This window comes from Jatrophihabitans endophyticus, assembly GCF_900129455.1.
Classification (GTDB): Bacteria; Actinomycetota; Actinomycetes; order Mycobacteriales; family Jatrophihabitantaceae; genus Jatrophihabitans; species Jatrophihabitans endophyticus.
Map to the genome: position 1 here is coordinate 278,539 of NZ_FQVU01000005.1, position 112,461 is coordinate 390,999.

At 71.0% G+C, this 112,461-nt stretch carries 117 protein-coding genes, 1 tRNA gene, 1 other RNA gene and 2 pseudogenes (2 of these 121 cut by a window edge); 79 read left to right on the forward strand and 42 right to left on the reverse strand.

Features of this window, described 5'->3' with window-relative positions; all coding sequences use genetic code 11:
• The 6 genes in view from BUE29_RS17990 to BUE29_RS18015 are tightly spaced (at most 24 nt apart) and all read left to right on the forward strand, a layout consistent with a single transcriptional unit that may run on beyond the window.
• Positions 1–120, forward strand: the end of a protein-coding gene (locus BUE29_RS17990; protein WP_073391805.1) for a type II secretion system F family protein. 741 nt of this gene lie to the left of the window's left edge; 120 of the gene's 861 nt are visible here — the last part of the coding sequence; its start codon lies off the left edge, out of view; the stop codon is at positions 118–120.
• Positions 117–1,064: a type II secretion system F family protein gene (locus BUE29_RS17995; RefSeq protein WP_073391806.1), complete on the forward strand. Its 948-nt coding sequence runs from the start codon at positions 117–119 to the stop codon at positions 1,062–1,064. The genes BUE29_RS17990 and BUE29_RS17995 overlap by 4 nt, the downstream gene beginning before the upstream one ends.
• 24 nt (positions 1,065–1,088) lie before the next feature.
• Complete coding sequence (locus tag BUE29_RS18000) at positions 1,089–1,295, forward strand: hypothetical protein (RefSeq protein ID WP_073391807.1); 207 nt, start codon at positions 1,089–1,091, stop codon at positions 1,293–1,295.
• Between the two features lie 6 nt (positions 1,296–1,301).
• Positions 1,302–1,709, forward strand: coding sequence for a TadE/TadG family type IV pilus assembly protein (locus BUE29_RS18005; protein ID WP_073391808.1), 408 nt, complete (start codon positions 1,302–1,304; stop codon positions 1,707–1,709).
• Positions 1,706–2,203 carry a hypothetical protein gene (locus tag BUE29_RS18010; protein WP_084181361.1) on the forward strand — a complete coding sequence of 166 codons (498 nt, stop codon included), beginning with the start codon at positions 1,706–1,708 and terminating at the stop codon, positions 2,201–2,203. Before BUE29_RS18005 ends, BUE29_RS18010 begins: the two co-directional genes overlap by 4 nt.
• Positions 2,196–2,630 (forward strand): pilus assembly protein TadG-related protein, encoded by a 435-nt coding sequence (locus BUE29_RS18015; protein WP_073391809.1) that lies wholly within the window; start codon positions 2,196–2,198, stop codon positions 2,628–2,630. The genes BUE29_RS18010 and BUE29_RS18015 overlap by 8 nt, the downstream gene beginning before the upstream one ends.
• A 138-nt stretch (positions 2,631–2,768) precedes the next feature.
• On the opposite strand, the gene BUE29_RS18020 is transcribed toward BUE29_RS18015, so the two are convergent.
• Entirely contained in the window at positions 2,769–3,446 is a 678-nt protein-coding gene (locus tag BUE29_RS18020; RefSeq protein ID WP_073391810.1) for a hypothetical protein, read from the reverse strand.
• Positions 3,447–3,639: 193 nt separating this feature from the next.
• Positions 3,640–3,981 (reverse strand): hypothetical protein, encoded by a 342-nt coding sequence (locus BUE29_RS18025; protein ID WP_143168237.1) that lies wholly within the window; start codon positions 3,979–3,981, stop codon positions 3,640–3,642.
• A 127-nt stretch (positions 3,982–4,108) separates the two neighbouring features.
• Between BUE29_RS18025 and BUE29_RS18030 the strand changes: the two genes are divergently transcribed.
• Positions 4,109–4,888: an MBL fold metallo-hydrolase gene (locus tag BUE29_RS18030; RefSeq protein WP_073391812.1), complete on the forward strand. Its 780-nt coding sequence runs from the start codon at positions 4,109–4,111 to the stop codon at positions 4,886–4,888.
• 19 nt (positions 4,889–4,907) lie between these two features.
• Here BUE29_RS18030 and BUE29_RS23525 read toward each other — a convergent pair.
• Positions 4,908–5,087, reverse strand: a pseudogene (locus tag BUE29_RS23525) (GNAT family N-acetyltransferase); the annotation flags it as partial.
• Positions 5,088–5,169: 82 nt separating this feature from the next.
• Positions 5,170–5,832, reverse strand: coding sequence for an HNH endonuclease family protein (locus BUE29_RS18035; protein WP_234971513.1), 663 nt, complete (start codon positions 5,830–5,832; stop codon positions 5,170–5,172).
• A 109-nt stretch (positions 5,833–5,941) separates the two neighbouring features.
• Between BUE29_RS18035 and BUE29_RS18040 the strand changes: the two genes are divergently transcribed.
• Complete coding sequence (locus BUE29_RS18040) at positions 5,942–6,490, forward strand: AAA family ATPase (RefSeq protein WP_073391814.1); 549 nt, start codon at positions 5,942–5,944, stop codon at positions 6,488–6,490.
• Here BUE29_RS18040 and BUE29_RS18045 read toward each other — a convergent pair.
• Together BUE29_RS18045 and BUE29_RS22605 are read right to left on the reverse strand one after the other, a co-directional pair.
• A complete protein-coding gene (locus BUE29_RS18045) occupies positions 6,474–7,280 on the reverse strand; it encodes an exodeoxyribonuclease III (RefSeq protein WP_073391815.1) in 807 nt (268 codons plus the stop codon). The two genes, BUE29_RS18040 and BUE29_RS18045, sit on opposite strands and share 17 nt — an antisense overlap.
• A 21-nt stretch (positions 7,281–7,301) precedes the next feature.
• Positions 7,302–7,454: a hypothetical protein gene (locus BUE29_RS22605; protein ID WP_159440898.1), complete on the reverse strand. Its 153-nt coding sequence runs from the start codon at positions 7,452–7,454 to the stop codon at positions 7,302–7,304.
• Between the two features lie 126 nt (positions 7,455–7,580).
• Between BUE29_RS22605 and BUE29_RS18050 the strand changes: the two genes are divergently transcribed.
• Together BUE29_RS18050 and prfB are read left to right on the forward strand one after the other, a co-directional pair.
• Entirely contained in the window at positions 7,581–7,946 is a 366-nt protein-coding gene (locus tag BUE29_RS18050; RefSeq protein WP_073391816.1) for an MmcQ/YjbR family DNA-binding protein, read from the forward strand.
• 6 nt (positions 7,947–7,952) lie between these two features.
• Entirely contained in the window at positions 7,953–9,056 is a 1,104-nt protein-coding gene (gene prfB, locus BUE29_RS18055; RefSeq protein WP_073391817.1) for a peptide chain release factor 2, read from the forward strand.
• 1 nt (position 9,057) lies between these two features.
• Here prfB and BUE29_RS18060 read toward each other — a convergent pair whose 3' ends face one another.
• The 3 genes from BUE29_RS18060 to BUE29_RS18070 are packed head-to-tail and all read right to left on the reverse strand — an operon-like array spanning position 9,058 to position 11,609.
• Positions 9,058–9,879, reverse strand: a complete 822-nt coding sequence (locus BUE29_RS18060) for an ABC transporter permease (protein WP_073391963.1) — start codon at positions 9,877–9,879, stop codon at positions 9,058–9,060.
• The gene (locus BUE29_RS18065; RefSeq protein WP_073391818.1) at positions 9,876–10,670 is read right to left on the reverse strand and encodes an ABC transporter permease; all 795 of its coding nucleotides are present in this window, start codon (positions 10,668–10,670) and stop codon (positions 9,876–9,878) included. The genes BUE29_RS18060 and BUE29_RS18065 overlap by 4 nt, the downstream gene beginning before the upstream one ends.
• Positions 10,671–11,609 carry an ABC transporter ATP-binding protein gene (locus tag BUE29_RS18070; protein ID WP_143168238.1) on the reverse strand — a complete coding sequence of 313 codons (939 nt, stop codon included), beginning with the start codon at positions 11,607–11,609 and terminating at the stop codon, positions 10,671–10,673.
• 123 nt (positions 11,610–11,732) lie between these two features.
• Between BUE29_RS18070 and ftsE the strand changes: the two genes are divergently transcribed.
• The 9 genes from ftsE (at position 11,733) to BUE29_RS18115 (ending at position 19,212) form a co-directional block, all read left to right on the forward strand.
• The gene (gene ftsE / locus BUE29_RS18075) at positions 11,733–12,422 is read left to right on the forward strand and encodes a cell division ATP-binding protein FtsE (RefSeq protein ID WP_073391820.1); all 690 of its coding nucleotides are present in this window, start codon (positions 11,733–11,735) and stop codon (positions 12,420–12,422) included.
• A 66-nt stretch (positions 12,423–12,488) separates the two neighbouring features.
• Positions 12,489–13,394, forward strand: a complete 906-nt coding sequence (ftsX, locus tag BUE29_RS18080; protein ID WP_073391821.1) for a permease-like cell division protein FtsX — start codon at positions 12,489–12,491, stop codon at positions 13,392–13,394.
• Between the two features lie 2 nt (positions 13,395–13,396).
• Positions 13,397–13,897, forward strand: coding sequence for an SsrA-binding protein SmpB (gene smpB, locus BUE29_RS18085; RefSeq protein ID WP_073391822.1), 501 nt, complete (start codon positions 13,397–13,399; stop codon positions 13,895–13,897).
• On the forward strand, positions 13,894–14,772 hold the full coding sequence (locus BUE29_RS18090) for an amidohydrolase family protein (RefSeq protein WP_073391823.1): 879 nt from the start codon (positions 13,894–13,896) through the stop codon (positions 14,770–14,772). Before smpB ends, BUE29_RS18090 begins: the two co-directional genes overlap by 4 nt.
• 42 nt (positions 14,773–14,814) lie before the next feature.
• Positions 14,815–15,190: a transfer-messenger RNA gene (gene ssrA, locus BUE29_RS18095) on the forward strand.
• Positions 15,191–15,513: 323 nt separating this feature from the next.
• A complete protein-coding gene (locus tag BUE29_RS18100) occupies positions 15,514–15,804 on the forward strand; it encodes a DUF6199 family natural product biosynthesis protein (protein WP_073391824.1) in 291 nt (96 codons plus the stop codon).
• A 121-nt stretch (positions 15,805–15,925) separates the two neighbouring features.
• Positions 15,926–17,845 carry a DUF2339 domain-containing protein gene (locus BUE29_RS18105; protein WP_073391825.1) on the forward strand — a complete coding sequence of 640 codons (1,920 nt, stop codon included), beginning with the start codon at positions 15,926–15,928 and terminating at the stop codon, positions 17,843–17,845.
• Between the two features lie 30 nt (positions 17,846–17,875).
• The gene (locus BUE29_RS18110; protein ID WP_073391826.1) at positions 17,876–18,580 is read left to right on the forward strand and encodes a helix-turn-helix transcriptional regulator; all 705 of its coding nucleotides are present in this window, start codon (positions 17,876–17,878) and stop codon (positions 18,578–18,580) included.
• Positions 18,581–18,630: 50 nt separating this feature from the next.
• Positions 18,631–19,212, forward strand: a complete 582-nt coding sequence (locus BUE29_RS18115) for a hypothetical protein (protein ID WP_143168239.1) — start codon at positions 18,631–18,633, stop codon at positions 19,210–19,212.
• A 4-nt stretch (positions 19,213–19,216) separates the two neighbouring features.
• On the opposite strand, the gene BUE29_RS18120 is transcribed toward BUE29_RS18115, so the two are convergent.
• The 4 genes from BUE29_RS18120 to mptB all read right to left on the reverse strand — a co-directional run bounded on the left by BUE29_RS18120 (position 19,217) and on the right by mptB (position 23,624).
• Complete coding sequence (locus BUE29_RS18120; RefSeq protein WP_073391828.1) at positions 19,217–20,053, reverse strand: SDR family oxidoreductase; 837 nt, start codon at positions 20,051–20,053, stop codon at positions 19,217–19,219.
• A gap of 40 nt (positions 20,054–20,093) precedes the next feature.
• Entirely contained in the window at positions 20,094–20,582 is a 489-nt protein-coding gene (locus tag BUE29_RS18125; RefSeq protein ID WP_073391829.1) for a YflT domain-containing protein, read from the reverse strand.
• A gap of 110 nt (positions 20,583–20,692) precedes the next feature.
• Entirely contained in the window at positions 20,693–22,078 is a 1,386-nt protein-coding gene (locus BUE29_RS18130) for an aldehyde dehydrogenase family protein (protein ID WP_073391964.1), read from the reverse strand.
• Between the two features lie 109 nt (positions 22,079–22,187).
• Entirely contained in the window at positions 22,188–23,624 is a 1,437-nt protein-coding gene (mptB, locus tag BUE29_RS18135; protein ID WP_073391830.1) for a polyprenol phosphomannose-dependent alpha 1,6 mannosyltransferase MptB, read from the reverse strand.
• Between the two features lie 123 nt (positions 23,625–23,747).
• On the opposite strand from mptB, the gene BUE29_RS18140 reads away from it, so the two are divergent.
• Entirely contained in the window at positions 23,748–24,245 is a 498-nt protein-coding gene (locus BUE29_RS18140) for an SRPBCC family protein (RefSeq protein WP_073391831.1), read from the forward strand.
• The gene (locus tag BUE29_RS18145; protein ID WP_073391832.1) at positions 24,242–25,411 is read left to right on the forward strand and encodes a CaiB/BaiF CoA transferase family protein; all 1,170 of its coding nucleotides are present in this window, start codon (positions 24,242–24,244) and stop codon (positions 25,409–25,411) included. Before BUE29_RS18140 ends, BUE29_RS18145 begins: the two co-directional genes overlap by 4 nt.
• Before the next feature lie 13 nt (positions 25,412–25,424).
• Here BUE29_RS18145 and BUE29_RS18150 read toward each other — a convergent pair whose 3' ends face one another.
• Complete coding sequence (locus BUE29_RS18150; protein WP_073391833.1) at positions 25,425–25,766, reverse strand: S-adenosylmethionine decarboxylase; 342 nt, start codon at positions 25,764–25,766, stop codon at positions 25,425–25,427.
• Positions 25,767–25,902: 136 nt separating this feature from the next.
• On the opposite strand from BUE29_RS18150, the gene BUE29_RS18155 reads away from it, so the two are divergent.
• Complete coding sequence (locus BUE29_RS18155) at positions 25,903–28,173, forward strand: putative bifunctional diguanylate cyclase/phosphodiesterase (RefSeq protein ID WP_143168240.1); 2,271 nt, start codon at positions 25,903–25,905, stop codon at positions 28,171–28,173.
• Here BUE29_RS18155 and BUE29_RS18160 read toward each other — a convergent pair.
• Together BUE29_RS18160 and BUE29_RS18165 are read right to left on the reverse strand one after the other, a co-directional pair.
• Positions 28,146–28,886 (reverse strand): hypothetical protein, encoded by a 741-nt coding sequence (locus tag BUE29_RS18160; RefSeq protein WP_073391835.1) that lies wholly within the window; start codon positions 28,884–28,886, stop codon positions 28,146–28,148. The genes BUE29_RS18155 and BUE29_RS18160 overlap by 28 nt on opposite strands.
• A 65-nt stretch (positions 28,887–28,951) precedes the next feature.
• A complete protein-coding gene (locus tag BUE29_RS18165) occupies positions 28,952–29,578 on the reverse strand; it encodes an alpha-ketoglutarate-dependent dioxygenase AlkB (protein ID WP_073391836.1) in 627 nt (208 codons plus the stop codon).
• 79 nt (positions 29,579–29,657) lie between these two features.
• On the opposite strand from BUE29_RS18165, the gene BUE29_RS18170 reads away from it, so the two are divergent.
• Both BUE29_RS18170 and BUE29_RS18175 read left to right on the forward strand, forming a co-directional pair.
• Positions 29,658–30,050: a hypothetical protein gene (locus BUE29_RS18170; RefSeq protein WP_073391837.1), complete on the forward strand. Its 393-nt coding sequence runs from the start codon at positions 29,658–29,660 to the stop codon at positions 30,048–30,050.
• Positions 30,047–30,445 carry a DUF3817 domain-containing protein gene (locus BUE29_RS18175; RefSeq protein WP_084181363.1) on the forward strand — a complete coding sequence of 133 codons (399 nt, stop codon included), beginning with the start codon at positions 30,047–30,049 and terminating at the stop codon, positions 30,443–30,445. Before BUE29_RS18170 ends, BUE29_RS18175 begins: the two co-directional genes overlap by 4 nt.
• On the opposite strand, the gene BUE29_RS18180 is transcribed toward BUE29_RS18175, so the two are convergent.
• A complete protein-coding gene (locus BUE29_RS18180; protein WP_073391838.1) occupies positions 30,421–30,954 on the reverse strand; it encodes a sigma-70 family RNA polymerase sigma factor in 534 nt (177 codons plus the stop codon). The genes BUE29_RS18175 and BUE29_RS18180 overlap by 25 nt on opposite strands.
• A 56-nt stretch (positions 30,955–31,010) precedes the next feature.
• On the opposite strand from BUE29_RS18180, the gene BUE29_RS22610 reads away from it, so the two are divergent.
• The 6 genes from BUE29_RS22610 to BUE29_RS22615 all read left to right on the forward strand — a co-directional run bounded on the left by BUE29_RS22610 (position 31,011) and on the right by BUE29_RS22615 (position 36,810).
• The gene (locus BUE29_RS22610; protein ID WP_073391839.1) at positions 31,011–31,688 is read left to right on the forward strand and encodes a zf-HC2 domain-containing protein; all 678 of its coding nucleotides are present in this window, start codon (positions 31,011–31,013) and stop codon (positions 31,686–31,688) included.
• A 203-nt stretch (positions 31,689–31,891) separates the two neighbouring features.
• Positions 31,892–33,568: a copper resistance CopC/CopD family protein gene (locus tag BUE29_RS18190; protein ID WP_073391840.1), complete on the forward strand. Its 1,677-nt coding sequence runs from the start codon at positions 31,892–31,894 to the stop codon at positions 33,566–33,568.
• 72 nt (positions 33,569–33,640) lie between these two features.
• Positions 33,641–34,327: a YcnI family protein gene (locus tag BUE29_RS18195; protein ID WP_234971514.1), complete on the forward strand. Its 687-nt coding sequence runs from the start codon at positions 33,641–33,643 to the stop codon at positions 34,325–34,327.
• Positions 34,324–34,827, forward strand: a complete 504-nt coding sequence (locus BUE29_RS18200; RefSeq protein ID WP_073391842.1) for a copper chaperone PCu(A)C — start codon at positions 34,324–34,326, stop codon at positions 34,825–34,827. The genes BUE29_RS18195 and BUE29_RS18200 overlap by 4 nt, the downstream gene beginning before the upstream one ends.
• Positions 34,824–35,453, forward strand: a complete 630-nt coding sequence (locus BUE29_RS18205; protein ID WP_073391843.1) for an SCO family protein — start codon at positions 34,824–34,826, stop codon at positions 35,451–35,453. The genes BUE29_RS18200 and BUE29_RS18205 overlap by 4 nt, the downstream gene beginning before the upstream one ends.
• A gap of 22 nt (positions 35,454–35,475) precedes the next feature.
• A complete protein-coding gene (locus BUE29_RS22615; protein ID WP_159440899.1) occupies positions 35,476–36,810 on the forward strand; it encodes a MauE/DoxX family redox-associated membrane protein in 1,335 nt (444 codons plus the stop codon).
• A gap of 65 nt (positions 36,811–36,875) precedes the next feature.
• Here BUE29_RS22615 and BUE29_RS18215 read toward each other — a convergent pair whose 3' ends face one another.
• Positions 36,876–37,151 (reverse strand): HU family DNA-binding protein, encoded by a 276-nt coding sequence (locus BUE29_RS18215; RefSeq protein WP_073391845.1) that lies wholly within the window; start codon positions 37,149–37,151, stop codon positions 36,876–36,878.
• Between the two features lie 184 nt (positions 37,152–37,335).
• Here BUE29_RS18215 and BUE29_RS18220 point away from each other — a divergent pair.
• Positions 37,336–37,411, forward strand: a tRNA-Ala gene (locus tag BUE29_RS18220).
• 670 nt (positions 37,412–38,081) lie between these two features.
• Here BUE29_RS18220 and BUE29_RS23680 read toward each other — a convergent pair.
• The 11 genes and pseudogenes from BUE29_RS23680 to BUE29_RS18295 all read right to left on the reverse strand — a co-directional run.
• A pseudogene (locus BUE29_RS23680) lies at positions 38,082–39,122 on the reverse strand (recombinase family protein); the annotation flags it as partial.
• The gene (locus BUE29_RS18240; RefSeq protein ID WP_084181367.1) at positions 39,119–39,763 is read right to left on the reverse strand and encodes an ImmA/IrrE family metallo-endopeptidase; all 645 of its coding nucleotides are present in this window, start codon (positions 39,761–39,763) and stop codon (positions 39,119–39,121) included. The gene BUE29_RS18240 and the pseudogene BUE29_RS23680, both read right to left, overlap by 4 nt.
• Before the next feature lie 38 nt (positions 39,764–39,801).
• Complete coding sequence (locus BUE29_RS18245; RefSeq protein ID WP_073391966.1) at positions 39,802–40,176, reverse strand: helix-turn-helix domain-containing protein; 375 nt, start codon at positions 40,174–40,176, stop codon at positions 39,802–39,804.
• A 184-nt stretch (positions 40,177–40,360) separates the two neighbouring features.
• Positions 40,361–40,696 (reverse strand): hypothetical protein, encoded by a 336-nt coding sequence (locus BUE29_RS18250; RefSeq protein WP_073391847.1) that lies wholly within the window; start codon positions 40,694–40,696, stop codon positions 40,361–40,363.
• 95 nt (positions 40,697–40,791) lie between these two features.
• Positions 40,792–41,763, reverse strand: a complete 972-nt coding sequence (locus BUE29_RS18255) for a DNA-methyltransferase (RefSeq protein ID WP_073391848.1) — start codon at positions 41,761–41,763, stop codon at positions 40,792–40,794.
• The gene (locus BUE29_RS18260) at positions 41,760–42,509 is read right to left on the reverse strand and encodes a replication-relaxation family protein (RefSeq protein WP_073391849.1); all 750 of its coding nucleotides are present in this window, start codon (positions 42,507–42,509) and stop codon (positions 41,760–41,762) included. The genes BUE29_RS18255 and BUE29_RS18260 overlap by 4 nt, the downstream gene beginning before the upstream one ends.
• Positions 42,510–42,694: 185 nt before the next feature.
• Entirely contained in the window at positions 42,695–44,833 is a 2,139-nt protein-coding gene (locus tag BUE29_RS18265) for a type IV secretory system conjugative DNA transfer family protein (RefSeq protein ID WP_073391850.1), read from the reverse strand.
• Between the two features lie 339 nt (positions 44,834–45,172).
• Positions 45,173–45,364 carry a hypothetical protein gene (locus BUE29_RS18275; protein ID WP_073391852.1) on the reverse strand — a complete coding sequence of 64 codons (192 nt, stop codon included), beginning with the start codon at positions 45,362–45,364 and terminating at the stop codon, positions 45,173–45,175.
• 217 nt (positions 45,365–45,581) lie between these two features.
• A complete protein-coding gene (locus tag BUE29_RS18285; protein ID WP_073391854.1) occupies positions 45,582–45,914 on the reverse strand; it encodes a hypothetical protein in 333 nt (110 codons plus the stop codon).
• Positions 45,915–46,007: 93 nt separating this feature from the next.
• A complete protein-coding gene (locus tag BUE29_RS18290; RefSeq protein WP_073391855.1) occupies positions 46,008–46,460 on the reverse strand; it encodes a hypothetical protein in 453 nt (150 codons plus the stop codon).
• A 5-nt stretch (positions 46,461–46,465) separates the two neighbouring features.
• Positions 46,466–46,681: a hypothetical protein gene (locus BUE29_RS18295; RefSeq protein ID WP_073391856.1), complete on the reverse strand. Its 216-nt coding sequence runs from the start codon at positions 46,679–46,681 to the stop codon at positions 46,466–46,468.
• Between the two features lie 134 nt (positions 46,682–46,815).
• Here BUE29_RS18295 and BUE29_RS18300 point away from each other — a divergent pair, with 134 nt between their 5' ends.
• The 5 genes from BUE29_RS18300 to BUE29_RS18315 all read left to right on the forward strand — a co-directional run bounded on the left by BUE29_RS18300 (position 46,816) and on the right by BUE29_RS18315 (position 51,119).
• Complete coding sequence (locus BUE29_RS18300) at positions 46,816–48,339, forward strand: DUF294 nucleotidyltransferase-like domain-containing protein (RefSeq protein ID WP_159440900.1); 1,524 nt, start codon at positions 46,816–46,818, stop codon at positions 48,337–48,339.
• Positions 48,340–48,380: 41 nt separating this feature from the next.
• Positions 48,381–48,647, forward strand: coding sequence for a hypothetical protein (locus BUE29_RS22205; protein WP_143168242.1), 267 nt, complete (start codon positions 48,381–48,383; stop codon positions 48,645–48,647).
• A gap of 61 nt (positions 48,648–48,708) precedes the next feature.
• Positions 48,709–49,272, forward strand: coding sequence for an SLATT domain-containing protein (locus BUE29_RS18305; protein WP_143168243.1), 564 nt, complete (start codon positions 48,709–48,711; stop codon positions 49,270–49,272).
• Positions 49,273–49,274: 2 nt separating this feature from the next.
• A complete protein-coding gene (locus BUE29_RS18310; RefSeq protein ID WP_073391858.1) occupies positions 49,275–50,144 on the forward strand; it encodes an SMODS domain-containing nucleotidyltransferase in 870 nt (289 codons plus the stop codon).
• Positions 50,145–50,315: 171 nt separating this feature from the next.
• Positions 50,316–51,119, forward strand: coding sequence for an abortive infection family protein (locus BUE29_RS18315; protein WP_200800297.1), 804 nt, complete (start codon positions 50,316–50,318; stop codon positions 51,117–51,119).
• A 6-nt stretch (positions 51,120–51,125) separates the two neighbouring features.
• Here BUE29_RS18315 and BUE29_RS18320 read toward each other — a convergent pair whose 3' ends face one another.
• Positions 51,126–51,878: a DUF5131 family protein gene (locus tag BUE29_RS18320; RefSeq protein WP_073391859.1), complete on the reverse strand. Its 753-nt coding sequence runs from the start codon at positions 51,876–51,878 to the stop codon at positions 51,126–51,128.
• A 119-nt stretch (positions 51,879–51,997) separates the two neighbouring features.
• On the opposite strand from BUE29_RS18320, the gene tcmP reads away from it, so the two are divergent.
• Positions 51,998–53,110: a three-Cys-motif partner protein TcmP gene (gene tcmP, locus BUE29_RS18325; protein ID WP_073391860.1), complete on the forward strand. Its 1,113-nt coding sequence runs from the start codon at positions 51,998–52,000 to the stop codon at positions 53,108–53,110.
• 5 nt (positions 53,111–53,115) lie between these two features.
• On the opposite strand, the gene BUE29_RS18330 is transcribed toward tcmP, so the two are convergent.
• Positions 53,116–53,787, reverse strand: coding sequence for a TetR/AcrR family transcriptional regulator (locus tag BUE29_RS18330; protein ID WP_073391861.1), 672 nt, complete (start codon positions 53,785–53,787; stop codon positions 53,116–53,118).
• Between the two features lie 131 nt (positions 53,788–53,918).
• Here BUE29_RS18330 and BUE29_RS18335 point away from each other — a divergent pair, with 131 nt between their 5' ends.
• The 6 genes from BUE29_RS18335 to BUE29_RS18365 all read left to right on the forward strand — a co-directional run bounded on the left by BUE29_RS18335 (position 53,919) and on the right by BUE29_RS18365 (position 58,696).
• Positions 53,919–55,319, forward strand: coding sequence for an MFS transporter (locus tag BUE29_RS18335; RefSeq protein WP_073391862.1), 1,401 nt, complete (start codon positions 53,919–53,921; stop codon positions 55,317–55,319).
• Positions 55,316–55,720 carry a DUF2255 family protein gene (locus BUE29_RS18340; protein ID WP_073391863.1) on the forward strand — a complete coding sequence of 135 codons (405 nt, stop codon included), beginning with the start codon at positions 55,316–55,318 and terminating at the stop codon, positions 55,718–55,720. The genes BUE29_RS18335 and BUE29_RS18340 overlap by 4 nt, the downstream gene beginning before the upstream one ends.
• On the forward strand, positions 55,717–56,766 hold the full coding sequence (locus BUE29_RS18345; RefSeq protein WP_073391864.1) for a zinc-dependent alcohol dehydrogenase family protein: 1,050 nt from the start codon (positions 55,717–55,719) through the stop codon (positions 56,764–56,766). Before BUE29_RS18340 ends, BUE29_RS18345 begins: the two co-directional genes overlap by 4 nt.
• The gene (locus tag BUE29_RS18350; protein WP_073391865.1) at positions 56,763–57,110 is read left to right on the forward strand and encodes a carboxymuconolactone decarboxylase family protein; all 348 of its coding nucleotides are present in this window, start codon (positions 56,763–56,765) and stop codon (positions 57,108–57,110) included. Before BUE29_RS18345 ends, BUE29_RS18350 begins: the two co-directional genes overlap by 4 nt.
• Positions 57,111–57,151: 41 nt before the next feature.
• A complete protein-coding gene (locus tag BUE29_RS18355) occupies positions 57,152–57,583 on the forward strand; it encodes a cupin domain-containing protein (protein WP_073391866.1) in 432 nt (143 codons plus the stop codon).
• A gap of 681 nt (positions 57,584–58,264) precedes the next feature.
• Positions 58,265–58,696, forward strand: coding sequence for a very short patch repair endonuclease (locus BUE29_RS18365; protein WP_073391867.1), 432 nt, complete (start codon positions 58,265–58,267; stop codon positions 58,694–58,696).
• On the opposite strand, the gene BUE29_RS18370 is transcribed toward BUE29_RS18365, so the two are convergent.
• Positions 58,686–59,864, reverse strand: a complete 1,179-nt coding sequence (locus BUE29_RS18370) for a hypothetical protein (protein ID WP_073391868.1) — start codon at positions 59,862–59,864, stop codon at positions 58,686–58,688. The two genes, BUE29_RS18365 and BUE29_RS18370, sit on opposite strands and share 11 nt — an antisense overlap.
• A 129-nt stretch (positions 59,865–59,993) precedes the next feature.
• Here BUE29_RS18370 and BUE29_RS18375 point away from each other — a divergent pair, with 129 nt between their 5' ends.
• From BUE29_RS18375 to BUE29_RS18430, 12 genes are all read left to right on the forward strand, one after another.
• On the forward strand, positions 59,994–61,154 hold the full coding sequence (locus tag BUE29_RS18375) for a DNA cytosine methyltransferase (protein ID WP_073391869.1): 1,161 nt from the start codon (positions 59,994–59,996) through the stop codon (positions 61,152–61,154).
• Between the two features lie 117 nt (positions 61,155–61,271).
• A complete protein-coding gene (locus BUE29_RS18380; RefSeq protein WP_073391870.1) occupies positions 61,272–61,943 on the forward strand; it encodes a GntR family transcriptional regulator in 672 nt (223 codons plus the stop codon).
• Positions 61,944–62,037: 94 nt separating this feature from the next.
• Complete coding sequence (locus tag BUE29_RS18385) at positions 62,038–63,264, forward strand: threonine synthase (protein ID WP_073391871.1); 1,227 nt, start codon at positions 62,038–62,040, stop codon at positions 63,262–63,264.
• Positions 63,261–64,781, forward strand: a complete 1,521-nt coding sequence (locus BUE29_RS18390) for an ABC transporter substrate-binding protein (protein ID WP_084181377.1) — start codon at positions 63,261–63,263, stop codon at positions 64,779–64,781. Before BUE29_RS18385 ends, BUE29_RS18390 begins: the two co-directional genes overlap by 4 nt.
• Complete coding sequence (locus BUE29_RS18395; protein WP_200800298.1) at positions 64,778–65,788, forward strand: ABC transporter permease; 1,011 nt, start codon at positions 64,778–64,780, stop codon at positions 65,786–65,788. Before BUE29_RS18390 ends, BUE29_RS18395 begins: the two co-directional genes overlap by 4 nt.
• Positions 65,785–66,666: an ABC transporter permease gene (locus BUE29_RS18400; protein ID WP_084181379.1), complete on the forward strand. Its 882-nt coding sequence runs from the start codon at positions 65,785–65,787 to the stop codon at positions 66,664–66,666. Before BUE29_RS18395 ends, BUE29_RS18400 begins: the two co-directional genes overlap by 4 nt.
• Positions 66,659–67,402, forward strand: a complete 744-nt coding sequence (locus tag BUE29_RS18405; RefSeq protein WP_073391873.1) for an SDR family NAD(P)-dependent oxidoreductase — start codon at positions 66,659–66,661, stop codon at positions 67,400–67,402. Before BUE29_RS18400 ends, BUE29_RS18405 begins: the two co-directional genes overlap by 8 nt.
• On the forward strand, positions 67,399–68,259 hold the full coding sequence (locus tag BUE29_RS18410) for a polysaccharide deacetylase family protein (RefSeq protein WP_159440901.1): 861 nt from the start codon (positions 67,399–67,401) through the stop codon (positions 68,257–68,259). The genes BUE29_RS18405 and BUE29_RS18410 overlap by 4 nt, the downstream gene beginning before the upstream one ends.
• A complete protein-coding gene (locus BUE29_RS18415) occupies positions 68,246–69,217 on the forward strand; it encodes an ABC transporter ATP-binding protein (protein WP_073391875.1) in 972 nt (323 codons plus the stop codon). Before BUE29_RS18410 ends, BUE29_RS18415 begins: the two co-directional genes overlap by 14 nt.
• Entirely contained in the window at positions 69,214–70,176 is a 963-nt protein-coding gene (locus BUE29_RS18420; protein WP_073391876.1) for an ABC transporter ATP-binding protein, read from the forward strand. The genes BUE29_RS18415 and BUE29_RS18420 overlap by 4 nt, the downstream gene beginning before the upstream one ends.
• Positions 70,173–71,348 carry a M20 family metallopeptidase gene (locus BUE29_RS18425; RefSeq protein ID WP_073391877.1) on the forward strand — a complete coding sequence of 392 codons (1,176 nt, stop codon included), beginning with the start codon at positions 70,173–70,175 and terminating at the stop codon, positions 71,346–71,348. The genes BUE29_RS18420 and BUE29_RS18425 overlap by 4 nt, the downstream gene beginning before the upstream one ends.
• Entirely contained in the window at positions 71,345–73,234 is a 1,890-nt protein-coding gene (locus BUE29_RS18430; RefSeq protein ID WP_073391878.1) for a S9 family peptidase, read from the forward strand. Before BUE29_RS18425 ends, BUE29_RS18430 begins: the two co-directional genes overlap by 4 nt.
• A gap of 1 nt (position 73,235) precedes the next feature.
• Here BUE29_RS18430 and BUE29_RS18435 read toward each other — a convergent pair whose 3' ends face one another.
• Both BUE29_RS18435 and BUE29_RS18440 read right to left on the reverse strand, forming a co-directional pair.
• Positions 73,236–74,153 carry a LysR family transcriptional regulator gene (locus BUE29_RS18435; RefSeq protein WP_073391879.1) on the reverse strand — a complete coding sequence of 306 codons (918 nt, stop codon included), beginning with the start codon at positions 74,151–74,153 and terminating at the stop codon, positions 73,236–73,238.
• Positions 74,153–75,190, reverse strand: coding sequence for a YeiH family protein (locus BUE29_RS18440; RefSeq protein ID WP_073391880.1), 1,038 nt, complete (start codon positions 75,188–75,190; stop codon positions 74,153–74,155). The genes BUE29_RS18435 and BUE29_RS18440 overlap by 1 nt, the downstream gene beginning before the upstream one ends.
• A gap of 229 nt (positions 75,191–75,419) precedes the next feature.
• Here BUE29_RS18440 and BUE29_RS18445 point away from each other — a divergent pair, with 229 nt between their 5' ends.
• Entirely contained in the window at positions 75,420–76,997 is a 1,578-nt protein-coding gene (locus tag BUE29_RS18445) for a Na+/H+ antiporter (protein ID WP_200800299.1), read from the forward strand.
• Between the two features lie 12 nt (positions 76,998–77,009).
• Here the strand turns inward: BUE29_RS18445 and BUE29_RS18450 are convergent, their stop codons facing one another.
• The 3 genes from BUE29_RS18450 to BUE29_RS18460 all read right to left on the reverse strand — a co-directional run bounded on the left by BUE29_RS18450 (position 77,010) and on the right by BUE29_RS18460 (position 80,779).
• Positions 77,010–78,563, reverse strand: coding sequence for an APC family permease (locus tag BUE29_RS18450; RefSeq protein WP_073391881.1), 1,554 nt, complete (start codon positions 78,561–78,563; stop codon positions 77,010–77,012).
• A gap of 256 nt (positions 78,564–78,819) precedes the next feature.
• Positions 78,820–79,998 (reverse strand): MFS transporter, encoded by a 1,179-nt coding sequence (locus BUE29_RS18455; protein ID WP_073391882.1) that lies wholly within the window; start codon positions 79,996–79,998, stop codon positions 78,820–78,822.
• A gap of 10 nt (positions 79,999–80,008) precedes the next feature.
• Positions 80,009–80,779, reverse strand: a complete 771-nt coding sequence (locus BUE29_RS18460) for an IclR family transcriptional regulator (protein ID WP_073391883.1) — start codon at positions 80,777–80,779, stop codon at positions 80,009–80,011.
• A gap of 134 nt (positions 80,780–80,913) precedes the next feature.
• On the opposite strand from BUE29_RS18460, the gene BUE29_RS18465 reads away from it, so the two are divergent.
• The 9 genes from BUE29_RS18465 (at position 80,914) to BUE29_RS18505 (ending at position 91,166) form a co-directional block, all read left to right on the forward strand.
• The gene (locus BUE29_RS18465; RefSeq protein ID WP_084181387.1) at positions 80,914–81,876 is read left to right on the forward strand and encodes a hypothetical protein; all 963 of its coding nucleotides are present in this window, start codon (positions 80,914–80,916) and stop codon (positions 81,874–81,876) included.
• A 153-nt stretch (positions 81,877–82,029) separates the two neighbouring features.
• Complete coding sequence (locus BUE29_RS18470) at positions 82,030–83,469, forward strand: gamma-aminobutyraldehyde dehydrogenase (RefSeq protein WP_073391974.1); 1,440 nt, start codon at positions 82,030–82,032, stop codon at positions 83,467–83,469.
• A complete protein-coding gene (locus BUE29_RS18475) occupies positions 83,469–83,798 on the forward strand; it encodes a hypothetical protein (protein ID WP_073391884.1) in 330 nt (109 codons plus the stop codon). Before BUE29_RS18470 ends, BUE29_RS18475 begins: the two co-directional genes overlap by 1 nt.
• Complete coding sequence (locus BUE29_RS18480; protein WP_073391885.1) at positions 83,798–85,537, forward strand: phytoene desaturase family protein; 1,740 nt, start codon at positions 83,798–83,800, stop codon at positions 85,535–85,537. The genes BUE29_RS18475 and BUE29_RS18480 overlap by 1 nt, the downstream gene beginning before the upstream one ends.
• A complete protein-coding gene (locus BUE29_RS18485; RefSeq protein WP_073391886.1) occupies positions 85,534–87,288 on the forward strand; it encodes a dihydroxy-acid dehydratase in 1,755 nt (584 codons plus the stop codon). The genes BUE29_RS18480 and BUE29_RS18485 overlap by 4 nt, the downstream gene beginning before the upstream one ends.
• A gap of 51 nt (positions 87,289–87,339) precedes the next feature.
• Positions 87,340–87,897: a TetR/AcrR family transcriptional regulator gene (locus BUE29_RS18490; protein ID WP_073391887.1), complete on the forward strand. Its 558-nt coding sequence runs from the start codon at positions 87,340–87,342 to the stop codon at positions 87,895–87,897.
• A gap of 85 nt (positions 87,898–87,982) precedes the next feature.
• A complete protein-coding gene (locus BUE29_RS18495) occupies positions 87,983–88,966 on the forward strand; it encodes an acetaldehyde dehydrogenase (acetylating) (RefSeq protein WP_073391888.1) in 984 nt (327 codons plus the stop codon).
• Entirely contained in the window at positions 88,963–89,991 is a 1,029-nt protein-coding gene (dmpG, locus tag BUE29_RS18500; protein WP_073391889.1) for a 4-hydroxy-2-oxovalerate aldolase, read from the forward strand. Before BUE29_RS18495 ends, dmpG begins: the two co-directional genes overlap by 4 nt.
• Positions 89,992–90,143: 152 nt before the next feature.
• Positions 90,144–91,166, forward strand: a complete 1,023-nt coding sequence (locus BUE29_RS18505) for a glycoside hydrolase domain-containing protein (protein WP_073391890.1) — start codon at positions 90,144–90,146, stop codon at positions 91,164–91,166.
• Here the strand turns inward: BUE29_RS18505 and BUE29_RS18510 are convergent.
• The gene (locus tag BUE29_RS18510) at positions 91,159–93,234 is read right to left on the reverse strand and encodes an NAD(+) synthase (protein ID WP_073391891.1); all 2,076 of its coding nucleotides are present in this window, start codon (positions 93,232–93,234) and stop codon (positions 91,159–91,161) included. The two genes, BUE29_RS18505 and BUE29_RS18510, sit on opposite strands and share 8 nt — an antisense overlap.
• A 220-nt stretch (positions 93,235–93,454) precedes the next feature.
• On the opposite strand from BUE29_RS18510, the gene BUE29_RS18515 reads away from it, so the two are divergent.
• The 3 genes from BUE29_RS18515 to BUE29_RS18525 all read left to right on the forward strand — a co-directional run bounded on the left by BUE29_RS18515 (position 93,455) and on the right by BUE29_RS18525 (position 96,342).
• Complete coding sequence (locus tag BUE29_RS18515) at positions 93,455–94,057, forward strand: CBS domain-containing protein (protein ID WP_073391892.1); 603 nt, start codon at positions 93,455–93,457, stop codon at positions 94,055–94,057.
• Positions 94,058–94,128: 71 nt separating this feature from the next.
• Positions 94,129–95,598, forward strand: coding sequence for a succinyl-CoA:acetate CoA-transferase ScpC (locus BUE29_RS18520; RefSeq protein WP_073391975.1), 1,470 nt, complete (start codon positions 94,129–94,131; stop codon positions 95,596–95,598).
• Between the two features lie 159 nt (positions 95,599–95,757).
• The gene (locus BUE29_RS18525) at positions 95,758–96,342 is read left to right on the forward strand and encodes a hypothetical protein (protein WP_073391893.1); all 585 of its coding nucleotides are present in this window, start codon (positions 95,758–95,760) and stop codon (positions 96,340–96,342) included.
• Between the two features lie 137 nt (positions 96,343–96,479).
• On the opposite strand, the gene BUE29_RS18530 is transcribed toward BUE29_RS18525, so the two are convergent.
• Positions 96,480–96,950, reverse strand: a complete 471-nt coding sequence (locus tag BUE29_RS18530) for a pyridoxamine 5'-phosphate oxidase family protein (protein WP_200800301.1) — start codon at positions 96,948–96,950, stop codon at positions 96,480–96,482.
• A gap of 173 nt (positions 96,951–97,123) precedes the next feature.
• Between BUE29_RS18530 and BUE29_RS18535 the strand changes: the two genes are divergently transcribed.
• The 5 genes from BUE29_RS18535 (at position 97,124) to BUE29_RS18555 (ending at position 103,119) form a co-directional block, all read left to right on the forward strand.
• Positions 97,124–98,149, forward strand: a complete 1,026-nt coding sequence (locus BUE29_RS18535) for a LacI family DNA-binding transcriptional regulator (protein WP_073391894.1) — start codon at positions 97,124–97,126, stop codon at positions 98,147–98,149.
• 138 nt (positions 98,150–98,287) lie between these two features.
• Positions 98,288–99,613, forward strand: a complete 1,326-nt coding sequence (locus tag BUE29_RS18540) for an ABC transporter substrate-binding protein (RefSeq protein ID WP_200800302.1) — start codon at positions 98,288–98,290, stop codon at positions 99,611–99,613.
• Between the two features lie 109 nt (positions 99,614–99,722).
• A complete protein-coding gene (locus BUE29_RS18545) occupies positions 99,723–100,790 on the forward strand; it encodes a carbohydrate ABC transporter permease (protein ID WP_084181391.1) in 1,068 nt (355 codons plus the stop codon).
• Complete coding sequence (locus tag BUE29_RS18550) at positions 100,787–101,770, forward strand: carbohydrate ABC transporter permease (protein WP_073391896.1); 984 nt, start codon at positions 100,787–100,789, stop codon at positions 101,768–101,770. The genes BUE29_RS18545 and BUE29_RS18550 overlap by 4 nt, the downstream gene beginning before the upstream one ends.
• Positions 101,767–103,119, forward strand: coding sequence for a GH1 family beta-glucosidase (locus tag BUE29_RS18555; RefSeq protein WP_200800303.1), 1,353 nt, complete (start codon positions 101,767–101,769; stop codon positions 103,117–103,119). Before BUE29_RS18550 ends, BUE29_RS18555 begins: the two co-directional genes overlap by 4 nt.
• Before the next feature lie 75 nt (positions 103,120–103,194).
• Here BUE29_RS18555 and BUE29_RS18560 read toward each other — a convergent pair whose 3' ends face one another.
• Positions 103,195–103,989, reverse strand: a complete 795-nt coding sequence (locus BUE29_RS18560; protein ID WP_073391897.1) for a DUF5666 domain-containing protein — start codon at positions 103,987–103,989, stop codon at positions 103,195–103,197.
• A gap of 127 nt (positions 103,990–104,116) precedes the next feature.
• On the opposite strand from BUE29_RS18560, the gene BUE29_RS18565 reads away from it, so the two are divergent.
• From BUE29_RS18565 to BUE29_RS18575, 3 genes are all read left to right on the forward strand, one after another.
• Positions 104,117–104,797, forward strand: coding sequence for a response regulator transcription factor (locus BUE29_RS18565; protein ID WP_073391898.1), 681 nt, complete (start codon positions 104,117–104,119; stop codon positions 104,795–104,797).
• Between the two features lie 2 nt (positions 104,798–104,799).
• The gene (locus BUE29_RS18570) at positions 104,800–106,242 is read left to right on the forward strand and encodes a HAMP domain-containing sensor histidine kinase (protein WP_073391899.1); all 1,443 of its coding nucleotides are present in this window, start codon (positions 104,800–104,802) and stop codon (positions 106,240–106,242) included.
• Positions 106,243–106,542: 300 nt separating this feature from the next.
• Entirely contained in the window at positions 106,543–106,728 is a 186-nt protein-coding gene (locus tag BUE29_RS18575) for a DUF6767 domain-containing protein (RefSeq protein WP_143168245.1), read from the forward strand.
• Here the strand turns inward: BUE29_RS18575 and BUE29_RS18580 are convergent.
• On the reverse strand, positions 106,694–108,775 hold the full coding sequence (locus BUE29_RS18580) for an acyltransferase family protein (protein WP_159440902.1): 2,082 nt from the start codon (positions 108,773–108,775) through the stop codon (positions 106,694–106,696). The two genes, BUE29_RS18575 and BUE29_RS18580, sit on opposite strands and share 35 nt — an antisense overlap.
• 89 nt (positions 108,776–108,864) lie before the next feature.
• Positions 108,865–109,617, reverse strand: coding sequence for an IclR family transcriptional regulator (locus BUE29_RS18585; protein WP_073391901.1), 753 nt, complete (start codon positions 109,615–109,617; stop codon positions 108,865–108,867).
• A gap of 97 nt (positions 109,618–109,714) precedes the next feature.
• Between BUE29_RS18585 and BUE29_RS18590 the strand changes: the two genes are divergently transcribed.
• The 3 genes in view from BUE29_RS18590 to BUE29_RS18600 are tightly spaced (each overlapping or abutting the next) and all read left to right on the forward strand, a layout consistent with a single transcriptional unit that may run on beyond the window.
• Positions 109,715–111,139, forward strand: a complete 1,425-nt coding sequence (locus BUE29_RS18590; protein ID WP_073391902.1) for an MFS transporter — start codon at positions 109,715–109,717, stop codon at positions 111,137–111,139.
• A complete protein-coding gene (locus BUE29_RS18595) occupies positions 111,136–112,386 on the forward strand; it encodes a mannitol dehydrogenase family protein (RefSeq protein WP_159440903.1) in 1,251 nt (416 codons plus the stop codon). Before BUE29_RS18590 ends, BUE29_RS18595 begins: the two co-directional genes overlap by 4 nt.
• Positions 112,383–112,461, forward strand: partial view of a zinc-dependent alcohol dehydrogenase gene (locus BUE29_RS18600; RefSeq protein ID WP_084181399.1) — the start only. The gene runs 899 nt beyond the window's last position; the window shows 79 of its 978 coding nt (coding positions 1–79); its start codon is at positions 112,383–112,385; the stop codon falls past the right edge of the window. Before BUE29_RS18595 ends, BUE29_RS18600 begins: the two co-directional genes overlap by 4 nt.

Here is a 112,461-nt window from a genome sequence, read left to right on the forward strand (position 1 = left end):
GCCTACGACAGCCCCGGTGGCACGCTACTGCTCGCGATCGGCGCCGCGGTGTGCGCCGTCGCCTACCGGGTCATGCTGCACATCGGCAAGTTGCCCGAGGAACGGCGGGTGCTGCGATGACCGCGTCGTGGTGGACCGGTGCCGTACTCGGCCTGCTCGCGGGTCTCGGGGTCGTCGTCGCGGTCCGCGCGTCGCCGCCCATGCGACCGGTCCGTCTCGCCGACCGCATCGCGCCGTACCTCGGCGACACGCCACCGCCGTCGCGGCTGCTGGCCCGGCCCGAGGCGACCGCTGCGCCCTTCGTCGTCGTGCGCCGGCTCTTCGGACCCGTGCTCGGCGAGGCGGTCGGCGTCCTCGATCGCGTCCTGGGTGGCCGGTCGGCGGTACGACGCCGGCTCGCCGGGTTGGGCTCGTCGATGACGGTCGAGGACTTCCGCATCGAACAGGTGCTCTGGGCCGCCGTGGGCGCGGTGGCGGCGGCGGGGTCGGTCGGCGGCGGCACGCTGCTGCGCGGCCGCCCCGAACCGTTGCTGATCCTGCTGGCCGCGATCGGCGGTTTGCTGGCGGGCGCGCTCGGCCGGGACTGGTGGCTGTCGCGGCAGCTGGAACGACGGGAGCAGGCGATGCTCTCGGAGTTCCCGGTGGTGGCCGATCTGCTCGCGCTGTCGGTGGTGGCCGGTGAGTCGCCGGTCGAGGCCCTCGAACGCGTCTGCCGGCTCACCGGTGGCGAGCTGGCCCGCGACCTGCGGCGCGCGCTCGACCGAGCACGTGCCGGCAAGCCCGTGGCGGCCGCGCTCGGCGGTCTCGCCGACGAGACGACGCTCGAGTCCTTCGCCCGTTTCCTGCAGGGCCTCGTCGTCGCCATCGAACGCGGGACGCCGCTCGCGGACGTGCTGCGGGCGCAGGCCGTCGACGTCCGCGAGGTCGGCAAGCGGGCGCTGCTGGAGGCCGGTGGCCGCAAGGAGATCTCGATGATGGCGCCGGTGGTCTTCCTGATCCTGCCGGTGACGGTGCTGTTCGCGCTGTTCCCCGGCCTGCTGACGTTGACGTCGCTGGCCCGCTGAGGCCGGACGAGAAGAGGAGGGCCCATGAGACTGGTGCACCGGGTGACCGCATGGTTGTTGCTCTCGCTGGCGCAACTGCGTGAGGACCGCGATCGCGGCGACGTCCCGGGGTGGGTGATGGTCACGGTGATGACGGCGATCCTGGTCGTTGCGATCCTGGGGATCTTCCAGCCGCAGATCAAGCGGGCGCTGTCCGGGATCATCGACTCGGTCAGCGGCGGCGACAAGTAGTCGCGGATGCGGACGGCCCGGTTCAGGGGTGACGACGCGGGTGCCGCCGTCGTCGAGTTCGTCATGATCGCGGTGCTGTTGCTGATGCTGCTGTTCGCCGTGTTGCAGGTCGCCGTCTACTTCTATGCCCGCAACGTGGCGTCGTCGTCCGTCGCGGACGCCGCGCGGTACGCGGCCGCCGAGGGCGTCGCCCCGCGAGCCGGTGTGGGGCGGGCGGAACGGCTGATCCATCAGGGCCTGGACGCCGCGGACGCGGACGCGATCGACTGCAGCGCCGCACTGTCGCGGGACGTGCCGTCGGGGTTGGCGACCGTCACCGTGCGCTGTCGGGGCCGGGTGCGGTTGCTCTTCACGCCGTTGGGGTTGCCGCTGTCGGTCGACGTCACGTCGCGGGCGCTGCGAGAGCACCGATGACGGTCGGCGCGGTGGCGGCGCTGACGGCGCGGTGGCGACGGCGTTCGATCGACGACGTCGGCAGCGCCATCGTGGAGTACGTCTTCGTGGCCGTGGTCGTCATGGTGCCGTTGGTCTACCTGATCGCCGCCGTGGCCACGGCGCAGCGCACGAACCTGGCCGTCACGACCGCGGCGCGCGACGCCGGCCGCGCCTATGCGACCAGCGCCACCGCGGCCGAGGCGCAACGACGCGTGCGGGCCGCGGTGCGGTTGGCGCTCACCGACCAGGGTGTCCCCCCGGACGGTGCGGACGTCCGCTTCGTCGGCGCGGACGCCGGCTGCGACAGCGCGCGCGTCGTCCCGTCGCTGCGACCGTCAGCGCAGTTCGCGGTCTGCGTGACCACGCGCGCGGAGCTGCCGGGAATCCCGTCCGTGCTGGCCGGTCGGGGCATCCGCTGCGTGGGCCGGTACGTCGTGCACGTCGACGACTTCCGCGAGACCGCCGATGGCTGACGGCAGCGACCGCGGTGACCGTGGGTCGACGATCCCCCTCGTCCTGGGCTTCTTCCTCCTCGCCCTGGCCGTGGTCGCCGGCTCGATCGCGCTCGGGCAGGCGTTCGTCCAGCAGCGCGACCTGCAGTCGGTCTGCGACGGTGCGGCGGTGGCCGCGGCCGCGAGCGGGGGCGACCTCGACCGCGACGCCGACCTCGGCGCCCGCGACTCGCTGCGCTTCACCGATGTCGACGCGGAGGTCGAGCGGTACCTCGCGCGCGACCCGTCGCGTCACGGCGTCCGGGCGCGGGCCGGGCTCTCGGCCGATCGCACCCGCGTCACGCTGCGCTGCGAGCAGACCCTGCCGCTGGCCTTCGGCCGGCTTTTCGGCCGGGCCGACGTCCGCCACACCGCGGTGTCGACGGCCCGGGCCGCGGTCGTCGGCTGATAGTGAGCTGGGGAAGGACTGAGACGAGGGCCGGCCCGGTTTCAAGATCATTGCAGGCTGGACGGCGTGGCCGGCGCGTCGCGCCCGAACGCTGGCGCGCCGGTCACCCCGCCCGGTAGGGCCCTTCGGATCGCACCGTCACGGAGCCGGGACGGCGAGTCGACGTGCCGCGTCGATGAACATCGCCTGCGCGGTACGGCCGCTCAGGTCGTCGGTCGCCATCGCAGCCGACACTTGGACCCATGCACGCGGGGTCGCGCTGCCGATCCTTGCCACCGGGGTGCCGCCGGCGAGCGAGACCTGCAGCGGGTCCCGGGCCGACCCATCGGTCCGCTCGCGACACCGGCTGGTGCCCAGGTCCTCGCAGAACTGGTCCGCGAGCGGGAGGCGTGACGCCGCTGCGTACGGCACGTGGACGGACAGCGTGGCGCCGAGCGGGGTCAGCCGGTTGCCGGTGCCGTAGGTGCACTCGACGCCGGCCCGCGTCGGGAAACCCTTGCCCACGCCGAAGACGTCAGCGTCGACGGCGGTGCGCAGCTCCGGCGACGAGAGGCCTCGGCAGAACTCCACCGGCGTGACCGGCGACGCGGTGTGGCCGAGGGAGTCGGCCGGGCAGATCGGCGGCGCACCCTCGTTCCGGGGGAGTGAGCTGCACGCGGCAGACCATGCCTGCACCTGCCGCGTGAGCACGACAGCCGAGGACGCCGCGGAGCTGCGAGAGGCCGAGCCGACGGTGGGGCGACCACCGCCGCCGTCGTCACGGCATGCGGCGACGAGCAGAGCCGTGACGAGCGACAGTACGAGGCGGCGGATCATCGAATGCCGGCGTCGGGTAGCGGCGATTCCCACCCGATTCGAGCAAGCATGCGGCAACTGTCACCCTCTTCCTGTCGGAGCGGCCGGCCCGGTGAGGTGCGTCGCGGCTGTCCGGTCTCCGGGCAGCAGACGGTAGAGCGAGGCAGCGTGGTTGCGGAAATCCGAACCGCAGCGGCGGGTTCCGAGCTGCAGCTCAGCGCGGCTTGCGGCGCCAGCCGGCGCCCACGACCGTCCGCACACCCGGTGGGCAGGCCGGCTCGCCGTCGCGCCAGACCCCCGCGAACCAGGCGGGCCAACCGCGCGGGGCCGGCCACTGTCGCGGGTCGGCCGGCAGTCGGAGCCGCGGGAGCTCCTCGGTGGCCGTCCACGACGGCCGGCTCAGCGACGCCGCCGGCACCCACGCGGCGAAGGGGACGTCGTCGTCCCCCGCGCCGGTGGTGACGCGCTGCTGCCACGTGACGCATCCCCACCACTCCTCGGCGGCACGACCCCACGCGTGCAGGGTGACGGCGAAGGGCGGCCGATTGATCCGCACGGCCATCACCACGCCATGATTGGAGCACATCAGTTCGATTAGCGGCCACCGCGGTGTCCGGGTCGCGCTATGCGCGCGTCGCGACCGGTGCGGTCGCCCCGGGACGGTGATGCGCGAGGATGGGGCGATGCGCACCGACATGGTGGCCGAGGTGGCCGACGGGGTCTTCCTTGCCCGCGGCACCGACGTGAACTGGGTCCTGCTGCGCGAGGGGAAGGACGTCACGCTCGTCGACACCGGCTGGGCAGGTGACCGCGCCAAGGTGTTGGCCTCCGTGGCTGCCGTCGGTGTGCGCCCGGAGGACGTCCGAGCTATTTTGCTCACTCATGCGCATATCGATCACATGGGTGCGGTCAACCACTTCCACACCTCGTACGGGACGCCGGTCTACCTCGACGAGGTGGAGGTCGCGCACGCGCGCCGTGAGTACCTCGAACAGGCGGGGCCCGGCGTCGTGATCCGCAACCTGGGCCGGCGTGGCGTGCTCGGCTGGGCGCTGCGCGTCGCGCGGGTCGGTGCCACCCGCGACATCACCGTGGCCCACGCGCGGCGGCTGCCCGCCGCCGGCGACGACGGCGCGCTCGACCTGCCCGGCCGTCCCGTGCCGGTGCCGATGCACGGTCACACGTCCGGCCACAGCGCCTTCCACCTGCCGGCCGCCGGCGTGGTGATCACCGGCGACGGGCTCGTCACCGGCCATCCGGCCACCGGTGTCGACGGTCCGCACGTGCTCGGCGGCATGTTCGACCACTCACCGACCGAGGCGCTCGCCGCCCTCGACGCGCTCGCCGGCCTCGGTGCCGACGTCGTCCTGCCCGGTCACGGCCCCGCGTACCGCGGCCCGGTCGCGACCGCGGTCACGATCGCCCGGCAGCGGGCTACCGGCGGCGCCACTCCTCCCGGGTGAGCGCGTACTCGACCTCGCCCTAGTCGGCGCCGGGGATCGGCCGCTCCCATCGCTCGCGGAACGTGCGGACGTAGCGCAGGCCGGCGCTCGCCATCGTCGCCCTGGACGCGGCATTCACCGCCATCGTCTGTGCGAAGACGCGCTCGATCCCGAGATCGTCGAACGCGTGCCGAACGAGTTCGCGCGAGCCCTCCCGGGCCGGCGATCTCGTCCGCGAGGTGGTCGTCGGCCAGTGGGACGAGCACGAGCCGCGCCGTCCGCAGCGTCGCCTGGGGCGCCCGTCAGACGGTAGCGACCGAGATCGTGGGGTTTCCGCAGTCGCCGGCGTAGTCGTTGAGCGCGTCGACCTCCGCCGCGTCGGCCGTGAGGTTCCAGCGCGTCTTCACCGCGACCCAGTACTCGACGTACTTGCACGCCGCGCTCGCCGCCGGGGGCATCCACTCCGCCGGGTCGCGGTCGCCCTTGCTCTGGTTGACGTTGTCGGTGACCGCCTCGAGCGTGCGGTCGTCGCCGAGATCGTTGGCATAGGCCTGGCGCCGCGAGGCCGACCAGCCGTAGCCGCCCGACGTCCACACCTCGCCGAGCGGCACCACGTGGTCGATGTCGACGTCGGACTTGTCGGTCCAGGTCTCGCCGTCGTACCAGGACCTCCACTGGCCGCCGGACAGCGTGCACCCCGACCCCTTGGTCGGCGCCTTCGTGGCCTCGGCGAGCAGAACCTCCTCGCGGGTGTCGCAGCCGTCGCCGTCCTCGTCGATCCAGGTCTTGAACAGGTCGCGGTCGTAACCGCTGTGCGCGGTGTTCGAGACGGTCAGCTCGTCGATCAGGGTGTCCAGCGGCTTCGACACGGTGGCGGCACTCGCCGGGCCGGCGGCGACGGCGAGGCCGACGAAGGCGGCGAGCGCGGCGAGCAGGGCGGTCAGGGTGCGGGGCAGGCGCGTCACGGGCGACCTCTTCGTCCAAGGATCCGGGCAAGTGCCACCAAACCACCACATTCACTGCGCCGAGTCCAGTGTTCCGAGGTGAACACGCGGGGATCTACGCTGCTCTCCCGTGCCCCGTCTCATCGTGTTGAACGGTCCGCCGGGCGCGGGCAAGTCGACGATCGCGCAGCGCCTGGTCGACGCGAACCCCCTGACGCTGAACCTCGAGATCGACGCACTGCGTCGCCTGCTCGGGGGCTGGAAGCGCGATCCGCACGCCGCCGGCCTGCGCGCCCGGTCGCTGGCCCTCGACGTCGCGCGCAACCACCTCGACGCCGGTCACGACGTGGTCGTCCCGCAGTACCTGGGCCGGGCCGATTACCTGCGCGAGCTGCAGGCCGTCGCCGTCGCGACCGGCGCGCAGTGGCACGAGTTCGTGCTGCTGGACACGAAGGACGTCATGCGCGACCGGTTCCTCGCGCGCACCGCCGCCGGCCGCGAGCAGGCCCACCTCGACGCGCAGGAGATCCTCGACCGGGTCGGTGGCGTCCGGCAGCTCGAAGCCATGTACGACCGGCTGCTCCTGGTCATCGGCTCGCGCGAGTCGGCGCAGATCGTCCCCGCCCGCGAGGGGCAGGTCGACGAGACGTACGCGGCGGTGCTCAGCCGGCTGGGCTGAGGTCGACGTCGACGACCACCGGGGCATGGTCGGACGGCCCGGTGCCCTTGCGGGCGTCGCGGTCGACGTAGGCGTCGCGCACCGAGTCGGCGAGGCCGGTCGAGGCGTAGACGAGGTCGATGCGCATGCCCATGTTCTTGTGGAAGGCGCCCGCCCGGTAGTCCCAGTAGGTATAGGGCGTGTCGTGCTTCATCGCGCGGGGGACGACATCGACGAGACCGAGCGCCCGCAGCTCCGCGAGCGCCTGCCGCTCCGGCGGTGTGACGTGCGTGCTGGTGGCGAACGCCGCCGGGTCCCAGACGTCCGCATCGGTCGGGGCGATGTTGAAGTCGCCCAGCACCGCGAACGGTGCGGCGGCGAGCTCGACCTGCACTGTGGCGCGCAGCGCCTGCAGCCAGCGCAGCTTGTAGTCGTAGTGCGGATGCCCGACCTCGCGGCCGTTCGGGACGTAGACGGACCAGACGCGCACACCCCCGCACGACGCGCCGACCGCCCGCGGCTCGTGGGCTTCGAGCAGCGCGTCCTCCGGCTGGAAGCCGGGTTCGTCGACCAGACCGCGGCGCACGTCGGCGATGCCGACGCGGGACAAGACGGCGACCCCGTTCCAGCGGCCGGTGCCGTGGACCGCCGCCTCGTAGCCGAGATCGGCGAGCTCGTCGGTGGGGAAGCCGTCCGCGGACGTCTTCAGTTCCTGCAGACAGAGGATGTCGGGTTCGGCAGTGCCGAGCCAGTCGAGCAGCCTGGGCAGCCGCGCGACGACGGAGTTGACGTTCCAGGTGGCGATGCGCACGGGACGCGACCCGCGGCGGGACTAGGCGATCTCGGCGGGGACCTCGGCGGGGGACTCGGCGCGCATCGGGGCGATCAGCGGGGTCATGAGCTGGCGGCGGCAGGCGGAGCGAGTGAGTTCCGCGCCGGCCACGGCGACGACGATCAGCGCGAGGGCGAGGAGGAGGGTCAGCACGACGAGTTCGATACCCGTGGGTAGAGCCTCACAAACCGGACGTGGGCAAGCCGTCGGTACGACGTCGTGTCGGCTTCGTCGCAGCGACGGCTTCCGTTCCCGCGACCCCCGCGGCATCGTGTCCCCATGGCTGCGGTCGACCGGTTGCGTGCGATCTGCCTGGGCCTGCCCGAGGTCCAGGAGCGAGCGAGCCACGGCTCGCCGTCGTTCTTCGTCCGCGGCACCACGCAGTTCGTGTCGGTGGACGACCACCATCACGGCGTCGACCACCTCGGCTTCTGGTGCCCGGCACCGGCCGGCGTCCAGCAGGAGCTGGTCGCCGAGGACCCGACCCGCTTCTTCCGGCCGCCGTACGTCGGCGGTCGCGGCTGGCTCGGCGTCCGCCTCGAGGCCGACGCACTGCCCGCCGTGGACTGGGAGGAGGTCGCCGAGATCGTGCGGGACGCCTACCGCTGCGTGGCGCCGAAGGCCCTGCGTGAGCGCGTAGGCTGATCGGTCGTGGACGTCCCGGCCGAGCTGAAGGAACTGTCCGCGACCCTCGCCAGCATCGAGGCGGTCGTGGACCTCGACGCGTTGCGTCGCGAGATCGCCGACCTCGAGACCCAGGCCGCCGAACCGACGCTGTGGGACGACGTCGAGAATGCCCAGCGGGTGACGTCGCGGCTGTCCTACGCGCAGGGCGAGGTGCGCCGCACCGAGGACCTCCGGCGCCGCCTCGACGACGCGCAGACCCTCTACGACCTCGGTGTGGAGATGGACGACGCCGATTCGCGGACCGAGGCCGAGTGTGAGCTCGTGTCGCTGCGGCGCGCGATCGACGAGCTCGAGGTCCGCACGCTGCTCTCCGGCGAGTACGACGCCCGCGAGGCGCTCGTGACGATCCGCGCCGAGGCCGGCGGCGTCGACGCCGCCGACTTCGCCGAGATGCTGCTGCGCATGTACGCCCGCTGGGCCGAGCGGCACAGCTATTCCATCGACGCGCTCGACACGAGCTACGCCGAGGAGGCCGGCATCAAGTCGGCCACGATCCAGGTCAAGGCCCCCTACGCCTACGGCACGCTCTCGGTCGAGCAGGGCACCCACCGGCTCGTGCGGATCAGCCCGTTCGACAACCAGGGTCGTCGGCAGACCAGCTTCGTCGGGGTCGAGGTGCTGCCCGTCGTCGAGCAGTCCGACCACGTCGAGATCGCCGACGACGACCTGCGCGTGGACGTCTATCGCAGCTCGGGCAAGGGTGGTCAGGGCGTCAACACCACCGACTCCGCGGTGCGCATCACGCACCTGCCCACCGGCATCGTCGTCACCTGCCAGAACGAGCGCTCGCAGATCCAGAACCGCGCGTCGGCGATGAACGTGCTGCAGGCGCGGCTCCTCGAACGGCGCCGTGAGGAGGAGCAGAGCGCGATGAACGCGCTCAAGGACGGCAGCAACAGCTGGGGTAACCAGATGCGCAGCTACGTCCTGCACCCGTACCAGATGGTGAAGGACCTCCGCACCGACTTCGAGGTCGGCAATCCGCAGGCCGTGCTCGACGGCGAGATCGACGGCTTCATCGAGGCCGGCATCCGGTGGCGCCGGGCGGCGGAGACCACCCCCGCCTGAGTCAGCGCAGCAGCAGGGCGTCCAACCGGCGTGCCGTCACGGCCAACCCCACGCCCGCCATCACGACGAAGTACGCGGCGTGGCCGAGCAGTGCCCAGCTCAGGTATCCCGCGTTCAGCGAGCGGAGCAGCTCGATGCCGTGGTGCAGTGGCAGGCACTCGACCACGAGCTGCAGCCACCTCGGGTACACCGACAGGCCGTAGAACGTGCCGCTGAACAGGAACAGCGGCAGCGTCGCGAGCTGGATCAGGTCGAGCTGGTTGACCGTGGTCATCCAGGTCGTGGCCGCCATGCCCACCGCGGCGAAGCCGAACGCGATCAGCAGCGCGGCCGGCAGCAGCAGCACCGCCCACCACGACGCGACGAGGCCGAAGGCAGCCATCACCACGAGGAAGCCGAAGGAGTAGAGCCCGCCGCGGATCAGCGCCCACGCGATCTCGCCGATCGCGACGTCGAGCGGGCCGAGCGAGGTCGCGAGCATCGAGTCGTAGAGCTTGGCGAACTTCATCTTGAAGAACACGTTCATCGTGGAGTCGTAGATGGCGCCGTTCATGGCCGACGAGGCGAGCAGGGCCGGGGCGATGTAGGCGGTGTAGCCGAGGACGTGGCCGCCGGGGCCGGTCACCGTGCCGACCAGGCCTTGGAGCCCGGTGCCGAGCGCGAGCAGGTAGAAGACGGGCTCGAAGAACCCGGTGAGGATCACCAGCCAGCTGCGGCTGTAGACCCGGAACGCCCGCTCCAGGACGACATGGGCCCGCCCGGCGTAGACGCTGCCCGGCAGCATCCGTAGCGGGGTGCCGAACCTGGGCGGCGCGGCGGTCATCCGCGCGCCACCCGGACCGTGAACCGCCACCGGGCGAGCAGCATCCCGGCGACCAGCCAGCCGAGCAGGTACCCGACGTGGACCGCGGCCGGCGCAGCGGCGAGGTGGCCGATCGCCGCGCCGCGGGCCAGCTCGACGCCGTGCCACAGCGGCGAGACGTAGGCCAGCCAGCGGCCCCAGTCGGGCAGCTGCGCGACCGGATAGAAGGTGCCGGAGAACAGGAACATCGGGGTGACGACGAAACGGAAGAGGACGTTGAACGCCTGACCCTCGGCGGTGGCGGTCGCGGCGAGGGCCATGACGGGGGCCGCGAACGCGACGGCGGTCAGCACGGCGGCGGGCACCGCCAGGACGACCCACCAGCGCTGCGTCCCGCCGAACGCCGCGATGATGGCCAGGTAGACGGTGCTGTTCACGAGCTGCCGCACGGTGATCCACAGCAGCGTGCCGTCGGCGATCTGCGACGGCGTGAGCGGGGTGGCGGCCAGCCCGTGGAAGTTGCGGACCCACTTGAAACCGGCCATGACCGGGAAGCTCGCGTCGGACGCCGCGATCTGCAGCGCCGACGCGACGAGCAGTGCCGGGCCGACGAAGACCAGGTAGGGGACGCCGAGGGAGCCCGTGCCGTGGCGGTTCACGAGCGTGCCCAGCCCGACGCCGAGGGCGAGGACGAAGGCCACCGGGGTGAAGACGCCGATGATCAGCGCGTTGCGCCAGTAACCGCGCAGCCGGCGCACGTTGAGCTCGACGACCATCCACACGGAGCCCGCGGCGGGGGCGGCGAGGGCCATCTAGTCCACCAACGTCCGGCCGGTGAGGCGCAGGAAGACGTCCTCGAGCGTGCTGCGCCGCACCAGCGACGACGCCGGGGCGAGCCCGAGCTCGTGGGCGTGCCGCAGGGCGGCCTCGCCGTCGTGGACGTAGAGCAGGACGCGGTCGGGGAGCTCCTCGACCCGTTCGTCGCGCCCCTCGACCGTCGGGGCCAGCCGGGCGGCCGCGGCCGCGTTCTCGCCGGGTGGGAAGCGCAGCTCGGCGACCTCGCGCGTCGAGTGCGCGGCGATGAGGGACGCGGGTGACCCCTCGGCCACGATGCGACCGCCGTCCATGACCACGAGCCGGTCGCACAGCTGCTCGGCCTCGTCCATGTAGTGCGTGGTCAGGACGAGCGTGACGCCCTCGTGCCGCAGCCGGTAGAGGCGGTCCCACAGGATGTGCCTCGCCTGTGGATCCAGCCCGGTGGTCGGCTCGTCGAGGAGCAGGATCTCCGGCTCGTTCACGAGCGAGCGGGCGATGGTGAGCCGCCGCTTCATGCCGCCCGACAGTGGCTCGACCTTCGCGCCGGCGCGATCGGCCAGCTGCGCGAACTCGAGCAGCTCGTCGATGCGTGGCCCGAGCGTGCGGCGCGGCAGGCCGAAGTAGCGGCCGTAGATGTAGAGGTTGTCGCGGACCGAGAGCTCGAGATCGAGGGTGTCCTGCTGCGGAACGACGCCCAGCCGGCCCCGGATGACCGGGCCGTCGGCGGCCGGATCGAGCCCGAGGATGCGCAACGTGCCCGACGTGACCGGTGCGACGCACGCCACCATGCGCATGGTGGAGCTCTTGCCGGCGCCGTTGGGGCCGAGGAAGCCGAACGCCTCGCCGCGGTGGACCTCGAAGTCGATGCCCGCAACGGCGGTGAAGTCGCCGAAGGTCTTGGTGAGGCCCGTCGCACTGATCAACGGCTCGGCCACGTTCCGCACGGTAGCAATGGGGACCGACGCTGATTTCCTGTGAGGCCTCGGCACGCCTGGCCGGTTCGCAGATAACGGATGGGTAAACTGCGTCGCCGTGATCAGGCACAGCAGGAGTGGCGAGTGATCTCGCTCGAACAGGTCAGCAAGGTGTACCCGGCCGGCGCCAGACCGGCCCTGGATTCGGTGTCCCTCGACATCGACAAGGGGGAGTTCGTCTTCCTCATCGGGGCCTCCGGCTCGGGCAAGTCGACCGTGCTGCGGCTGCTGCTGCGCGAGGAGCTCGCCACCCACGGCCGCGTCACCGTCGACGGCCGCAACGTCGGCCGGCTCGCCAACCGCAAGGTCCCCGAGCTGCGCCGCCGCATCGGCTGCGTCTTCCAGGATTTCCGGCTGCTGCCGAAGAAGAACGTCTACGACAACGTGGCCTTCGCGCTCGAGGTCATCGCCAAGTCACCGAAGTCGATCAAGCGGACGGTGCCCGAGGTGCTCGACCTCGTCGGGCTCACCGGCAAGGCGCAGCGGATGCCGACGGAGCTCTCCGGCGGCGAGCAGCAGCGCGTGGCGATCGCCCGCGCGTTCGTCAACCGCCCCCTGGTGTTGCTGGCCGACGAGCCCACCGGCAACCTCGACCCCGACACGAGCCAGGGCATCATGAGCCTGCTCGAGCGCATCAACCGCACCGGGACGACGGTCGTGATGGCCACCCACGACAACAACATCGTCGACGCGATGCGTCGCCGGGTGATCGAGCTCGACAACGGCCGGATCATCCGCGACCAGAACCGCGGCGTGTACGGCGTCGGCCGCTGACGCGGTCGTGCCGTTCCCCGCGCGCGTCCACCGACCGCGCCGCCAGCACCTATCAGTGAGGAAGTAATGCGCGCCAACTTCGTGTTGACCGGCGTCTGGGACGGGATCCGTCGCAACCTGTCGATGACCATCGCGCTCATCCTGAACACGGTCATCCTGTTGACGTTCGTCGCGACGGCCATCCTGGCCAACCGCGAGATCGACCGCTTCAGCGAGGCCTACGAGGGCAAGCTCAACATCTCGGTCTACGTCTGCGGCAAGTTCAGTCCGGCACCGTGCACCGGCGTCACGACGCGCGCCGAGACCGACGCGCTGCAGCGCAAGCTCGAGTCCTACCCGAGCGTGACCTCGGTGAAGTACGTGTCCGAGGCCACGCAGTTCGAGCGGGCGCGGGCGACGGCGCCCGAGCGTGGCCGGCAGTTCCTGCAGCAGGGCACGTTCCCCGCCTCGTTCACCGTCAAGCTGAAGGACGTCGAGAAGGAGTACAGCGCGTTCGCCAGAACCTTCGCGCAGCAACCCAACGTGTCGGACGTGTCGAATCCGATCGGCGCGATCAGGACGCTGCTCGACATCATCGACAGCCTGCGGACGGCCTCGATCGTCGTCGCGGCGGTCGTCCTGGTGGCCTCGATCCTGCTGATCGCGAACACGATCCAGGTCGCGGCGGCGCAACGCAAGAACGAGACCAGCATCATGCGTCTGGTCGGTGCCTCCAGATGGATGACCGAGCTGCCGTTCATCCTCGAGACGGTGTTCGCCACCTTCATCGGCGGTCTGGCGTCGCTCGGCATGGTGGCGCTGGGCAAGTACTTCCTGCTCAACCGCGTCTTCGCCGGGCAGGTGGAGAGCGGGGTCATCCCCGACCTCGACGCCAACGACCTGCTCGTCGCCACCGGCTTCAGCGTCATCGGCGGGGTCGTGCTCGCCGCACTGACGGCGTTCGCGACGTTGCGCCTGTACGTCAAGCTGTAGGGATGCCCGCGAGTACCCACGCCTCCAGCAACCGGCAAGAGGGGCGCAAGCTGATCGCCCAGAACCGCAAGGCCCGCCACGACTACGCCGTCGAGGACGTCTTCGAGGCCGGGGTCGTGCTGACGGGCACCGAGGTGAAGTCGTTGCGTCTGGGGCGCGCCTCGCTGGTCGACGGCTTCGCCACCATCGACGACGGCGAGATCTTCCTGCGCAACGTCCACATCCCCGAGTACGAGCAGGGGAGCTGGACGAACCACGAACCGCGCCGCGTCCGCAAGCTGCTGCTGCACCGCGCCGAGATCGAGCGCCTCGTCGGCAAGACCCGCGAGAGCGGGCTCACCCTCGTCCCGCTGTCGCTGTACTTCCTGCAGGGCAAGGTGAAGGTGGAGCTCGCGCTCGCGCGTGGCAAGCGCAGTTACGACAAGCGCCAGGACCTCGCGAAGCGTGACGCCGACCGCGAGGTCGCGCGGGCCCTCGGCCGCCGGGTCAAAGGCATCGAATGATCGACGCGGACGTCCCCGCCTGGTGGCGACGGTTGGGGCTCCCGGGCCTGGTGGACGTCCACACGCACTTCCTGCCCGCGCCGGTGATGGCCGCGGTGTGGCGCTACTTCGCCGACGCCGAGCAGCACTACGGCACGGCATGGCCGATCCACTACCAGCTCCCCGAGCCCGAACGGGTGCGCATCCTCGGCGAGCTCGGCGTCCGGGCCTTCACCGCCCTCGTCTACCCGCACAAGCCGGGGATGGCCGCGTGGCTGTCGGAGTGGGCGCGTGGGTTCGCCGCCACGACGCCGGGCTGCGTCGCCTCGGGCACGTTCTTCCCCGAGCCGACGGCCGGTGCGTACGTGCGCTCGGCCCTCGAGGCGGGCACCCGGGTGTTCAAGGCGCACGTGCAGGTCGGCGGCTACGACCCGCGCGACGCGTTGCTCGACCCGGTGTGGGGGCAGCTCGCCGAGGCGGGCGTGCCCGTCGTCGTGCACTGCGGCAGCGGGCCGGTGCCGGGCCGGCACACCGGACCGGGGCCGATGGCGGCGGTGCTCGGGCGGCACCCGCGGCTGACCGCGGTCATCGCGCACGCCGGTCTGCCCGAGGTCGACGAGCACATCGCGCTGCTGCGCCGCCATCCCAACGTGCACCTCGACACCACCATGGTCGGGACGCCGTTCATGGACGCGATCGGCGGTGCGTTGACGCCGTCGACCGTCGCGGCGCTGGGCGACCTCGGCGACCGCGTCGTGCTGGGCACCGACTTCCCGAACATCCCGTACCCCTACGCCGAGCAGCTCGCGGCGCTCGACGCGTGGGGGCACGGCGACGAGTGGCTGCGGGCGGTCTGCTGGGACAACGGCGCCCGCCTGCTCGGCGTCGCCGGCTAGCCCCTGGACGCCGTCGCTACGATGGTGAGGTTGTCCCACCAAGGGGGTGAATGGTCTCGACTCCGGTCGTCGAGACAGGGGAAGCGGGCCGAGGACCGCATTGCTGACCTCGATAAAAAAGCGATGCACAACAAAATAAGCGCCGATTCTCATCGCGCTGACTTCGCTCTCGCTGCCTAAGCAGTAGAGCAAGTCTGTCGGCCCGGGCTCGTCACCGTCCCGGTCGCCGGCATCAGCTAGGTGACTCACCGTCCCCGCCGGCCGCGGGAGGGGACGGGACAACTCACAGCGGCTGGGCCTGTCACTGACGTCTGGTGTGCGTGATCGTCGGGGCCGAGCAGAGGCAGAGCACACTGCGCCCGGAGAAGTCCTGTTGAAGCGGCGGAGGACGCGGGTTCGATTCCCGCCACCTCCACGAGACGAGCCCCCCGTATCCATTGGGATGCGGGGGGCTCACCGCTTTCCGGGGTGGGCTCGCCGGCTCGGCGAGGACTGTGCGGACCGAGCGCGCGCCGATCCAGAGCGAACGACCAGACGCCGGTGCGCAGGTTGTCGGGAGGCGACGAACAGTGCCCCGCGGTCTCGGTGGGAACGAACCCGTCGACGATGCATGGTGTCGGAGTCTCGACATGGCGGAACGGCCGGACGAGGACTGGCTCGGATAGCGGACCGCTCCCTCCGGTTTGCGGACGCGGCGGACATGGGTAGGCAGCGCCCGACGATTCGGGGAGGGATTGCCACGTGCTGCTGTCAGCTGCGCACGACATCATCACCGCCGTTCCGGCGAACACCGGCTCGCACCACGGGACCAAGTCGCCGGTCGCGCTCATCGTCGTGGGGATCGTGTTCGTCCTCATCGGCGGGTTCCAGGCGACGCGGCCGGCGCTGATGTTCAAGGCGAACGCCTGGCAGTTCAAGAACAAGGAGGCGTGGGAGCCGTCCCGGGCCGGGTTGATCGGCGCCCGCATTGCCGGCGCGATCGCCGTGGTCGTCGGCGTGGTCGTGCTCGTCATCGGGCTGACCAAGCTCTGATCAGCCGTCCTGCCCCTCGGCGTGGTCGCTCACGCGGTCGGGATCGCGACCACGGCGGCGGGCAACCGGGCTAGGTACCGGTACGGATGCCCGCCGCGCGGGCCTCACGTGGGATGGCGTCATGACGCATCCCGGGCACGATCCGCTCCCTCGCCTCGCCGACGCGCTGACGGAGGTGAGCGGGCGGCTCCGGGAGATCGGCGACGAGATCCGCGTCCTCCGGGCCGCGCCGGCACCGACTCCGCCGCCGGTCGCGGCACCGTTCCCGCAGCCGTTCCCGCAGCCGGCCGCGCCACCGTTCGTCCCACCGCCGTTCGTGCCGCCCTTCGCCGGGTCGCCGGCCGGGCGCCCGCCCGCTCCGCCGCAGCCGGCCTGGGTCCCGCCGCCGCCGCAACCCGGGTGGCAGGTCGCGGCGGTGCCTCCACCACCCCGACCGCCGCGGGAACGCCGCGTCCCGACACCGGCCGGCCCCACCCTGTGGGAGCGGCTCGGTCGCGAGGGAGCGGGCAGCCGACTGCTGGCCTGGGTCGGTGGCGGCGTCACCCTCGCCGGGGTGGTGCTGCTGCTCGTCCTCGCCGTGCAGCGTGGCTACATCGGCCCGCTCCCGCGCGTGCTCGTCGGCGCCGCCCTGGCCGGCGCGCTCGTCGGCATCGGGCTCGTCCTGCACCGCCGCGAGGCGAGCCGGGTCGGCGCGAACGCCGTCGCCGCGACCGGCGTCGCCGGCCTCTACCTCGACATCGTCGCGGCCACCGCGGTCTATCCCTTCCTGTCGGCGTGGGGCGGCCTGGTCGTCGGCCTCGGCGTCGCGGCGCTCGGCACCGCGATCGCCTACCGGTGGAACAGCCAGCTGTTCGCGTGCTTCGTCGTGCTCGGCTGCGCGCTGAGCGCACCCGTCGTCACCGGAGGGGTGGACGGCCTGCTCGTCGGCTTCCTCCTCGCACTGCAGGTCGCGTCCGGTCCGGTGCACGTCACCCGCAGGTGGAGCTGGCTCGCCCTGTCGGCGAGCGTTCCGCCGCTGCTCGCCGCCCTCACGCTGGTCGCCGCTACCCGGGGCGGGAGCGGGGACGTCGTCGCCGTCGTCACGCTCGGCGCGGTGACCGGCGTCGTGCAGCTCGCCACCGGCCTCGTCGCGGCGCTGCGCGGGACGAGCGAGACCGCCGCGATCGGGCTGCTGGCCGGCGCGCCGCTGCCGACGCTGTTCGGTGCGGCCCTGCTCACCCCCCGCGCCGGGGCGCTCGTGGTCGGCGGCTTCGGTGCGCTGCTCGCGCTGGTGTGGGTGCTGCACCGGGTCCGCGTGCTCCGGGTGACCGACGCCGTGGCCCTCACGGCGGGTGCGGGCGCGGCGGTCGCCGCGTTCGAGGCGGTGTGCCTGGGATTCGCCGGCGACGCGCGCACGCTCGCGCTGCTCGCCGCGGCCACGCTCCTCGCGGTGCTGGGCGACCGCCTGCGCTACGCCGGTGCCGTCGTCGCGGCGACCGCGTTCGGCGGGGTCGGCCTCATCGCCGCCCTCGACACGGTGGTGCCGCTGGCGTTCCTCGCCTGGCCCCCGCGCGGTCACGTCGACGTCTGGCAGATCGCGACCGCGATCACGACCGGCGTCCTGGTCGTGATCGCCGCCGCAACCCTCGGCCGCGCCGCCGGCCGCGTCGTACACGACCAGGACGCCACCGGGCCGCGGCTGCGCTGGACGGCCGCGGGCGTGGTCATGCTCTACGGCGGGTCGACGTCGCTCCTGGGGGTGGGGCTCGCGGTCCGTCCCGACGAGCAGGGCTTCCTGGTCGGGCACGTGCTCGTCACCGTGTCGTGGTCGGTCGCCGCGCTGGTGCTGCTGGTGCGCCGCTTCGACTCGACGCCGTTCCGCGTCGCCGGGCTGGCGCTGGTCGCGGCGGCCGTCGGCAAGCTGGTGCTGTTCGACCTCGCGTCGCTGACCGGCCTGCCGCGCGTGCTCGCGTTCCTCGGAGCGGGGCTGGTGCTGCTCGGCACCGGCACCCGGTACGCCACGCTGGCCGCGAACGGCGAGCGCGGGACGCGTCCGGCGTAGGTCACCGTCCGGGCGGCTAGCGTCACGCGGGTGAACCGCACGGAGCGCCTCTACGCACTGGTCGAGGAGCTTCGTGCGGTTGCCCCGCGCCGACGCAGCGCGACCTGGCTCGCGCGGCGCTTCGAGGTCAGCGTCCGGACCGTCGAGCGCGACCTCGACGCGCTGCGCGAATCGGGCGTCCCGATCTACAGCGACACCGGTCGGACGGGTGGGTATGCGCTCGATCGCGAACGCACCCTGCCGCCACTGACCTTGTCGGCGGACGAGGCCCTCGCGATCAGCGTCGCCCTGCGGACGGCGCAGGCCACCCCGTTCGCGCGAACCGCGCGGCTGGCCGCGCAGAAGGTGCTGGCGGTCCTGCCCGCCGACGTCCGGCGCGGCGAGCAGCTGCTCGCGCAGCGGGTGCACCGGCTCGCCGATTCCCGCCCGGCCGGGGAGTCGCCCCGGCCGGCCGACCCGGTGATCGAACGGGCGCTCGCGACCAACGGTGTGGTCCACCTCGTCTACGCCGACGCCGGCGGGGTCACGAGCGAGCGCGACGTCGAGCCGCTGGGGCTGCTCTGGGCCGACACCGGGTGGTACCTGCTCGGCTGGTGCCGACTGCGCGCCGGGATCCGCGGCTTCCGCCTCGATCGCATCGAGGCCGCGTCGTCGACCGGCGAGCACGTGCCTGCTCGCGATGCCGAGCTGCGCGCGGAGCTCGACCGGCTCGACGCCGAACCGCTCGACGGGTGATCCGAAACACCGACAGGACGGTGTCGCGAGCGCCCGGCACCGTGGGCGGCATGGACAACGACGAACGCATGACCACCTGGTGTCGGATGTGGAGCGAGGACCCCACGCTGGCCCACCGACTGATGACCGAGGACTGCGCGCAGTGGGCCTCGCAGACACCCGTTCTCGACACCGTGATCGGCCCCGACCAGGCCGTCGCCGCGATGACGGCCCTGCGTGCCGAGCAGGTCAACCTCTTCACGCCCCGCGTGCTCGCCGACGGCGGTGACACCTTCGCCTACCTGTGGGACGTCCGCCATCCCGACGGCGTCGTCCGGACGGGGCTGGACGTGAACGTGCTGCGCGACGGTGCCATCGCGGAGAACTGGACGTTCGTCGCGGAGCACGACGACCGGCCCGACCCGGCCGACACTCAGCCGACCGACGCCGGCCTGCTGGCCGACCTCGCGACCGCGTCGGTGCGCGAGCGCGGCGGCGAGCTCCACCGTGCTCCGATCGTCGATGCCGCGCGCGGCCGGGTCGCGGTGCTGTGGACGGCCCAGGGCAGCGGGTGGGCCGATCTGCTCGTCGTACGCGACGGGCGCGTGAGCCGGACGTGGTCGTTCGGCGGCGAGCGGGCCTTCCGCTACTGATCGCTCAGGCGGGCGGGTCGACGTAGAGGTCGTAGACGACGTCGTCCCCGCCGCCGTACTTCGCGAGATCGGTGATGCCGGCGCGGGCCAGCACGTCGACGTCGATCCAGGTGTTGCCGGTCATCTCGGCGGCCGGCGCGGTGACGATCGCCATCGCCGCGTCGGCCATGATCTCCGGCGAGCGGGACTTCGACATCGAGTCGTCGCCGCCGAGCAGGTTCTGCACCGCCGCGGTGGCGATCATCGTCTGCGGCCACAACGTGTTGGAGGCGACCTTGGCCTCGGCGTACTCGGCCGCCCAGCCCAGGGCCAGCAGGGTCATGCCGTACTTCGCGAGCGTGTAAGGCGGGTAGGCGCCCAGCCACTTCGGGTCGAGGTTGATGGGCGGCGACAACGTCAGCACGTGGCCGTTCTCGGCCTTGCGCAGGTGCGGCAGCGACGCCCGGCTGAGCAGGAACGTGCCGCGCAGCTGGATCTGCTGCATCAGGTCGAAGCGCTTGACCGAGAGCTCCTCGGTGCCCTGCAACGCGAGCGCCGAGGCGTTGTTGACGCAGATGTCGATGCCGCCGAACCGCTCGACCGCCTGGTCGACCGCGCCCTGCACCGAGGCCTCGTCGCGCACGTCGCCGACGACGGCGAGCGCGGTGCCGCCGGCGTCCTCGATCTCGGCCGCCGCGGTGTGGATGGTGCCGGGCAGTCGGGGATCGGGCGTGTCGGTCTTGGCCAGCAGGACGACGTTGGCGCCGAGCCGGCCGGCGGCGACCCCGATGGCGAGCCCGATGCCCCGGCTGCCGCCGGACATGATCATCGTCTTGCCTGCGAGTGCGCCGTCGGCTGTCATGTGCCTACCTCGTGTCGGGGACCGGTAGACGCAACCTAGCTCAGACGGTGACGGCGTCCGCGCGGCGCAGGGCCTCGCGGGCCTGCTCGGCGAACCCGTCGCGGGCGACGATGTCGTAATGACCGGCCACGAACGTCCGCGCCGTCGCGATGCCCCGGCCGGGCCGCTGCTTCGACCGCGCGGCGGTGCCGAGGGCGGCGCCCACCCCCGCGCCGACGATCATCGCGACGAGCATGGTGACGGCCACGGCCGAGCTCCCCGCGAACAGCGACAGCAGCAGTCCGGCGAACAGGCCCGTCCAGACGCCCTGGGACGCGCCGGCCAGCGCCGCCCGGCCGCGGGTGACCTTGCCGGCGACGCGGTCGACGACCAACACGTCCGAGCCGACGATGTCGAGGTGCTCGACAGGGAAGTCCTGCGCGGCCAGCCGGTCGACGGCGGCGCGCGCGGCGTCGTAGGAGTCGTAGCCCGCCACCGTGTTCCACGCGAGGAACGCGGGGTCGTACCGGGGTGCCATCGGGCCGGTCATCGTGATCGTCTCCTTCGGGCGGACGGTGTCGGCGATTCGCCGACACCGTCCACCGTCCCGGACCTCCCTGGACCCGACCCGTACGCCGGCCAGGCGCCGGCTGTGCGTCGTCAGAAGAGACGTCGCATCACGACTTCCTTGAGCTTGGAGTAGGGCGGGTACGCGAGCGCGGGGTCGGGTCGCGTCGGCTTGCGCAACACGGCCTTGCGGTGGCTGAAGGCCTGGAAACCCCACTGGCCGTGGTACGCGCCGGTGCCGCTGTTGCCGACGCCGCCGAAGGGGAGTCCCGGCACGAGCAGGTGGTAGATCAGGTGGTTGACGACGGTGCCGCCGTTGCTGATCTCGGCCAGCACGCGCTGCTCGTCGGCGCGGTCCTCGCTGAACAGGTAGACGGCGAGCGGTTTGGGCCCCTGCTGCACGTGGGCGATCGCGTCGTCCATCGAGTCGACGGTGACGACGGGCAGCACGGGGCCGAAGATCTCGTCGCGCAGCACGTCGGCGCCTGCGTCCGGGTCGACGACGACGGTCAGCTCGGCGTGGTGCGCGTCGACCTCGACGGTGCCGCCGTGGGTGACCGTCCCGCCCGCCTGGTCGACGAGCGCGGCGAGCCGGGCGGCCTGGCGCGCGTCGAGCACGGGCAGCGCCGGGTCGTCGCGCATGGCGTCGACCGCACGGCCGAGCTCGGTGACGAACCGGTCGCGCACGCTGCGCTCAACGAGCGCGTAGTCCGGCGCGACGCAGGTCTGGCCCGAGTTCAGCAGCTTGGCCCACGCGATGCGCTTCGCGGCCACGCGCAGGTTGGCGTCGGCGGTGACGATGACGGGGCTCTTGCCGCCGAGCTCCAGCGTCACCGGTGTCAGATGCTTCGCCGCGGCGGCCATGACCTTCTTGCCGACCCCGGGACTGCCGGTGAACAGGCAGTGGTCGAAGCCCTGGTCCAGCAGCTCCTCGGTCTCGGCCACCGCGCCCTCGACGACCGTGACGGCGTCGCGGTCGAGGTACTGCGGGACGAGACGGGCGAGCGCGGCGGCACACGCCGGGGTCTGCTCCGAGGGCTTGAGCACCACGCAGTTGCCGGCCGCGACGGCGGCGACGAGCGGGGCGAGCACGAGGTGGATCGGGTAGTTCCACGGCCCGATGACGAGGACGGTGCCCAGCGGCTCGTACTGGTACCAGGCACGCGCCGGCTGCACCGACAGCGGGACGCCGACCCGGGTCGGCCGCGCCCACCGGCGCAGGTGCTTGCTCGCGTACTTCGCCTCGGCCGCGACCGGGGCGAGGTCGGCCAGCCACGCGTCGACCGGCGGCCGGCCGAGATCCTTGCGCAGCGCCTCGGCGAACTCGGCCTCGCGCTCGGTGAGCATCCGCTGGACCGCGGCGAGCTGCTCGAGACGCCACTCCAGGGGCCGGGTGCGACCGCTGCGGAACGTCGCCCGCAGCTGGGCGACGGTGTCGGGAATGCCCCGCGGCGGCGAGACGCGCGATTGGGTCGTCATGCGCGACACGCTACGCCCGCAGGCCGCCACTGACAGCCCCGACGACGTCACCGTCCGCCCTCCGGCGCGGGGACGGACGCCGGTCGATTTTGCGCGGATCGCGCCGAATTCAGCCGCGGACGGGTCGGCGGTTGGCCACCCGTGATGCGGCCCGCACGCGCACCTCACGGTCGACCAGCACCAGGCCGATCACGGACGCGGCGACCACCGCACCGACGAGCGGCCCCGACACCGCGGCCCCACCGGGGATCGACAGGCCGGCCTCGACGACGCAGAGCGCGACCAGCGCCGCCAGCGGCCGTCCACGCACCGTGGGTAGGAGACAGACCAACCCCCACAGCGCGTACCACGGGTAGGTGACCGGCGCGAGGAACGCGACGGCCAGCAGCGCCCACCCCAGCGACTCGGCCGGCGGCCGGTCCCCGAAGCCGGCGGCCAGCACCACCAGCACGGCGAGGGCGGCGACGGCGCCGAGCAGGACGACGGCCGCCCGGCCGCCCGGGACGACGCCGTCGGCGAGCGCGGCGAGCTGACCCGTCACCGACGAGGACGGCTTCCCGCCGCCGGGTGTGCCCAGGTTGCGCAGCCACCCGAAGCCGTCGGGGACCGCCAGGCTCGTCGCCACGACCGTGGCGACGGCCACCGCGACGTCCCGTGCCGCACGGCCGAGGCGGCGGTGCGGTTCGTCGAGCGCGCGCAGGTGCCAGGCGAGCACGACGGGCACGGCGAGGAACGCCGGCGCCTTCACGAGCCCGGCCAGGCAGGCGAGCACGATCGCCGCCCACCACACGCGCCGGCGGCCGGCGAGGACGGCGAGGGCGAGCAACGCGCACATCGGCGCCTCGACGTGGGCCGCGGACAGCGCGTGCACGAGCACCAGCGGGTTGAGCCCGACGAGCACGAGCACCTGGGTCCGCCGCCGTGGCGCGGCGAGGGACACGCACGCCCAGACCAGCACGCCGACCGAGAGCGCCGCGACGGCGCGGAACACGACGAGCCCGATCGTGGGGTCGCCGCCGCTGATCGCACCGGCCAGCCGCGCCAGCGCCGTGGTCACCGGACCGTACGGGCTGGGGGAGTCCCGCCACCGGGCGTCCACCGCTGCGAGGGCGCGGGCGGCGTCGGCGCCGGGCACGCCGGCCAGCGCGGCCGGCCCCGCGCCGTAGACGTCCAGACCGTGACGCAGCATCACGCCCTGCGCGGCGTAGGCGTAGACGTCCCGGCTCACCGCGGGCGGCCCGAGGACGAGCGGCAGGGCCGACAGGACCACGAGCCGCCGCGCCTGCCGTTCGGTGAGTGCGCCACGTCGCGCTGCGCGGAGCGCGAGCAGCCAGCACGCCGACAGGGCGGTGATGCCCGCCCACAGCAGGACGGCCCACGGCGACGAGACGCCGGCGGGAACGCCGCCGGGGGCGAGCAACCCCCACCAGCGCGTGGGCGGCACCGAGGACGCGGTGTAGGCGTGCCCGGCGGCGACGGCGGTCGTGACCGCCGCGGCGACCCCCACACCGCCGAGCAGCGGCGCGGCGCGGCGGGACGTCGTCATGGGACCCGCATCCTACGTCCGCGGCGGTGCCACGGCGGCATCGCGCAACCCGTCGTGGGCGGCCCGACGGCAGCCGCCGGCCGCGACCCTCGGTAGCGTTCGCACCCTGATCGAGGGGGAGCCATGCCACGTCCGATGACGGTGTCCGAGTCCGTCGACATCGCCGCCGACCCGGCCACCGTGTACGCGCAGGTCAGCGACCCGACCCAGACCGGCCGGTGGAGCCCCGAGAATGTCGGCGCGTCGGTCGACGGCGGGGCGTCGGGGTCGCTGCCGGTCGGGGCGGTCTTCGTCGGCCGCAACCGGCGCTTCCGGGCCCGCTGGGTGACCCGCTGCCGGGTGACGGCGGCCGACCCCGGCCGTCGCTTCCAGTTCGCCGTCGAGGCGATCGGGCTGCGGACGCCGCGGCTGCGGGCGCCGATCGCCACCTGGACCTACGACCTCGTCGCGCACGACGGCGGCACCCGGGTCATCGAGACGTGGGACGACGGTCGGCGGCGCTGGCCGGACGCGCTGGCCGCGGTGTTCGACCGCGTCGTCACCCGCTCGTCGTTCCCCGAGTTCAACCGTCGCAACATCCGCACGACCCTGGACAACCTGAAGGCCGAGCTCGAGCGGTGACGTCGGCCCCGCTGGACGGTGTCCTCGTCGCCGACTTCAGCCGCGTGCTGGCGGGCCCGCTCGCGACGATGACCCTCGCCGACCTCGGCGCCACGGTGGTGAAGGTCGAGCGTCCCGACGCCGGCGACGAGACCCGCAGCTGGGGTCCGCCGTGGGCGGCGACGGGGTCGGCGTCGTACTACGAGTCGGTCAACCGGTCGAAGTACGGCGTCGCCCTCGACCTCGCCGACCCCGACGACCGCCGGCGGGCCGTCGAGCTCGCCCGCCGGGCCGACGTCGTCGTGGAGAACCACCGGCCCGGCTCGCTCGCCCGCTTCGGGCTCGACTACGACGCGGTCGCCGCGACCAACCCGCGCGTCGTCTACTGCTCGATCAGCGGGTTCGGGGACGCCGCGGGGGCTGCGCGGCCCGGGTACGACTTCCTGGTCCAGGCCGTCGGCGGCCTCATGAGCATCACCGGCCCGGCTGCCGGCGAGCCGACGAAGGTCGGCGTGGCCCTCGTCGACGTCCTCGCCGGCAAGGACGTCGTGGTCGGCGTCCTCGCCGCGCTCGCCGCGCGGGAGCGCGACGGGCACGGCCAGCACCTGCGGGTCGAGCTGCTGACGAGCCTGCTCGGCGGGCTCGCCAACCAGGCGGCCGGCTACCTCACCACCGGCCGCTCGCCCGGCCGCCTCGGCAACGCGCACCCGTCCATCGCGCCCTACGAGACGCTGCGCTGCGCCGATGCCCCGATCGCGGTGGCGTGCGGCAACGACGCGCAGTTCGCCCGACTGTGCGTGGCGGTGGGGCGCCCCGAGCTGGTCGCCGACGAGCGATTCCGCAGCAACGGCGAGCGGGTCGGCCATCGCGCCGCGCTGATCGCCGAGCTCGAGGCCGCGCTGTCGGTCGACACCGCGGCCCGCTGGGAGGCTCGGCTCACCGCGGCGCAGGTACCGGCCGGGCTGGTCGGGTCCGTCGGCGACGCGATCGAGCGGGCGGATCTGCTCGGGCTCGATCCGCTGCTCGACGTCGGTGCCGGCCACGCGCCGGCGGTGCGGCACCCGGTGCGGTACTCGCGCAGCGCGACCGCGCCGGTGACGCCCCCGCCACGGCTGGGCGAGCACGACGGCACCGTGCGCGGCTGGCTCGACGGGAGCGGGACCGGCCCGCTGCCGCGGCGAGGCTGACGCGCCGACGGGCTCAGAACTCCTTGAACTCGACGATCGACGCCTCGAACGTCTTGGCCGTGAAGTCGACGGCGTCCTGCGCCACGAAGGGCTTGCAGGTGTAGATGTCGACGGAGAAGAAGAGCTTCGGCACATCCCACGCGTAGAAGTGGGCGCCGGAGGTCTCCCAGTGGATCCAGCCCGCCCAACCGAACTTGGGCGAGCTGTGCGTCACCGGCACCATGAGGGGCTGCATCTGCAGCACGCCGGTGAGCTCCTGCAGGTACGAGGTGATCTGCGAGGCGACGACGGGCTGCCGGGGCACACCCTCGATCACCAGGCGTTGACGATGGATCTCGGGGGCGAGGTCGCGCACGGGGGGCCTCCAGGGGGTGCCGGCGGCGGGTAATTACCCAGCAGCGAGGCCATCCTCACCTCCGGGAAGCGCAAGATCAAAATCGTTCTCGGGAGGTTTCTCTCAGGAAACCGGCCCGGCTGCCGATGTCATGTCCGTGACGTGGAGACCACGGAGCGGTGCGCGGGCGTCCGCCCGTGGTCTCGCCCTGCTGCCGTGGCTGCTGCTCGCGGGCTGCCCGGTCGTGCTCGGCCTGGTCCTGCTCGTCGCGCCCGGCCTGGGCGACACGTGGATCTCCGTGTCTCTCGCGCTGTTCTTCGTCGTCCTCTCGACGCGTCTCGTCGTCACCGCCGTGGCGCAGCCCGACCGCCGGCCGACGCTGTTGATGCTGCTGCTCGGCCTCGTGCTGTTCGCCACCGGCTCGACCGTGCTCAACGCCGGCGGCCGGCCGGACCAGATCAGCTTCCCCGCCCCCGGCGAGGCGTTCTTCCTCGCGTCGTACGTCGCGATGGTCCTCTACGTCCTGCTCGACGCCAATCGCCATGCCGGCGTCACCCGGGCCCGGTGGCTCGAGGCGGGCGTCATCTGCGGCGGCTGCGCCTGTCTCGCCGGCAGCCTCATCGTGGGGGCCCTGAAGCAGCAGCTGCAGCAGGACGGCATGTCGCTGGTGCTCGCCGTCCTCTACCCGCTGATCGACGTCGGCCTCGCGCTCGTGGTGGGCACGCAGATCGCGGTGCGGCAGCGTGCGGTGCGCGACGGGCTCGTCCTCGTGATCGCGTTCCTGATGCTCGCCGTGGCCGACGTGGGCTTCCTCTTCCGGCTCTCGAGCGGCACCTACGGCTTCGGCAACGCCAGCATCGTGCTCTGGGGCGTCGCGCTCGCGCTGGTGATCGACAACGCGTCGCGGCGACGTCCCCTGGTCGAGGACGCCCACCGCTCGGACGCTCTCTCGGTGCCGGTGTCGCTCGCCGGCATGGCCGCTGCGTTCGTCCTGGCCTTCCAGCCCACCGGCAGCCTGCGCATGTACTTCGTGGTCCCGGCGCTGGCCACGCTCGGGGCCGCCGGCGCACGGCTGGTGATCGCGGTGCGCGGTGCGACCCGGGCGGGTGAGGCGTTCCGGCTCTCGCGCAGCGACGACCTGACCGAGCTGCCGAACCGGCGGGCGATGCTGTCCAAGGTGGAGAAGTCGCTGCGCCAGATCGACCGGCTCGGGCTGATGATGGTCGACCTCGACGGCTTCAAGGACATCAACGACACGCTCGGCCACGCCGCGGGCGACGCCGTGCTGCGCGAGATCGCCGGCCGGATCCGCAACGCCGTGGACTCCTCGGCGCTGGTGGCCCGGCTCGGCGGCGACGAGTTCGCCGTCGTCGTCCCCACCGAGAGCGAGATCGAGCTGATGGAGTGCGCCCAGCGGATCAACGCCGCCGTGCGCCTGCCCCTCGTGATCGACGGCATCAGCCTGTCGGTCGGCGCGTCGATCGGCATCACGACGCGGCACGCCACCGACACCTCCAGCGGCGAGCTGCTGCGCCGCGCCGACGTGGCGATGTACGAGGCCAAGCGCCGGCGGCTGCAGGCCTCCGTCTACGACCCCGAGGTCGACGAGTTCTCCCGCGAACGGCTCAGCCTGGCCGACGAGCTGCGCCGCGGCATCGGTGCCGGTCAACTGGTGCTCTGGTACCAGCCGCAGTTCGACGCGGTGACGTCGCAGCCGTGCGGTCTCGAGGCCCTGGTGCGCTGGCAGCACCCCACCCGGGGGCTGCTGCTGCCCGGGCTGTTCCTCCCGGTCGCGCGCCGCGCCGGGCTCATGCCGGCCCTGTCGACCGAGATCGCGCGCATCGCCGTCGCGGACCTCACCGCGTGGCGGGCCCGCGGCGCGTCACCCCGGCTCGCCATCAACTGCGCGCCGCCGGAGCTGATGAGCGGCATCTTCGTGCCGCGGTTGCAGGCGCTGCTGCAGGCGCGCGGCATCCCCACCGACCAGATCGTCATCGAGATCACCGAGGACTCGTTCCTCGCCGAGCCCGAGCGGGCGCGGGCGCACATGCTGGAGATCAGTCGAGCCGGCTTCCAGATCTCGGTCGACGACTACGGCACCGGGTTCTCGTCGCTGGCCTACCTGCGCGACCTGCCCATCCAGGAACTCAAGATGGACCGCTCCTTCGTCGCCTCGGCGGCCGAGGACGCGCGCAGCCGCATGATCGTCGCCTCGACCCTGCAGATGGCGGCCGCGCTCGGGCTCCGCGCGGTGGCCGAGGGCGTCGAGGACGCCGTGACGGCGCGGCTGCTGACCAAGCTGGGGGCCGACGTCCTGCAGGGATTCCACCTGTCGCGGCCCCTGCCGCCGGACGTCGTCATGGCGTTCGTCGCCGAGCACGGGGATGAGCCCCTGCGCGCTCAGTCCCGCGGTGTCGCCACCACCTGACCGGCGGGGACGGCCGGCCGGCGCGCCGGGATGGCCGGCGTCGCGCCGATGCGGAACGCCTCCTGGGCCGGCAGCGCGATGTCGGTCAGCCCGATGCCGAGATTGACGAGGCGGTGCGCGTCCGGGGCGTCGCGACGCTGCCGGTCGGCCATGGCCGGCAGGTCGCCCCACAGCGGCAGGCTGGACGCCGATCCCAGGTAGGGCCCGGGACGGCAGCCCGGCAGCGGCTGCGTGTCGATGCTCAACGCGTTGAGCAGCCGGCGCACCCGGGCGTCGAGGATCATCACGATCCACCGGATGTCGGACAGTCGCGCCGCCTGGAACATCGCGTGGTAGAGCGCGGCCGGCACCAGCGACGAGCCCGGCACCCGCGGCCGCATGGCCACCGTCGCGACGTCCCAGGTGGCGGCGAGGTCCAGGCCGGCCGAGCGGGCGGCGCGCTCGCCGTCGACGAACCACGGCGGCCGGGCGGTGTCGACGAGCGTCTTCAGCCCGATCGGGCCGGGCCGGATGATGCGCATCGCCGCGATCGCGTCGCCGCCGGGCTCGGTGACGGCGAGGAACACCGAGTTCGCGTCGTACGGGCCGTACTCCTCGACCCACTCCTCGCGCGAGTTGCCGTAGACGGTGTCGAAGACCAGCTCCTCGCAGTCGCGCGCGGCCTCGAGCACGTCGCCGGCCGGCGCGACGTGCAGCGTGAATCGTGTGTCCATCCGGCCCCCACCGTCGAACGGGTCCTGGCCGGACTGTAGACGACCCGCGGGTCTCGCTCCGCGGCTCAGCGCACGCCGCGCGTGCGGAACTGCACGCTGATGCGCGGGCCGACCGGCTTGCCGGTCTTGGGGACGCAGTGCTCCCAGGTGCGCTGACAGGAGCCGCCCATGACGACGAGGTCGCCGTGGCCGAACTCGAAGCGACGGGACGGGCCGCCCCCGGCCGGCCGGACCGCGAAGGCCCGCGGTGCCCCGAGCACCACGATCGCGACCATGGTGTCGTGGGTGCCGCCGCGGCCGATGCGGTCGCCGTGCCAGGCGACGCTGTCGCGGCCGTCACGGTAGAGGCACAGGCCGGCGGTGGCGAAGCGTTCGCCGAGCTCCGGCTCGTAGTGCGCGTCGAGCGCGGCCTTCGCGCGGACCAGGGCGGGGTCGGGCAGCGGCGTCCGTTCGTCGACGAAGTGCAGCAACCGCGGCACGTCGACGACCCGGTCGTACATCGGCCGGCGCTCGGCGTGCCATGCGACGCCGTCGCGCAGCCGGTCGAACAGGGTGTCGGCGCCGGTGACCCATCGCGGCCGGAGGTCGAGCCACGCGCCGTCGCCGAGCTCCAGGCGACGCACCGTGCGGCCGAGCGGGCCGAACGCGACCTCGACGCCGGTGTCGAGCAGCGAGGCCTGGAAGGCGGTCATGCGACGACGATACAAACGAATGTTCGAAACCGCCATCGGTGTGGCGCGCGGGGCCGGCGCGCTGTCGTACCGTTGAGCGGTGCGCCGTTACGCCTTCGCGGTCCGGCCCGGGTGGCTGTTCCTGCACCTGGTGACGATCGCGCTCGCCGTGACCATGATCCTGCTCGGCCGGTGGCAGCTCACCGTCTCCGAGCACCAGCACTTCAACATCCGCAACTTCGGCTACGCGTTGCAGTGGTGGGCGTTCACCGCGTTCACGCTGATCATGTGGTTCAAGGTCGTGCGCGACCGCGTGCGGCAGGGCGAGGCCGTCGCCGACGTGCCCGGCGCCACCGCGCCGCCGACCGTCGCGGAGTCGGTCGCGTACCGGCGCTACGTTGCCCCGGAGCCGCCGCCGGTCGAGGACGACACCCTCGCCGCGTACAACGACTACCTGGCCCGGCTGGACGGCCAGGACGGGAGACCTTCGTGAGCAGTGACTTCGCCTCGACGGTGCTGAGCATCCGCCAGCCGCGGCTCGCGCCGGGGCGGGTGCGCGAGGCGTCGGGCTCGCTGCTGCGCTACCGGGTGATGGCGTTCGTGACCGGCGTCGTCCTGCTGGCCGGGACGATCGAGCTGATCGTGAAGTACGCCTTCGACGTCGACCCGCCGATCTACTCGTGGCTGTGGATCGGGCACGGCTGGCTGTTCCTCGTATACGTGATCGTCACCGCGCTGCTCGGCTTCCGGCTGCGCTGGCCGCTCGCGCGCTACGCCGTGGTGATGCTCGCCGGCACGATCCCCACGATGTCCTTCGTCGCCGAGCACTTCGTCACGCGGCAGACCCGACGGGCCGAGCAGGGTCAGCCGGTCGACGTCCGCGACTGACGGCCGCCGCCGAGCCCGGCGACGAGGTCCTCGCGGGCGCGCGCCACGCGGGAGCGGATGGTGCCGACCGGGCACGCGCAGACGTCCGCGGCCTCGGCGTAGGACAGTCCCAGCACCTGGGTGAGCACGAACGCCTCGCGCCGCTGCGGCTCCAGGGCCTCGACCAGCGCGCGCATCGCGACCGACTCGGCCGGGTCGCCGCCGCGTGTCTCGAGAGGCGGCGGCAGGCGCCGTTCCCGCTGGGCCGTGCGGACGTGGTCGGCGCACACCCGGCGCGCGATCGACAGCAGCCAGGTGCGGGCCGACGAGCGGCCGAGGAAGCGGTGCAGCGAGGCGAACGCGCGGGCGTAGGTGTCCTGCGTCAGGTCGTCGGCGTGCTGCCGGTCGCCGAGGTGGGCGCAGAGCCGCCACACGTCGGCCTGGGTGGCACGGACGAGCTCGGCGGCGGCGGCCGCGTCACCGCGGCGGGCGCGCAGCGCCACCGTGGTGATCTCGTCGAACTCGTCCACTGTGTGACCTGGGTCTCGCTGGGAACTTCCGGGCGGTCCCGGCCGACTGTTCGGTCGTGAGGTGCGATCGCTACCGCGAGGCGGTGTCGGCGCGGCTGGACGGCGAGCCGCTCGGCCTGTCGCCGTCCGCGCTCGAGACGCACCTCGCGGCGTGCCCCGATTGTGCCCGATGGGCCGAGGACGCTGCCCGGGCGACCCGGCTGGCCCGGCTCGACGTCACACCGGTGCCCGACCTTGCCGCCGCCATCACCACGGCGGTGGCGCAGCCGGCGCGTCGCGTGCTGCGGGCCCGGCACCTGCTGCGGGCGGCGCTGCTCGTGGTGGGGGTCGTGCAGCTGGCCGTCGGGATTCCCGCGCTGGTCGGCGACGACCTCGGCATGGCAATGTCCGCGCACGGCGCGCACGAGGGCGCGGCGTGGAACCTCGCCGTCGGCGTCGCGTTCGTGGCGGTGGCGTCGGTGCCGCGCCGTGCGGCCGGGCTGATCCCGCTGCTCGCGACGTTCACCGTCGTGCTGGCGGTGCTGTCGGTGCACGACTTCGCGGCCGGGACGGTGACCGCCGGCCGGCTCGCCACGCACGCCGCCGTCCTGGTCGGGCTGGTGCTGCTGCTCGCGCTCGACCGCGCGGAGCGGGCGCTGCCGCCGGGGCGCTCGTGGTCGGCGCGCTCGCGCGGCCGGGGTGAGGGTGACGCGGGCGACGGTGACGGCCCGACCGACCTGCGGACCGTCGCGTGACCGCCCATGGTGCGGTGGTTCCGTCCCATCGCGGTGGCCGGGGTCGGTTGGCCCCGGTGGAGCGCGGTGGGCGGGGCCGGTTGGCCCCATCCCAGCGCGCCTCTGGAGATCAACTGACCGCGCCCGCATGGGGCCAACCCACCCCTGCAACCGCGCCCGCATGGGGCCAACCCGCCCCTGCCCGCCGTCGACCCCGCCGCGCGGTGGCCCTGCTCGTCGCGCTCGCCGGCTTCCTCGGCCTCGGGCTGGTGCTCGCGGCGCCGGCGGCCGCGCACGCCACCGTGGCCTCGGCCGACCCCGCCGACGGCAGCCGGCTGCAGCGCGCACCGAGCAGCGTCACCATCACCTTCGACGAGGGCGTGACGCTCGGCCGCGTCGGCTACCTGCACGTCACCGACCAGACCGGCGCGCGCGTCGACACCGGCGCGGCCAGCCAGCCCGGCGGCGACCAGACCCGCATCCGCGACATGCTGCGCAGTGGCCTCGGGGACGGCACCTACACCGCGAGCTTCCGCGTCGTCTCGGCCGACTCGCACCCCGTCGCCGGCACGATCCGCTTCGTCGTCGGCGACGGCGCGCTCGTGCGCGGCAGCGTCGGCGCGTCCGGTGGCAACGGCGTCACCGAGTCGGTCATGGACGTCGCGCGTTGGATCTCCTACGCCGGGCTCGCGCTGCTCGGCGGCGTCTGGCTGCTGCTGACGGTCTGGCCCGAGGGACGCGACGACCGGCGTGCCCGCCGGTTCGCGTGGACGGGATGGGCGGTCACCGGCGTCGGCGCGCTGGCCGAGGCGTTGCTGCAGGGGCCGTACACGGCCGGTGCCGGGCCGCAGCGGTTGTTCGACCCGTCGCTCGTCGACGCGACGCTGCACACCGACTACGGCCAGCTGCACAGCGCGCGGTTGCTGCTGCTCGGCCTGCTGGGACTGATCTTCGCCGTCTCGCTGCGCGTCGACGCCCGGCCCGCGCCCTGGGAGGGCATCGCCGGGCTGCTCGGCATCGGCATCGCCGCCACCTTCTCGGCCGCTGGCCACCCCGGCACGACGAGCCCGACGACACTGTCGATCGTCCTCGACATGCTGCACCTGCTCGCGATGGCGACGTGGGTGGGCGCGCTGGTGATGCTGCTCGGCGCCGTGCTGCCGCGCCGCGAGCCGGCCGAGCTGCGCCGCGTCGTCCCCGTCGTGTCGACCGTCGCGTTCACGAGCGTCGTCGTCCTCGCCGTCACCGGCAGCTACAACGCCTGGCGGGGCGTCGGCACGATCCATGCGGTCTTCACCACCACGTACGGGCTGCTGGTGGTGGGCAAGGTCGTGCTGTTCGTCGGCCTGCTCGCGGTCGCCGCCGTGTCGCGCCGGGTGGTGCGGACGAAGCTCGCGCGGCCACGGCTCGCCTACGCGAACACCGACACCGCCGAGACCGAGGTCGAGGACTCGCCGTCGGACGTCGACACCGAGCGGCTGCGGCGTGGCGTGTTCGTCGAGGTCGTCGTCGCGCTCGTGGTCCTCGGCCTCACGGCGGTCCTCGTCGCCCGGCCGCGCGGCAAGGAGGACCTCGCGCAGCAGTACCGCGAACCGGTCTCGGCCTCCACCACGCTCGGCGGTGGCCGCACCGTCACCGTCACCGCCGACCCCGGCACCCACGGCAACGTCGACCTCACCGTCGACGTCTCCGGCGGCGCACGGCTCACCGGTGTCACCGCGAACGCGACGCAGACGGCCAAGCGCATCGGCCCGGTGCCGGTCCGGCTCACCCGAGCGAGCGCGCTCACCTACGACGGGACGGCGCCGCTCACCGTCGCCGGCCCGTGGCGCATCGACCTCGTCGTCTCGACGTCGGAGTTCGACGCCGTCACCACCGCCGTCACGCTGACCCTGCACTGACCTGTGAACCGCACTGAGAGGAACCTACGAATGCCCCGCCTGCGCACAGTCGCGTTTGCCACCGTGATCGGCGTGTCCGCCTCGCTCGTGCTCGCCGCCCCGGCGAGCGCGCACGTGAGCGTGTCGTCCACCAACGCGGTCCAGGGCGGGTATGCCGTCGTCACGTTCCGCATGCCGAACGAGGAGGCGAAGGCCACCACGACGAAGCTGCAGGTGCAGCTGCCCACCGCCACGCCGTTCGCCTCGGCGAGCGTGCAGCCGGTGCCGGGCTGGACCGCGGTCGCCACCAAGACGAAGCTGGCGAAGCCCATCACCACCGACGACGGCCCGGTCACCGAGGCCGTCACGCAGATCACGTGGACGGCGGCGACGGCGGCCGCGGTGAAGCCGGGGGAGTTCCAGCTGTTCAACGTCCTGGTGGGCCCGCTGCCGGAGCAGAGCACCGTGACGTTCAAGGCGCTGCAGACCTACAGCAACGGTGACGTCGTGCGCTGGGTCGAGACGGCGGCGCCCGGGTCGAGCGCGGAGCCCGAGCACCCCGCGCCCGTCCTCACGCTGGCGCCGGCGGGCCAGTCCTCGTCCCAGCCCACGTCGCAGCCCACGTCGGGTGCGAGTGCCACGGTCGCGAGCGCCGCCGCCGCGTCGGACGACGGCGGCAGCAGCAACACCGGCCCGATCGTGCTGTCGATCGTCGCCTTGGTGCTGGCGGCCGGCGCGATCGGCCTCGGCGTGGTCAACCGGGCCCGGCGGCACGGATGAGGCTGCCCTGGCCGGCGCTGGCCGGCGGAACGCTCGTCCTCGCGGTGGGCGCGGCCGGACTCGTCCGCGGCGCGGTGCCGCAGTCCGCCGCCGCGGACAGCGGCCCGGCCGACGTCGACCCGATCACGGTGACCGGCGCCTACGTCCGGCCGCCGGTGCCGCCGACGAAGCTCGCCGCCGCGTACTTCGCGGTCCGCAACAACACCGGGACGCCGGACGAGCTGACCGACGTCACCACCGGGGCCGGCGCGGACGCGACGCTGCACACGCTCGACAGCAGCGGCGCGATGAGCGCCACCGGGACGGCGGTGATCCCCGCGCACGGCCGGCTCGTGCTCAGCCCCGGCAAGGGCCACCTCATGATCGGCAAGTTGTTCGGGACGCTGCGCGGCGGCGACGAGGTCAACATCAGCCTGCAGTTCCAGAGCGCCGGCTCGGTCGACGTCGTCGCCCGTGTGATCCCCTACGACCAACCCGCCCCGACTGGAGCTCCGAAGTGATCCGTCGCGTCGCCCTCGTCCTCGCCGCGTTCGCGCTGCTCGCCGCCGGCTGCAGCTCCGGCGGCGGCGACCCGTCGCCGTCGGCGTCGGAGCTCATCAACGACGGGGGCAGCGGGCCGTACCAGGGGTTCGGGCTGACGCCGCCGCAGCCGCGGCCGAGCTTCAGCCTCACCGACACCGCCGGCAGGGCGTTCTCCTTCGGGACGGTGACGGCGAAGCACCCGACGATGCTGTTCTTCGGCTACACCAACTGCCCGGACGTCTGCCCCACCACGATGGCCGCCGTGGCGTCCGCCCTGCGCGAGCAGCAGCAGGTCGCGAAGGACACGTACGTCGTCTTCGTGACCACCGACGTCAAGCGCGACACCGGGCCGGTGCTGGCCCGCTGGCTGGCAAACTTCTCGCGCGGTACCGCGGCGCACTTCGTCGGGCTGACCGGGACCCAGGCGCAGGTCGACGCCGCGCAGGCGGCCGCGCACGTCACCGTGGCCGAGGACAACGGGCAGACGCACTCGTCGAAACTGCTGCTGTTCGGGCCCGACGACTACGCCCGGGTGGCGTTCGCGCAGAGCGGGCGGTTGCAGGCGCAGATCGCCCACGATCTTCCCGTCGTCGCGAAGGGGTGAGTCGGTGGCACAATCCGTGTCCGTGAGATGGCTGTCAGCTCGCCCCTGGCTGGGCACCGTGATCCGTCTGTTCCTCGGCGTCGTCTGGATCTGGGCGTCGTGGTCGAAGCTGCATTCGCCGCGGACGTTCGTGCAGGCCGTCCGCGCCTACGACGCGACGCCCGAGTGGCTCGCCAAGGCGATCGGCTACGGCCTGCCCGTGCTCGAGTTCTGCCTCGGCCTCGCGCTGATCCTGGGACTCGTGGTGCGGGTGGCGGCCGTCGTCTCCGCGGTGCTGTTCTTCGTCTTCCTCGTGGGCCTGGTGCAGGCGGCGGCGCGCGGCATCTCGCTCGACTGCGGCTGCTTCGGCGGTGGCGGGACGACCGACGGTGGCACGTCCTACACGCTCGACATCCTGCGTGACGTCGGGCTGCTGCTGCTCGCGGCGTTCCTCGTGCTGTGGCCGCTGACGCGTCTCTCCATCGACGAGTTCATCGCCCGCCACGACTACGTCGAGCCGCCGTCGGCGAAGCGGCTGCGCTCGGAGCAGGGGCGACGCAAGTACAACGCGCTGCTCGAAGCTCGTCGCAAGGAGGCGCAGTCGCGCAACCGCTGGGTGGCCGCCTCGACCGCGGGCGTCGTCGTGCTGGTGGCGCTCATCGGCATCGGCGTCCAGTCGGGTCGGGCCAAGGTCGAGGGGTCGCTGACCGCGACGAACGCGTCCGTCGCGAACGGCGTCGTCTACGGCAAGAAGGCCGCGGCCACGGTCGACGTGTACGAGGACTTCCAGTGCCCGAACTGCCGCGACTACGAGGAGCGCGTCGGTAAGACGATGCAGACCTACGTGCAGCAGAACAAGGCGCAGGTGCGGTACCACATGATCTCGCTGTCGAGCCTGGACAGCGAGGAGAACGGCCACTACTCGTCACGGGGCGCGAACGCCGGCTACTGCGCGTCCGACATCTCGGTGGACTTCTTCCACACGTTCCACACCTACATGTTCCAGACCAAGATCCAGCCGGCCGAGGGCGCCGGCGGCATCGCCGACAGCATGATCATCGCGGACGCGACGAAGGCCGGGTTGCCGGCCAAGTCGAAGACCGACTTCACCTCGTGCGTCACCGACAACAAGCACAAGGCGCTCGTGCAGGCCGTCACCGACCGGTCCAGCCAGGACGGCGTCAGCGGCACGCCCACGATCAAGGTCAACGGCAAGACGATCGGCAACAGCCTGAGCGACTTCACCGCCGCCGTCGCCAAGGCGGCCAAGAACGGCCCGGCGCCGAGCCCGTCTCCGACTAAGACACCGACGCCGACGAAGGCGTCGACGCCGGCCGCCACGCCGGCCAGCTCGGCGAAGTCGTCGGCCAAGCCGTAGCCAGCGCACGCACGACGAAGGCCCGTCCCCACGTGGGGGACGGGCCTTCGTCGCGTACTGCGGGACTACTTGTTGGCGGCGTCCTTGAGGGCGCTGCCGGCGGTGAGCTTGACCGTCTTGGCGGCGGGGATCTGGATCGTCTCGCCGGTGGACGGGTTGCGGCCCTCGCGGGCGGCGCGCTCGCCGACCGAGAGCGCGAAGAAGCCAGGCACGCTGACCTTCTCACCCTTGGTCGCGGCGCCCTCGAGCGTGGACTGGAGCGAGCGCAGAACGGCGTCGACCGTCTTCTGCTCGAGGTCGGCGCCGTCGGCGACAGCGGCCACCAGTTCCTTGCGGTTCACGAAGGTCTCCCTTGATCGTCGGTTCGTGTGCCGCCCCCAGTATGGCTACCTCGCCGAAAATCCCCGTAATTGGGGGCCTGCAGCGTCCCGGCGTGTCGTTCATGCCGGTGCCCGGGTGACGCCCGCGTGCAGCGGCCGTGTAGTGTTCTGCTCTGGCTCCGCTCCACCAGCGCGGGGTTCGCAAGGGGCTGTGGCGCAGCTGGTAGCGCACCACACTGGCAGTGTGGGGGTCAGGGGTTCGAGTCCCCTCAGCTCCACCAGATGATGCTTACTCGAACTCTGGACCGGAACAACGTCCGATAAGACCAGAATTCGACTGAAAGATGACGCCTTACCGTTCGCGGTGGGGCGTTTTTTCGTCCGATGGGACTGTCGCTGGCCGAGGGTCAAGGACTTGTAGCGGTGGTAGACGACGCTCGCCTCCCGGATCTCGTCAAAGGGTGCTTGCGCCTCGTCGTGGGTGACGATCAACGGATCGTCGTTGACGAAGAAGCGCTTGAAGAAGGTCGCGTTGAGCTGCGCCCGCAGCTCGTCACTTCCCTGTTCGTATAGGGGAAGCGGGTTCCGTAGGAGCTCGATGGCCTCGCCGAGACGGGCGGCTCCGGCAGCTAACTCAGCGGATGTGTCGGCCAGTTGTGCATGCAGGCGGACGCGCTCCATCTGGATGCCGTTACTGCGCTCCAAGATCTTGCTGCGGGTCAGGAGCCCATCAGCGGCGAGGTCGATCAGGCGCTGCTCACGGGCCTCAAGCTTGTGCAGCTGTTTGGTGACCTGATCGTGCAACTGCTGCGTCAGCTCTTGGCGACTGGAGAGGGTCTCGCTGATCAAGTCGGTCATCGTCTCGACGAAGTCGTCGTTCAGGCCGAGATCGCGGTAGTGCCGCTCGATCTGTTCTTCGACTTGCCAGCTCGGCAGATGCGGCAGGTCGCAGAAGCCTTCCTGCCGACCCCGGCACAAGAAGTAGCCGTAGACGCGGCCGGGGCCCTTCGTGACCTCGGTGTAGATCAGGCGGCTGCGACGGTGGTTTGCTTCGCAGCGTCCGCAGAAGATCATGCCCTTGAGGTAGTGCTCCAGGATTCGGTCGCGGTTGCCCTGGGCGGAGCGCTGCCGCCGGACGTCCTGGACACGGTCGAACAGCTGCTGCGTGATGATCGGATCGTGTCGCCCCTCAATGAGTTTGTCATCAACCGTCACCCAGCCGGCGTAGTACGGGTCGGCGAGCATCCGGTGCAGCTTGTTGCTCGACACCGGCATGGCCTGCGGGTTGCGGCCCGACGGTCTGGTCGTCAGTCCGAGATCCGCCATCGTGGCTTCAAGCGCATCGACCGAGTACTCGCCGCTGGCGTATAGCTCGAACGCCTTTGCAACCAACGGCGCGCGCTCCGGGTCCAGCCCGATGGTGTTGAACAGCCGACCTTCGTGGCTGGCGCGGATGTTCAAGTAGCCCAGCTTGGCGCGCGACACCGTGCCGCCGTTGAGCATCTTGTGGCGCAGCTTTTGCCGGATGTCCTCACCGTTCTGCCGGACCATCAGCTCGTTGAAGGCGTCGGACACAGTCTCCATGGCATCGGCAACCGGACCGGTGCCGAAGTCCTCCTTGCAAGAGATGATGCGGACGCCGATCAGGCCGAGTGCGCCTTTGGTGATGGCTGCGTCGATGGAGTTCCGGAAGGCACGCGAGCGCATGTAGACGATGACGTAGTCGACCTCGCCGCGGTGGGCTTCGAGGTAGCTCAGAAGCTGCTTGAAGACCGGCCGCTTCTCGATGGACTGCGCCGAGTTGCCGGGCTCGACGAACTCGGCGGCGACGACGGCGTTCAGGTTCTGCGCCTTCGCGAGGCAGGTCTCCCGCTGGGTCGCGATCGAGTTGCCCCCAGGATCGACGTCGACCCCGGTGTGCATCTGACGCGGTGTCGACACACGTAGGTAGAGCACCGCACGTGGTGTCGTTCGAGTGGGCTGCTCGGTCATGCGACGAGAACCTCCGAGGTTTCATACGGTCGGGTGGAGCGCTGGCGGTGGTAGTGGCCCGGACGCGGGCGGTGCGGCGCGGCTGGGCGCTCGCAGCGCTCCCCGCTGTCGGTCAGCCCGATCTGCGCGAGTCGGACGGTGATGGCACGCGGCGAGACGTCGAACAACCGGGCCAGGACAGCCGGCTGCTGGATGAGCCCCGCCCAAGCGCGCTTGAGCGCACCGCGAGACATCAGGGCACAGCCGGCGAAAAAGTCGGCGGCCTGCTCGGCCTGCTCGTCAGTTGCGTACAGCTGCTTGGCGCGGCCGTGATCGACGATGTGCTTGAACTCGTGGAACAGCGTGAAGCGCTGGCGGGTGCGCGGCTCCCAGCGGTTGATCGCGATGATCCACGTCGTGCCGTTCCAGTAACTCATGCCGGAGGTTGGGATATCGCGGTATTGCACCTCGATACGCGGCAGCTCGCTGACTGCCTCACTCGGCACAGCGTCACCTTCGATAGCGAGCACTTGGTGCAGCCGCGTAGCCTGCAGTTCGGCGATGCGGAGCGCCTCGAAGAAGCGAACCCGGCGCTCCGGGAACAGTGCGCGGAGTGACCCCAGCACGCTGCGACTCTCGTCGAGATTGATATGTGTTTGCATATGGCCCCTCCTTTCGGGTTGGTACTTATATATAAGGGTTAGTGCTCGTCTTGGTGTGGTCGTGGGCCGCTGCCGTGACGCCGGGTCAGCTGTTCGATGAAGGACTCAACCTCGGCGACCGCCTCGTCCGGTAGTTGGCGGTACTTGGCCCGCATGTAGGGCCTGAGTGACGGTAGCTGGCCGACAGGCAGAGCGTGGGCGGCGGCGTAGAGGTCAGCTGCCGGGATGCCGAGCACCTCGCCGATGGCCTTCAAGTTCTCAAGCCGGGGTGTCGGGTTAGCGGCTCGCTCGAGCCGGATGATGACGCCGGTGTCGAGACCTGCCCGACGGGCGACTTCACGCGCGGAAAGGTTGAGCGATTCACGCCGCGATTTCAGCATGTCGGCCAATTGCTGCATGTCCTCATCAGTCATATGCATTCTCCCCTTTATGTCTTCCATTATCGCCCTTCTGTTGTTTCAAAACAACACTGGCGGCCAATTCCACAACGTTTAGGAAAGGCGATCCTTGGTGGTGTATCTGGCAGGGCGAACGGTTGAGGCGCAATATGCGCGCTTCGAAACCGTCCGGCCCTGCCAGGTTTGGAGCGCAAGGCTCCTAGTCCGCCGATGCACCTCCCCGACGCGTGCGCGTCTTGGGTGACTGGTCGAGCTCCACCGGGGCCTCGCCGCTGCCGAACAGTGTGGCGATGGCCTCACGGCGGGCGGCGGCGTCGCGCTCGATCTCGGCGAGCACGTCGTCGGCCTTGCCTGCCAGCTCCGGTGCGGTCTTGACGGCCGCAATGTGCGACTCGATGGCCGCCCGGATCTCATCGGTGATGGTGCTGCTGCGCAGTTGAGCCACCAGGCTCAGCTGGGCGTGCAGCTCGGGCTCCAGCCGGATGGCCAGCGTCTTGACGCCGCCGTTCCTGCCGGTGCTTTCCATCTGGGACATACGGCACCTCCTCGGTGCGGTTGCGACTGACCTGATCCACGGTGTGGTTCACGGGAATCAGCCGCAGAACAGCGACGAGGTGCCGGGGTGATTGATCATGCGATGCGACTCCGTGCCTCTTGGGCGAACGTGGGACTCAACTCGACGCCGAGCCAGTCGCGGTGCAGCGCGCGGGCGGCCAGGGCGGTCGTGCCGGCGCCCATGAAGGGGTCGAGCACGATGCCCGGCTCGCGCCCATACGTGCAGTCGCAGGTCGGGCCGAGCGCACTCCGGACAGCTGTGCCACCGAGGGCCCGTAGGACGCGGCGGACATGCGGACGACGGCAACCGGTGCAGCGTGCTTCGGGACAACCGGCGCGGAGCGCGTAGTCGGCGAGCCCGAGCGGGAACGTCGCCCGGTGACCGCCGCGGTAGTTCGAGCTCGCGAGTCGTAAGACGTCGCCCGGGTTCGCACCGAGCGGATGCCCGACAAGGCCATTGGCCTTCAGCTTCAGGAGGCCGCTGGTACCCATGCTGTTCGGGCCACGGTGGTCGTCGCTCGATGCCAAGACGGCGCGGCGCGTCGCGCTCGGTCGGCTGCGGTGCGGACGACGGACGGCGTCGAGGTCGAAGTAGTACGAGGGATTGCGAGCGAGCACGTAGATGTACTCCCATGTGCAGGCCAAGCGGTCGCGTACCGATGTCGGCATCGGGTTGGGCTTCTGCCAGATGATCTTGTTTCGCAGCAGCCAGCCGTCGGCGGTCAGCGCCAGGACGAGTCGCTCCGGTCCGAGCAGCAGGCTCTTGCGCTCGGCGCCCTGCTCCGTGTGTATCGAGTAGCTGTCGCCGACGTTCAGCCAGAGCGTGCCGGTCGGAACGAGGACGCGGGCAGCTTCTTGGGCGACCGCGCGGAGTGGTTCGACCCAGCTATCGACGTGGCGTTCCTGGCCGAGCTGACCCGCAATCTTGTAGTCCCTGAGCCCCAGGTAGGGCGGGCTGGTCAGCACCATGTCGACGCTGGTGCTCGGGAGCGTGCGCATGGTGGCGAGTGCGTCGCCGACGATGATTCGGTTGCGCGGCAGACTCATCCGGCACCCCCTGCGATGAGCGCAGTAATGGCGTCCTGAACGGCGAAGCGGAACAGCCGGAGATCGAGATCGCTGGTGGCGATGGCGTTTTCAATGGCCTGCTTGCGCTTCTCGTCCGGCACGAGCCAGACGACGAGCGGGTTGACGCCGTAGCGCTGCACCGCGTCGCCGGTGCGGACGTAGCGGGCGTACTGGAGCGACTTGCGCACGATGGTCGGCAGGCTCTCGGTCGCGCGGTCGATCTCGAGGTACCAGTAGTCCTCATAGTCGTCTATCGCCGTGACCGCGAAGGCGTCGGGCTTGAGCACCTGGCGGACGGCGCCGGGCCCGAGGAACGACTGCCAGCTGTCCGGCTCGGTGGTGAGCTTGAGCAGCTCGAAGCTGCCCGCGCGGCTGGCGAGCGTCAGACGAACGGCCGCGTCGGCGACAGCCAGCCGGTGGTCGAGCGTGCGCAGGCTCGGTTCCTTCCGCCGAAGTCGCGCCGCCGTGTCACCAAGCAGCAGCCGGTGGCCGACTGGCCCGACCCGCCAGACGTAGGACGCCGAGCCGGCACGGACACCACCGACGCGCCGATCGAGATGTTCAACGACCCCGAGCTGGGCCAGTCGAGTCAACGCGCGGTAGGTACGACGAGCAGCGGCCAGCTCACTGGCGTTCGTGCTGAAGTGCAGGAGTTGCAATTGGTTTGTAGTCAGGAAACCAAAGCGGTCAAGATCGCCGAGGAGGGCGCGGTCGGTGTCGGTCATCGACCGGTCGACGGCGTCCAGACGGCCGGCCGGCGTTCGCCTTCCATGGCGCTCAGGGACCGGCGGCATGACACCCGACCGGGCAATACTTCCGGGCGCCTTGCGGGCCGGGAGGGCCCTGAACTCGGTTGGTTCGAGGGTTGGTTCGCCTGCGCGATCCGACGGGCGATCTGACGGGTACGCGGTCATGGTGAACGCCTCCGCCGTCCGGTCGGGCCGAGGTCGTCCGGGGCGCTCGTCTGGTCGTACAGCTCGCTGAAGCCGGCCTCGACCTCGTCGAGCGGACGGCCGTAGGCAGCGCGGCTGCGCGACCGAACGGCAGCCACATCTGCGGTCGCCGAGCCGAGCGGGCGGCTGCGGCCCGATGCGTACGGCGTGGTCGTCCCGCGGGCGAACAGGTTGGCGTAGACCTCGTATGGACCGAGGGCTTCGAGGTCGGCAGCAGCAAGTTCGGGGTGCCCCTTGGCGAGCTGGACGGCGTCCTCGTGTGGCAGGCGGAAGACGATGCGGCTCAGGGCGTTCGCGAGCACCGCCGATTTCAGCTCGCGCGGCAGCTGGCTCAGGAATTGGTGCGACAGCACGAACCCGGCGCCGTAGCCGCGGGCTTGGGCCAGGCCGTCGGCCAGGTCAGTTGGCAGGTGCAAGTAGTCCTGCACCTCGTCGATCACGATGGCGACGGGATGCCGATCAGCCGCCGGGACGTTGGCCCGCGCCTGGATCGACTGCCAGAGGTCGGCGACGACCAGCGAGCCCAAGAGTTGCGCCGCGTCCGGCCCGATGACGCCGCGCTTGAGCGGCACCAGCAGCACCTTGCGCTCGGTGAAAATTTGCGACGTCGTGAAGCGCGGTGCGCGCTGCCCGAGCACGCCGCGGAGCCCAGGACGTAGCAGCGGCCGCAGCTTGTTCATGGCGGGCGCGACGGCGGCCATTCTTTCGGCGTCCGACCAGTGCTCGAAGGTGGCCCAGAACGGCTCGAGGACGAGCGGGTCGCGCAGCCCGGCCGTCACGCTGCGGCGGAAGCCGGGGTTGGTGAACAGCAGCGGCAGCATGACGAGCGAGGCATCGCCGCGGCGCGCGAGCGTCAGCAGTCCGGCGTAGAGGATGTCCTGGGTGCGGGCGCCGACCGCCTTGCCGTAGAGCTGCTTGAAGACCGACACCATGGCGTCGGCGACGAGCTCGGGGGAGCGGCCGCCCTGCGTCGCGAGCGGGTTCAGGCCGACGGGCGCCGGGTCGTTCGGGTCGAGCACGACGACGCGCTCCTGATGCTCAGGCTTGATCCGCGCCAGGACGTCGTCGACCAGGTCGCCCTTCGGCTCGATAACGACGGCGCCGTGCCCGGCGTTCACCACCTGGGCGGTCCAGTTAGCGAGCAGCGTGCTCTTGCCCGCGCCGGTCGGCGCGATGACGTGGACGTGGCGGACGGCCGAGGACATCGGCAGCACCAGGCCGGTCGGCTTGTCGGTGGCGGTCGCGTCGGCGATGACCAGCTCGGTGCCGGTCGTGCCCGGTGCGGGCGAGAGTGGCTTCGGGTGCGGCGACGGCAGGCCGGGCAGCTCCTCGTCACCGAGCGGCCAGCCGGTCAGGCCAACCAGTTCCGGAACGCCCAGGCGCAGTGGCCAACGCAGTGGTGAAACAGCGGCGTTGAAGTCGTGAGCGTGCATGCGGCGGAAGCGCAGCTGCACGCCGGGCGCCTCGGCGACACGGACGGCGGCGGACAACCCGAGCAGCAAGCTCTTACGACGTTCGGCGTCGGTTGCGGTGACGCCCAGGCGGACGGCGCAGGCAAAGCCGAAGTCGGACACCTTGCTCCGGAGGGCCCGCCGTTTATCACCGTCGATGCGGCCGCCGTTGCCGATCCAGGCCACCGTGTACCAAGGCGCGACGACGGAAGACGGCGACTGATCCGGTACGGCCAGCGGGATACGGCGCGGACCGAGGAGTAGTTGGACGACGAGCTGTTCGCCCTTCACGAGCCTGACGCCGGTCGCCAGCAGTGCTCTGACGACGCGCTCCGGATGATCGGTGACGAGCGGTCGGTGACGGGTGTTGGCCTTGAGCTGGCCGCTCGTCACGACGGCGGTGCGGAGCTCGTCCGGCACCGGCACGAGCGTGGCGTTCGGGATGGTGGCGAGCGCGGCGCGAATGTCAGCGGCCGACGGCCAGCCGATCAGGTAGCGAGCACCATCGCGGGTCAACCGCAGTTCCAGGACGATGCGGGGCGAGCGGGCATCTGCGGCCCACTGCCGAAGGGCACCGGCGACGCGGTCAACCTCGAGCGGACGCTGCCAGCGCAGTTCACGCCAGGTAGTGCGGGACTCAGGCACCGCGCTGCTCCGTGCTCTTGCCCTTCTGCTCGGCCTCGGCGGCAGCTTCGGCTGCGGCTTGTTCGATAGCGAGCTGGAGGACGGCTCGGCCGAGCCGGCGCAGATCCGGAGGATCACGCCGCACGGCACGAACGGAAATGTTTCGCTGCCTACCCTTACCGTAATTCGTAATGCGCTTATTTCGTGCCATGTGGTCTAACCCTCCTTTCGCTTAGTGATGCAAAGCAGCTGTTGTTTTGAAACAACAATGCCAGTGCATTTAGTTATAGTGTTGTTTTGAAACAACAGCAATACAGTTTGTGTATTTGACAGCACCGAATTGACGCTGGCTCGTCGCTGTTACCAGCCCCGATTGCGGGACCGCAAAATCGCGACGGCGACGCCAACGACGCCGGCCACCGCGACAATCACGATGAGCGCGGTGAGGATGGAGAGCAGCAGCTGGACGGCCATGAACAGGACGAGGGCGATGACGAGCACGCTGAACGCGCTCGTCACCGCCCTGTCCAGCCAGCTGTTCTTCGACTGCATTACCGAAGCCCGGATCGCCTCGACTGCTCACGCGCCACGTCTCGCATTGCCTGCAATGCCTGACGAGTGAGCTGATCAATCTGAGTGTCTGCCAATGAACGAGCAGAACGGAGGCACTGCACGCGGCGATACGCACGACGACTCGCCATGACGTGTCGCGTGACGACGGCGGCCAGAACCAGCACCACCGCCGCCAGGGCGATCAAGACGATAAACACTAGATCCGCCGGGCGCGGTACCGCAGATCGGCCAGGACGTCGGCGACACCGAGCGCATGATCGTCGGCCAGCATCGCCAACCGCCCCGAAGCACTGGGCATCATCTGCTCGAGCGCTTGCTGGGCCTGGGCCACCGTGATGACGGCCCGCATGCCGCTGCCGGTCGCCATCGTGACGTTGTCCAGCTTATTCATGGTCACATCGGTCTCGACGTCCATACGGCTCTGCCGCACCGCGCCGCTTCCCTGCATGCGGGAGACGCTGCGCCCGGCGCGACGCCGATCTGCCGGGTACAGCTCCCCGCCGCCGTACTGCACCATTTCGTGGCTCATGGTCCTTCCTTCCGTCGCACCTGCGGCGCTCGAACCGATCGAGCGGTCGACCGCAGTCGCCGACAGACCCAGTTCAGCGCCGAAAAAGCGCGGTTACGAGCCGAAAAACCGGTCACTATCCGCGACGCTGCGAAGCTCGGCATCGCAGCGGAGAAGGAAGCGCGCGAAGTCGATCAGCTCCTGCCGCTGCAGGTGGTGGAACGCGTCGGGGGTGATACCACGGCCTTTTCGCGCCAAGTTGAGTAGCCCGGCGGCTCCTAGGGCACCAGGTCCGCGACCGTCTCGGTCGAAAAACAAGCTCCGGACGAACGAAGCCTGGGCAGCAGACTCCTCGCCGTACATGAGGAGTCGCAGATCGAGGAGTTCGGCGATCGCTGCGGCGCGACTACGGCTGATGCCGAGTTCGCCGCGTACAAGTAGTTGATCAAGGATCGGGGTCACCACAGGCGACTGGTGGTAGCCGACACGGTCAACCAGGGCAATACCCCGCTGCCGAACACGCGCCAGCTCGGTGGCCAGACGGAGTGCTTCGCCCTGCCCCACCACTCCACTCACCGAAGGTCGAGCCACTCGCGTATAGCCAACAACTGCAGCGCCCGCTTACGCGCGTTGATGCGCAGATACATGGACCGTGCCGGGTTCGTGGCTTCCACCGCGTCGGCGAGGCGGAGCAGCTGCTCGATCGAGTCGGCCTCGGCCGTCAAGTAGCGCTGGAGCTCCGGCCCGTCCGAACCGTCAAAAGCTTCAGGATTCACGGTGCCCTCCACTCGGCCTCGTACCACATCGGAACTCCGAGTCTGCGCAGGCAGTGACACGATGTCTGGGGTAAACGGCAGCCCTGCGGCATGCCTACGACGTCGAGCGGCAAAATCGCGGCAATATGCAGGTCCAGGGGGCACACATGACCGGCGAAGTGCATGACCTGACGGCCGCTGACCTGCTGCCGGAGCTGAACACACTCCGGAAATCGGGACTGGCGAACCCAGACCTGGTCGCCGTGGCCAACCTGACACGACTGTCCGTCGAAGCGGGCTTCGGCGCCGAGGGTGAACCGACGGTTCTCGGTCTGCAGAACTACCTCCGAGCCGCCGTCGGCTTGATCGACAACGACTCCCTGAGTAGCTCGGCGGCGCACTTGTTCGGGCTCAGTGGCGTAGTAGCCCCGAACACCCCACTCAAGCAGCGGACTGCGGCGGCCATGAACCAGCGAGGCATCAAGTACCGGGCGTACACCGGTAAGCCGCAGTCCGAAGACCTCGAGATGGTCGCCAGCTCCCTGATCTCGCTACATCGGGTCACGCGGCAGCGGATGCGAGAGCAACAGCGCCGGCTGTCCGGGCTACCACCAACGCCAGACCTGTACCTCGACGATGCCCCCGAGGCTGTTGTGAGTGTGCTCGGCGATCGTCCGCCGTTGGAGTGGTTGGGCGCGCGTCAAGAGAAGTGCGCTGAACTCTGGTCAGCGCTGTTGAGGGCGCGCGACAACGCGCTGACAGGTATCGGTGAACCACCTGACAAGCTCTGCATTTTCGCCAGCGGGTCCTATGGTCGCGAGGAAGCGATGGAGTTCAGCGACCTCGACCTGTTCCTCGTTCACGATGCACCGGGCGGAGACTCGAAACGCCATGGGCGCCTCGACAAGTTTGAGCTCGGCCGGGCGCTGACCGTCATCGACCACGCTCGGATGGCGCTCGGTATCCAGCGCTTCTCGCAAGGTGGCTACTACCAAGAGCCGCAGTCCTTCCGCCAGATGCTCGTGCCTGGCGAACGGCAGCAGGAGGAGCGCTCGACATTGACGACGGCGCGGTCGCTGCTGCTGGCAAATAGCCGATGCTTCGTCAACCCAGAGCTGTACGCCGAAATGCGTGAGCTCGCGATGAACGACTACTGGCGGGATCCAACTGGCAATAAGGCCCGACGGCTCGTTCCGTCATTTCTCATCAACGATCTCCGCAGGTTGTGGTTGACCATGCTAGTCGACTTTGAGCACTTCTTTCCGAAGGAGAGTTCAGGTGGCCGACCTGTCTCCGGGATTGACCGGCGGATCGCGGGCTTGAAGTTGGGCTTGCCGCAGCAGCTCGGGTGCTATACGCCGATCTTGGGACTTCTTGAGCAATGCACGACCGTTGGAATCGACCGAGCGAGCGCGGAAGAAGTCCTGAATATGACCACACGCCAGCGACTCGACATGCTCGCTGAGTCGTCCGACCATACGATTGCAAGCGCGGCGAGCGCACTACGCACCTTGTACGCGCAATATCTCGCTTTTAGTTGGTGCGACAAAGAGGAAATGGCTGATCGAGTTGACCGGCAAGACTGGTACGCGATCAAAGGCCACTTCAACCGCGCACACAACCTCATCTTGCTAATGCTATGGACATATAACGCCAGAATACCTGAAGTCGCTCGATTTGCTCTTGTCTAGAGCTAACGTGATGCTCATACTGAATATACGAAAGGACGGTGATGAAAATTGACGGCTCGGGAAATCTAGCGCGGGAACTTCGACAGCTCGCTGGCGACGTACATATTAGGCGCGACCTCGAAGAAAGCGAGTTCGACAGGACTCGTTTAGCTAATCTCGGCGAACTTCTTCTCATCGCGGCAGACATGGCGGCGGACCTTGACGGGATTTCGACCAGCAGCGATTACCCGTCGGAGGTTGTAGACGAGTGGTTCGATGACATCGTGTACCGAGAGTTTCCAGACGGCACAGAGGGCCAGTCGGGATGAGGCACAAGTCTGCGTTTCGGTACGGCCGCGCCGAAGCTGGGTTGCGCTATAATTAGAACATATGATCGATATTCAGGATCGGGAGACCGCAGTGTCCAACTTGATTCCGACCGGACTATCGGCTGACATGCAGCCGATCGCTGCAGAGGTGGACCGGATCCATGAAAGTGCTCTCTGGAGTGCCCAAGGACAGTTCGAGCAGATGAAACTCTGGCGCGCTATGAATATGGTGCTCGGTGTGCCGGCGTCGGTCTTAGCCGCGATCGCAGGTGGCACCGGACTGGCTGCGGATGGCAAGACCTCACTGCCTGGAGTGGTTGCCTTGGTTGCAGCGGGTTTCGGTGCGGCGCTCACGGCTTTGAACCCTTCGCGCCGAGTCTCGTCCGCTCAGGCAGCGGCCAACGCGTATCTCGGCATTCAGACAACTGCACGCCAGCTTCTGACCATTCGACTACTGACGGCTACGCAGGAAGAAGCACTTGATGAGCTAGCGACGCTCACGGCTCGCCGAGATGATGTGACAGCTACGGCCGACCCGCCCAGTACCTACGCGTACTGGAGGTCAAGACGGAACATCGAGAAGACCGGTGGCCAGAGCTACGAGACGGACAAGGTGGAGGGGTAGAGATGGCGCGGACTGCTGCGGAAGGCTTCGAGACGTTTCTTGGACGGCTGACGCCATCAGAAAGTGAACGAGAGAAGGCCTCATCGCATCGCGCTTCGATCTACGCCAAGCTCGACGACCGATTCGGGCTATACCGCATGTTCGAGAGTGGCTCGTTCAAGCACGGTACCGGCGTGAGCGGAAAGAGCGATGTCGATTTTTTCGTGTCACTGAAAACTTCTCGACCCTCACTTGCATCGAGCACGCTCACGTCCGTCAAGAACGCGCTCCAGGATCGGTTCCCAAGCACGTATATTCACACGTCACGTCCGGGAGTTGTCTTGGAGTTTGGTGGCGGCTATGAACGTGTCGAGGTGATCCCGGCCTATGCTCAGGAGAAACTGAGTGACGGATCGATGCGCTTCAAGATTCCTGGCGTGACCTCAGAATGGCTTGACTCGACCCCCGAAGCGCACTTTGGGTACGTCAATGACTCCAACTCACTGCCTCGCAGGGGTGCTGCCAAGTCGCTCGCCCGACTTGCGAAAGCTTGGAAGTACTACCGCAACGTGCCGATCTCATCGTTCTACCTAGAGATGCGCGCCGCCTCGTACATGCGTGCGCAGACATACCTGGACTGGCCCCTCGATCTTTACTATTTTCTCAACTCGCTGCAGAGCCACGAACTTGCAGCAATGAACGATCCAACGGGAAACACGGGTCGGATTGAGCCGTGTTCGTCCACGACGAACAAGATCGATGCGAAGTCAAAGCTCGATACGGCCGTCAACCGAGCGTTGCGTGCGAAGGACTATTACAAGGACGGCCGAATTCGTGACGCGTTCGACGCGTGGGACTTGCTCTTCAATGGCAATTTTCCTGCGTATTACTGACAGGGTGCGATCTCCTCGGGACTCTGCGGCTAGCCCATTAGTTCAGGGTGCACCTTGGAGCGGATGTCCTGGATGATAATCGAAGAAAGCGCACCTATTTCGACTGGTCGCAGCTCTGCTGGGCGCCGAGACTTGATAAGTCGCAGGACACGGGACGCCGTACGCGACCAGATGAGCGGCACGGTGCTCCGCGAGATCGACGAGATGTGGCAGGACGAGTTGTTCGCGCCACCGCTCCCAGACGACACATACCCGGAGCCGGTTGGGGGTCAACGGGTAACGCATTTCCAGGCGTACCTCAATCAGGTGGATTGGACCGACAGCGGTCACGTCAGTCGTGCCCTGCGCGTGTTCGAGGTCGCGCTGCACTACTTGTTCGTCCCAAGATCAGACTGGACTCCGCCGGCGGAGCTGATGACCCGCTTGCGACGTCTATTCGCACGAGACGGCTACACCCTCAACGACGATGGCCGCATCACCGGCGGACCGCCGCAGGTGATTGAGCAGGACTTGCTCGCGAACCTGCAGGACGCCGCTGTCATCCAAGAGCACCTCGCTCGCATTACCTCCGCACTAGAGCGCGACGACCCGGCGCAGGTGATCGGCTCCGCGAAGGAGCTGATCGAAAGCACCGCGAAGCTTGTGCTGCGCGAGCGAGACGTCGAGTACACCGACGCCGAGGATGTGCCCGCGCTCGTCTCGAAGGCTCACACGGCCCTGGGTTTGCACCCTGCTGCACACAGTGCTGGGCCTGACGGCTCAGATGCCGTCAAGAAGGTGCTGGGCGCTTCGCTCACCGTAACTACCGGTGTAGCGGAGCTACGTAACCGCGGCTTTGGTACCGGGCACGGGCCCGGGGAGGTACGCACCGGGCTGAGCTCCAGGCACTCGCGACTCGCTGTGAACGCCGCGCGGCTTTGGTGCGAGTTCATGCTGGATACTCTGTCGGACCCGGCAGCGCCGTGGCGGCGCTAGGTTCCCTCAGTTGGTCACCGAGGCGTGCCGCGGTGGCATGGCGTCCCATGTGCGCCCGTCCAGTTCGCGGCCACGTGCCTTCGGTCGGATGCCGCCCCACTGCTTGAAAAAAAAGGCCGTGTCGGACGCTGCGCACTGGTCACGCAGCGAGCGGACCCAATCTGGATTGATCGGCCGGTGGCCCCGTCCGGACTCGCCACCCACGATCAACCAGTCGATGCCGCTGAGATCAAGCTGGAGCGGTCCAAGCAGCGGCTCAGCGGAGATAAACCGGATGGCCGCTGGCACCAGAATCAATTCGTCGAGCCGCCACGCCTGCTCTTGCGCCTCGATGGAAGTCCCGATCCACACGTTGCTTGGCCAGGGGAGCTCTTCAGCCATGCGGCGGAGACGCTTGGGGCGCTTGGTGAGCAACTGGTAGGTGTGCTGTGGCGTGTTCACCATGACGTCGAAGACCCGGTGAATGAACTGGTCTGGCACCCGCGCGTGCCAGAGGTCCGACATGCTGTTGACGAAGACAGTCCGCGGTGTGGACCAGCGAGTGGGAAGCGCAAGCGCGTCCTCGTGCAACGCCACGCCGAAACCGGGCCCACTGGTACGAGGGTCTCCATCGACCTGATACTTCGGGTTACCCATCGCCTTCAACCGCTTGGCGAGGGTCAGGGCGTAGCAGTTGTCGCACCCGGCCGTGATGCGATCACAACCGGTGGTCGGGTTCCAGGTGGCCTCAGTCCACTCGATCGAGCTCTTGTCTGCCACAGATGCAGCGTACGACGGCAGTCCGACAAAGTGGCGGACATGCGCAGCCGCTTCGTTGTGCCGTGCTCGCTCGCCACCTACGCTCGGCCCCCTGATCGATCTGGGAGGGCTTACTTCGGATGCCGCCACGTAAACGCAAACCTGTCGAGCTGTGGGACCGCCCGCCGCACACCGGCGCCAAGCACGACTTGCTTCGCTCCTATCTCGGCGCCTGGTTCCCGATCATGGCGAAGTACAACGGACGGGTCCTGTACTACGACGCCTTCGGTGGCCCCGGCAAATACAGGGGTGGAGAACCCGGCTCACCACTCATCGCGCTACAGACCTTGGTCGAGCACAGCCACTTCGCTTCCATGTCCGGCACCCAGTTCGTCTTTTTGATCAACGAGCAAGACTCTGGATGCGCCGAACACCTCGAGGCTGAGATCGAAGCGTTCAAGGCCGCCCACCAGCCTTGGCCGTCGAACGTGGTCATACAGGTGAACAACGAAACCTTCGTCGACCTGACGACGAGCATGATCGACGACTTTGATGAGCGCGCCGTGAAGATGGCACCGACCTTCGCCTTCGTCGATCCGGTGGGTGTCAAAGAGACGCCCATGGCAGTGCTGGCGCGGCTCTCCAACTACCCCAAAGCGGAAATGCTCGTCTACTTCGCGCATGAGTTCGTGGTCCGCTTCTGCAGCAGCGGCGAGGTCGACGAACGGTTGGACGACCTCTTCGGCACGGATGAATACAAGGCTGGCGGCGACCTCACCGGGCGGCGTCGCAGCCAGTTCATACACGATCTCTACAAGCGGCAGCTGCACGATGTTTGCGAGTTCCCGTACATACAGAGCTTCGAGATGTGGGACGGCCGTGGAAAGCGGCTGTACGACCTCTACTACTGCACGCATGACACCACCGGTCTGGACCGCATGAAGGCGGCGATGTGGAAGGTGGCGCCGTCGGGCGACTTCAGCTTCCGCGATCGGTTCGCGGACCAAGACGTGATCTTCGCGGAGACTCCGGACACGGGCCCGCTCCGGCAAGAGCTGCTTGATCACTTCCGGGGTCGAACCGTGACGATCCAGGAAGTCATCGATCACGTCGTCGCCGAAACCCCCTACACCAGCTCACACGTCAAGCGTCTGACGCTCGCACCGATGCAGCACGACGGACTGATTTCGAGTCCAAACCAGAAGCGCGCCCGACAGTTTCCTGACGGCACGCTCATCCAATTCCCTGACTAATCCGTTCAGCCTAGAAGTTCTCCGGGTGGAGACGATCTCGCACGCGTCATAGCCTGATGTGTCTGCCTGGGCGTCAGCGGCTTGACCGGCAGATCAGAAGCGGCGCCCCCAGCGCGGATGCCATCGAGCATCATGACTAGATAGCGCCGATAGAGCTCTGGTGCGACGTCGCGTGTCTGCTCCATGATCGCGGAGAGCCCGAGCTGTAGAAAGATGAGATCGCTCTGGTCGAAGTCCGAACGGACGACCCGCTGCTCCTTCGCCTTTACTACCAGCTCGGTCAGTAACGGAGCGATCCGGTCCCGGACTTCGGCGACACGGGTGTCTCCGAGTGAGCGGTCGTTCATGATTTCGTCGAGGCCCCTGTCGCCGTAGCGCAGATGCAGAGCCTGGCTGAGGTAGAGAACCAGGCCATCCCACGCGTTCGGTTCAGCCAGGGCGCGCCGAGCTTCGTCCTCGACGAGCTGCAGTCGCTGGTCGAAGAGCGCGTCGATGATCTCTTCTTTGTTTTTGAAACGGCGGTAGGCGGTACCGACGCCGACGCCTGCGTGGTGCGCGATGTCGTTGAGCGTCACGCCCAGACCGCGCTCAGCGAAGAGGTCGCTTGCAGCAACTAGCAGACGCTCGCGGTTCTCCGCTGCGTCCTTCCGTAGTCCTCGATCAAGCCGAGCTGCCATGCCTCCATCGTAGCACGTAAACGGATTGACCGTATCCGCATACGTGCTACAGTAGATGTAAGCGGATACAAGTTATCCGGTCACGGGGACGCCTATGCGGCAGCCCCGGTACCAACTGAAAGGAGGGCAGGATGACAGCACAACTCACGCATCAAGCGGCCCGCTCCGAGGCGTCGACAGGCGCCGCGCGGCCTTCGCTGACGTTGGCGGCCGCGCTACTCGGGTTCTTCATCGTCACGCTCGACGCCGTCGTTGTGAATGTCGCCCTGCCTACGGTCCAGCAGGACTTCGGCGGCGGGATCGGCGGCCTGCAGTGGGTGGTTGACGGCTACACGTTGATGTTCGCGGCGTTCCTGCTGACCTCTGGCGTGCTGTCCGATCGCGTCGGCTCGCGCCGCGCCTTCGCCGGTGGCGTCGTGGTCTTCACGCTCGCGTCACTGGCCTGCGGGCTCGCGCCGGGTATCGGCGCATTGGTCGCCGCGCGCTTCGTCCAGGGCACTGCTGCGGCGGTCATGATGCCCTCGTCGATGGCACTGCTCGGTCAGGCCTACGCCGATCCGCGTGAACGAGCTCGCGCGGTCGCGCTGTGGGCAATGGGCGGCGCGCTGGCGTCGTCGTCCGGACCCATTCTGGGCGGTCTGTTGACCGAGCTGAGTTGGCGTCTGATCTTCTTGATCAACGTCCCCGTCGGCGTTCTGACGCTGCTTCTTGTGCGCAAGATCGCGCCATCGACGCGACGTGCTGCTTCGATCGACTGGGTCGGGCAGACGACCGCCGTTGTCGCGATGGGTGGGCTCACCTACGGCGCTGTCGAAGCCGGCTCCCAAGGATTTGCACACGCGTCGGTGCTGAGCGCCTTCGGCCTGGCAGTGGTAGGGATTCTCGGCTTCGCCCTGAGTCAGACCCGCGGCAGGCACCCCATGATCCCGCGGACGCTGCTCGCGAACCGCACCCTGCGCGGCGCGGCAGTCATTGGCTTCGCCTTCATGGTCGCGTATTACGGGTTGCCCTTCGTCTTCACGCTCTACTTCCAGCAACAACGCGGACTGTCGGCACTCCAGACCGGCGCCTTGTTCCTGCCGATGATGCTGATCGGTGCTGCCTTGACGCCGCTATCGGCTCGGCTCGTCGAGCGCGTCGGTCATCGGGCTCCTATCGCGGGTGGACTCATCCTCATGGCTGTCGGTGCAGTAGCCCTTGCGCTCATGCCCGCAACCGCCCCGCTCGCAGCAGTGTCCGGGCTGCTCATCCTGGTCGGTCTCGGCGGTCCGCTGGTGATGCCACCAGCCACGGGTGTGCTGCTCAACAGCGTCCACGGCCACCACACCGGCACCGCCAGCGGCGTCTTCAATACCAGTCGGCAGATCGGCGGCGCGCTCGCGATCGCGGTCTTCGGTGCGCTGCTCGCCGACCGGTCGACGTTCATGCACGGCGCCCGGATGAGCCTGGTCATCGCCGCGGTCGTCACGGTCATCGCTGCGGGCGTATCCCTACGCCTTCGCAGCTCCGAACAAATGGAGGCATCAGCATGAGCACGTGGACCGCCACGCAGCTCGACGGCATCGACCAGGCCGAGGAGCTCGAGGTGATTACGCTGCGGCACGACGGGTCGCCGCGTCGCCCCGTCCCGATCTGGGTGGTTCGAGTCGGTGACGATGTCATCGTCCGGTCGTACCGCGGCGAGGGCGGCGGCTGGTATCGGCACGCCCGCGACGACGGAGCCGGTCGAGTCCGCGTGGCCGGCATGGACCTGGCCGTGACCGTCGCACCAGTAACTGATCAGGAAGCCTCCGAGGCCATCGACGCCGCTTACCGCGCCAAGTACGCGCGCTACGGCGACAGCTATCTCAAGCCGATGGTCGCCGAGGCCGCCCGAGCGGCAACGCTGCGGCTCACGCCGCACGTCACAACTAACTACAAGGAGGACAAATGAAAGCAGCAATTTTCAAGGGCAAGGGTTCGGTCGTCATCGAGGACCGGCCGAAGCCGACCATCAGTGAGCCGACTGACGCCATCGTGCGTGTGGTGCTGGCCTGCGTGTGCGGTTCGGATCTGTGGTTCTACCGCGGCATCTCCGAGGTCGACCACGGCGGCGTCGGGCACGAGTTCATCGGTGTCGTCGACGAGGTCGGCAGTGACGTCACCAACGTCAAGCCAGGCGACTTCGTCATCTCACCGTTCTCGTGGAGCGACGGCACCTGCCGCAACTGCGAGCACGGCTTCCAGACCGCCTGCGTACACGGCGGCTTCTTCGGCCAGGGCGGCGACGGAGACGGCGGACAGGCCGAATACGTCCGCGTCCCGCAGGCCGACGGCACCCTTGTGACGGTGCCCGGCTCGGACTTCTCCGACGAGACCATGGCCTCCCTACTGGCGCTGACCGACGTCATGGCGACCGGCTACCACGCCGCCGTCAGCGCCGGCGTCACCGAGGGCATGACCGTCGCGGTCGTCGGCGACGGCGCGGTGGGCCTGTCCGGTGTGCTGGCATCCAAACTGCTCGGTGCGGAACGGATCATCGTGCTCGGCAGCAAGACCGAGTCCCGGCACGCGCTCGCCCGCGAATGGGGCGCCACCGACATCATCAGCGTGCGTGGCGACGAGGCCGAGCAGCAGCTCAAAGACCTGACCGACGGCTTTGGCGCGGACGCCGTGTTGGAGTGCGTCGGTACGAAGGAGTCGGTCGAGACCGCCTTCGCCGTGGCCGCCGCCGGTGCCATCGTCGGCCGCGTCGGTGTCCCGCACGGCGTCGAAGTCGACGCCGAGGGCACGTTCTACAGCAACATCGGCCTGCGCGGCGGCCCCGCGCCGGCACGGCACTACCAGCCCGAGCTGCTCAAGCAGGTGCTTGACGGCTCCATCAACCCCGGCAAGGTTTTCGACGCCACGTTCACCTTGGACGACATCGCCGAGGCCTACGCCGCCATGGACGAACGCCGCGCCATCAAGGCGCTCGTGAAAGTGAGTGAACTGGCATGAGTGACAACCAGAACCAGAGCACCGGCTGGACCGGCGGGCAGAACGCCTTCGGCGACTTCGCACCCGGCATGGTGCACTACACCGACAAGGTCCTCTTCGACGAGGTCTGGGAACGTCCCGACCTGTCCAAGCGCGACCGCAGCCTCGTCACCATCGCCGCATTGACCGCGCTCGGCAAGATGGACCAGCTGCAGTTCCACCTCGGCTTCGCCCGACAGAACGGCGTCACCGACGACGAGCTGAAGGAGGCCCTGCTGCAGCTCGCCTTCTACGCCGGCTGGCCCAACGGCATGGGCGCCACCACCGTGCTCAAGAACATCATCGAAAACGACTCAGAGGCCTGAGCCTCCGCTGTCGATAGCAACCAACCTAGAAAGGATCAACCATGAACGAATTTCAGCAAATGTTCCCGCTCGGCGAGACCAACGACGCCTTCGCGGAGTACTTCACCGGACAGAGCTACAACGCCCCCGTCGCCGACGGCGGGGTTCCGGTCAACAACATCACCTTCGAGCCGAGTTGCCGCAACAACTGGCACATCCACCACGGCTCCAACGGCGGCGGCGACCAAGTTCTGATCTGTACCGCAGGTAGCGGCTGGTATCAGGCAGAGGGTGAGGACCCGCAGAGCATGGAGCCCGGCACCGCCATCCGCGTCCCAGCTGGCACGAAGCACTGGCATGGAGCCAAGGCCGACTCCTGGTTCTCCCACCTCGCCTTCATCACGACCGGAGACGACGTCAGCAACGAATGGCTCGAGCCCGTGACGGATGAGGCTTACGCCAAGCTGCCGTCAACAAAGGACGTAGACCGATAAGCGCCGGGCGTCCCTACGCACGTCCGTGACTATCGCGCCGCTCCACCCCTGCCCGCTTGAGCACATCTCGGATGACGGTGTGATCACGGCCGAAGTGTCTGCCGACGGCTGCAAGCGATAAGCCGGACCGGTAGAGCTGGATGGCTTCGGTGCATTCGTCTGGTGTCATGGGTTGTCTACGTCTGGTGATGCCATGGTCCTCAAGTAGGCGGAGGACCGTGGCCTTGCCGATGCGGTACTCGGTAGCGAGTCTCGTCGTAGGAATGCCGGAGGCGTAGTCGTCAAGCAGCGATTTGATTGCTTCGTCCCCTAGCCTGCGGCCGACGCTGTGGACGCGATGTGACACACGAGGAGCCCGTGATCCCTGGGCCAGACGGGTGAAGTCGGGCAACCTTGGCAAGTTCGAGTAGCGATGCATCAGCTCCACCCGGAATCGAAAGGGCTAGAGCCCTCCGCAAGTCACTTTCGCTTCATGGCTCTCTTGGCACCGCATCTACCGACGGCCGATTCAGCCCGACTCCCTAGCGATCGGGCAGGTCCTTTTGTGCCGCCAGCGGACGGCGCTCCGATCAGGCACGCGCTCACGTCGTTATCACCTCGCGAGCGTGATGGGACCCCCGGAGCAGCGGCAACGATGGTCGCCCTCCCCGCGACGTTGCGGCATGTGCGTAGTCTCGCACCGTGTATGAGGCTTGGGCTTCGAGCCCAGCGGCGCGCAAGACAATGCAGGGCAACCGGGGGCGTGATACCCGTGCCGAGCTCGCGGTACGTCGACTCGTCCACGCGCAAGGTCTCCGTTATCGGGTCAACGCGCGGCCCGAGGCGGATCTGCGCCGCACGGCTGACCTGCTGTTCACTCGTCTGAAGGTCGCCGTGTTCGTCGACGGCTGCTACTGGCATGGGTGTCCCGCGCACTTCACGTTGCCGGTGACCAACGTCGACTACTGGAGCAGCAAGATCGCGCGAAACCGCGCCCGCGACAAGGAGACGACGGACGTGCTTCAGGGGAGGGGGTGGCGCGTGTTGCGATTCTGGGAGCACGAGACGCCGGAATCCGTTGCGCAGCGGATCGGTGAGGCGGTGCGAGCGAGACGCGTGGCTGTCAGGCCCTGAGGGCTGGCAGGCTGTCGCCCCAGGCTTCGGTGATGGTCTGGACAGGGGCGAGCCGATCGGGGAAATGCTTGTGTCGGGCCATGTCGGCGGTGCGGCCGAAGCGAAACTCCCATCGGCCGGTAGGCGAGAAGAGGCAGGCCGCAACGACGTCGAATCCGTTGACCGCGTAGAAGCGGGACGCAGCATCGCCCTTCGAAGCGCGGGTCTTCTGCACCTCGACCTTGAACGATCCGTTTATGGAGGTCTTTGGGCTGGCGTTCTTGCACTCGACCCGTAGGAGCGTGCCATCATCCAGCGTCACGTCGAAGTCGTGCATCGCATCCACGTCCAGCCGTTCAACCGAAGCGATGCCGGGTGCGCCGGTCAGCTGTCGCTCCAGATGAAACTCGGCCACCCCGCCGCGCACGGCGACCGAGAGCCGGTTACGACCTCCGATGATGTCGAGGATTTGCTCGCTGCTGAGCGCGAACTGCTCCTCGAGCACATGCCTGCGTTCGGGCTCGTCTCGTGGCGAATGGTCGGCCATCGCGGTCGCGGCGGCGAAGCGCAACGGCGGGTCTAGCCGCAGCGACGTGGCGCGTCGCTCCAAGCGGGCGTAGTCGATGAGCCGGTCGGGGGTGAAGGCGACGACGGTCTCCAGGTTCGTGGGCGAGCGCGCATCAGAACGCCTCGTGCCGCCGCGGTTGACCTTCTCCCAAACATGCCAACCAGAGTCCTCGGCGTGCTTGATCTCGGCGTCCTTGGCGTAGAAGGAGATGCCCATCGGCAGTGGGTCCCAGAGATTCGCGTCCAAGCCCAGCAGCACGCCGTCGGCGAGGTCGAGGCCGATGATCATCGTCACGTCGACCCCGGCGACATCACGGCCCACCGGATGCTCGCGCTCCCAGCTGTCCTCGGAGCCGTAGCGCAGCTGCCCCCGGACCTCATCGTTCGGGCGGTTGCGAATCGTGTTGCGGGTGACACGGAACGGATAGACGAGCATCCCCATGCGCTCGTCCGAGTCCAGCTGAACTCCGAGATAGACGGGCGCCCGACCGGGGTCGCTGACATAGAGGACACGGCCGCCGGATGCCTCGACGGAGTGAACGAGGAATTCGTGTAGATCAGCCCGGCCCTGGACTCGGTAGACCTCGCCGAAGACACGGCCCGCGAGCGACTCGTCCTTCAACGGCCCTCCTGGCGTCGTCGACCTCGTGGCATGTCGTAGGCCTGAGTCAGACTCGCCCCGACCATACTGGTCTGACTGGTCTGCTCCGGTGATGACGGGTCGCGCGGGCATCAAAGATTGAGGTGGCAGATGGGTGAGCAGCTCCCCGTGGTGAGCCTGTTCTCTGGGGCAGGGGGGCTCGACCTCGCCGTCGAACGGGCAGACGCCGAACCCTTGGCGTCCGATGACCCCGGCGACGGACTACTGCGTGTCTCGGTCGCAACCGACTACAACGAGCCGGCGCTGCAGACTCTCAAGACCAATTTTCGAGGGACGGCCACGCTTGCGGGAGACATCCGGGTGGTGCCAACCGAGACGATCCTCGCCACAGCCGGCCTGCGACCGACGGAGCCCGTCCTCCTGGTCGGCGGGCCGCCCTGTACTCCGTTCAGCAAGTCCGGGTTCTGGTTGGAGCAGAAACGTGCGAGCCGCGATCCCAACGCCTCGCTGCTCGACGAGTACGTGCGCGTCGTCCGTGAAGCGCAGCCGGAGGCGTTCATCCTCGAGAACGTCCAAGGCCTTACCTACAAGACTCACAAGGCTCAGTTCGAGCGACTCCTCAGAGCCCTGGGCGAGTTGGGCTATAACCCGCAGTGGAGGGTTCTGCTGGCAGCGGACTACGGGGTCCCACAGCTACGGCGTCGTGTATTCGTCGTTGGCCGGCGCGACGGCGTGAGGTTCGAGTTCCCCGAACCGACTCACTCCGGCTGGAGCGAGCACACCCGCGTTGTTGACGTCAACAAGACCCCACACGTCACTGCTGCGCAGGCCTTCGAGGGGCTGCCTACCCTCGCTCAGGCATCCGACGACGAGATTGTCGACGGCAGCTATGCCGTGCTCGCGGCGGAGGTCCCGCCTGGCCAAAACTATCTTTGGCACACCGAGAGGTACGGCGGCCGCGACCACTTCGAATGGCGCAGCCGCTACTGGACGTTCCTCCTACGCCTCGACCCGAACCGGCCATCGACCACGCTGCAGGCTCAGCCGGGCCCGTGGGTCGGCCCGTTCCATTGGGAGAACGTCCGCGCCGCCTCCGGCGAGGAACGCGCCCGCCGACTGCGCGCCAACGAGATGCTTCGCCTTATGTCGTTCCCCGACGACTTCAAGATCACCGGTTCCCGTGTCGATGTGCAACGTCAGCTCGGCAACGCCGTCCCGATGGAGCTCGGCAAGGCCGTCGTGCGGGCTCTGATGGCGCAGCTCGGTTACATGCATTGCGAACGAACTCCTCGCGCGGCCGCTTCAGGCTGAGCGATTCTCCTTATCTGTTGACGTCGTGGCGCAGGCTTGTGCGGCGCGGCCGACATCAGTAACGGCTGCCGCGCTGCGCCGCCCCATGCCGGCAACCGTGCGTGCCATGATGCGGCCGTGGTGATCGAGCGGGAGACGTATGCGCAGGCGGCGTACCGGGCGATTCAGCGCATGGTCGTGGAGGGGGAGCTCGCGCCGGGGTCGAAGGTGGTGGTGCGGCCGCTGTGCGAGCTGCTCGATCTGTCGCCGACGCCGATCAAGACGGCGCTGGCGGCGCTGGAGCGCGACGGATTCCTCGTGGCGACGCCGCACCGGGGGTACCGGGTGCCGCAGCCGACGTGGGCCGACATGCGCGAGATCTACGAGCTGCGGGAAGTGCTGGACGGGATCGCCGCGCGGAACGCGGCCGGGCTGGAGCGGCCCGAAGAGTTCGTGGCGGCCACGCTCAAACCGCTGTACGAACGGCAGCAGGCCGCCGCCGAGGGCGCGGACCTCGTCGCCTACAGCGACATCGACCTCGAGTTCCACCAGGCCATCGGGCACGCGTCGGAGAACTCCCGGCTGGTGCGGGTGATGGAGAACCTGGGCGGGCAGTTCCGGTTCGCGTCCGGGTCGTCGGCGCGGGTGCCGGGACGGGTGCACACCGCGATGCGGGAGCACGCCGTGATCATGCGCGCCGTCGCCGCCGGGGACGCGGAGCGCGCCGAACGCGAGGCGCGGGCGCACGTGCGCAAGTCGGCCGCGGCCTTCGACAAGTCGGTGCGCGCGAACGGCGTCCGCAGCCGCTGATGTCTGATCGGCGTGTTGAGCCGGTTGACGTCGTCCGCGTTTTGGATTCAAAATCTGAACGGTCGACTTTGTCCATCTCTCCAGTGGAGTTTCCGTGGCGTTCTCGCACCTCAGCCATCTCGAGTGCTCGTGGACGGGGGAGCGGTACGACGCCGACGCCGTCCAGGGCGTGAGCGCCGCGGGCAAACCGCTGCTGGCGCGCTACGACCTGGCGGCGGCCGCCGCGGCGGTGACCCCGGCCGAGATCGCGTCACGACCGCACACGCTGTGGCGCTACCACGAGCTGCTGCCGGTGCGCGAGGCCGCGAACGTGATCACGCTCGGCGAGGGCATGACCCCGCTGGTGCCGATGCCGACCTACGGCGCCGCGATCGGCGTGCCCAACCTGCTCATGAAGGACGAGGGGCTGGTGCCGACGGGCAGCTTCAAGGCCCGCGGTGCGGCCGTCGGCGTGTCCCGCGCGGCCGAGCTCGGCATCAAGGGCGTGGCCATGCCCACCAACGGCAACGCCGGCGCCGCGTGGGCCGTCTACGCCGCCCGGGCCGGCCTCACGAGCCTCATCGCGATGCCGCTCGACGCGCCGTCCATCACCCGGGCCGAGTGCGTCGCCGCCGGCGCCGAGCTCTACCTGGTCGACGGCCTCATCGGCGACGCCGGCAAGCTCGTCAACCAGGCGGTCGCCAGCCGCACCGGCTACCAGGAGGTGTCGACGCTCAAGGAGCCGTACCGCATCGAGGGCAAGAAGACGATGGGCTACGAGATCGCCGAACAGCTCGGCTGGACGGTGCCCGACGTCATCCTCTACCCCGCCGGCGGCGGCGTCGGCCTGATCGGGATCCACAAGGCACTGCTCGAGATGCAGGCCATGGGCTGGATCGGTGAGAAGCTGCCCCGGCTGGTGGCGGTGCAGGCCGAGGGCTGCGCGCCGCTCGTGCGCGCCTTCGAGCAGGGCGCCCGCGAGAGCGAGCCGTTCCCCGACGCGCGCACCGTCGCCTTCGGCATCACCGTCCCCAAGGCGCTCGGCGACTTCCTGGTGCTCGACGCCGTGCGCGAGACCGGGGGCACCGCCATCGCGGTCAGCGACGACGACCTGCTGGCCGAGGTGCAGGCGGTCGCGCGCACCGAGGGAGCGTTCGTGTGCCCCGAGGGCGCTGCCTGCTTCACCGCCGCCCGGCAGCTGCGCGAGTCGGGCTGGCTCGGCGAGGGGGAACAGGTCCTCGTGCTCAACACCGGCGCCGGCATCAAGTACCCCGAGACGGTGCCGGTCGACGTGCCGACGCTGGCGAAGGACGGCGCCATCCCGGCAGGTGGCGAGCGGTGACCCTGCGCCGGCGAGCCGCCGCCACGACGCTCGCCGCCCTGACCGCGGCGGGCCTGCTCACCGCGTGCCAGACGGAGCCCCTCGGCGGCGCCGGCTCGGTGTTCACCGTCGACCTGTCGAGCTACCCGGCCAGCCTCGACCCCGGCCTGCAGTACAACACCGACTCGTACGCGGTGTACCGCAACATCTTCGACCAGCTGCTGCGGCGGGACCGGACGAGCGGCAAGGTCGTCGGGTCGGTCGCCACGTCGTGGCGGCGGACGTCGCAGACCCGGTGGGTCTTCACGCTGCGCGACGGCATCCGCTTCAGCGACGGCAGCCGGCTCACCGCCGCCGACGCGGCCTACAGCATCAACCGCATCCTCGACCCGAAGCTGGCGAGCGGGCAGCTGGCCAACTTCTCCGCCATCCGCCGGGCGACCGGCTTGGGCACCCGCCTCGTGATCGACACCAAGTACCCGTCGCCGACCCTGCTGACGTTCCTCACGACGCTGTCGATCGTGCCGCAGGCCTACGTCCGCCGGGTCGGCAACGACGCGTTCAACGCCAGGCCGATGGGCTCGGGCCCGTACCGGTTCGTGTCGGCCATCAACGGCTCGCAGATCGCACTCGACCGCAACACCCGCTACTGGGGCCCGCGGCCGCAGCTGGCGAAGGTCACCTTCCGGGCGGTGCCCGACATCGCCAGCCGCGTGGCCGACCTGCAGTCCGGGCTCGCGCAGGTGGCGACGTCGATGACGCCCGACAGCGCGGTGCAGATCCGCGACTCCAGCAATCTGAAGATCCTCTCCGCGCCGACCGAGCGGGTGTCCTACCTGGCGTTCAACACGATCAAGGGCGGCCCGACGAACGACCCGCAGGTCCGCCGGGCGATCAGCCTCGCGATCGACTACCGCGGCCTGATCGACAAGCTGCAGCAGGGGTACGCCCGGCAGGTCAACAGCGTGCTGACCCCGCTCGCGGTCGGGTACGACAAGGCCCTGGCCGACTACCGGTACGACCCGGACGCGGCGCGAGCGTTGATCGCCAAAGCCGGCGCCAAGGGCAAGACCGTGGTGATGGCCACCTCGCCCACCTACGACCCGAACATCGTGCAGGCGATCCAGGCCGACATCCAGGCGGCGGGGCTGCAGGTGTCGATCCGCAACAGCGACCAGGCCACGTACCTGAAGAAGGTGCAGAGTCCCTCGCACGACTGGGGTTCCATCCGCTTCGGGCAGTGGTCGTGCTCCTGCCTCGACGCCGACGGCACGATCTTCCCGCTGTTCCGGTCGGGGACGGTGTGGAGCTCCTACCGCAGCGACCAGTTCGACACCCTCGTCGATCGCGGTCGCGCCGAGCTCGGCACCGCGCAGCGTCGCGCCGACTACGCCCGGGCGCTGCAGCTGATGAATCGCGACGTGCCCGGCATCGGGCTGTTCCAGGTCGGCTCCATCTACGGCGTCACGAAGAGCCTGCAGTGGCGCCCCGACGCCCAGGAGAGCTTCTTCCTGGCCGACATGCGGCTCGCGTCGTGACGACCGCGACCGCGCCGGCCACCGCGGCGCCCGGCCGGGCCCGCACGCGGGTGGGCGGCGGCGCTGTGCCGTTCCTGCGCTACCTCGGGCTCCGCCTCGTCCAGGCCGTGGTCGCGCTGTGGGGCGTCGTCACCGCGGTGTTCTTCTGCCTGCGGCTGTCGGGCGACCCGGCGCAGCTGCTCGCGCCGCAGGGGGCGACCCGCGAGCAGATCGACCAGCTGCGCGACACGCTGGGCCTCAACGCCTCGACGTGGTCGCAGTACACGTCCTACCTCGGCGACCTCGTGCACGGCGATCTCGGCTACTCCTTCGTGCAACGACGCCCCGCGATCGACGTGATCACGCAGCGGCTGCCCTACACGATCAACCTCGCGCTCGCCGCGCTCGTCCTGTCGATCGTGCTCGGGGTCGGCGCGGGCATGGTCATGGCGCTCTACCGCGGCCGCTGGCCCGAGCGCGTGCTGACGCCCCTCGTGCTCGCCGGGCAGGCCATGCCCGCGTTCTGGACGGGCATCCTGCTCATCCTCGTCTTCTCCGTGACGTTCGACGTCTTCCCCTCGACCGGCGACACGTCGGCCAGCTCCATCGTGCTGCCGGCGGTGACGCTCGCGTCGCTGTCCGCGGCGACCGTCGCCCGGGTGACCCGTGCCGCCGTGCTGGAGCAGCTCAACCGCGACTACGTGCGCACGGCACGGTCCAAGGGCGTGGGCACGTGGCGGCTGGTGTGGCGCCACCTGCTGCGCAACATCGCGGTACCGGTGCTGACCGTGCTCGCGCTGGAGACCGCGAACCTGCTCGGCGGCTCGGTCGTCACCGAGCTGATCTACGCGTGGCCCGGCCTCGGCCAGCTCACGGTCCAGTCGGTGAACGCGCGCGACTTCCCGGTCGTGCAGGCGCTGGTCGTGCTCGCGGCCGTCGTCTACATCCTGATCAACCTGGTGACGGACCTCGTGTACGGGGTCATCGACCCGCGCATCGCGGTCACCGCGAAGGGAGCCGAGGCATGAGACGCGGGACGATCCCCCTGGCCGTGCTCGGCGGGTACGTGCTCGTCGCGGCCCTCGCGCCGCTGCTCGCCCCGCACGACCCGGACCTGGTGGCGTTGGGCGCGCGGCTGACCCATCCGTTCCACGACGGGTCGTACCCGCTGGGAACCGACGCGCTCGGCCGAGACGTGCTGAGCCGCATCCTGTACGGCTCGCGGGTCTCGCTCGTCGTCGCAGTGCTGACGGTGCTGGCGTCCGGCCTCGTCGGGGTGACCCTCGGCGTCGCCGCGGCCTGGCGTCGCGGCTGGGTCGGCGTGGTCGTCATGCGGCTGGCCGACATCGCGCTGTCGGTGCCGTTCTTCCTCCTCGCGATCCTCGTCGTCGCGGTGCTCGGGCCGAGCCTGGTCAACGTCGTCGTGTGCCTCGCGCTCGTGCGCTGGCCGCGGTACACCCGCATCGCGTACGCCGGCGTGCTCGAGGCCAGGGAGCGCGGCTTCGTCCGCGGCGCGGTTGCCCTCGGCGCGCCGGGTCGCTGGATCCTCACCCGGCACGTGCTGCCCGAGATCGTCCCGCTCGTCGTGGTGGTCGCGACGCTCGAGCTCGGCCTGATGGTCATCTACGAGGCGTCGCTGTCGTTCATCGGTCTCGGCGTCCAGCCGCCGACGGCCTCGTGGGGCTCGATGCTGTCCGACGGGCGGCAGTACGTGTCGTCCGCATGGTGGCTCGCCACGTTCCCCGGCATCGCGCTCTTCGGTCTCGTGCTCGCCGTCAACCTGCTTGGCGACGCCGTCCGCGACCGGCTCGATCCGCAGCACCGCGTGCCACGGCGTGCCCGGCGGCGGCGCCGGGCACGCACCGACATCACCGCCGTGACGGCGGCGGGAGGACCCCGTGCCTGAGCGCTTCGCCGGAACCCGCGTCGCCGTGACCGGCGCGTGCGGGGTCATCGGCACCTGGATCGCCAAGGCCTTCGCCCGCGAGGGCGCGCGCCTCACACTCACCGACGTGCGCGCGGAACCGCTCGCCGCTCTGGCCGACCGCCTGGGAGCACGGGCTGTCGTCGCCGACGTCACCGAGCCCGACGGCCTCGCAGCCGCCGGTGACGCCGTGCGCGGTTGCGAGGTGCTGGTCAACAACGCCGCGCTCTACCCGCGCACCCCGCTCGCCGAGACGACCCCGGACGTCGTCCGCCGGCTCTTCGACGTGAACGTGGTCGCCCCGTTCGAGCTCACCCGGCAGGCCGCCGCGGCGATGATCGACGCGGGCGTGGCCGGGCGGATCGTCAACATCAGCTCGGGTGCGGCCGTGCGTCCCGGGCCGACCGGATCGGTGTACGCCGCGACGAAGGCGGCGATCGAGTCGCTGACGCGCAGCACCGCCCTCGAGCTCGCGCCGGCCGGCATCCGCGTCAATGCCGTGCAGCCCGGTTTCGCGCCCGGCAGCGAGGTCAGCGACCTCAGCGAGGACCACGTCGCGACGATGCGGGCCCGCATCCCGCTCGGGCGCACCTCCGGGCCGGAGGACGCGCCCGAGGCCGTGCTGTGGCTCGCGTCCGACGCCGCGGGATTCGTCACCGGCACCACGGTCGCGGTCGACGGCGGCCGGACGGCCGGGGAATGGAAGGCGCCGTCGTGACCGCGTACGCGTGGCCGGCGGACGCTCGGGCGGCGCTGTGCGTGACCTTCGACCTCGACGCCGAGAGCCCCTACATCTGGCGCACCCGTGCCGACCCGCCGGCCGACGTCGCCGAGCTCGAACAGCGCCGGTACGGCCCGCGCCGCGGCGTGGAGCACCTGCTCGCCGTGCTCGACCGCACCGCGACGCCGGCGACGTTCTTCGTCCCCGGCTGGGTGGCCACGCAGCACCGGAACGCCGTGCGCGACGTGGTCGCCGCAGGACACGAGCTCGCCCTGCACGGCTGGTGCCACGAACCACCGGACCAGCTGACCCCCGACGAACTGCGCGCGACGCTGCGGCGCGCGAGGGACGTGATCGGCGACCTCGCCGGCCGCGCACCGCGTGGCTACCGCTCGCCGTCGTGGCGGATGACCCCCACGGCGCTCGACGTGCTCGCCGAGCTGGGCCTGGCCTACGACAGCTCGCTCATGGGCGACGACCGGCCCTACGACGTCGGCGGGCTCGTGGAGATCCCGGTCGACTGGACCACGGACGACGCCGTGCACTACCGCTACACCGGCCACGGCGAGCGCGCGCCCGTCGCGCCGCAGCTCGTCGTGGACTCGTGGCGCGACGAGCTCGCGGGCGCTCGCGACCACGGTGCGCTGGTGATGCTGACGATGCACCCGTGGATCTCCGGACGACCGGCCCGCGCGCACCGACTCGAACAGCTGCTGCACGAGGCGCACGGGCTCGACGACCTGTGGATCGGCACGGCCGGCGCGCTCGCCGACCACCACACCGACCTGCCGCACTCGGCCCAGCGCACCCGCGTCGCTCGCGACGAGATCGGACGCCCCGATGACGACCGCTGAGGCTCCCCTGCTGGAGATCGACCGGCTGCGCGTGTCGTTCGGTCCCGACCGCCACGCCGTCACCGGGCTGACCCTGTCGGCACGCCGCGGCGAGGTCGTCGCCGTCGTGGGCGAGTCCGGCTGCGGCAAGACGGTCAGCGCGCTGGCGCTCGCGGGGCTGCTGCCCGGCGGTGCCGAGGCCGGCGGCTCGGCGCGACTCGACGGTGAGGAGCTGATCGGGGCGTCGGCCCGCGCGATGCGCCGGCTGCGCGGTGCCCGCATCGGCATCGTGTTCCAGGACGCCTCGACCGCGCTGAACCCGCTGATGTCCGTCGGCGCGCAGATCGAGGAGGTGCTGCTGCTGCACGGCTCACTGCGCCGGGCCGCTCGCCGCCGCCGTGCGATCGAACTGCTCGACGCCGTCGGCGTCCCCGACCCGGCCGCGCGGGTCCGGAGTCTGCCGCACGAGCTGTCCGGCGGCCTGCGGCAGCGGGTCATGATCGCGGTCGCGCTCGCGGCGTCCCCCGACCTCGTCATCGCCGACGAGCCGACGACGGCGCTCGACGTCACCGTGCAGGCGCAGGTGCTCGCCCTGCTGCGCGAGCGCACCCGCGATGCGGTGCTGCTGTTCATCACCCACGACATGGGCGTCGTGGCCGAGATCGCCGACTCGGTCGTCGTCATGTACGCCGGCGAGGTCGTCGAGACCGGGCCGGTGCGCAGCATCCTCGACACGCCGCGGCACCCGTACACGACCGCCCTGCTCGCGTCCGTCCCCGACCCCGACGCGCCCACCGCGGGCGAGCTGCCCACGATCCCCGGTCGCGTGCCGCAGCTGGGTGACCGCGACGCGGGCTGCCCGTTCCGCGACCGCTGCCCCCGGGCGGACGCACGGTGCACCGAGATGCCCCCACTGGCCGGGAGCGGGGGCGCGCACCGCGTCGCCTGCTGGCACCCCGTCGAAGGAGAAGCGTCATGACCGCAGCGCTGGTGTCCGCGCACGGGCTCACCAAGCACTACCGCGTCGCCGGCCGTCGCCGGCTCACCGCGGTGAACGACGTCGACCTCGAGGTCGCGGCCGGCACCGTCCGCGCGGTCGTCGGCGAGTCGGGGTGCGGCAAGTCGACCACCGGCCGGCTGCTGCTCGGTCTCGAGACGCCGTCCGCGGGTGAGGTGCGCTTCGACGGGCGCGGGCTGGCCGAACGCTCGCCGGCCGAGCTGCGGGCACTGCGCCGTGAGCTGCAGGTCGTCTTCCAGGACCCGTACGACGTGCTGAACCCGCGCATGCGCGTCGACACCATCCTGCGCGAACCCGCCCGGGTGCACGGGCAGGAGGGCTCGGCACGCTCCGTGCCCGACCTGCTCGACCTGGTCAACCTCTCGTCCGACTTCGCCGAGCGCTACCCCCACGAGCTGTCCGGCGGGCAGCGGCAGCGGATCGCCATCGCACGCGCCATCGCGCTCAACCCGCGCTTCGTCGTCTGCGACGAGCCGGTCTCGGCCCTCGACGTCTCCGTGCAGGCGCAGGTCGTCAATCTGCTGCGACGGCTGCAGGACGACCTCGGCCTGGCCTACCTGTTCATCAGCCACGACCTCGCCCTCGTGCGGTACCTGGCGCAGGACACCACGGTCATGTACCTCGGCCGGGTCGTCGAGGAGGGGCCGACCGAGCAGCTGTTCGCCGATCCGCGGCACCCGTACACGCAGCTGCTGCTGGCCGCCGTGCCGCGCGTGCGCGGTGAGCGCAGCGCGACGTCGCGTGAGGTGCGCCGGCTCGGCGAGCTGCCGAGCCCGCTGGACGCGCCGCCCGGCTGTGTCTTCGCCACCCGCTGCCCCCTCGCCGACGACCGCTGCCGGGCCACCCGACCGGAGCTGCGCGACGTCAACGGCCACCGGGTCGCGTGCCACTACGCCGAGACCGCGGACGTGGCGGCGTGACCGCCCCCGACCTCGCCGCGCTGGTGACCGAGGTGCGCGGTCACCTCGACACCGACGCGTTGACCGCGGTCGCCCGGCAGATCCACGGCGACCCCGAGCTCGGGTTCGCCGAGCACCGGGCGGCGGCGCTGCTCACCGGACGGCTCGCCGCCGGTGGCTTCGACGTCGAGTCGGGTGTCGCCGGGCTGCCGACCGCCTTCCGGGCGCGACGCCGGTTCGGCGCCGCCGGCCCGACGGTGGCGCTGTTCTGCGAGTACGACGCGCTGCCCGGCCTCGGTCACGCGTGCGGGCACAACATCATCGCCACGGCGGGGCTCGGCGGCGGCCTCGCCGCGGCGAGCGCGGGGGCGCCGGTGGGTGAGCTGGTGGTCCTCGGCAGCCCCGCGGAGGAGGGCGGTGGCGGCAAGGTGCGGTTCGTCGAGGCGGGCGTGCTCGACGACGTCGACGCGGCGATCATGGTGCATCCCGCCGGGTACGACGCGATCGGCCGGACCAACCTCGGTCGGCTCTCGCTGCGGGCGACCTTCACCGGCCGGGCGTCCCACGCGTCGGCCGCGCCGGAGGAGGGCCGCAACGCGCTCGACGCCGCCACCCTGCTGCTGACCGCGCTCGGGTTGCTGCGCCAGCAGCTGCGCGCGGACTCGCGGGTGCACGCGAACGTCGTGGACGGCGGCCAGGCCATCAACGTCATCCCGGAGCGCGCGGTCGTGAGCGTCTTCGTCCGCTCGCCCGACGTCGCGTACCTGCGCGACCGTCTGCATCGCGCGGTGCAGGACGCCGTGGCGGGGTGTGCCCTCGCGACCGGCACGACCGGCGTGCTGGAGGAGGTCGCGCCCGCCTACGAGCCGGTGCGGCACAACCCGGTGCTCGCCGAGCTCACCGCGGCGGCCTACGCCGCGGTCGGCCGGCCGGCCGACGCCACCTTGCTGCACGGCAACGCCGGCTCGACCGACATGGGCAACGTCAGCCAGCGCGTGCCGGCCCTGCACCCGTACGTGCAGGTCGTGCCCGGCGCCACCATCCACACCCGCGAGTTCGCCGACGTCGCCGGCGGGGATGCGGGGGACCGCGCGGCCCTCGACGGGGCGGCCGTGCTCGGCGCGGTGGCGCTCGCGCTGTTGCGCCGCCCGGAGCTCGTCGCCGCCGCGCGCGCCGCGCACGACCAGGGATGAGCCCGTTCGCGGCGAACGAGCTGCTGACGCTGCCCCTCACCGGCGTCCCCGCCCTGCACCCGGACGGGGCGACGGTCGCGGTGCCCGTCCACGTCCCCGCGCCGGACGGCCGCGGCATGACGGTTCGCCTCGAGGTGCGGCGGGCGGACCGCGGTCCGCGCGTGACGGCCGAGGCGGATCAGCCCGCCTTCTCTCCCGACGGGCGCACGCTCGCGTGCCGCACCGCCGTCGGCAGACGGATTCGCGTCTCGGCGTTCCCGGACGGCCCGGTGCGACTGCTCGACCCGGCACCGGTGGCGTCCTTCGCCTGGCTCGACGACACGCGGCTGGTCGCGCTCGTGGAGACGCCGGCCGCGGCGGACGAGACGGGCACGTACGTCGACTGGCTGCGTTACCGCAAGGACGGTCGCAGCGGTGCGCTCGAACCCGCGCGCGAGCTGTGGCTCGTCCCGCTGAGCGGGCCGGCGCGCCCGCTCGCCACGGCGCCGGGGTCGATCTCGGCGTGGGCGGCGCGCGGCGACCGCCTCGTGTACTGCGTGGAGCCGCTGCGCAGCGACGACCCGGCCCCCGGCTGCGACCTGCACGTCGTCGACCTGGCGACGGGGACCGACGACGTGTGGTGGCGCTCGCCGGTGCCGCTGACCGCGGTGGCGCTGACCGGGCTCGGCGCGCACGTCGTCGCCGTCGGCAACCTGCCCTCCGGGCAGAGCGTCGACCCGCCCGAACCCTGGCGGGTGACGCCTGACGGCGGGCACCGGCTGTTCGCGGACGCCGACGGCGTCGCCTGCGAGCGGGCGATCGTCAGCGACGGACGCGCGCCCGGGCCGGCGGTCCTGCTGCAACCGGTCCCCGGCACCGACGAGCTGCTCGCACTCGACACCGACGGTGACGACGTGGTGCTGTGGCTCGTCGACGCCGCTGCCGACCGGACCGCCACGCGGCGGCGGCTCACCCCGCCGGGTCGGTCGGTGACGGGCTTCGGCGCGGCGCAGGGTCGGCACGTCGCGGTCTGCCTGGAGAGCGCGACGCAGCCGGGCGAGCTGCAGCTCCTGCCCCTCGACGGTGGCGACGTCACCGCGTTGCCCGGCGGCGCGAGCTCGTGGGCCGCCGGCTGGTCGTTCGCCGACGCGGAGGCGCTTCCCGCGACGTCCGCGGACGGGTTGGCGGTGCCGTCCCTGCTGTGGCGTGCGGGTCCGGGTGCCCGACCGCTCGTCGTCCGGCTGCACGGTGGCCCGCATCTCGCCCACGGCCGGGTGTTCGACGTCGAGACGCAGGTGCTCGTGGCCGCCGGCTACTCGGTGCTCATGCCGTCCATGCGCGGCAGCGCCGGCCGCGGCCGCGACGTGCGGGCGCTGAGCGTCGGCGCGTGGGGGCGCGGCGACGTCGCGGATGTGCACGCCGCCGTCGACGCCGCGATCGCCTGCGGCGCCGCCGATCCCGCCCGGTTGTACTTGACCGGCGGCAGTTACGGCGGCTTCCTCGTCAACTCGGTGCTGACCGGCACCGACCGGTTCCGCGCGGCGGTGTCGGAGCGGTCGGTGAGCAACCTGGTCTCGAAGTTCGGGACGTCCGACAACGGGTTCACCACCAACCGGTTCGAGCTCGGCACCGACATCCTGGACGACGCGGCGGCGGTGTGGGAGCGGTCGCCGCTGGCGTCCGTCGACCGCATCCGCACGCCGTTGCTCCTCGTGCACGGCGAGGACGACCACCGCTGCCCGATCGAGCAGTCGGAGCAGTTGTTCGTGGCCCTGCGGCGGCTGGGTCGCGATTGCGCGTTCCTGCGCATACCGGGGGAGTCGCATTCCCTGCCGAGCGCCGGGCGACCCGACCGCCGGGTACGCCGTCTGGCGGCCATCGTCGGTTGGCTCGCCGACCACGAATGAGCTAGGGCGCCTCGTCGCGCGCCAGCTCGACGAGGAGCGCCGCCGCGGGCGACGGGCTCGCACCCATCCAGACCGCGTTGAGCGGGCGGGCCGCCGTGAGCCCGGTGACGGTGACCGCCACCAGCGTGCCGTTGCGCAGATCGGTTCGAGCGGCACGGGCGCTCAGCACGCCGAGGCCGCCACCGGCGCGAGCCGTGGCGAGGATCGTCGACGTCGAGCCGAGCTCCACCGCGTGCTCCGGTTCGACGGCCTCGCGGCCCAGCGCGACGGCGAGCGCCGCCAGGAAGGTGTCGCGGGTGCCGGAGCCGTGCTCGCGCAGCAGCAGGGGCAGCGTCAGCAGATCCGTCGGCGCGAGCGGTCGCTCGCTGCGGGCGGCCGGGTAGTCCGGCGCGGCGACGACGACGAGCTCGTCGGCGCCGATGGGGGTGTGGGACAGATCCGCGGGCACAGCCGGCATCTCGACGAACCCCAGGTCGGCCTGCCCCGAGCGCACCCGGTCGCAGACGTCGTGGGAGTTGGCGACGACGGCGGAGACGTCCAGCGCCGGGTTGTCGCGGCGCAGCAGGAGCAGCCAGCGCGGCATCAGGTACTCGGCGTTCGTCAGGCTGGCCGCGATGCGCAGCTTGGCCGACTGCGACGTGCGCAGGGACGTGACGTTCACGCCCAGCGCGCCGGCCGCGCCCACGACGTCGCGGGCCCATGCGGCGAACGTCTGCCCGATCGGCGTGAGGGTCGAACCACCGGGCGTGCGGACCAGCAGCGCCAGGTCGACGCGGCGCTCCAACCGGTGCAGCTTCGCGCTCGCGGCGGGCTGGCTGATGCCGTGGGCGTGCGCGGCCTTGCCGACGCTGCCGAGCTCGGCGACGCTCAGCAGCAGGTCGAGCGACTCGAGGTCGGGCGTCCAGGCGGGGAGCGGCACTAGCGGACCCACTGCAGCAGCAGGCTCGTGCCCGCCACGGTCAGGCTGAGCACGAGGCCCAGCAGCAGCGGCCGGCCGCCGGTGCGCCGGAGCTCGGCGGGGTTCGTCGACAGCCCGATGCCGGCCAGGGCAACCGTGATCAGGAACAGCGCGATGTGCGACAGCGCCGGGTGCGCGGCGGCAGGGATCGCGCCGAGCGTGTTGAGCGTGGCCACGACGAGGAAGCCGACGAGGAACCACGGCACCAGCCGCAGTGGGTTGACCGCGCTGCCACCTGCCGCCCCCGCGGCCCGCGCCTCGCGGCGGCGCACCAGCGCGGCGAGCACGAGGCACACCGGGATGATCATGAGCGAGCGGACGAGCTTGACCACCACCGCGTGGTCGGTCGCGCCACTGCCGTAGGCCGACGCGGTCGCGACGACGGAGCTGGTGTCGTTCACCGCGGTGCCGGCGAACAGTCCGAAGTCCGTCTGTCCCATCCCCAGAGCATGACCCAGCGGCGGGTAGACCAGGACGGCGGCCACGTTGAAGAGGAAGATCGTGGACACCGCGTAGGCGACGTGGTTGCTCCGCGCCTTGAGCACGGGGGCGGCGGCGGCGATCGCCGACGCGCCGCAGATCGCGGTGCCGACCCCGATCAGCGTGCGCAGGTCGCCGTCGACCCCGAGCCGCCGGCCGACGAGGCGCGCCACGGTGAGGCAGGCGGCGAGGGTGCCGACCATGACCGGCAAGGAGCCGAGGCCGACGTCCGCGATCTGGGCCAGCGACAGCTGCGCGCCGAGCACGACGACCGCCGCCTGCAGCACCGGTCCCTTCGCCCGGTCGACGCCGGCGTCGAGGGCGGGGCGGACACCGGGGCCCAGCCGCCAGGCCACGCCGAGCACGATGCCGACGACGGGCGCCCCCACCACCGGGACGAACAGGCCGGCGACCGTCGCGACGGCCGCGAGGACCGCGCACAGGACGAGCCCGGGGACGACGATGCGCGCCGGTGGTCGACGCCGGGCCAGCTCGGCGCGGTGCTCGGCGAGGGTCATGACTCGATCGTCGGGCCACCGCGGGGTCGGCGATACCGGTCATCTGGTTGCCGGGGCCATAACCGTGCGTTATGAGCCGGGCGGCATCGCGCGGCCTGCGGCGGTGAGTTCCGCGCGGCCCCGCTCGGTGTGGCACGCCGTCGGATAATGGTGGGGGACGCGTCGAGAACTCCCGCGCAGGCGTGCGGGACGGGGATCGCGACCGAGACCAGGGAAGGGGACGAGGGCCGTGCTGGGTCTCGAGATGGTCGTGCTGCTGGGAGTGGGGCTCCTGCTGTCCGGCCTGCTGGCGCGGCGCTTTCCGGTGGCGCCCGCGCTGCTGCTCGTGCTGTTCGGGGTGCTGGCGGGGTTCGTGCCGGCGCTGCGGGCGGCGCAGCTGCCGCCGGAGGTCGTGCTGCTCGTGTTCCTCCCGGCGCTGCTGTACTGGGAGAGCCTCACGACCTCGCTGCGCGAGATCCGCAGCAACCTGCGCGCGGTGATCCTGGCGAGCACGGGGCTGGTGGTGGCGACGGCCGGGGCGGTGGCGGTCACCGCGCACGCGCTGGGCCTGCCGTGGGGGCCGGCGTGGGTGCTGGGGGCCGCGGTGGCGCCGACGGACGCGACGGCGGTCGGCGTGCTGGCGCGGGCCCTGCCCCGCCGGACGGTGACGGTGCTGCGGGCCGAGAGCCTGGTCAACGACGGCACGGCGCTGGTGATCTACGGGCTGGCCGTCGGCGTCACGGTCGGGACGGACCACCTCACCGTGCTGCACGTGTCGTGGCTGCTGGTGCTCTCCTACGGCGGTGGCGCCCTGGCCGGCGGCCTGGTGGGGCTCCTCAGCTGGCAGCTGCGCAGCCGGCTCGACGACCCGATCCTCGAGAACATCGCGGTGCTGGTGACGCCGTTCGGCGCCTTCCTGCTCGCCGAGTCGGTTCACGCGTCGGGCGTGCTCGCGGTCGTGGTGTGCGGCCTCTTGATGAGCCAGCTCGCGCCGCGGGTGACCGGCGCGGCCGCGCGGCAGCAGACCACCGCGTTCTGGTCGCTGTCGACGACCGTGCTGTCCAGCGCGCTGTTCGTGCTCGTCGGGCTCGAGGCGCAGAACGCCGTCCGCAACCTGACCAGCGCGTCGGCGGGTCGCGCCGTCGCCTACGTCTTCGCGGTGACGGGCGTGGTCATCGGCGTCCGTGTGGCCTGGCTGCACACCACGCCCTACGTGGTGCGGGCGCTCGACCGACGACCTGCGCAACGGCTGCGCCGGATCGGCGCGCGCCAACGCAACGTCAACGCGGTGGCGGGGTTCCGCGGCGCCGTGTCCTTGGCGGCGGCGCTGGCCGTGCCGCAGCACCTCGACGACGGCACGCCGTTCCCCGGCCGCGACCTCATCGTCGTGGTGACCTCCGGCGTCATCGTGCTGACCCTGTTGCAGGCCCTGCTGCTGCCCGGTGTCGTGGGCTTCGCGCGACTGCCCGAGGACGGGTCGGTCGCCGAGGAGCGCCATCTGGCCGAGGTCGCCACCACCGACGCCGCCTACGAGTCGCTCGAGCAGCTGGCCGCCGAGCTCGGCAGCGACGAACGGGTCGTCGAGCGGGTGCGCCGCGAGATGGACAAGCGGCGCAAGCTGCTCGCCGCCGACGGCGCGGTCGACGACCCGATCGTGCAGCACCACGACCAGTACACCGAGCTGCGGCTCGCGCTCATCGCCCGCAAGCGGGTGACGCTGCTGGAGCTGCGCGACGAGCAGCACATCGACGACATCGTGCTGCGGCAGGTGCAGGCCGTCCTCGACGTCGAGGAGGTCCGCCTCACCCGATCGGCCCCGGTCGAATAGCGCTGCATCGCGCTAATGCGCGTGGTCGACCGAGTCGTCGTCGGCGAGCGCGTGGGTGAGTCCCTCGTACCGCGTGCGGTCCGTCGCCCGCAGGTACAGGCCGTACAGCGCGCCGCCGGCGAAGGCGACGAAGACCAGCGAGACCATCAGGACGGCGACGCCGCCCGACACCGCCAGCAGCACGTCGAGGCTGCGCAGCGTGAAGGTGAGCAGCACGGCCAGACCGATGATCGCGAGCACCGGGGCGACGCGGGTGTTCCAGACGCGGTCGTCGAGCTTGGTGCGGGCGAAGAAGACGAGGACGGCGACGGCGGCGAGCAGTTGCGACGCGATGACCGCGATGGCACCGATGCCGGTGGCCCAGGTGAAGAGCGTCGCGAACGGGTCCTGCCCGAGGGCGGCGAACACGACGACCACGATCAGCACCGAGGCGGTCTGCACGATCGAGGCCACCCACGGCGTCTGCCGCCGCGCGGTCGTCCACCCCAGCGGCTGCCACAACAGGCTCTGCCGGCCCAGGGAGAAGAGGTAGCGCGCCACGTTGTTGTGGAAGGTGACGATGGCGGCGAGCGTCGCCGTCACGATGAGGATCTGGTAGATCCGGGTGACGCCGCCGCCGATCAGCTCGTCGCTCACCGCGAAGATGAAGTTGCCGCCGGTGCGGTCGGACAACCCGATCACCTCGTTCAGCCCCACGGCGTTGACGACGAGCCAGCCCGACGCCGCGTAGAGCAGACCCATGAAGGCCACCGAGATGTAGGTGGCGCGGGGGATCGTGCGCTTCGGGTCACGCGCCTCCTCGCTGTAGATGGCCGATCCCTCGAAGCCGATGAACGACGCGTGCGCGAACATCAGCGCGACGCCGAGACCGGCACCGAAGACGGCATGTGGCGCGAACGGTTCGACGCTGAAGTCCGACACCGGGGTCACCTTGCCGCTCAGCCCGAACGCGCTGAGCACGACGATCATCGTCACCTCGAGCGTCATGAAGACGCCCAGCACCTTCGCGCCGGAGTGGACGCCCTGGATGCCGAGACCGAGACAGGCGATCATCGCGACGATCGCGCAGACCCACCACGGCACGGACGCGCCGGTGAGGTCGTCGATCAGCGCGGACGCGTAGTAGCCGAAACCGCCGTACAGCCCGGCCTGGATGGCGGTGTAGGCGAACGTCGCCAGGAACGCCGACCCGAGACCCGGGACGCGGCCGAGCCCCAGCGTGACGTAGGCGTAGAACGCGCCGGCGTTCGTCACGTGCCGCGACATCGCGACGTAGCCCACGGCGAAGATCATGAGGATGACGGCGGCCAACACGAACGCGCCCGGCATCCCGATGCCGTTGCCTGCGCTGATCATGATCGGGAAGAGCGCGATCACGACGGTGAGCGGCGAGGCGGCGGCGATGATGTAGAAGAAGATGCTCGGCACGCCCAGCGTGTTCCGCTTCAGGCCGTGATGCCGGCGCCGGTCGGGCGGCGCGTCGTGCGGCGCGTCGGGCAGCGCGTCGGGCAGCGGGGCGGGTACGCGCTCGCGGGGCAGCGGCGGGGCGTCCTCGGGGATGGTCAACGCAGGCTCCTCTGTCGATGGCGGCGGCGCGGGCGGGCCGGTCCGCACGCCGTCGTGGCGCACCGGCGACCGGCCGGTCGCGGCAGTCGGGCACCGTGGCGCTGCGATGCCGGAGCAATCGCGCGGCTGTCACCTCGTCACCCGACTGTTTCACTGAGTGCAACAACAGTTTTGGTGGGTGAAAACTAGGTCGCGGTTCGCGCGGGTGTCAAGGGGGCGGCGACGGCGGGTCCGGCGTGTCGTCGCCGCGCATCGGTCATGGCGAGGGCGCGCGACCGCCGCGGTGGACGCCGGCGCGCCCGAGCGTGCCGGCCAGCACGATGAACGGCGGCACCAGCCACAGGGCCGCCGCCACCGAGGTGCCCTGGGCCACCAGCCCGATGAGGCTCGGGCCGAGCAGCATGCCGGCGTAACCCATGCCGGTGACCACCGCGATCTGACGTCCGGCAGGCCCGGGCGGGGCCGGCGCCGAGCCGAAAAACAGCGGCGTCATGATCGACAGGCCGAGGCCGGCGAGGCCGAAGCCGATCACCGCGCCGACCAGGACACCGCTGGCGAAACCCGCCGCCAGCCCGCCCCCGCCGAGGACCGTGGCGACGGCGAGGGAGCGTGTGACGCCCACGCGGTCCATCACCCGGTCGCCGACGAGTCGACCGCCGGTCATGCCCGCGCAGAACGCCGCGTACGCCGAGGCCGTCCAGATCCCGGACGCGTCGAGGTGGGTCCGCAGGTAGATCGCGCTCCAGTCGATCGCGACCCCCTCGGCCAGCAGCGAGGAGACGGCCGCGGTGCCGAGCAGGGCGAGCCGCAGATCGAACACACGACGCCGCGGTCCTGCCGCGTCGACGGCCACCTCGGGCGCCGCCGGACGGTCGGGCAACAGGCCCGTCCGCACGACCGAGAACGCGCCGAGCACGGCCGCGGCCAGCAGCGCCTGCTGCACCGGGACGGGCAGGTCCAGCGCCGCGCCGATCCCGCCGGCGAACGCCCCGACGAAGGTCGCGACGCTCCACAGCGCATGCAGGCCGGCGAAGATGCGCCGGCCGTACGCCACCTCGAGCTCGACGCCCTGCGCGTTCATCGCGACGTCCTGACCACCCATCGCGAGACCCCAGACGGCGAGGGTGAGGAAGAGCGTGACGAGGTTGGTGGCGAGACCGGGCAGCACGGCCGCGACGCCGTAGCCGTAGGACGCCGCACGGGCCACGCGGTCGCTGCCGTACCGGTGGCAGGCGGCGCCGGCCAGTCGTGCGGCGAGCAGGTTGCCGACGGCGACGCCGAGCAAGGCGAGGCCGAGCGAGCCGGGGCGCAGGCCGAGGTCGGCGGCGACGGTCGGGATCCGCGGTGCCCAGGCGCCGACGAGCAGCCCATTGACGGCGAAGACGGTGCCGATCGAGCGGCGCGAACGGGACAGGGAGGCGGTCGATGCGGTCACGCGCGCCCGGTCAGCCGAGTTCGGCGCCGAGCTGGTCGGCGCAGGCGCGTACCCGCCGGCCGACCGCCTCGGTGGTGGCGGGGTCGAGCCGGTGCGTCAGGAAGCTGACGCTGATGGCGTAGACCGCCGGGCCGCCGGACGGGCGCGGGACGGCCGCGGCGAGGCAGGTGAGGTCCTCGTCGGCCTCTTCGTGGTCGACCGCGTAACCCTGCCGGCGCACGCCCTCCAACTCGGCGGCGAGCCGGGAGAGGCTGGTGATGGTCCGCGGCGTGAAGGCGGGCAGCTTGCGCGAGCCCACCAGCTCGCGCCACGCGGAGGCGTCCATGGTGGCCAGCAGCGCCTTGCCCAGGGCGGACGCGTGCCAGGGGTCGACCTGGCCGACGTCGCTGACCTTCTTGACCGCGCGGCCGCCCTCGAGCACGTCGACGAGCACCACGCTGCGGTCGCGGCGCATGGCGAAGTTGACCGTCTCGTTGTACTCGCGGACCAGGCTCTCCATCACCGGGCGCACGAGCGCCCGCGGCACGTAGCGGTCGAGGGCGCGCTGGCCGAGCCGGAAGGCCTCCCAGCCGAGCTGGTAGCGCGGCCCGTCGAGCCGCTCGATGAAGCCCAGCGCCGTGAGCGTGCTCAGGTACCGCAGTGTCGTGGCCTCGTTGAGGCCGGCGCGCCGGGCGACCTCGGCGAGGTGCGCCGTCTCGGCCTGCTCGACCGCCTGCAGCACCTTGACCGTGCGCTCGACGCCGATCAGGTTCGTGCCCGACTTCTCCGCCTCGTCTTTCACTCGGTGAAGGGTACCAACGCTCACATGCGCGCCGGACGGGCTCGGGCAGCGGTGGTCCTTGACAGTCGTCAGCCTCATCCCTACTTTCATTCATCGGAACTAGCTTGCACTGAATGAAAGAATGGAGATCGAGGATGACGAGTACCGCAGCGGCGTCGAACGGCACCCGGACGGCGCCCGACGGGGCCGCGATCCTCGCGGCGCAGGGCTACCTGGAGTCCGACGACTACGCGCTGACGACCTCGCCCCTCGCCTTCGACGACGGCGGCAACTACCGCCTGGAGATCTCCGGCATCGAGCGGCTGTCGACGATGCAGGCGATGCTCGACGAGGCGCGGCGCGAGGGCGTCTTCGTGAACCGGGTCGTGGCCTTCGGCGGCGGCGCGACGCTGCTGAGCCGCAGCGAGCTCGCCGAGGTCTCGGCCGCCGCGACCGAGAACGACATCGACCTCGTCGCCGTGCCCGGGCCGCGCACCGGCTGGGACCTCGGCCGCCAGGCGCTCAGCACCGAGGGCCAGTCGGGCGGCCGGCGCGTGCGCGGCCTCGACAACGTCCGCAACCTGCTCAACGACTACATCCGCATCTTCTCCACCGGCATCCGCGGCGTGCTCGTGTGGGACGAGGGCGTGCTCGACATCCTGAACAAGGCGCGCGCCGCCGGCGACATCCCGGCCGACGCCCGCTTCAAGGTGTCGGTCTACACCGGTCACGCCAACCCGGCGGCGATCCGCATCGTCCAGGATCTCGGCGCGGACAGCCTGAACCCGGTCGGCGACCTCGGCCTACCCATGCTCGCCGGCATCCGCCGCAACGTGACCCTGCCGCTGGACGTCTGGGCCATCACCTTCGAGTCCTTCGGCGGCATGAACCGGCTCTACGACGCCGGCGAGATCGCGCGCATCGCCGGCCCGGTGTATTTCAAGGTGGAGCCCGGCGAGTCCGAGGGCGTCATGTACAACAGCTGGATCGAGCCCGAGTTCCACGAGCGGCTGGTCCGCCACAAGGTGCGTCACTGCGCGATCCTCAACGAGCTCGTCGCCGCGCACAGCCCCGGCATCGCGGTGTCGCCGCAGCGCGCCGCCACGTCCGCCGGCTGACCGCGCCCATCGCCGTGGCGGCGTGTCCCGTCACGGCCCGGCGTCGGCGCACCACCGTGCGTACATTTGTACGCGCTACCCGGTGACGGTGCGCGGCGCGTTCCTACCCTCGCATCAAGTGAAACTCAGTATCACTGAATGAAAGGCGTGATCATGACGGGCAGTCCCACCACGATGTACGTCGACGGGGCCTGGGTCCCCGCCGCGGACGGCCGGGTCGAGCCGGTGCGCGCACCGGCCACCGGCGAGGCGTACGCCGAGATCGCCCGCGGCGGTGCCGACGACGTCGATCGCGCCGTGGCGGCGGCCCACCGGGCGTTCGACGGCTGGTCGCGCACGACGCCGGCCGAGCGGTCGCGTGCGGTGCTCAAGCTGGCCGACCGCGTCGAGGAGGACGCCGAGAACCTCGCGCAGCTGGAGTCGCGCAACGTCGGCAAGCCGATCGGGCTGGCCCGCGAGGAGATGGAGATGATCCCCGACCATCTCCGCTTCTTCGCCGGTGCGGTGCGCAGCCTCGACGGTCGCGCCGCGGGCGAGTACGTCGAGGGCCGCACCAGCATCATCCGGCGTGACCCGCTCGGTGTCGTCGGGTCGGTCGCGCCGTGGAACTACCCGCTGCTCATGGCCACCTGGAAGATCGCGCCCGCGATCCTCACCGGCAACACCCTCGTGCTCAAGCCGTCCGAGCACACGCCGCACACGGCCCTGCGCGTGGCCGAGCTCGCCAGTGACCTGTTGCCGCCCGGCGTGCTGAACGTCGTCACCGGCCACGGCGAGGACGTCGGTGCCCGCCTGGTGTCGCACCCGCTGGTACGCATGTCGAGCCTGACCGGGTCGGTGGCGACGGGCCGCGCGCTCCTGCACGCGGCGGCCGACACCAACCTCAAGCGGCTGCATCTCGAGCTCGGTGGCAAGGCGCCGGTGCTGGTCTACGACGACGCCGACCTCGACCTCGCCGTCGCGAAGATCATGGAGGGTGCGTTCTGCAACTCCGGCCAGGACTGCATGGCGGCCGCGCGGCTCTACGTCCACGACCGCGTGCACGACGACCTGGTGGGACGGCTGCAGCAGGCCGTCCAGAAGCTGTCGCTCGGCGACCTCGCCGACGAGGACACCGCGATGGGCCCGGTCATCACGGCGCGGCACCGCGACCGCGTCGAGGGCTTCGTCGAGCGCGCGGCCGCCACCGGCCACACCGAGCTGATCCAGGGCGACAACCCCGGCACCGGCTTCTACACCGCCCCCACGCTCGTGGTCGGGGCGCGGCAGGGCGACGAGGTCGTCACCGACGAGATCTTCGGCCCGGTCGTGTCCGTCACCCGATTCGCGGGATCCGACGACGTGGTCGGCTGGGCCAACGACACCGAGTACGGCCTCGCCTCGTCGGTGTTCACCAGCGACGTCGGCCGCGCGCTGTCGGTGTCGGCGCGGCTGCAGTTCGGCACCGTCTGGGTCAACGATCACCTGCCCGTGACCCCCGAGATGCCGCACGGCGGCTTCAAGCAGTCGGGCAACGGCAAGGACATGTCGACGTACTCGCTGGAGGAGTACACCGAGATCAAGCACGTCATGATCAACACGGCCGGCGTCTGATGGCCGGCACCACCGCCGTCAACACGTTCTCGCTGCGTGAGGGCGTCGGTGCCGCCGAGTTCGCGGCGTTCTCGCGCGATCTCGACCGCCCGACCTGCCTGGCGCTCGCCGAGGTCGAGTCCTTCGACGTCTACCTCGTCGACCACGACCGCGACGGGTCCGCCGTGGACGTCGTCGAGGTGATGACGGTGACCGACTGGGATCGCTGGGTCGAGGTCCGCGACTCGGCACCGCAGCTGCGTCCCGTCGTCGACCGCTTCGAGCAGCTCGTCGACATCGCCACCGTCACCACGTACTTCACCCGCCGCACGACCGGCGAGGAGGCCTGATGCCCGAGGACACCCCCACGCAGGAGTACGACGCCGTCGTCGTCGGCGGGGGCCACAACGGCCTCGTCAGCGCCAACTACCTGGCCCGCGCCGGGAAGAAGGTGCTCGTCCTCGAGGCCCGCGACGTCGTCGGCGGCGCGTGCGTCACCGAGGAGCTGATCCCGGGCAGCAAGTGGTCGTCCTGCGCGTTCATCGCCGGCCTGCTGCGTCCGGAGATCATCGCGGAGCTGGAGCTGGAGAGGTACGGCCTCGACCTCTACCAGGGCGACGCGCTGTCCTTCAGCCTCTTCCCGGACGGCTCGCACCTGTTCCTGTGGAAGGAGATCGACCGCACGCTGCGCGAGATCGAGAAGCTGAACAAGCAGGACGCGCGGACGTACCTCGACTTCGGCCTGCGGCTGCAGAAGTTCGCCGGCATCGTGACGCCGTGGCTGTTGCGGCCGCCGCCGGAGCGATCGCAGCTGCTCGCGGCGTTCGAGGACGCCGGTGAGCAGAGCCTGTTCAACGAGTTCACGCTGCTGTCGGTGAGCGATCTGCTCGACCGCTACTTCACCGACGACCGGCTCAAGGCGCTGCTGACGTTCTTCGGCATGGTCTCCATCCACGGCGGCCCGTCGACCCCTGGCACGGCCTACACCTGGGGCCATCACTCGTGGGGCGAGTTCAAGGGCGCCTTCGGCCAGTTCGGCTTCGCCCGCGGCGGCATGGGCGCGATCACGCAAGCGCTCGCCGCGTCGGCGCGGGCGCACGGCGCGGAGATCCGCGTGTCGTCGCCGGTCGACCAGGTCGTGGTCGAACGCGGCCGCGCGGTCGGCGTCCGGCTGGCCGACGGCGCGATCGTCCGCGCGCCGTACGTGCTGTCCAACGCCGATCCCAAGCGGTCGTTGCTGACGCTGCTCGCCCCCGGCGTGCTGTCGCGCGAGACCGAGCGGCGGGTGCGCGCCATCGACACCCGCGGCTCCATGGCCCGCATCCACCTGCTGATCGACGAGCTGCCGCAGTACCTGCCGTTCGCCGACGCGTCGGCCGGCCCGCAGCACGAGGGGCACCAGCTGCTCGGCGCGTCGGTCGAGGCGTTCGAGGAGGCCGCCGAGGCGCAGCGCCGCGGTGTCTTCCCGGAGCGATTCGTCATCGAGGCGGTCATCCAGTCCGTGCACGACGACTCGCTCGCTCCGGCGGGGCAGCACACGATGACGTTGGGCATCCAGCAACTGCCCTCGCAGCTCACCGGCACGACGTGGGGTGCGGAGAAGGAGCGCTGGGCCGACCTCGTGCTGGAAGAGCTGTACCGCTACGCGCCCAACCTGCGCGACCACGTGCTCGACCGGTACGTCATCACGCCCGAGGATCTCGCCACCGAGTGGTTCCTCACCGACGGCAACATCTTTCACGGCAGCATGATGCTCGACCAGCTCTTCGGGGCCCGGCCGCTCGCCGAGCTCGCCGGCTACCGCACGCCGGTCGACGGCTACTACCTCTGCGGCTCGGGCACGCATCCGGGCGGCGGGGTCATGGGCGCCAACGGGCACAACGCGGCGCAGGTCGTCCTCGACGACATGGCCGGCGTGATCCGGGTCGCGCCGCGCACCCGCGTGGTCGGGGCGAGCCGGCGACCCTGGCAGGAGCGGGCGAGCGCGCGGGTCATGTCGACGCGGGCGGGCCGCTGGGTCGGTTTCCACGTCGCGCGCCGGCCGTCCCTGCGCAAGGTCACCGAGTACGCGGCCAAGGCCCGGCGGTGACCGAGGAGCCGCCGCCACCGCTGAAGTCGACGAAGTGGTTCGGCAAGCAGGACGTCCCGGGCTTCGTCCACCGTTCGGCCATGCGGGCGAGCGGGTTCTCGCCGACCGCGTTCGCGGGACGGCCGGTCGTCGGCATCTGCAACTCGTGGTCGGAGCTCGTCAGCTGCAACCTGCACTTCCGTGGGCTCGCCGACGCGGTGCGCCGCGGCGTGCTGGCCGCGGGCGGGCTGCCGCTGGAGTTCCCGACGATCTCGGTCGGCGAGCAGCTGATGAAGCCGACCAGCATGCTGTTCCGCAACCTCATGGCGATGGATGTGGAGGAGTCGATTCGCGCCTATCCGTTCGACTCCGTCGTGCTGCTCGGCGGCTGTGACAAGACGACGCCGGCGCAGCTGATGGGCGCGGCGAGCGCGGACGTCCCCGCGATCATGCTCACCGGCGGCACCGCGTCGCCGGCGGTCTTCGACGGCCGGCAGCTCGGCGTCGGCACCGACCTGTGGCGCTACATCGACGACGTCCGCGCCGGGCGCATGTCGACGGCCGACTACGAGCGGCTGGAGGCCGCGGCCGGGCCGTCCGTCGGGCACTGCCCCGAGATGGGCACGGCGTCGACGATGGCGGCCGTGGTCGAGGGCCTCGGCATGACGCTGCCCGGCGCGGCCGCGGTGCCGGCGACCGACTCGCGCCGCATGCAGGTCGCCGAGGCCGTCGGGCGCCGCGCGGTGCAGCTCGCCGAGGAGCAGCTGCGGCCGTCGGCGATCCTCACGCCCGAGGCGTTCGACAACGCCATCACGCTCATGCTCGGCGTCGGCGGCTCGACGAACGCGATCGTGCACCTGCTCGCGATCGCCCGGCGCGCCGGCGTCCCGCTCGACCTCGACCGCTTCCACGAGCTGTCGGCGCGCACGCCGCTGGTCGTCGACGTGCGACCGGCCGGCCAGCACCTCGTCGAGCAGGTCTTCCACGCCGGCGGAATCCCGCGGGTGCTGAAGTCGCTCGAGCCGTTGCTGCACGGCGACGCGGCGACCGTCAGCGGCCTGCCCCTGCGCGACACCCTGCCGGCGGCGGTGCCGGACGCGTCCGGCGTGATCGCCGAGCTCGATACGCCGTTCCAGGGCCCGCAGGGGCTCGCGGTCGTCCGGGGCAACCTCGCCCCGAACGGTGCGGTGGTCAAGTGCAGCGCCGCCACGCCGGCGCTGCTGCGCCACCGCGGTCCCGCTGTGGTGTTCGAGGACATGCCCGACCTGCTGCGCCGCTTCGACGACCCCGACCTGCCCGTGACCGCGGACTCGGTGCTGGTGCTGCGGACGGTCGGGCCGCGCGGTGCGCCGGGCATGCCCGAGTGGGGTCAGCTGCCGATCCCGACCAGACTGCTGCGCCTGGGCGTCACGGACATGGTGCGGATCTCGGACGCGCGCATGAGCGGCACCGCGTACGGCACCTGCGTGCTGCACGTGAGCCCGGAGTCCGCGGTCGGCGGCCCGCTGGGACTGGTGCGCGACGGCGACGCGATCGAGCTCGACGCGCACGCCGGCCGGCTGCACCTCGACGTGCCCGACGACGAGCTGGAGCGCCGCCGCGCCGGGACCGAGCCCCGCCGTGCCCGGCCGTCGCGCGGGTACGCGGCGCTCTACGTGGAGCACGTGCTGCAGGCCCACGAGGGGTGCGACTTCGACTTCCTCGCCGGCCGCTCGGAGCATCCGGCCGACGAGCCGGAGGCGATCTTCGACGGGTGGGTCGGTGGCTGGTGAACAATGCGATGCGTCGGGACGACGTCGAGCGGGGACGGGACGGTGAGGACGGTGGGTGCACCGCGGTCCACTCCGCGCGGCCCCGGCTACGCCGACCCCGACCGGCCGCAGCGGATCGTGGACGCCGCGCTCCAGGTCGTCGGCCGGGTCGGCGTGGGCCGCACCACGCACCGGGCCATCTCGGCGCAGTCCGGCATCCCGCTCGGCTCGCTGACCTATCACTACGACTCGCTCGACGACCTGCTCAAGACCGCGTTCTCGCAGGTGGCGGACCGGATCGCCGCGCGGTTCCAGCGCACGATGGCCCGCTACGCCGAGGATCCGCGCGAGGGTGTCGTAGCGATCATCGACGAATTCGTCGACGAGCAGCACGAGGACCTGGTGCTCTCGCTGGAGCTGTACGTGCTGGCCGCCCGCGACCAGCGCTACCGCGAGATCATGGAGCGCTGGCAGCACGCCGCCGCCGCCGTCTTCGCGGCGCACTTCGATGCCGTCACGGCGCGCATGGTCGACGCCCTGCTCGAGGGCCTGATCATCCACGGCGCGCTCTCGACCGAGCCGCACGACCGCGAGTTCGTCCGCACCGCGGTCTATCGCATCACCAGCTGACCCGACCCCACCCGCCCGCGCGGTGCGCGGGACGTGCGCCCGGCGCCGTCCCGCGCCCCGCGGCGACCCACGACGGAGGACGGCCATGACCGACGCTCCCACCACCGGCCCGGACGACACCCGCACCAAGGTCGCCATCATCGGCTCCGGCAACATCGGCACCGACCTGATGATCAAGGTCGTCCGGACGGCCGAGCACCTGGAGATGGCGGCCATGGTCGGCATCGACCCGGAATCCGAGGGCCTCGCCCGCGCGCGGCGGCTGGGCTTCGAGGTGACCTCCGACGGCGTCGAGGGGCTGCTGGCCATGCCCGGCTTCGCCGACATCGGCATCGTCTTCGACGCGACCTCGGCCAAGGCGCACCTGGCGAACGTCGCCGCGCTCGCGCCGCACGACGTCCGCGTCGTCGACCTAACCCCGGCCGCGGTCGGGCCCTACGTGGTGCCGGCCGTCAATCTCGCCGACCACCTCGCCGCGCCGAACGTCAACATGGTGACCTGCGGCGGCCAGGCGACGATCCCGGTGGTCGCCGCGGTGTCGCGGGTGGCCCCCGTGGCCTACGCCGAGATCGTGGCGTCGATCGCGAGCCGGTCGGCGGGGCCGGGCACCCGCGCCAACATCGACGAGTTCACCGAGACGACGTCGGCGGCGATCGTCGAGGTCGGTGGCGCGCGTCGTGGCAAGGCCATCATCATCCTCAACCCGGCCGAGCCGCCGCTCATCATGCGCGACACCGTGCTGTGCCTCGTCGACGCGCCGGAGCCGTCGACCCGCGAGGAGGTCGTCGCGTCGGTGGAGCGAATGGTCGCCGACGTCGCCCAATACGTGCCGGGGTACCGGCTGAAGCAGGCCGTCCAGGTCACCGAGGTCGCCGCCGACACGCCCCTCGACACCCTTACCCCTCCGGACGGGGGACGGCCGACGCACCAGGTGTCGGTGTTCCTGGAGGTCGAGGGTGCGGCGCACTACCTGCCGGCCTACGCGGGCAACCTCGACATCATGACCTCCGCGGCGCTGCGCGTGGCCGACGAGATGGCCGCCCGGCGTGGACAGGCGGTGCACTCGTGACCGGCACGCGGGTCTTCGTCCAGGACGTCACGCTGCGCGACGGCATGCATGCCGTACGGCACCGTATGGACGTCGCCGACGTACGGCGGATCGCGGCCGCGCTCGACGCCGCCGGCGTGGACGCCATCGAGGTCGCCCACGGCGACGGCCTGGCCGGCAGCTCGCTGAACTTCGGCCCCGGCTCGCACAGCGACCGGCAGTGGCTCGAGGCGGCGGCGTCGGTGACGACGTCGGCGCGGCTGACCACGCTGCTGCTGCCCGGCGTCGGCACCAGCCACGACCTCGACGTCGCCTGGGAGCTCGGCGTCCGCTCCGTGCGCATCGCGACCCACTGCACCGAGGCCGACATCGCCGCGCAGCACATCGCCGCCGCGTGCGAGCTCGGCATGGACGTCTCCGGATTCCTCATGCTGTCGCACATGGCGCCGGCCGCGGAGCTCGCGGCGCAGGCGAAGCTCATGGAGTCCTACGGCGCGCACTGCGTGTACGTCACCGACTCCGGCGGCCGGCTCACGATGTCCGGCGTTGCGGAGCGGGTGCGCGCCTACCGCGACGTGCTCGACGACGGGACGGAGATCGGCATCCACGCGCACGAGAACCTGTCGCTGTCGGTGGCGAACTCGGTCGTCGCGGTCGAGAACGGCGTGCGGCGCGTCGACGCGTCGCTCGCCGGCCAGGGCGCCGGCGCGGGCAACTGCCCGATCGAGGCGTTCGTCGCCGTCGCCGACCTCGTCGGCTTCGAGCACGGCTGCGACCTCTTCGCCCTGCAGGACGCGGCGGACGACCTCGTCCGGCCGCTGCAGGACCGGGCCGTGCGCGTCGACCGCGAGACGTCGACGCTCGGGTACGCCGGCGTCTACTCCTCGTTCCTGCGTCACGCCGAGGCCGCCGCGCGGCGCTACGGCCTCGACGTGCGCGACATCCTCATGGAGTGCGGCCGTCGCAAGCTCGTCGGCGGCCAGGAGGACCTGATCGTCGACGTCGCCCTCACCCTGCTCGCGGAGTCCGGCGCCGCCGCGGGGTGACCGGTACGCCCGTGCCGATCGCGGTGCGGGGTTGGCGGAGCTGTCGGCCATGGACGCGGGAGCGGACAAATCCGTCGTCCCCGCCATGACGCCCGTTAGGGTGAGCCCGTCGAACCGACGGCGTTGTCGGTTCACCGCGCGCCGGAGGTGGCATGACCGGTCGGCACCGGGTGGCACGTCGACCCCGCACCGCGGTGTGGTGCGGTGCCGTGGCGGCCACGGTGGTCGCGGTGGTGCTCGCCGTGACGGCGGCCGTGCATCGGAGCACCAGCGGCGATGAGTCCATGGCCGCGGACCAGCGGACGACACACCCCGCTCCGGCCGGGTCGCTCGCCTCGGCCGTGCCGGGGATCACCACCGCGTCGGTCGACCCCCGCACGACGAGCGCCGGCGAGCCGAGTACTGCCGGCAGCCGCCGCAAGGCCGTCGTTACCCCGCAGGGCATGTGGTGGGGCGTGGACTCCACCGAGCCGATCTCGCGAGCCACGTTGCGCAACGTCGCGTCGTGGTACCGCGGCGCCCGGCCGCAGTTCTGGGGCCGCTACCTGCTCGGCGACTACGGCGTCACCGCCGCGGAACTCGCCTTTGCACGGTCGCGTCACGTCTCCGTCTACCTGATCGTCGCGGACCGGAACTGCTCCGGCTGCGCCGGTGGCGACGTCTGCGGCAACGACCGGACCACCGCCCAGGCGCGCAGCGACGCCGAGAAAGCGCTGCATCGCGCAAAAGCGCTCGACTTGCCGACGGGCGTGGTCCTGTTCAAGGACATCGAGGAGGTGTCGTCGTGCCGGGGGGAGCCGACCGCCGAGTACCTGCTCGCCTGGCATCGCACGCTGCGGGAGACACACGTGCGGACCGGCTTCTACGGCAACGCCTACAAGCCCTACTACGAGTTCCCCGTCGCCTACTGCGCGGCGGTCGACGCCGATCGTCGCTTCGCACGCGAGGTCGTGCTCGACATGAACCAGCCCGAGCCGCGACTGGGAGCACCGCAGGGGACCACCGGCCCCCGCAACGCGCCACGGTTCGCGCCCCGGTCGCCACCTTGCGCACCGAAGGCACGCACCGTGCTCTGGCAGTACGGCGAGTCGATCGACCCGGCGAACGTCACCGACGTCGACCAGGCCCGAGCCGACACCCACGGCATGCTCGCCCCGGACGGCGGCGTCACCTGACGTCGTCGGCGACCCGGCCGGCGGGTCCGTTGCGCTCCAGCTCGGCGAGCCACGCGGCCGCGGACGCGTCGGACGGTGCCCGCCAGTCGCCCCGCGGCGACAGCGCACCGCCGGCGCTGACCTTCGGACCGTTCGGCAGCGCCGAGCGCTTGAACTGCGAGAAGGCGAAGTAGCGCTGCAGGAACTCGCGCAGCCAGCGCGTGATCGTGGGCAGGTCGTACGCGTGCCTGGCGTCGTCCGGGAAGCCGGCGGGCCAGCTGCCGTCGTCGGCATCGCGCCAGGCGTGCCAGGCGAGGAACGCGATCTTCGACGGCGGCAGGCCGTAACGCAGCACGTGGAAGAGGAAGAAGTCGTGCAGCTCGTACGGGCCGATACGGTCCTCGGTGCTCTGCATCGCCCCCGTCTCCTCGTCGGCCGGCACCAGCTCGGGCGAGATCTCGGTGTCGAGGATGGCGGTCAGCAGCTCGCCGGTGCGCTCGTCGAACTGCCCCGTGCCGACCGTCCACCGGATCAAGTACTGGATCAGCGTCTTCGGCACGCCGGCGTTGACCGCGTAGTGGCTCATCTGGTCGCCGACGCCGTACGTGCACCAACCCAGCGCCAACTCGCTGAGGTCACCGGTCCCCACCACGAAGCCGTTGCGCTGATTGGCGAGCCGGAACAGGTAGTCGGTGCGCAGCCCTGCCTGCACGTTCTCGAACGTGACGTCGTAGACCGGCTCGCCCCGGCTGTACGGGTGGTCCAGGTCGGCGAGCAGCTGCTCCGCGGCGGGCCGGATGTCGATCTCGGCCGCCTCGACGCCGAGGGCCTTCATGAGCGCCCACGCGTTCGCCTTGGTCGCCTCGCCCGTGGCGAACCCCGGCAGCGTGTAGCCGAGGATCGCCGAACGCGGCACGCCGAGCCGGTCGCACGCCTTGGCCGCGACGATCAGCGCGTGCGTGGAGTCCAACCCGCCGGAGACGCCGATGACCATGCGGTCACCCGCGGAGCGGAAGCGGCGGGCCAGCGCGGCGACCTGGATGTTGAACGCCTCGTAGCAGTCCTGGTCGAGATGCGACCGCTCGTCGGGGACGAACGGGAATCGGCGCAGCGGGCGTCGCAGCCCCACGTCGCGGTGGTGCGGCCGGTGCGCGAAGGCGACGGTGCGGTAGCGCTGCTCGGGCGCGCCGGCGGCGACGGCGGAGTCGTGGAAGGTCGGCATGCGCATGCGCTCGAGGCGGATGCGGGCGAGGTCGACGTCGGCCACGAGCAGCTGCGCCTCGTCGGCGAAGCGCTCGGACTCGGCCAGCAACGCCCCCAGCTCGTGGATCGAGCCCTGGCCGTCCCAGGACAGGTCGGTGCTGCTCTCGCCCGGCCCGGCGGCGGAGTAGACGTACGCGGCGACCGCACGGGTCGACTGCGCGCCCGAGAGCACCGCGCGGTCGGCCGACTTGCCCACGGTGATGTTGGACGCCGAGAGGTTGGCCAGCACCGTCGCGCCGGCCAGCGCCGCGTAGGACGACGGGGGGACGGTCGACCAGTAGTCCTCGCAGATCTCGACACCGATCGTGAAGTCGGCGAGGTCGGCGGCGGCGAAGACGAGGTCGTTGCCGAACGGCACCGTCGTGCCGCCGATCGTGAGGTGCTGCCCGGCCGTCCCCGCGCCGGAGGCGAACCACCGCTTCTCGTAGTACTCGCGGTAGTTGGGCAGGAACGTCTTCGGCACCACGCCCAGGATCTCGCCGCGGGCTAGCACGACCGCGGTGTTGTACAGCCGACCGTTGCGGCGCAGCGGCGCGCCGACCAGCAGCACCGGACCGAGCTCGCGGCTCGCCTCGCGCACGGTCGCGACGGCGTCCTCGACGGCGTCGAGCAGCGCGTCCTGCAGCAGCAGGTCGTCGATGGCGTACGACGACAACCCGAGCTCGGGGAAGACGACGAGGTCGACACCCTCGGCATCGGCGCGCCGTGCGAGCTCGACCGTCGCCTCGGCGTTGCGCCCGGGGTCGGCGGTCGCCACGAGCGGCGTCGCCGCCGCGACCCGGGCCATGCCCTGGTCGTGGATGCTGCTGAACTCGCGGTCGGTCACCCGAGCGCTCCTCCCGTTCCCGATCCGGTCGGCCGACCGGACCCCGGTCCGCTGCCGTCGAGCCTACTGACGCGAGGTGCTTCGGCTCCCGACACCGGCCAGGACGTTCGACCCGGCCGGCTCGTGAGATTGGACCCGGGCGGCCGGGTGGCGGCCGCGGGCAGGGTGGACCGTGACTGCGGGGACGGCTGCCCGCCAGCAGCGGAACGGGAGACCGAGGATGAGAGCCGGCGACATCATGACCCGCGAGGTCGTCACCGTCACCCCGCAGACCCCGGTAAACCAGGCGATCGCCCTGCTGACGCGGCACGCCATCGCCTCGTTGCCGGTGGTCGAGGACGGCGAGGTGGTCGGGATCGTGTCCGAGCCGGACCTGCTGCGCAACCGGCTGCCCCACGACCCGGCCGCGACGATGCGACCCCGGCCCGACGGCCCCGACCCGGGACGGACGGTCGAGGACGTGATGAACGAACCGGTGCTGTGCCTGCCGACGACCGCGGACGCCGCCGACGTCGCGCAGGTGCTGCTGGACAACCACGTCCGCGCGGTGCCGATCGTCGACGGGGCGGATCTCGTCGGCATCGTCAGCCGCCGTGACCTGCTGCGCCTCGCCCAACGCGACGACCGCGCGATCGCCGCCGCCGTCGTCGACCTGCTCGACCGCTTCGCCGAGGGCACCCGCACCACGGGGTGGCGTGTGCAGGCGGACGACGGCATCGTCACGGTCGCGGGGACGTTCGTCGACCAACGCGAGGAAGGAGCCGTGTACGCGCTGGCCCACTCGGTGCCCGGAGTCGTGCGCGTGCACGTCGTTCCGGCGTGACCGCCACCGCCGCCGGCGCGGCGGGTGTGCCCGCGCCCCGCATCGACCACCCCGGCCTCGCCGCCAAGCTGATGAGCGCGGACGACGCCGCCCGGCTGATCCCGCACGGCGCGCACATCGGCATGAGCGGCTTCACCGGTGCCGGGCATCCCAAGGAGGTCCCGGCCGCGCTGGCACGGCGCATCGCCGTCGCCCGCGAGGCCGGCGACCCGTTCACCGTCGGGCTGTGGACCGGCGCGTCCACCGCTCCCGAACTGGACGGCGCACTCGCCGCCGTCGACGGCGTCGACCTGCGCATGCCCTACCAGTCCGACCCGATCACCCGCGCGAAGATCAACGCCGGGCAGATGGACTACGTCGACCTGCATCTGTCCCACGTCGCGCAGGCGGTGTGGGAGGGCTTCTTCGGCCCGGTCGACGTCGCCCTGGTCGAGGTCGCCGGGATCACCGCCGACGGCGACCTGATCCCGTCCTCGTCGGTCGGCAACAACAAGACCTGGCTCGACCTGGCCGACCGCGTGATCCTCGAGGTCAACTCCTGGCAACCGCCGGAGCTCGACGGCATGCACGACATCTACTACGGGACGGCGCTGCCGCCGAACCGGCGGCCGGTGCAGATCCTGCAGGCAGGCGATCGCATCGGCGTGCCGCACTACCACTGCCCGCCCGAGAAGGTCGTCGCCGTCGTCGCGACCCACGAGCCCGACCGCACGACCACCTTCGCCCCGGTCGACGAGACGTCCACCCGCATCGCCGAGCACCTGATCGACTTCCTCACCCACGAGGTCGAGCGGGGACGGTTGCCGCGCACGCTGCTGCCGATCCAGTCGGGTGTCGGCAACGTCGCCAATGCCGTGCTCGCCAACCTCGACGCCGCCGGGTTCGGCCCGCTGACGGCCTACACCGAAGTCATCCAGGACAGCATGCTGGCGCTGCTGCGTTCCGGGACGATCTCCACCGCCTCGGCCACCGCGCTCTCGCTCAGCGACGCCGGGCTCGCCGACTTCCTCGACAACCTCGGCGAGTACCGGCGCAGGATCGTGCTGCGCTCGCAGGAGATCAGCAACCATCCCGAGGTGATCAGGCGACTGGGCTGCCTGGCGATGAACGGCATGATCGAGGCCGACATCTACGGCAACGTCAACTCGACGCACGTGATGGGATCGGCGATCCAGAACGGCATCGGCGGCTCCGGCGACTTCGCCCGCAACTCCTACCTGTCGATGTTCCTCAGCCCGTCGACCGCGAAGCGTGGGGCGATCTCGACGATCGTGCCGATGGTCAGCCACGTCGACCACACCGAGCACGACGTCCACGTCATCGTCACCGAGCAGGGGCTCGCGGACCTGCGCGGGCTGGCGCCACGGCGCCGCGCGGCAAGGGTCATCGAACGCTGCGCGCACCCCGACTACCGCGACGCGTTGCAGGACTACGTCGACCGGGCGGCCCGGCACGCGCCGGCGCGGCACACCCCCCACCTGCTCGACGAGGCGCTGGGCTGGCACGGCCGCTACCTGCGCACGTCCGACATGCGGGCGTGACCTGCTGCCGACACCGGCCCAGGACACTCGGGTCGTTTCTCACGGGAGCGGCTGGGACCTTCGACACGGGTCGAAAAACCTTGTGGGGCCGAGGATTCGAGACACAGGACGGCCTCCAGCAGCGGGGGCCGTCCCCTCAAGACCGAGGAGTCTCCCGCGATGCGCCGCAAGAGTTTCGACCGACTGATCAGTGTCATCGGTCTCCTGCTGACCGCCATCCTGATCGTCGCCGGCGGCCTGCTCACCTGGGCTCACAACTTCGTGGGCGACCAGGTGCACGACCAGCTGGCCGCCCAGCAGATCTACTTCCCGCCCAAGGGCAGCGATGCGACAAAGGGCGACGAGTTCGCCCCGATGCGGCAGTACGCCGGCCAGCAGCTGACCACCGGTGAGCAGGCCGAGACCTACGCCGACCACTTCATCCGGGTGCACCTGAACGAGATCGCCGGGGGCAAGACCTACGCGCAGCTGTCGAGTGCGGCGCAGAAGGACCCGACCGACACCAAGCTCGCCGGCCAGGTCGAGACCATGTTCAAGGGCGAGACGCTGCGCGGCCTGCTGCTCAACGCCTACGCGTTCGGCAAGATGGGCAGCATCGCCGGGATCGCCGCCATCGCCGCGTTCGTCGGTGCCGCGATCATGCTGGTGCTCTCCGCGCTCGGTCTCTGGCACGCGGGCCGGGTGAAGGAGTCCGACACCGTCTTCGCCGGCCACCGCGCCACCGCACCGCCGGCCGAGGCGTAGGCCCGCACCGCACGACGCACCGATCGCCCGCAGCCGCCCGGCTGCGGGCGATCGGCGTCCCGGCGAGGAAGGCGGTGTGGAAGCGGCGTCACGAGCGCTGCATGCGGCCCGCGGTCAGGACGTCGCGTGGACGGCGATCACTCCGGTGACGAGTGCGGGGCACCGGACAGGAAGTGCGTCCAGTGCGCGGGCTCGGCCGCACGGAACCGGCGACCGGTGACGTCGCCGGGGGTGATGCGTACGAAGCAGTTCTTCGGTGAGTCGTGCCAGGGGAAGAGCGGGAGCTCGAACGTGTCGAGCGTGGCCTGCAGACCACCGATCTCGGTCGCGCGGCCGCGGAGCACGACGCTCCAGACCATGGCGCTCGCGCCCTGCCGTGCCCCGTCGACGCCGTCGGCCTCGACGGCGACCGTCTCGGTGCCGAGCGCGGCCACGAGCTTGCTGCCGGCGGCGGTGCGGAAGACGACGGTCCCGTCGTCGACCACGTAGTTGACGGGGAAGATGTCGGCGCCCCGGTCGGTCGCGACGGCGAGCCGACCCACCGTGGTCGTCCGCAGCAGCGCCCAGCACGTGGCCGGGTCGAGCTGCTCGATGCGGTCGGTGTCCACGTGTCCAGGATTGGTCGGTCGGTCCCGATTCGACAGCGCCGTCGGTCACCCCCGGACCGGGACCTTGGACCTACCCGTCATCGGTTCGGCGCTCGCCGGAGGCACGCTTTTCGTGATAGACGATCATCCGTGCCGAATGCCCCGGACACAGGCGCCACGCGAGGCGACGGCCGATGACCAAGCTGACCATCCGCGACATCGCCCGCGCCGCCGGCGTGTCGACGGCGACCGTCTCGCGCGCCCTGCGCGGCATGGACAACGTCGACACGCGGACGCGCGAGCACGTGCTGGCGGTGGCGCGCCGACTGGACTACTCGGTCTCGCCGTCGGCGTCGCGGCTCGCCACCGGCCGGTCGGGCACGATCGGGATCGTCACGCCCTTCGTCGGGCGGTGGTACTTCACCGAGCTGTTCGCGGGCATCGAGGCGGCGCTCGCGCCGCACGACCTCGACCTGCTGATCCACACCACGGAGGAGCCCGCGGGCACCGTCCCGGTGACCGAGGCGCACGTCCGCCTGCGTCGACGCGTCGACGGCGCCATCGTGATCGGCCTCGGCCCCGGCAGCCGCGAGCTGGCCCACCTGGCCGCGAGCGGCATCCCCCTCGTGCTGGTGGGGGCGGAGGTCGCGGGCATCACCAGCGTCGCGATCGACGACCGCGCCGCGGCGGCCGTGGCCGTGAGCCACCTCGCCGATCTCGGCCACCGGCGTATCGGGCTCATCTCCGGACGGCCGCTGCCCACGCCGTTCCTCCCGGAGAACGACCGGCTGGCCGGCTACCTGGACGTGCTGCGTGCGCGGCGGCTGCCCCATCCGCGCACGCATCGCCGCGTCGGCGGCTTCACCGTCTCGGGCGGCGCGCGGGCCATGGCGGGGCTGCTCGACGTCGAGCCGAGGGTCACCGCGGTCTTCTCGATGTCCGACGAGATGGCCTACGGCGCCCTGCACGTGATGCGGCGCGCCGGGGTCCGCGCGAGCGGCGCCCGGGACGCGGGCGACATCGCGGTGGTCGGCTTCGACGGTCACGACCTCGCCGACGTCTTCGACCTGACGACGGTCGAGCAGCCGGTGCGCCGGCTCGGGAAGCTGGCGATGGAGCTGCTGATGCGGCAGCTGCAGGGCGACCGCCCCAGCAGCATCGTGGTGCCGACGACGCTGCGTGTACGCGCGTCCACCGACGGAAACGTTGCGAACGAGTAACGGACATCTTTCGGCCCTTCCGACCCGGTCGTGAGCTGTGCCACTGTCTCGCCAGCAGTGATGTAACCGGTTACATCACGTGAGCCGGAGGTCGGGATGGGACGTCGTCTAGGGAGAACAGCGGGCTCGGTCGTCGCGTTGACCGGGGTCGTGGCGTTGGCTGCGGGATGTTCGAGCAGCAGCGACAGCAAGGGGGACGCCGACGCGAAGCAGACGAAGCTCACGGGCGCCTGCGCGCCGTACCAGGCCTACGCGGGTCACAAGGGCAAGACCGTGACCATGTTCGGGTCGATCCTCAGTCCCGAGTCGAACTCGCTGGACAAGTCCTGGGCCACGTTCGAGAAGTGCACGGGCATCACCATCAAGTACACCGGCTCGAACACCTTCGAGTCCGACCTGCCGGTGAAGGTGAACGGCGGCAACGCGCCGAACCTCGCGATCATCCCGCAGCCCGGCCTGCTGACCCAGATGGTGCTCACCGGCAAGGTCAAGGAACCGCCGGCGCAGACGGTGAAGAACGTGGCGAACTGGAACGCCGCGTGGAAGACCTACGGCAGTGTCGGCGGCAAGTTCTACGCCGCGCCGATGAGCTCGAACATGAAGTCGCTGGTCTGGTACTCGCCGAAGTACTTCGCCGCGCACAAGTACACGGTGCCCACCACGTGGAACGACCTCATGTCGCTGTCGGAGAAGATCGCCAAGGACAACAACGGCGCCAAGCCGTGGTGCGGCGGCATCAACTCGGGCACCGCGAGCGGCTGGCCGGCCACCGACTGGCTCGAGGAGGCCGTGCTCGGCTCCTACGGCGGTGACGTCTACGACCAGTGGATCAGCCACAAGATCAAGTTCAGCGACCCGAAGATCGTCGCCGCCCTCAACACCGTCGCGAAGTACATGCACAACTCGGCGTGGGTCAACGGCGGCTACGGCGGCGTGCAGTCGATCGCGACCACCACGTTCCAGAACGCGGGCCTGCCGATCCTGAAGCAGAAGTGCGCGATGCTGCAGCAGGCGTCCTTCTACGAGGCGCAGTGGCCCAAGGGCACCACGGTGACCCCGTCGGGCGACGCCTTCGCGTTCTACCTGCCCGCGGTCAACCCGTCGGTCAAGACGCCGGTCGAGGGCGGCGGCGAGTTCGTCGCGGCGTTCTCGGACGACCCGGCCGTGCAGGCCGTGCAGAACTACGTGTCGAGCCCGGAGTGGGCGAGCAGCCGCATCAAGGTCGCCCCGGGCTGGGTCTCGGCCAACGAGAAGGTCGACCAGAGCCTGTACTCCGACCCGGTCGACAAGCTGTCGGCGAAGTACCTCGCCGACCCGAACGCCACGTTCCGCTTCGACGCCTCGGACGCCATGCCGGCCGCCGTGGGCTCGGGGTCGCTGTGGAAGGCCATGGTGCAGTGGTTCTCCCAGGGCACCTCGGTGACGGCCGTGGCCAAGCAGATCGACGACTCCTGGCCCAAGTAGGCCTCGTCGAGCAGGGATCCACACGGGGGGCGGCCGCGGGCGAAGACCCGCGGCCGCACCCGTCCCCTCCGCACCGTTCGTCCGTCGGAGAAACGGAGTACGCGGCATCGTGCACGCATCCACGGTCATCCTCGCCAGCACGGCCTCGCAGGCCGGTGGCAAGCTCTTCGGCGTCATCGCCACCGTCACGATCTTCGTGGCCATCCTGCTGGCGATCTTCGCCGTCGCAGGCAGGGTCACCGGTCGGCTCGAACGGCCGCTCGCACTCGTCATCCTCGTCGCGCCGGCGGTCCTGCTGTCGCTCGCCGGTCTCGTCGTCCCGGCGATCAAGACGATCGCCACCAGCTTCACCAACGAGCAGGCCGCGGGGCAGAAGTTCAAGCTCGTCGACGGCAAGCTGGTCGAGTACAAGACCCAGTTCATCGGGCTCGACAACTACACCTTCGACTTCACCGACTCCGAGACGCTGCACACGCTGCTGCGCACGGTGCTGTGGGTGGTGATCGTCCCCATCGTCACGGTCGCGATCGGGTTGCTGCTGGCCCTGCTGATGGACCGCATGAAGCGGCCCGGCTTCGCCAAGACCGTGATCTTCCTGCCGACGGCGATCTCGTTCGTCGGCGCGTCGCTCATCTGGGCGCTCGTGTACGACGCGCCCGTCTACGAGCAGGACGGCTCGCCGGGCACGCAGACCGGGCTGCTGAGCAAGCTCGCGATCGCCGTCGGCTGGAAGCACCCGCCGAACTGGCTGCTCGACACCACCATCAACACCTACCTGCTGATGCTGATCCTCATCTGGATCGAGGTCGGCTTCGCCATGGTCGTGCTCGGCGCGGCGCTCAAGGCCATCCCCGACGAGATCATCGAGGCCGCCCGGCTCGACGGCGCGCACGGCGCGACGCTGTTCCGCACCGTGCAGATCCCGATGATCCGCAACACGCTGGTCGTGGTGGCCACGACGGTGACCATCGCCGCGCTGAAGATCTTCGACATCGTCTTCACGGTCAGCGGCGGCAACAACGACACCGACGTCCTGGCCAACAAGATGTACACCGACCTGTTCGTCACCAACCAGACCGGCCGCGGCTCGTCGCTCGCCGTCATCCTGTTCCTCTGCGTCGTCCCGCTCGTCGCCTACAACGTGGTGCAGATGCGCCGGGAGAGGGCTCGTCGATGACCACGTCCAATCCGCCGATCCTGCCTACCGAGGTGGCCGGCCCCGAGTCGCCGACGAGCGACCGGCACGAGAAGCTCGCCGGGCCCGAGGCGACCCGCGCGGTGCGCAAGGCCTTCAGCCACCCGCTCGCCTCGCTCGTCATCACGGTCCTGACGATCGTGTGGGCCATCCCGCTCGTCGGCTTCTTCATCAACTCCTTCCGCGACAAGGAGGCGGTGGGCAGCACCGGGTGGTGGACGTGGTTCACCGACCTCGGCTCGTCCACGCTGTCCAACTACGACGCGGTGCTCTCCGGCGACGGCGGCCTCACGCTGCCGCTGGTCAACTCGCTGGCCATCACCATCCCGGCGACGATCATCCCGATCTTCCTGGCCGCCATGGCCGCGTACGCGCTGGCGTGGATGCGCTTCCGCGGCAGCAACTTCATCTTCTTCACGATCTTCGCGCTGCAGGTGGTGCCGCTGCAGATGGCCCTCGTGCCGCTGCAGAAGTACTTCAACTCGGGTGTCCAGATCGGCGGCGTCACCCTGCTGCCGAGCTTCGGGCTGAAGGGCACGCTCGCCGAGATCTGGCTGACCCACACGATGTTCTCGATGCCGCTCGCCGTGTTCCTGCTGCACAACTTCATCGCGCAGCTGCCCGGTGAGCTGATCGAGGCGGCACGGGTGGACGGCGCGAGCCACCTGCGCATCTTCCGCTCCGTCGTGCTGCCGCTGTCGATGCCGGCCGTGGCGTCGTTCGGAATCTTCCAGTTCCTGTGGGTGTGGAACGACCTGCTCGTCGCCAAGACGTTCGGCGGGTCGGACGCGTCCTCGCAGCCGGTCACCGCGCGCATCCAGAACCTCGCCGGCAACTTCGGGTCGCACCAGGAGCTGCTGGCGCCCGCGGGCTTCCTCGCCATCGTCATCCCGCTCGCCGTCTTCCTCGGCCTGCAGCGATTCTTCGTCCGTGGCCTGCTCGCCGGCAGCGTGAAGGGGTGAGGCGGCTGCCCGACGGGTTCCGGCTCGGTGCCGCGACGGCGGCGTACCAGATCGAGGGTGCGGTGTCCGAGGACGGCCGGGGCCGCTCGATCTGGGACACGTTCAGCGAGACCCCGGGTGCCGTGCTCGGCGGCGACACCGGCGCAGTCGCGTGCGACCACTACCACCGCGTCGACCAGGACCTCGACCTCGCTGCGCGCATCGGCCTGCACGACTACCGGTTCTCCATCGCGTGGTCGCGGGTGCTGCCGTCGGGCGCCGGCGCCGTCAACCCTGCCGGGCTCGACTTCTACTCACGGCTCGTCGACGGCGTGCTCGCCCGCGGCATCCGGCCGGTGGTGACGCTCTACCACTGGGACCTGCCGCAGGCGTTGCAGGACGTCGGCGGCTGGACCGCGCGCGACACGAGCGCGCGGTTCGCCGACTACGCCGCCCTCGTGGCCGGCGCGCTCGGCGACCGGGTCGAGGTGTTCACCACCCTCAACGAACCGTGGTGCTCGGCGTTCCTCGGGCACGCGAGCGGGGCGCACGCGCCGGGCGTGCAGGACGCCGCCACCGCCTACGAGGTCGCCCACCACCTGCTGTTGGCGCACGGACTGGCGGTGCCGGCGCTGCGCTCGACGCTGCCCGCCGGTCGGCAGGTGTCCATCACGCTGAACACGGTCAACACCCGGCCGGCGAGCGACTCGGCCGAGGACCGCCGCGCGGCCCGCGACGCCGAGCTCGCGCAGAACCAGGTGTTCCTCGAACCGCTGCTCACCGGGCAGCTGCACCCCGAGCTCGTCGAGCGCACGAAGCTGGTCACGGACTGGGGTTTCGTCCACGACGGTGACCTGCGGGCCATCCGCGCCCCGCTCGACTTCCTGGGCATCAACTACTACAACCCGCACCTCGTGTCGGCGTCGCGCGTCGACGGAGCGCAGGCGTGGCCCGGTGTGGCCGACGCGTGGGTGGTGCCGGAGCCGGCGCCGGTCACCGGCATGGGGTGGCCGGTGCGGCCGGAGACGTTCACCGAGATGCTGGTCGCCCTGGACGCCGACTACCCGGGCACCACGTTCGTGATCACCGAGAACGGCGCCGCCTACCCGGACACGGTCACCGCCGAGGGTGTGGCGGACGACGACCGCGTCGCCTATCTGCGCGGGCACCTGGGTGCGGTCCTGGACGCGGTGGATGCGGGGGTCGACGTCCGCGGGTACTACGCCTGGTCGCTGCTGGACAACTTCGAGTGGGCGTGGGGGTACAGCCAGCGTTTCGGGCTGATCCACGTCGACTACGCCACGCAGGAGCGCCGGCTCAAGCGCTCGGCCGAGGTCTACGCCGACATCATCGGCGCGCACGCCCTGTGACCGCGGGGTCTCCCCGCCGGTGCTCGGCCGCGGTCGGTCCGCGCGAGCACCAGCGGGGAGACCGGGGTCACCCGGTCAGGAGGACGTGGACGACGACGCGCTGGGCGCGCCGGACGGCGGGGCGCCGTGCTCGCCGCCGGGACGACCCGGGCCGCCCTGGCCCCCGGGGCCACCAGCCGGGCCACCGGCCGGGCCGCCCGCAGGACCGGCGCCCGGACCCGCCGCCTTGGTGCGGACGTCGACCGCGGCGGCGTCCAGCGTCGTGCCGTCGCTGTCGACGGTGCCCTCGGCGTGGACGACGCTGCCGGTCGTCACGGCCGAGCTGGTCGCGGACTTGCCGTCCTTGGTGAACGTCACGTCGTCGGCGTAGCTGATCGTGCGGGTGAAGCCGTCGGTGTCGGTGATGGTCAGCCCGTCGTCGCTGACCGCCGTGACGGTGCCGTCGAGGTGGGCGAGCCGGACCTCGACGGCCTTCGCGGTGTAGGCCGAGCCCGACTTCGTGCCGCGCACGTGCACCCGCTGACCGGTCTCGAGCGCCGAGGCGGTCGACTTCGCGCGGCCGACCCGCACGGTGGTGTCATCGGTGAGCTCGTAGCTGCGCGACTTCCCGAACAGGCTGCGGACGGTGATGGCGCTCGACGACAGCTCGGTAACGGTGCCGTCGTAGTCGTACGCGCTCGCCGCGGGTGGCCGGGCCGCGGCGGTGGCATGGTGCGTCGACTTCGCGTCGGCCGTCGTCGCGGTGACGACGGCGGCGATGCCGCCGGTGGCGATGCCGGCGGCAGCCAGCGAGGCGACGGCGATGGTGCGGGCCCGCGGACGCCGACGGACGTCCGGGGTGGTCTGGGTGTCGTGAATGCTGTCGGACACAGGAGTCCTTCCTGGGGGGGAACGGCGGTCACCCCCAACATCGGTCGCGATGCTGAAGCGGGCCTGAAGCAGCCGACACCGGCCGCGGTCTTCAGCAACGCTTCAGAGCGCGCCGTAAGACTGCGTCATGACGCGTACCCGCCCCTGCGCCGCGCGCGTGCTGATCGTCGAGGACGAGGAGCCGATCCGCGACTCGCTGGCCACCGCGTACCGGGGCGCCGGTCACGACGTGCACGCGCGCGCCGACGGCACCGACTTCGAGGACCAGGTCGACGCGTTCCGTCCCGACCTGGTCGTGCTCGACGTGATGCTGCCCGGCCGTGACGGGTTCGCGCTCGCCCGCGCGCTCCGGGAACGCGCCGAGGCCGCCGTGCTGTTCCTGACCGCGCGCGACGACCTCGACGACCGACTGCGCGGCTTCGCCGCGGGTGCCGACGACTACGTCGTGAAGCCGTTCGCCGTGGCCGAGGTGCTGGCCCGCTCGGCGGCGGCCCTGCGTCGGCTGGGACGAATCCCGGCCACGGTGCAGATCGGCGACGTCGTGCTCGATCACGCCGCGTCGGTGGCCAGCCGCGACGGCACGCTGCTCGAGCTCACCGCCACCGAGTGGCGACTGCTGTCCTATCTCGCCGCCAACCGCGGCCGGACGCTGTCGAAGACGCAGATCCTCACCCAGGTGTGGGGGTACGACGACTACGACCCGAATCTCGTCGAGGTGCACGTGAGCGCGCTGCGCCGCAAGACCGAGGCCCTCGGCCCGCGGGTGATCCACACCGTGCGTGGCCTCGGCTACGTCCTACGGCCGTGAGGATGGTCCGCCGGCGTCCCGGTTCGTTACGGGGGCGGGTCGTCCTCGGCGTGCTGGCCCTGCTTGCCGTGCTGTTGAGCGGGCTGTTCGTCACCGTCGACGTCATCCTGTCCGCCCGCCTGCACGCCGACCTGCGGACGCGCCTGACCGATCGGGTCGCGCTCGCCGACCAGCTCGACGGCGCGCTCTCCGCGCAGCAGCTGGTCGACCGGTTGCGCGGCGACGGGGTCAGCTCGCTGCTGTGCGACGCCGACAGCACGAGCCGCGCGGGTGGATCGGCGAACGGGCTCACCTGCGTGCGCGGTGACTCGGGGCCGGCGGGACCCGCGGCGCCGCCGCCGTCGCGGCGACCCGGTCAGCCGCCGCGGTCGGGCGGCGGGCCGCCGCCGCGCGCCACGGCGAACTCGACGGTGCAGACGGCGGGAGACGTGCTGTTCGTGCGGACGACGCTGCCCTCGACCGGGCAGGTGCTGACGCTCTCGGTCGACAGCAGCCAGGTCGGCTCCACGCTGCGCGGCCTCGTGCTGCTCGAGGTCGTGGGTGGGGCCGTCGCGCTGGCGCTCGCGGCGCTGCTACTGTTCCGGGTCGTCGGCATCGCGCTACGACCACTGGACGACATGACCGCGCTCGCCCGCCGGATCGCGGGCGGCGACCGGGGGCGGCGGTTGCGGACCGGGCGTCCCGACACCGAGCTGGGGCGGACGGCGGCCGCGTTCGACGACATGCTCGACGAGCTCGAGACCGCCGTCGCCACGGCCGCGGCCGCGGAGGCGCGGCAGCGGGCACTGCTCGGCGACGTCTCGCACGAGCTGCGGACGCCGCTGACCGGGCTCGCGGCCACGACCGAGCTGCTGCTGCGCGACGAGCCGGACCGCGCGGAGCGTGAGAACGCCTACGTGACGCTCGTGCGCGAGACCCACCGGGCGAACCGTCTCGTCGACGACCTGCTGACGATGGCGCGCCTCGACACCGGCGTACCGCTCGACACCGCCCGCATCGACCTCGTCGACGTCGTCGAGCACGAGGTGGAGCGATTGCGGTTGCTCGCGCCCGGGCTCGACGTGACGGTGGCGGCGCCGCCGGCCGTCCCGGTGCAGGGCGACCCGGCCCGGCTCGGCCAGGTGATGGCCAACCTGCTCGGCAACGCCCGTCGGGCCGCCGGTGCCACCGGTCGGGTGACCGTCGACGTCGCCCGCTGCGAGCGCGGTTGGTGCGTGGACGTCGCCGACTCCGGGCCGGGCGTCCCTTCTGCGGACGCCGAGCGGATCTTCGAACGGTTGGTGCGCCTCGACGCGTCCCGTTCGCGTGACAGCGGTGGGTTCGGTCTCGGGCTCCCGATCGCGCGGGCCGCGGCACGCGCCCATCATGGCGACCTGGTGCTCGCGCCCCGCCGCGGCGGCGAGGGCGCCCGCTTCCGGCTGACCCTCCCGGCCGCGGACGCATGACCGCGGTCGGCCGGCGTCCCACCATCCGGCGGCGCTGCGGTGCTGCGGGGCAGCAGGACGGCGACACGACGGGAGCCGTCCACCGAGTGTCACACCGGCCGTGTGCGGCCCGTGTACGGGCCGTATACGGGCCGTGCGACAAGTCGCCGGAGTGCACCAGGACGTAGTGCCCGGGCCCGGACATGCGGTTGTGCCCGGCCGGGCCGAAGCTGCGGGGCGCATCGTGGCGGAGTGGGAACGGTCGACGGTGTCCGTGGTGCGCGCGCACGTCGCGCGGTGCCCCGGCCCCGCCGTGCGCCTGTGCCGCAGTGCCCCATCCGGCTCGGCGAATCGTGCTCGCTGTGCCTGCCCGGCGCGTCCGGGCCGCACGACTGCACGCTCGTCCAGCTGGTCATGAGCGACCCCGAGCTGCGCGAGCGGCTCGCCGAGCTGCGCCGCGGCCCCGGGCCGGTCACGTCCGACTCGCGAAGTCCTCGGACTTCGTGAGCAACGCGCGCTCGAGGTAGGGCGCCAGGCTGAGCGTGTACGTGCTCGTCAGGTGGTGGTTGTCGAGATAGACGACGACGTTGCCGACGGCGCCGGGGCAGGTCGTGTCGGTGCAGATCAGCGAGGTCAGGTCGATGACCGGCACCGCGCCGTTCAGCTGCTTCGCCGCCACGGTGACGGGGGAGACGGAGCTGAACGACGCCGAGCGGCTCGCGGTGCACGACGACGCGCTGCCGGTACGGCTCGCGAGGCAGTCGGCGAGATTCGAGCCGGGCTCGGGCGTCTCGTGGATCGCGACCACGCCGATGCCGGCGGCCTCGAGCCGCTTCCAGTACGTGGCCATGCCGTTGCCGATCTTGGTGAGGCTGGCGGCGTCCGCCGTCGTGCTCGGCAGCACGGCGTTGTAGCTGCGGTCGCTGGTGATGACGACGTCGGGCTCGATGTCGGTGAGCAGCGAGGTGAGCAGCGCCGCGTTCCAGGTGTTGCAGCTGGCGTAGGCCGTCTGCTGCCCGGGGGTCGTGACCTCGGTGGCGGTGAACGGGCAGCCGCTCTTGGTCGCGACGACCAGCTTCCAGTGGTGCGCCTTCGCGATCTTGTCGAGGGCGTCGGACCACTGCGCGGCGTGCGAGTCGCCGACCAGGGCGACGGTCAGCTGCGGGTCCGTGGTGTCGCCGAGCGTGCAGGTCTGCACCGTGCTGGTGGTCTTGTCCGCCTCGCACGACGCGGTCATGCCGGTCGGCGTGTCCTTCGTCAGCTGCGCGAGGGACGGGACGTAGGAGGCCGAGGACAGTGTCGTGACCGAGCTGGTGAGCGCGGCAGCGCCCGGGTGGGTCGCGTCCAGTGAGCCCGTCGAGGCGCTCTGCCCACCGAGCCACACACTGACGAGCACGACGGGCAGGAGCGCGGCCGTGGCCATCGACAGCGAGCGGAACGGGCTGCGGACGACGAGACGTGCCCGCCGGACCGGGTCCTCCACGAAGCGCTTGGTCAGGGTCGCGAGGCCGACGGACACGGCGATCAGCACGAGCCCGTCGACCAGCCCGACCGCGTGACCCGACCAGGCCCGCCACAGCACGATTGCCGGCCAGTGCCAGAGGTAGAGCGAGTAGGAGACGCCGCCGAGGAACACCATCGGCCGCAGCGAGGTCAGCCGGGCCGGACCGAGCCGGGCGTCCGCGCCGCCCGCGACGAGCACCAGCGCTGCCCCGAGCACCGGCACGAGCGCCAGCCAGCCCGGGAACGGCGACGTCCCCGAGACGAGCATGGCCGACCCGCCGATCATGGCCAGGCCCAGCCAGGCGAGCGGGCCGACGCGACCGGCAGCCCGCATCGCGCGGGCCGGGGCGAGCGCGAGCAGGCCGCCGAGGGCGAGCTCCCACACGCGGGTCGGCGTCACGAAGTACGCCGCGGCGGGGTTCGCGGCGGTCTCGTGCACCGAGTACCACAGTGACGCGGTGACGACGCCCGCGGCGAGCAGCACGAGGACGCCGCGGCCACCGGTGCGCCGGCGTCCACCCGCGCGCCGGATGAGCGCGCCGATGCCGCCGGCCGCCAGGAAGAGCAGCGGCCAGCCGAGGTAGAACTGCTCCTCCACCGACAGCGACCAGAAGTGCTGGACGGGGCTTGCGGCGCCGTCGGCCTGCAGATAGTCGACGGAGTCACGAGCGAGCACCCAGTTCTGGAAATAGAGCGCACTCGCGCGAATCTGTTCGGCGGTGGCGGCGAGCTGCGTCGCAGGCAGCACGAGACGCGACGTCAGCCATGTCACGACGAGGACGACCACCGCGGCGGGCAACAACCGGCGGGCTCGGCGACCCCAGAAGTCGAGCAGGCGCACCCGGCCGTCGCGCTCGTGTGCCCGCAGCAGGTTGCCGGTGATGAGGAAGCCCGAGACGACGAAGAACACGTCGACGCCGACGTAACCGCCGGGCAGCGCGGTGGGCCACAGGTGGTAGAGCACGACGAGCGAGACGGCGACGGCCCGCAACCCCTGGACGTCCCCCCGGAACACCTCGCGGCCGCGCCGGGCGACGTCGTTGTCGATCACTCCTCCACGGGTACCGACGCCGTCTGGCTGGGTGCTGGGTGACGACTGTGCGCCGGCTGGGCAGCGCGGCCGATGCGCGTGGTAAGGCGTCAGCCGCCGGCGAGCGCCGCGGCCGCCGCCCGGGCGGCGGGGACGTAGCCGAGCAGCTCCTCGCGGGGCGTGAGGAACGTGACCGTGGAGATGCTCACCGCGGTGACCGGCCGGCCGTCGGGGGACGGCACCGGGCAGGCGACGCAACGGATGTTCTGCTCGTTCTCCTCGTCGTCGACGGCGTACCCCTGCTCGCGGACGGCCGCGAGCTCGCGCCGCAGCCGTGCCGCCGCGGTGATGGTGTTCGGCGTCCGGCGGGCGAGTCCTCGCGCGACGACGGCGTCCACGCGTTCCGACGGGCCGAAGGCGAGCAGTGCCTTGCCGATCCCCGTCGAGTGCAGCGGCATCGTGCCGCCGACGCGCGACCGCATCGCGAACTGGTCGTGACCGTCGACCTTGTGCGTGTAGACGACGACATCCTCGGCGACGAGGCCGGCGTGCACGGTGTGGCCCACCTCGTCGCGCAGCCGCGTCAACACCGCGGTGACCGACGACGCCTGGCCGGCCCGGGCGGCGAAGGCGAACGCGTCGCTGCCGAGCGAGTACAGCCCGCCCTCGTGTGCGCGCACCCACCCGGCGTCGCGCAGCGTCGACAGGACACGATGCGTCGACGGCTTCGACAACCCGCACGTGGCGGCCAGCGCGGCCAGCTGCACCGGCGAGGCGGAGGCGGCCAGCGCATCGAGCAGGGCGAGCGCCTTGGGGGTCGACCCGGCCGCCGTCCCGCCCACGCCCTTGACACCCTCGCTCACCGGGCTAACGTACCAACCGTTCACCAGAACGGAATGGCGTTCCGAAAAACGAAACGCAACCTGAGCGACGGAGCCGTCGCGTGAGGAGCGGACGCCCATGACCATCGACGTCGCCAAGGGCCGGGCCGAGCCGCCCGCGAACGTCCGGGAGCTGTCCGACCAGGCCATCCAGCGGGTGCTGAACAAGCAGGGCACCGACAGCGGCCGCCGCAACGGCTGGCTGATGATCTCGACGATCCTCATCGAGGCCTGGGACCTCTACTCGATCTCGTTCCTGCTCATCTTCATCAAGGACGAGTTCCACCCGAGCGCGTCGATGCTCGGCCTGACCAGCGCGGCCGTCCAGGGCGGTGCGCTGCTCGGCGCGATCTTCGGTGGCTACCTGTCCGACCGGTTCGGCCGGCGGCCGGTGTTCCTGACGACGATGATCCTGTTCGTCATCCTCGCCGTCGCGCAGGCCTTTGCGACCAACATGTGGGAGCTCGCGGCGATCCGGCTGCTGCTGGGGTTCCCGCTGGGCAGCGACGTCGCGTCGAGCTACGCCTACATCATGGAGACGATGCCCAAGCAGAAGCGCGAGGTCATGGGCTCTCGCTGGCAGGGCATGTTCGGCCTCGGCGAGATCGCCGCGATCATCGTCATCACGGTCCTCTACCTGACGGGCATGGACCACGGCACGCTGTGGCGGCTCGGTCTCGCGCTCGGCGCCGTCCCCGCGCTCGCGCTGCTCATCGGCCGGCTCGACGTGCCCGAGACGACGTCCTCGCTGATCCTGCGCGGCCGCTTCCGCAAGGCCAAGCAGGTCGCGAAGGAGGTCTTCGACGACGACCTGCCGATGCTGCCCGACCAGGACTACGACCTGAAGCGGCCCCGCACCCGAGACTTCCTCGCCGACATCTGGAAGCACAAGACCCGCCGGCGCGCCAGCATCTTCGCCTGGATCTCGAACGCCTGCCAGGGCGCGGAGTTCACCGCGTTCGGCTACTACCTGCCCGTCATCCTCGTGCTCACCGGCGTCTCCGGGATCGGTGCGACGAACTTCCTGACCGGCGCGATCTATCTCGTCGCCACGATCAGCGGCTTCGTCGCCCCGATCGCGCTGCAGCGGCTCGGCCACCGCGGCCTGTCGCAGTGGGGCTTCGGGCTCGCGTTCGTCTCGCTGCTGCTGGCCGCGCTCTTCCTGCAGGTGGAGTGGAAGTGGCTCGTCCCGATCGCGGCGGCGGGGTTGATGTGGGGTCACTACTGGGATGCGTCCAACGGCATGACCATCGCGTCGATGGTCGCTCCGACGCGGTACAAGGGCACGGCCTCCGGCTTCGGCTACATCTTCGTCAAGGCCGCGTCGTTCGCCACCATCTACGGCTTCCCGCAGCTGTTCGACCACCTCGGCGTACCGCTCGCGACGGTGTTGATCTCCAGCATCTCCCTCGTCGGCTTCCTGGCCGCCCGCTTCGTGCTGCCCGAGGTGTACGGGCACGTCGAGACCGACGACGAGGTGCCCGCATCGGCCGTGCCCGCGTGACCCGCATCGTCCACCTGGGACTCGGGAGCTTCCACCGCGCCCACCAGGCCGTCTACACCGCCGCGGCCGGCGGCGACTGGTCGATCACCGGAGTCGCGCATCGCAGCCGCCGGGTCGTCGACGCGCTGCGGGCGCAGCAGCTGCACTACACCGTCCTCACCGTGGACGGCGAGCGGGTCGAGGTCGAGCCCGTCGACGTCCTGGACGACGCACTCGTCGCGGCGGACGAGCCCGACACCGTCGTCGCCCGCATCGCCGACCCGGCCACGACGGTCGTCACGCTCACGATCACCGAGGCCGGCTACACCGCCGACGGTGCGATGCTGGCGCTGCTGCGTGACGGGCTGGCGCGGCGGCGCGGAGCGCCGATCACCGTCATCAGCTGCGACAACCTCGCCGACAACGGCGGCGTGCTGCGCGGGTTGCTGCCCGGCCTCGACGGCGTCGCGTTCCCGTCGACGATGGTCGACCGCATCGTCCCGCGGACGACCGACGAGCACGTCCGGCTCGCGCGCGAGGCCGGGTTCGAGGACGCCGTGCCGGTGCCGGCCGAGCCGTTCCGGCAGTGGGTGCTGCAGCCGCAGTTCGCCTCGGCGCACCCCGACTGGGCGAGGGCCGGTGTCACCCTCACCGACGACGTCGCGGCATGGGAGGCGGTGAAGGTGCGGCTGCTCAACGGCACCCACAGCCTGCTCGCCTACCTCGGCCTGCTGCGCGGTCACGAACTGATCGCTGACGCGATCGACGACGTCGTGATCCGCCGGGCCGCCGATGCCCTCGGTGACGAGTACCAGGCGACGCTGCGGGTACCGGCAGGCCTCGACGTGACCGCGTACCGGGCGCAACTGCGGCGGCGTTTCGGGAACCGCGCGCTCGGCCACCGCACCGAACAGGTCGGCTCGGACGGTTCGCTCAAGCTCGTCCAGCGCATCCCGGCGCCGGTGCGCTGGCACCTCGACCGCGGGAGCGTGCCGCCGCTGCTCGCGCTGAGCGTCGCCGCCTTCCTGCGCTGCCGCACCCCGGGCGTCGAGCTCGCCGGTTCGCCGGGCGACCCGCGCGCGGCGGAGATCGCCGCGCTGATCGGCCGCGCGCACGACGAGCGCGAACTCGCCCGCACCGCCGTCACCCGGCTGTTCGGCGAGCTCGGCCCGTCCTTCGCCGACCGGGTCGGCGACCTGCTGCGGGCACTGCGCACCGGCGGGACGGACGACGCGGTGGCCGAGGCCCTCGGGACGGTGCGGACGTGAGCCGCGGGCTGGTGTGGGCCGGCGGCACCGAGGCGGCCGTCCGCGACGTCCCCGCGCTCGAACCCCGCGACGGCT

Coding starts and splice junctions, on each gene's coding strand:
- BUE29_RS17995 (WP_073391806.1), top strand. CDS start 117: ATGACCGCGTCGTGGTGGACCGGTGCCGTACTCGGCCTGCTCGCGGGT.
- BUE29_RS18000 (WP_073391807.1), top strand. CDS start 1,089: ATGAGACTGGTGCACCGGGTGACCGCATGGTTGTTGCTCTCGCTGGCG.
- BUE29_RS18005 (WP_073391808.1), top strand. CDS start 1,302: ATGCGGACGGCCCGGTTCAGGGGTGACGACGCGGGTGCCGCCGTCGTC.
- BUE29_RS18010 (WP_084181361.1), top strand. CDS start 1,706: ATGACGGTCGGCGCGGTGGCGGCGCTGACGGCGCGGTGGCGACGGCGT.
- BUE29_RS18015 (WP_073391809.1), top strand. CDS start 2,196: ATGGCTGACGGCAGCGACCGCGGTGACCGTGGGTCGACGATCCCCCTC.
- BUE29_RS18020 (WP_073391810.1), bottom strand. CDS start 3,446: ATGATCCGCCGCCTCGTACTGTCGCTCGTCACGGCTCTGCTCGTCGCC.
- BUE29_RS18030 (WP_073391812.1), top strand. CDS start 4,109: ATGCGCACCGACATGGTGGCCGAGGTGGCCGACGGGGTCTTCCTTGCC.
- BUE29_RS18050 (WP_073391816.1), top strand. CDS start 7,581: ATGGCTGCGGTCGACCGGTTGCGTGCGATCTGCCTGGGCCTGCCCGAG.
- BUE29_RS18060 (WP_073391963.1), bottom strand. CDS start 9,879: ATGACCGCCGCGCCGCCCAGGTTCGGCACCCCGCTACGGATGCTGCCG.
- BUE29_RS18065 (WP_073391818.1), bottom strand. CDS start 10,670: ATGGCCCTCGCCGCCCCCGCCGCGGGCTCCGTGTGGATGGTCGTCGAG.
- ftsX (WP_073391821.1), top strand. CDS start 12,489: ATGCGCGCCAACTTCGTGTTGACCGGCGTCTGGGACGGGATCCGTCGC.
- smpB (WP_073391822.1), top strand. CDS start 13,397: ATGCCCGCGAGTACCCACGCCTCCAGCAACCGGCAAGAGGGGCGCAAG.
- BUE29_RS18090 (WP_073391823.1), top strand. CDS start 13,894: ATGATCGACGCGGACGTCCCCGCCTGGTGGCGACGGTTGGGGCTCCCG.
- BUE29_RS18105 (WP_073391825.1), top strand. CDS start 15,926: ATGACGCATCCCGGGCACGATCCGCTCCCTCGCCTCGCCGACGCGCTG.
- BUE29_RS18115 (WP_143168239.1), top strand. CDS start 18,631: ATGGACAACGACGAACGCATGACCACCTGGTGTCGGATGTGGAGCGAG.
- BUE29_RS18120 (WP_073391828.1), bottom strand. CDS start 20,053: ATGACAGCCGACGGCGCACTCGCAGGCAAGACGATGATCATGTCCGGC.
- BUE29_RS18125 (WP_073391829.1), bottom strand. CDS start 20,582: ATGACCGGCCCGATGGCACCCCGGTACGACCCCGCGTTCCTCGCGTGG.
- BUE29_RS18130 (WP_073391964.1), bottom strand. CDS start 22,078: ATGACGACCCAATCGCGCGTCTCGCCGCCGCGGGGCATTCCCGACACC.
- mptB (WP_073391830.1), bottom strand. CDS start 23,624: ATGACGACGTCCCGCCGCGCCGCGCCGCTGCTCGGCGGTGTGGGGGTC.
- BUE29_RS18140 (WP_073391831.1), top strand. CDS start 23,748: ATGCCACGTCCGATGACGGTGTCCGAGTCCGTCGACATCGCCGCCGAC.
- BUE29_RS18160 (WP_073391835.1), bottom strand. CDS start 28,886: ATGGACACACGATTCACGCTGCACGTCGCGCCGGCCGGCGACGTGCTC.
- BUE29_RS18165 (WP_073391836.1), bottom strand. CDS start 29,578: ATGACCGCCTTCCAGGCCTCGCTGCTCGACACCGGCGTCGAGGTCGCG.
- BUE29_RS18200 (WP_073391842.1), top strand. CDS start 34,324: ATGAGGCTGCCCTGGCCGGCGCTGGCCGGCGGAACGCTCGTCCTCGCG.
- BUE29_RS18240 (WP_084181367.1), bottom strand. CDS start 39,763: ATGCAAACACATATCAATCTCGACGAGAGTCGCAGCGTGCTGGGGTCA.
- BUE29_RS18245 (WP_073391966.1), bottom strand. CDS start 40,176: ATGACTGATGAGGACATGCAGCAATTGGCCGACATGCTGAAATCGCGG.
- BUE29_RS18250 (WP_073391847.1), bottom strand. CDS start 40,696: ATGTCCCAGATGGAAAGCACCGGCAGGAACGGCGGCGTCAAGACGCTG.
- BUE29_RS18255 (WP_073391848.1), bottom strand. CDS start 41,763: ATGAGTCTGCCGCGCAACCGAATCATCGTCGGCGACGCACTCGCCACC.
- BUE29_RS18260 (WP_073391849.1), bottom strand. CDS start 42,509: ATGACCGACACCGACCGCGCCCTCCTCGGCGATCTTGACCGCTTTGGT.
- BUE29_RS18275 (WP_073391852.1), bottom strand. CDS start 45,364: ATGCAGTCGAAGAACAGCTGGCTGGACAGGGCGGTGACGAGCGCGTTC.
- BUE29_RS18285 (WP_073391854.1), bottom strand. CDS start 45,914: ATGAGCCACGAAATGGTGCAGTACGGCGGCGGGGAGCTGTACCCGGCA.
- BUE29_RS18300 (WP_159440900.1), top strand. CDS start 46,816: ATGACCGGCGAAGTGCATGACCTGACGGCCGCTGACCTGCTGCCGGAG.
- BUE29_RS22205 (WP_143168242.1), top strand. CDS start 48,381: ATGAAAATTGACGGCTCGGGAAATCTAGCGCGGGAACTTCGACAGCTC.
- BUE29_RS18305 (WP_143168243.1), top strand. CDS start 48,709: ATGATCGATATTCAGGATCGGGAGACCGCAGTGTCCAACTTGATTCCG.
- BUE29_RS18310 (WP_073391858.1), top strand. CDS start 49,275: ATGGCGCGGACTGCTGCGGAAGGCTTCGAGACGTTTCTTGGACGGCTG.
- BUE29_RS18315 (WP_200800297.1), top strand. CDS start 50,316: ATGAGCGGCACGGTGCTCCGCGAGATCGACGAGATGTGGCAGGACGAG.
- tcmP (WP_073391860.1), top strand. CDS start 51,998: ATGCCGCCACGTAAACGCAAACCTGTCGAGCTGTGGGACCGCCCGCCG.
- BUE29_RS18330 (WP_073391861.1), bottom strand. CDS start 53,787: ATGGCAGCTCGGCTTGATCGAGGACTACGGAAGGACGCAGCGGAGAAC.
- BUE29_RS18335 (WP_073391862.1), top strand. CDS start 53,919: ATGACAGCACAACTCACGCATCAAGCGGCCCGCTCCGAGGCGTCGACA.
- BUE29_RS18340 (WP_073391863.1), top strand. CDS start 55,316: ATGAGCACGTGGACCGCCACGCAGCTCGACGGCATCGACCAGGCCGAG.
- BUE29_RS18345 (WP_073391864.1), top strand. CDS start 55,717: ATGAAAGCAGCAATTTTCAAGGGCAAGGGTTCGGTCGTCATCGAGGAC.
- BUE29_RS18350 (WP_073391865.1), top strand. CDS start 56,763: ATGAGTGACAACCAGAACCAGAGCACCGGCTGGACCGGCGGGCAGAAC.
- BUE29_RS18355 (WP_073391866.1), top strand. CDS start 57,152: ATGAACGAATTTCAGCAAATGTTCCCGCTCGGCGAGACCAACGACGCC.
- BUE29_RS18375 (WP_073391869.1), top strand. CDS start 59,994: ATGGGTGAGCAGCTCCCCGTGGTGAGCCTGTTCTCTGGGGCAGGGGGG.
- BUE29_RS18400 (WP_084181379.1), top strand. CDS start 65,785: ATGAGACGCGGGACGATCCCCCTGGCCGTGCTCGGCGGGTACGTGCTC.
- BUE29_RS18415 (WP_073391875.1), top strand. CDS start 68,246: ATGACGACCGCTGAGGCTCCCCTGCTGGAGATCGACCGGCTGCGCGTG.
- BUE29_RS18420 (WP_073391876.1), top strand. CDS start 69,214: ATGACCGCAGCGCTGGTGTCCGCGCACGGGCTCACCAAGCACTACCGC.
- BUE29_RS18430 (WP_073391878.1), top strand. CDS start 71,345: ATGAGCCCGTTCGCGGCGAACGAGCTGCTGACGCTGCCCCTCACCGGC.
- BUE29_RS18440 (WP_073391880.1), bottom strand. CDS start 75,190: ATGACCCTCGCCGAGCACCGCGCCGAGCTGGCCCGGCGTCGACCACCG.
- BUE29_RS18465 (WP_084181387.1), top strand. CDS start 80,914: ATGACGAGTACCGCAGCGGCGTCGAACGGCACCCGGACGGCGCCCGAC.
- BUE29_RS18470 (WP_073391974.1), top strand. CDS start 82,030: ATGACGGGCAGTCCCACCACGATGTACGTCGACGGGGCCTGGGTCCCC.
- BUE29_RS18475 (WP_073391884.1), top strand. CDS start 83,469: ATGGCCGGCACCACCGCCGTCAACACGTTCTCGCTGCGTGAGGGCGTC.
- BUE29_RS18480 (WP_073391885.1), top strand. CDS start 83,798: ATGCCCGAGGACACCCCCACGCAGGAGTACGACGCCGTCGTCGTCGGC.
- BUE29_RS18495 (WP_073391888.1), top strand. CDS start 87,983: ATGACCGACGCTCCCACCACCGGCCCGGACGACACCCGCACCAAGGTC.
- BUE29_RS18505 (WP_073391890.1), top strand. CDS start 90,144: ATGACCGGTCGGCACCGGGTGGCACGTCGACCCCGCACCGCGGTGTGG.
- BUE29_RS18515 (WP_073391892.1), top strand. CDS start 93,455: ATGAGAGCCGGCGACATCATGACCCGCGAGGTCGTCACCGTCACCCCG.
- BUE29_RS18520 (WP_073391975.1), top strand. CDS start 94,129: ATGAGCGCGGACGACGCCGCCCGGCTGATCCCGCACGGCGCGCACATC.
- BUE29_RS18525 (WP_073391893.1), top strand. CDS start 95,758: ATGCGCCGCAAGAGTTTCGACCGACTGATCAGTGTCATCGGTCTCCTG.
- BUE29_RS18535 (WP_073391894.1), top strand. CDS start 97,124: ATGACCAAGCTGACCATCCGCGACATCGCCCGCGCCGCCGGCGTGTCG.
- BUE29_RS18550 (WP_073391896.1), top strand. CDS start 100,787: ATGACCACGTCCAATCCGCCGATCCTGCCTACCGAGGTGGCCGGCCCC.
- BUE29_RS18565 (WP_073391898.1), top strand. CDS start 104,117: ATGACGCGTACCCGCCCCTGCGCCGCGCGCGTGCTGATCGTCGAGGAC.
- BUE29_RS18570 (WP_073391899.1), top strand. CDS start 104,800: ATGGTCCGCCGGCGTCCCGGTTCGTTACGGGGGCGGGTCGTCCTCGGC.
- BUE29_RS18590 (WP_073391902.1), top strand. CDS start 109,715: ATGACCATCGACGTCGCCAAGGGCCGGGCCGAGCCGCCCGCGAACGTC.